Annotated in this window: 109 protein-coding genes, 7 tRNA genes and 5 pseudogenes (2 of these 121 cut by a window edge); 58 read left to right on the top strand and 63 right to left on the bottom strand. The window is 51.0% G+C overall.

Going from position 1 to position 115,101, the window contains the following annotated elements; genetic code table 11:
* The 3 genes from BJF97_RS32815 to BJF97_RS18770 all read right to left on the bottom strand — a co-directional run.
* A protein-coding gene (locus tag BJF97_RS32815; protein ID WP_223240603.1) for an AAA family ATPase crosses the window boundary here: on the bottom strand, nt 1-58 show its 5' end (the start). Its footprint begins 137 nt before the window's first position; only the first 58 of its 195 coding nucleotides appear in the window; it begins with the start codon at nt 56-58; the stop codon falls past the left edge of the window.
* 131 nt (nt 59-189) lie between these two features.
* Entirely contained in the window at nt 190-2,649 is a 2,460-nt protein-coding gene (locus BJF97_RS18775; protein ID WP_032693824.1) for a hypothetical protein, read from the bottom strand.
* 4 nt (nt 2,650-2,653) lie between these two features.
* Complete coding sequence (locus BJF97_RS18770) at nt 2,654-6,550, bottom strand: hypothetical protein (RefSeq protein WP_070082944.1); 3,897 nt, start codon at nt 6,548-6,550, stop codon at nt 2,654-2,656.
* Between the two features lie 484 nt (nt 6,551-7,034).
* Here BJF97_RS18770 and BJF97_RS18765 point away from each other — a divergent pair, with 484 nt between their 5' ends.
* From BJF97_RS18765 to BJF97_RS18750, 4 genes and pseudogenes are all read left to right on the top strand, one after another.
* Nucleotides 7,035-7,508 carry a hypothetical protein gene (locus tag BJF97_RS18765; RefSeq protein WP_050595132.1) on the top strand — a complete coding sequence of 158 codons (474 nt, stop codon included), beginning with the start codon at nt 7,035-7,037 and terminating at the stop codon, nt 7,506-7,508.
* Nucleotides 7,505-7,698, top strand: a pseudogene (locus tag BJF97_RS18760) (helix-turn-helix domain-containing protein). The gene BJF97_RS18765 and the pseudogene BJF97_RS18760 overlap by 4 nt, the downstream one beginning before the upstream one ends.
* 260 nt (nt 7,699-7,958) lie before the next feature.
* Nucleotides 7,959-8,216, top strand: coding sequence for an AbrB/MazE/SpoVT family DNA-binding domain-containing protein (locus tag BJF97_RS18755; RefSeq protein WP_004852307.1), 258 nt, complete (start codon nt 7,959-7,961; stop codon nt 8,214-8,216).
* Entirely contained in the window at nt 8,217-8,549 is a 333-nt protein-coding gene (locus BJF97_RS18750) for a type II toxin-antitoxin system PemK/MazF family toxin (protein WP_032693748.1), read from the top strand. It abuts the gene before it with no gap.
* A gap of 52 nt (nt 8,550-8,601) precedes the next feature.
* Here the strand turns inward: BJF97_RS18750 and BJF97_RS18745 are convergent.
* A tRNA-Asn gene (locus tag BJF97_RS18745) sits at nt 8,602-8,677 on the bottom strand.
* 6 nt (nt 8,678-8,683) lie between these two features.
* Between BJF97_RS18745 and BJF97_RS35695 the strand changes: the two genes are divergently transcribed.
* From BJF97_RS35695 to BJF97_RS18735, 3 genes are all read left to right on the top strand, one after another.
* The gene (locus BJF97_RS35695) at nt 8,684-8,863 is read left to right on the top strand and encodes a DUF5951 family protein (protein WP_219538927.1); all 180 of its coding nucleotides are present in this window, start codon (nt 8,684-8,686) and stop codon (nt 8,861-8,863) included.
* Between the two features lie 8 nt (nt 8,864-8,871).
* The gene (locus tag BJF97_RS18740; protein ID WP_014229916.1) at nt 8,872-10,329 is read left to right on the top strand and encodes an EmmdR/YeeO family multidrug/toxin efflux MATE transporter; all 1,458 of its coding nucleotides are present in this window, start codon (nt 8,872-8,874) and stop codon (nt 10,327-10,329) included.
* Nucleotides 10,330-10,454: 125 nt separating this feature from the next.
* Nucleotides 10,455-10,530: transfer RNA gene (locus BJF97_RS18735), tRNA-Asn, on the top strand.
* A 762-nt stretch (nt 10,531-11,292) separates the two neighbouring features.
* On the opposite strand, the gene BJF97_RS18730 is transcribed toward BJF97_RS18735, so the two are convergent.
* Nucleotides 11,293-12,747, bottom strand: coding sequence for an AMP nucleosidase (locus BJF97_RS18730; RefSeq protein WP_014229909.1), 1,455 nt, complete (start codon nt 12,745-12,747; stop codon nt 11,293-11,295).
* 132 nt (nt 12,748-12,879) lie between these two features.
* Complete coding sequence (locus tag BJF97_RS18725) at nt 12,880-13,137, bottom strand: histidine kinase (protein WP_014229908.1); 258 nt, start codon at nt 13,135-13,137, stop codon at nt 12,880-12,882.
* Nucleotides 13,138-13,306: 169 nt separating this feature from the next.
* Between BJF97_RS18725 and BJF97_RS18720 the strand changes: the two genes are divergently transcribed.
* Nucleotides 13,307-14,848 (top strand): alpha/beta hydrolase, encoded by a 1,542-nt coding sequence (locus BJF97_RS18720; protein ID WP_048252430.1) that lies wholly within the window; start codon nt 13,307-13,309, stop codon nt 14,846-14,848.
* Here BJF97_RS18720 and BJF97_RS18715 read toward each other — a convergent pair.
* Nucleotides 14,840-15,772, bottom strand: a complete 933-nt coding sequence (locus tag BJF97_RS18715; RefSeq protein WP_032693515.1) for a nucleoside recognition domain-containing protein — start codon at nt 15,770-15,772, stop codon at nt 14,840-14,842. The genes BJF97_RS18720 and BJF97_RS18715 overlap by 9 nt on opposite strands.
* A gap of 226 nt (nt 15,773-15,998) precedes the next feature.
* Between BJF97_RS18715 and pagP the strand changes: the two genes are divergently transcribed.
* Nucleotides 15,999-16,574, top strand: a complete 576-nt coding sequence (gene pagP, locus BJF97_RS18710; RefSeq protein ID WP_032693514.1) for a lipid IV(A) palmitoyltransferase PagP — start codon at nt 15,999-16,001, stop codon at nt 16,572-16,574.
* 34 nt (nt 16,575-16,608) lie between these two features.
* Here pagP and BJF97_RS18705 read toward each other — a convergent pair whose 3' ends face one another.
* From BJF97_RS18705 to BJF97_RS18695, 3 genes are read right to left on the bottom strand one after another with little or no spacing between them, the layout of a single operon-like run.
* Entirely contained in the window at nt 16,609-17,532 is a 924-nt protein-coding gene (locus BJF97_RS18705; RefSeq protein WP_160741211.1) for an acyltransferase, read from the bottom strand.
* Between the two features lie 38 nt (nt 17,533-17,570).
* The gene (locus tag BJF97_RS18700) at nt 17,571-20,633 is read right to left on the bottom strand and encodes an efflux RND transporter permease subunit (protein ID WP_032693513.1); all 3,063 of its coding nucleotides are present in this window, start codon (nt 20,631-20,633) and stop codon (nt 17,571-17,573) included.
* Nucleotides 20,633-21,718, bottom strand: coding sequence for an efflux RND transporter periplasmic adaptor subunit (locus tag BJF97_RS18695; protein ID WP_032693512.1), 1,086 nt, complete (start codon nt 21,716-21,718; stop codon nt 20,633-20,635). Before BJF97_RS18695 ends, BJF97_RS18700 begins: the two co-directional genes overlap by 1 nt.
* A gap of 533 nt (nt 21,719-22,251) precedes the next feature.
* Here BJF97_RS18695 and BJF97_RS18690 point away from each other — a divergent pair.
* From BJF97_RS18690 to BJF97_RS18680, 3 genes are all read left to right on the top strand, one after another.
* Nucleotides 22,252-22,683 (top strand): universal stress protein, encoded by a 432-nt coding sequence (locus BJF97_RS18690; RefSeq protein WP_032693511.1) that lies wholly within the window; start codon nt 22,252-22,254, stop codon nt 22,681-22,683.
* A 50-nt stretch (nt 22,684-22,733) separates the two neighbouring features.
* The gene (locus BJF97_RS18685) at nt 22,734-25,421 is read left to right on the top strand and encodes a cation-transporting P-type ATPase (protein ID WP_032693510.1); all 2,688 of its coding nucleotides are present in this window, start codon (nt 22,734-22,736) and stop codon (nt 25,419-25,421) included.
* A gap of 188 nt (nt 25,422-25,609) precedes the next feature.
* A complete protein-coding gene (locus BJF97_RS18680) occupies nt 25,610-26,539 on the top strand; it encodes an alpha/beta hydrolase (protein ID WP_032693509.1) in 930 nt (309 codons plus the stop codon).
* A gap of 73 nt (nt 26,540-26,612) precedes the next feature.
* On the opposite strand, the gene BJF97_RS18675 is transcribed toward BJF97_RS18680, so the two are convergent.
* A complete protein-coding gene (locus BJF97_RS18675; protein WP_014229898.1) occupies nt 26,613-27,020 on the bottom strand; it encodes a cupin domain-containing protein in 408 nt (135 codons plus the stop codon).
* A 127-nt stretch (nt 27,021-27,147) separates the two neighbouring features.
* On the opposite strand from BJF97_RS18675, the gene BJF97_RS18670 reads away from it, so the two are divergent.
* Complete coding sequence (locus BJF97_RS18670; RefSeq protein WP_014838860.1) at nt 27,148-28,050, top strand: LysR family transcriptional regulator; 903 nt, start codon at nt 27,148-27,150, stop codon at nt 28,048-28,050.
* A gap of 59 nt (nt 28,051-28,109) precedes the next feature.
* On the opposite strand, the gene BJF97_RS18665 is transcribed toward BJF97_RS18670, so the two are convergent.
* Nucleotides 28,110-29,030: a LysR family transcriptional regulator gene (locus tag BJF97_RS18665; RefSeq protein ID WP_032693508.1), complete on the bottom strand. Its 921-nt coding sequence runs from the start codon at nt 29,028-29,030 to the stop codon at nt 28,110-28,112.
* Between the two features lie 141 nt (nt 29,031-29,171).
* On the opposite strand from BJF97_RS18665, the gene BJF97_RS18660 reads away from it, so the two are divergent.
* Both BJF97_RS18660 and BJF97_RS18655 read left to right on the top strand, forming a co-directional pair.
* Entirely contained in the window at nt 29,172-29,567 is a 396-nt protein-coding gene (locus BJF97_RS18660) for a RidA family protein (RefSeq protein ID WP_032693507.1), read from the top strand.
* Nucleotides 29,568-29,609: 42 nt separating this feature from the next.
* Nucleotides 29,610-30,569 (top strand): quinone oxidoreductase family protein, encoded by a 960-nt coding sequence (locus tag BJF97_RS18655; protein ID WP_032693506.1) that lies wholly within the window; start codon nt 29,610-29,612, stop codon nt 30,567-30,569.
* 129 nt (nt 30,570-30,698) lie between these two features.
* On the opposite strand, the gene BJF97_RS18650 is transcribed toward BJF97_RS18655, so the two are convergent.
* A complete protein-coding gene (locus tag BJF97_RS18650) occupies nt 30,699-30,911 on the bottom strand; it encodes a hypothetical protein (protein ID WP_032693505.1) in 213 nt (70 codons plus the stop codon).
* 39 nt (nt 30,912-30,950) lie between these two features.
* Nucleotides 30,951-31,049 (bottom strand): annotated as a pseudogene (locus tag BJF97_RS34785) (IS3 family transposase); the annotation flags it as partial.
* A gap of 71 nt (nt 31,050-31,120) precedes the next feature.
* Here BJF97_RS34785 and BJF97_RS35150 point away from each other — a divergent pair.
* Both BJF97_RS35150 and BJF97_RS18645 read left to right on the top strand, forming a co-directional pair.
* Nucleotides 31,121-31,450 (top strand): annotated as a pseudogene (locus BJF97_RS35150) (IS630 family transposase); the annotation flags it as partial.
* 122 nt (nt 31,451-31,572) lie between these two features.
* A complete protein-coding gene (locus tag BJF97_RS18645; RefSeq protein WP_032693504.1) occupies nt 31,573-32,592 on the top strand; it encodes a DUF4917 family protein in 1,020 nt (339 codons plus the stop codon).
* A 158-nt stretch (nt 32,593-32,750) separates the two neighbouring features.
* Here the strand turns inward: BJF97_RS18645 and BJF97_RS34775 are convergent, their stop codons facing one another.
* The 6 genes and pseudogenes from BJF97_RS34775 to BJF97_RS35510 all read right to left on the bottom strand — a co-directional run.
* Nucleotides 32,751-32,894 (bottom strand): hypothetical protein, encoded by a 144-nt coding sequence (locus BJF97_RS34775; RefSeq protein ID WP_158499682.1) that lies wholly within the window; start codon nt 32,892-32,894, stop codon nt 32,751-32,753.
* 68 nt (nt 32,895-32,962) lie between these two features.
* Nucleotides 32,963-34,843 (bottom strand): AAA family ATPase, encoded by a 1,881-nt coding sequence (locus BJF97_RS18640; protein WP_032693503.1) that lies wholly within the window; start codon nt 34,841-34,843, stop codon nt 32,963-32,965.
* A complete protein-coding gene (locus tag BJF97_RS18635; protein ID WP_032693520.1) occupies nt 34,840-35,334 on the bottom strand; it encodes an ABC-three component system middle component 2 in 495 nt (164 codons plus the stop codon). The genes BJF97_RS18640 and BJF97_RS18635 overlap by 4 nt, the downstream gene beginning before the upstream one ends.
* Nucleotides 35,331-36,419, bottom strand: coding sequence for an ABC-three component system protein (locus BJF97_RS18630; RefSeq protein ID WP_032693502.1), 1,089 nt, complete (start codon nt 36,417-36,419; stop codon nt 35,331-35,333). The genes BJF97_RS18635 and BJF97_RS18630 overlap by 4 nt, the downstream gene beginning before the upstream one ends.
* A complete protein-coding gene (locus tag BJF97_RS18625; RefSeq protein ID WP_032693501.1) occupies nt 36,416-37,411 on the bottom strand; it encodes a restriction endonuclease in 996 nt (331 codons plus the stop codon). The genes BJF97_RS18630 and BJF97_RS18625 overlap by 4 nt, the downstream gene beginning before the upstream one ends.
* Before the next feature lie 595 nt (nt 37,412-38,006).
* Nucleotides 38,007-38,191 (bottom strand): annotated as a pseudogene (locus tag BJF97_RS35510) (JAB domain-containing protein); the annotation flags it as partial.
* 256 nt (nt 38,192-38,447) lie between these two features.
* Between BJF97_RS35510 and BJF97_RS18620 the strand changes: the two are divergent.
* The 9 genes and pseudogenes from BJF97_RS18620 (at nt 38,448) to BJF97_RS18575 (ending at nt 50,004) form a co-directional block, all read left to right on the top strand.
* Entirely contained in the window at nt 38,448-39,392 is a 945-nt protein-coding gene (locus tag BJF97_RS18620; protein WP_032693500.1) for an ArdC family protein, read from the top strand.
* Nucleotides 39,393-39,866: 474 nt separating this feature from the next.
* Nucleotides 39,867-40,263: pseudogene (locus BJF97_RS18615) on the top strand (IS110 family transposase); the annotation flags it as partial.
* Between the two features lie 496 nt (nt 40,264-40,759).
* Nucleotides 40,760-41,575 carry a DUF6694 family lipoprotein gene (locus BJF97_RS18610; RefSeq protein ID WP_032693499.1) on the top strand — a complete coding sequence of 272 codons (816 nt, stop codon included), beginning with the start codon at nt 40,760-40,762 and terminating at the stop codon, nt 41,573-41,575.
* 156 nt (nt 41,576-41,731) lie between these two features.
* Complete coding sequence (qatA, locus tag BJF97_RS18605) at nt 41,732-43,669, top strand: Qat anti-phage system ATPase QatA (RefSeq protein ID WP_032693498.1); 1,938 nt, start codon at nt 41,732-41,734, stop codon at nt 43,667-43,669.
* A complete protein-coding gene (gene qatB, locus BJF97_RS34275; RefSeq protein ID WP_128319456.1) occupies nt 43,670-44,512 on the top strand; it encodes a Qat anti-phage system associated protein QatB in 843 nt (280 codons plus the stop codon).
* Entirely contained in the window at nt 44,509-45,489 is a 981-nt protein-coding gene (gene qatC, locus BJF97_RS18595) for a Qat anti-phage system QueC-like protein QatC (RefSeq protein WP_070082943.1), read from the top strand. The genes qatB and qatC overlap by 4 nt, the downstream gene beginning before the upstream one ends.
* Nucleotides 45,490-45,547: 58 nt before the next feature.
* Entirely contained in the window at nt 45,548-46,756 is a 1,209-nt protein-coding gene (locus BJF97_RS18590) for an IS256 family transposase (protein WP_048213841.1), read from the top strand.
* Between the two features lie 445 nt (nt 46,757-47,201).
* Nucleotides 47,202-47,972 carry a Qat anti-phage system TatD family nuclease QatD gene (qatD, locus tag BJF97_RS18580; protein ID WP_050595127.1) on the top strand — a complete coding sequence of 257 codons (771 nt, stop codon included), beginning with the start codon at nt 47,202-47,204 and terminating at the stop codon, nt 47,970-47,972.
* A 745-nt stretch (nt 47,973-48,717) separates the two neighbouring features.
* Nucleotides 48,718-50,004, top strand: a complete 1,287-nt coding sequence (locus BJF97_RS18575; protein WP_032693495.1) for a hypothetical protein — start codon at nt 48,718-48,720, stop codon at nt 50,002-50,004.
* Between the two features lie 106 nt (nt 50,005-50,110).
* Here the strand turns inward: BJF97_RS18575 and BJF97_RS34930 are convergent, their stop codons facing one another.
* Together BJF97_RS34930 and BJF97_RS18570 are read right to left on the bottom strand one after the other, a co-directional pair.
* Nucleotides 50,111-50,275 (bottom strand): DUF6500 family protein, encoded by a 165-nt coding sequence (locus BJF97_RS34930; RefSeq protein WP_223240605.1) that lies wholly within the window; start codon nt 50,273-50,275, stop codon nt 50,111-50,113.
* A gap of 594 nt (nt 50,276-50,869) precedes the next feature.
* Nucleotides 50,870-52,045 carry a CHAT domain-containing protein gene (locus BJF97_RS18570; RefSeq protein ID WP_223240606.1) on the bottom strand — a complete coding sequence of 392 codons (1,176 nt, stop codon included), beginning with the start codon at nt 52,043-52,045 and terminating at the stop codon, nt 50,870-50,872.
* A 225-nt stretch (nt 52,046-52,270) separates the two neighbouring features.
* On the opposite strand from BJF97_RS18570, the gene BJF97_RS18565 reads away from it, so the two are divergent.
* Nucleotides 52,271-53,608, top strand: a complete 1,338-nt coding sequence (locus BJF97_RS18565; protein ID WP_032693493.1) for a HEPN/Toprim-associated domain-containing protein — start codon at nt 52,271-52,273, stop codon at nt 53,606-53,608.
* A 27-nt stretch (nt 53,609-53,635) separates the two neighbouring features.
* Here the strand turns inward: BJF97_RS18565 and BJF97_RS18560 are convergent, their stop codons facing one another.
* The 24 genes from BJF97_RS18560 to BJF97_RS18455 form a co-directional block, all read right to left on the bottom strand.
* Nucleotides 53,636-53,815: a hypothetical protein gene (locus BJF97_RS18560; protein WP_015696789.1), complete on the bottom strand. Its 180-nt coding sequence runs from the start codon at nt 53,813-53,815 to the stop codon at nt 53,636-53,638.
* Between the two features lie 235 nt (nt 53,816-54,050).
* Entirely contained in the window at nt 54,051-54,338 is a 288-nt protein-coding gene (locus tag BJF97_RS18555) for a hypothetical protein (RefSeq protein WP_032693492.1), read from the bottom strand.
* Nucleotides 54,339-54,441: 103 nt separating this feature from the next.
* Complete coding sequence (gene mobC, locus BJF97_RS18550; RefSeq protein WP_032693491.1) at nt 54,442-55,188, bottom strand: MobC family replication-relaxation protein; 747 nt, start codon at nt 55,186-55,188, stop codon at nt 54,442-54,444.
* 10 nt (nt 55,189-55,198) lie between these two features.
* Nucleotides 55,199-57,073, bottom strand: a complete 1,875-nt coding sequence (locus BJF97_RS18545; RefSeq protein WP_037433293.1) for a type IV secretory system conjugative DNA transfer family protein — start codon at nt 57,071-57,073, stop codon at nt 55,199-55,201.
* Nucleotides 57,074-57,821: 748 nt separating this feature from the next.
* Complete coding sequence (locus tag BJF97_RS18540; protein ID WP_032693540.1) at nt 57,822-58,127, bottom strand: hypothetical protein; 306 nt, start codon at nt 58,125-58,127, stop codon at nt 57,822-57,824.
* Nucleotides 58,128-58,145: 18 nt separating this feature from the next.
* Nucleotides 58,146-58,448: a TrbM/KikA/MpfK family conjugal transfer protein gene (locus BJF97_RS18535; RefSeq protein WP_032693541.1), complete on the bottom strand. Its 303-nt coding sequence runs from the start codon at nt 58,446-58,448 to the stop codon at nt 58,146-58,148.
* A 49-nt stretch (nt 58,449-58,497) separates the two neighbouring features.
* On the bottom strand, nt 58,498-59,526 hold the full coding sequence (gene virB11 / locus BJF97_RS18530) for a P-type DNA transfer ATPase VirB11 (protein ID WP_032693542.1): 1,029 nt from the start codon (nt 59,524-59,526) through the stop codon (nt 58,498-58,500).
* A complete protein-coding gene (gene virB10 / locus BJF97_RS18525; RefSeq protein WP_032693543.1) occupies nt 59,516-60,820 on the bottom strand; it encodes a VirB10/TraB/TrbI family type IV secretion system protein in 1,305 nt (434 codons plus the stop codon). The genes virB11 and virB10 overlap by 11 nt, the downstream gene beginning before the upstream one ends.
* Nucleotides 60,817-61,704: a P-type conjugative transfer protein VirB9 gene (virB9, locus tag BJF97_RS18520; RefSeq protein WP_032693544.1), complete on the bottom strand. Its 888-nt coding sequence runs from the start codon at nt 61,702-61,704 to the stop codon at nt 60,817-60,819. Before virB9 ends, virB10 begins: the two co-directional genes overlap by 4 nt.
* Nucleotides 61,704-62,387 (bottom strand): virB8 family protein, encoded by a 684-nt coding sequence (locus BJF97_RS18515; RefSeq protein ID WP_032693545.1) that lies wholly within the window; start codon nt 62,385-62,387, stop codon nt 61,704-61,706. Before BJF97_RS18515 ends, virB9 begins: the two co-directional genes overlap by 1 nt.
* On the bottom strand, nt 62,380-62,520 hold the full coding sequence (locus tag BJF97_RS34765; protein ID WP_015696803.1) for a hypothetical protein: 141 nt from the start codon (nt 62,518-62,520) through the stop codon (nt 62,380-62,382). Before BJF97_RS34765 ends, BJF97_RS18515 begins: the two co-directional genes overlap by 8 nt.
* 89 nt (nt 62,521-62,609) lie before the next feature.
* Nucleotides 62,610-63,641 carry a type IV secretion system protein gene (locus BJF97_RS18510; RefSeq protein WP_032693546.1) on the bottom strand — a complete coding sequence of 344 codons (1,032 nt, stop codon included), beginning with the start codon at nt 63,639-63,641 and terminating at the stop codon, nt 62,610-62,612.
* Nucleotides 63,642-63,713: 72 nt separating this feature from the next.
* Complete coding sequence (locus BJF97_RS18505; protein ID WP_032693547.1) at nt 63,714-63,989, bottom strand: EexN family lipoprotein; 276 nt, start codon at nt 63,987-63,989, stop codon at nt 63,714-63,716.
* Nucleotides 63,990-63,999: 10 nt separating this feature from the next.
* Nucleotides 64,000-64,719 carry a type IV secretion system protein gene (locus tag BJF97_RS18500; RefSeq protein WP_032693649.1) on the bottom strand — a complete coding sequence of 240 codons (720 nt, stop codon included), beginning with the start codon at nt 64,717-64,719 and terminating at the stop codon, nt 64,000-64,002.
* Nucleotides 64,720-64,742: 23 nt separating this feature from the next.
* The gene (locus BJF97_RS18495) at nt 64,743-67,490 is read right to left on the bottom strand and encodes a VirB3 family type IV secretion system protein (RefSeq protein ID WP_032693548.1); all 2,748 of its coding nucleotides are present in this window, start codon (nt 67,488-67,490) and stop codon (nt 64,743-64,745) included.
* Between the two features lie 11 nt (nt 67,491-67,501).
* Nucleotides 67,502-67,780 carry a TrbC/VirB2 family protein gene (locus BJF97_RS18490; RefSeq protein ID WP_032693650.1) on the bottom strand — a complete coding sequence of 93 codons (279 nt, stop codon included), beginning with the start codon at nt 67,778-67,780 and terminating at the stop codon, nt 67,502-67,504.
* Nucleotides 67,780-68,427 carry a lytic transglycosylase domain-containing protein gene (locus tag BJF97_RS18485; RefSeq protein ID WP_032693549.1) on the bottom strand — a complete coding sequence of 216 codons (648 nt, stop codon included), beginning with the start codon at nt 68,425-68,427 and terminating at the stop codon, nt 67,780-67,782. The genes BJF97_RS18490 and BJF97_RS18485 overlap by 1 nt, the downstream gene beginning before the upstream one ends.
* A gap of 77 nt (nt 68,428-68,504) precedes the next feature.
* Nucleotides 68,505-68,723 (bottom strand): hypothetical protein, encoded by a 219-nt coding sequence (locus BJF97_RS18480; RefSeq protein WP_032693550.1) that lies wholly within the window; start codon nt 68,721-68,723, stop codon nt 68,505-68,507.
* Nucleotides 68,724-69,115: 392 nt separating this feature from the next.
* Complete coding sequence (locus tag BJF97_RS32780; RefSeq protein WP_032693551.1) at nt 69,116-69,325, bottom strand: TraR/DksA family transcriptional regulator; 210 nt, start codon at nt 69,323-69,325, stop codon at nt 69,116-69,118.
* Nucleotides 69,315-69,902 carry a DUF2857 domain-containing protein gene (locus BJF97_RS18475; RefSeq protein WP_032693552.1) on the bottom strand — a complete coding sequence of 196 codons (588 nt, stop codon included), beginning with the start codon at nt 69,900-69,902 and terminating at the stop codon, nt 69,315-69,317. The genes BJF97_RS32780 and BJF97_RS18475 overlap by 11 nt, the downstream gene beginning before the upstream one ends.
* Before the next feature lie 14 nt (nt 69,903-69,916).
* Entirely contained in the window at nt 69,917-70,111 is a 195-nt protein-coding gene (locus tag BJF97_RS18470; protein ID WP_032693553.1) for an AlpA family transcriptional regulator, read from the bottom strand.
* 138 nt (nt 70,112-70,249) lie between these two features.
* Nucleotides 70,250-71,176, bottom strand: coding sequence for a hypothetical protein (locus BJF97_RS18465; protein WP_070082941.1), 927 nt, complete (start codon nt 71,174-71,176; stop codon nt 70,250-70,252).
* A 220-nt stretch (nt 71,177-71,396) separates the two neighbouring features.
* A complete protein-coding gene (locus tag BJF97_RS18460) occupies nt 71,397-72,590 on the bottom strand; it encodes an MFS transporter (protein ID WP_024359931.1) in 1,194 nt (397 codons plus the stop codon).
* Nucleotides 72,591-72,593: 3 nt separating this feature from the next.
* Complete coding sequence (locus tag BJF97_RS18455; RefSeq protein ID WP_024359930.1) at nt 72,594-73,298, bottom strand: type 1 glutamine amidotransferase domain-containing protein; 705 nt, start codon at nt 73,296-73,298, stop codon at nt 72,594-72,596.
* Between the two features lie 142 nt (nt 73,299-73,440).
* On the opposite strand from BJF97_RS18455, the gene BJF97_RS18450 reads away from it, so the two are divergent.
* The 3 genes from BJF97_RS18450 to BJF97_RS18440 all read left to right on the top strand — a co-directional run bounded on the left by BJF97_RS18450 (nt 73,441) and on the right by BJF97_RS18440 (nt 76,784).
* Entirely contained in the window at nt 73,441-74,358 is a 918-nt protein-coding gene (locus BJF97_RS18450) for a LysR family transcriptional regulator (protein WP_032693554.1), read from the top strand.
* A 387-nt stretch (nt 74,359-74,745) separates the two neighbouring features.
* Nucleotides 74,746-75,771, top strand: a complete 1,026-nt coding sequence (locus tag BJF97_RS18445) for an IS630 family transposase (protein ID WP_040118421.1) — start codon at nt 74,746-74,748, stop codon at nt 75,769-75,771.
* 110 nt (nt 75,772-75,881) lie between these two features.
* Nucleotides 75,882-76,784, top strand: a complete 903-nt coding sequence (locus tag BJF97_RS18440) for a LysR family transcriptional regulator (RefSeq protein WP_015689822.1) — start codon at nt 75,882-75,884, stop codon at nt 76,782-76,784.
* Nucleotides 76,785-76,822: 38 nt separating this feature from the next.
* Here the strand turns inward: BJF97_RS18440 and BJF97_RS18435 are convergent, their stop codons facing one another.
* Nucleotides 76,823-77,704, bottom strand: a complete 882-nt coding sequence (locus BJF97_RS18435) for a polysaccharide deacetylase family protein (protein ID WP_015689823.1) — start codon at nt 77,702-77,704, stop codon at nt 76,823-76,825.
* A 58-nt stretch (nt 77,705-77,762) separates the two neighbouring features.
* Between BJF97_RS18435 and BJF97_RS18430 the strand changes: the two genes are divergently transcribed.
* Nucleotides 77,763-78,460 (top strand): IS1-like element IS1B family transposase gene (locus BJF97_RS18430; protein WP_095033700.1). Its coding sequence is split into 2 segments (ribosomal slippage): nt 77,763-78,012 and nt 78,012-78,460, totalling 699 coding nucleotides; the frame shifts between segments, so codons are not numbered across the junction.
* 30 nt (nt 78,461-78,490) lie between these two features.
* Here BJF97_RS18430 and BJF97_RS18425 read toward each other — a convergent pair.
* The 3 genes from BJF97_RS18425 to mtfA form a co-directional block, all read right to left on the bottom strand.
* Complete coding sequence (locus BJF97_RS18425) at nt 78,491-79,741, bottom strand: tyrosine-type recombinase/integrase (RefSeq protein ID WP_032693577.1); 1,251 nt, start codon at nt 79,739-79,741, stop codon at nt 78,491-78,493.
* Between the two features lie 161 nt (nt 79,742-79,902).
* Nucleotides 79,903-79,978 (bottom strand) — tRNA-Asn (locus tag BJF97_RS18420).
* A 100-nt stretch (nt 79,979-80,078) separates the two neighbouring features.
* Nucleotides 80,079-80,879 (bottom strand): DgsA anti-repressor MtfA, encoded by an 801-nt coding sequence (gene mtfA / locus BJF97_RS18415; RefSeq protein ID WP_161505340.1) that lies wholly within the window; start codon nt 80,877-80,879, stop codon nt 80,079-80,081.
* Nucleotides 80,880-80,969: 90 nt separating this feature from the next.
* On the opposite strand from mtfA, the gene BJF97_RS18410 reads away from it, so the two are divergent.
* Nucleotides 80,970-81,059: transfer RNA gene (locus BJF97_RS18410), tRNA-Ser, on the top strand.
* A gap of 441 nt (nt 81,060-81,500) precedes the next feature.
* On the opposite strand, the gene BJF97_RS18405 is transcribed toward BJF97_RS18410, so the two are convergent.
* The 4 genes from BJF97_RS18405 to BJF97_RS18390 all read right to left on the bottom strand — a co-directional run bounded on the left by BJF97_RS18405 (nt 81,501) and on the right by BJF97_RS18390 (nt 86,056).
* Complete coding sequence (locus BJF97_RS18405) at nt 81,501-82,958, bottom strand: glucosyltransferase domain-containing protein (protein WP_032693578.1); 1,458 nt, start codon at nt 82,956-82,958, stop codon at nt 81,501-81,503.
* Nucleotides 82,955-83,947, bottom strand: a complete 993-nt coding sequence (locus tag BJF97_RS18400; protein WP_014229891.1) for a glycosyltransferase family 2 protein — start codon at nt 83,945-83,947, stop codon at nt 82,955-82,957. The genes BJF97_RS18405 and BJF97_RS18400 overlap by 4 nt, the downstream gene beginning before the upstream one ends.
* Nucleotides 83,944-84,333: a GtrA family protein gene (locus BJF97_RS18395; RefSeq protein ID WP_014229890.1), complete on the bottom strand. Its 390-nt coding sequence runs from the start codon at nt 84,331-84,333 to the stop codon at nt 83,944-83,946. The genes BJF97_RS18400 and BJF97_RS18395 overlap by 4 nt, the downstream gene beginning before the upstream one ends.
* Before the next feature lie 652 nt (nt 84,334-84,985).
* Entirely contained in the window at nt 84,986-86,056 is a 1,071-nt protein-coding gene (locus tag BJF97_RS18390; RefSeq protein WP_014229889.1) for a porin, read from the bottom strand.
* 627 nt (nt 86,057-86,683) lie between these two features.
* Here BJF97_RS18390 and drpB point away from each other — a divergent pair.
* From drpB to BJF97_RS18370, 4 genes are read left to right on the top strand one after another with little or no spacing between them, the layout of a single operon-like run.
* On the top strand, nt 86,684-86,965 hold the full coding sequence (gene drpB, locus BJF97_RS18385; RefSeq protein WP_004852229.1) for a cell division protein DrpB: 282 nt from the start codon (nt 86,684-86,686) through the stop codon (nt 86,963-86,965).
* A 42-nt stretch (nt 86,966-87,007) separates the two neighbouring features.
* On the top strand, nt 87,008-87,703 hold the full coding sequence (locus tag BJF97_RS18380; protein ID WP_014229888.1) for a phosphohydrolase: 696 nt from the start codon (nt 87,008-87,010) through the stop codon (nt 87,701-87,703).
* 56 nt (nt 87,704-87,759) lie between these two features.
* Nucleotides 87,760-89,193: a DNA cytosine methyltransferase gene (locus BJF97_RS18375; RefSeq protein ID WP_025106099.1), complete on the top strand. Its 1,434-nt coding sequence runs from the start codon at nt 87,760-87,762 to the stop codon at nt 89,191-89,193.
* Nucleotides 89,174-89,668 carry a very short patch repair endonuclease gene (locus BJF97_RS18370; RefSeq protein WP_025106100.1) on the top strand — a complete coding sequence of 165 codons (495 nt, stop codon included), beginning with the start codon at nt 89,174-89,176 and terminating at the stop codon, nt 89,666-89,668. The genes BJF97_RS18375 and BJF97_RS18370 overlap by 20 nt, the downstream gene beginning before the upstream one ends.
* Here the strand turns inward: BJF97_RS18370 and yedA are convergent.
* A complete protein-coding gene (gene yedA, locus BJF97_RS18365; protein WP_032693579.1) occupies nt 89,643-90,554 on the bottom strand; it encodes a drug/metabolite exporter YedA in 912 nt (303 codons plus the stop codon). The two genes, BJF97_RS18370 and yedA, sit on opposite strands and share 26 nt — an antisense overlap.
* A gap of 183 nt (nt 90,555-90,737) precedes the next feature.
* On the opposite strand from yedA, the gene BJF97_RS18360 reads away from it, so the two are divergent.
* The 3 genes from BJF97_RS18360 to dgcQ all read left to right on the top strand — a co-directional run bounded on the left by BJF97_RS18360 (nt 90,738) and on the right by dgcQ (nt 93,679).
* Nucleotides 90,738-91,649, top strand: a complete 912-nt coding sequence (locus tag BJF97_RS18360; RefSeq protein WP_004852222.1) for a DUF808 domain-containing protein — start codon at nt 90,738-90,740, stop codon at nt 91,647-91,649.
* A gap of 75 nt (nt 91,650-91,724) precedes the next feature.
* On the top strand, nt 91,725-91,904 hold the full coding sequence (locus tag BJF97_RS18355; protein ID WP_025106102.1) for a YodC family protein: 180 nt from the start codon (nt 91,725-91,727) through the stop codon (nt 91,902-91,904).
* A gap of 107 nt (nt 91,905-92,011) precedes the next feature.
* Complete coding sequence (dgcQ, locus tag BJF97_RS18350; protein WP_032693580.1) at nt 92,012-93,679, top strand: cellulose biosynthesis regulator diguanylate cyclase DgcQ; 1,668 nt, start codon at nt 92,012-92,014, stop codon at nt 93,677-93,679.
* Between the two features lie 329 nt (nt 93,680-94,008).
* On the opposite strand, the gene yodD is transcribed toward dgcQ, so the two are convergent.
* Entirely contained in the window at nt 94,009-94,224 is a 216-nt protein-coding gene (gene yodD / locus BJF97_RS18345; protein WP_014229881.1) for a YodD family peroxide/acid resistance protein, read from the bottom strand.
* 132 nt (nt 94,225-94,356) lie between these two features.
* On the opposite strand from yodD, the gene dsrB reads away from it, so the two are divergent.
* Nucleotides 94,357-94,545, top strand: a complete 189-nt coding sequence (dsrB, locus tag BJF97_RS18340; RefSeq protein ID WP_004136599.1) for a protein DsrB — start codon at nt 94,357-94,359, stop codon at nt 94,543-94,545.
* Nucleotides 94,546-94,586: 41 nt separating this feature from the next.
* Here the strand turns inward: dsrB and rcsA are convergent, their stop codons facing one another.
* Nucleotides 94,587-95,210 (bottom strand): transcriptional regulator RcsA, encoded by a 624-nt coding sequence (rcsA, locus tag BJF97_RS18335; RefSeq protein WP_014229880.1) that lies wholly within the window; start codon nt 95,208-95,210, stop codon nt 94,587-94,589.
* A gap of 457 nt (nt 95,211-95,667) precedes the next feature.
* Here rcsA and yedD point away from each other — a divergent pair, with 457 nt between their 5' ends.
* Nucleotides 95,668-96,084, top strand: coding sequence for a lipoprotein YedD (yedD, locus tag BJF97_RS18330; protein ID WP_177341158.1), 417 nt, complete (start codon nt 95,668-95,670; stop codon nt 96,082-96,084).
* Nucleotides 96,085-96,133: 49 nt separating this feature from the next.
* On the opposite strand, the gene amyA is transcribed toward yedD, so the two are convergent.
* Nucleotides 96,134-97,621: an alpha-amylase gene (gene amyA, locus BJF97_RS18325; RefSeq protein WP_032693582.1), complete on the bottom strand. Its 1,488-nt coding sequence runs from the start codon at nt 97,619-97,621 to the stop codon at nt 96,134-96,136.
* A gap of 201 nt (nt 97,622-97,822) precedes the next feature.
* Between amyA and tcyJ the strand changes: the two genes are divergently transcribed.
* The 5 genes from tcyJ (at nt 97,823) to sdiA (ending at nt 102,160) form a co-directional block, all read left to right on the top strand.
* Nucleotides 97,823-98,623, top strand: coding sequence for a cystine ABC transporter substrate-binding protein (tcyJ, locus tag BJF97_RS18320; protein ID WP_014229877.1), 801 nt, complete (start codon nt 97,823-97,825; stop codon nt 98,621-98,623).
* Nucleotides 98,624-98,718: 95 nt separating this feature from the next.
* The gene (gene dcyD, locus BJF97_RS18315; RefSeq protein WP_014838849.1) at nt 98,719-99,705 is read left to right on the top strand and encodes a D-cysteine desulfhydrase; all 987 of its coding nucleotides are present in this window, start codon (nt 98,719-98,721) and stop codon (nt 99,703-99,705) included.
* 15 nt (nt 99,706-99,720) lie between these two features.
* A complete protein-coding gene (gene tcyL, locus BJF97_RS18310; protein ID WP_004103458.1) occupies nt 99,721-100,389 on the top strand; it encodes a cystine ABC transporter permease in 669 nt (222 codons plus the stop codon).
* Nucleotides 100,386-101,138, top strand: coding sequence for an L-cystine ABC transporter ATP-binding protein TcyN (gene tcyN, locus BJF97_RS18305; protein WP_032693583.1), 753 nt, complete (start codon nt 100,386-100,388; stop codon nt 101,136-101,138). The genes tcyL and tcyN overlap by 4 nt, the downstream gene beginning before the upstream one ends.
* Before the next feature lie 299 nt (nt 101,139-101,437).
* Nucleotides 101,438-102,160: a transcriptional regulator SdiA gene (gene sdiA, locus BJF97_RS18300; RefSeq protein WP_014229875.1), complete on the top strand. Its 723-nt coding sequence runs from the start codon at nt 101,438-101,440 to the stop codon at nt 102,158-102,160.
* A 67-nt stretch (nt 102,161-102,227) separates the two neighbouring features.
* On the opposite strand, the gene BJF97_RS18295 is transcribed toward sdiA, so the two are convergent.
* Complete coding sequence (locus BJF97_RS18295; protein WP_004122104.1) at nt 102,228-102,452, bottom strand: DUF2594 family protein; 225 nt, start codon at nt 102,450-102,452, stop codon at nt 102,228-102,230.
* Between the two features lie 463 nt (nt 102,453-102,915).
* Between BJF97_RS18295 and uvrY the strand changes: the two genes are divergently transcribed.
* The 8 genes from uvrY to BJF97_RS18255 all read left to right on the top strand — a co-directional run bounded on the left by uvrY (nt 102,916) and on the right by BJF97_RS18255 (nt 108,265).
* Nucleotides 102,916-103,572, top strand: a complete 657-nt coding sequence (gene uvrY / locus BJF97_RS18290) for a UvrY/SirA/GacA family response regulator transcription factor (RefSeq protein WP_004122102.1) — start codon at nt 102,916-102,918, stop codon at nt 103,570-103,572.
* A complete protein-coding gene (gene uvrC / locus BJF97_RS18285) occupies nt 103,569-105,401 on the top strand; it encodes an excinuclease ABC subunit UvrC (protein ID WP_004852196.1) in 1,833 nt (610 codons plus the stop codon). Before uvrY ends, uvrC begins: the two co-directional genes overlap by 4 nt.
* 57 nt (nt 105,402-105,458) lie before the next feature.
* Nucleotides 105,459-106,007: a CDP-diacylglycerol--glycerol-3-phosphate 3-phosphatidyltransferase gene (gene pgsA, locus BJF97_RS18280; protein ID WP_032693585.1), complete on the top strand. Its 549-nt coding sequence runs from the start codon at nt 105,459-105,461 to the stop codon at nt 106,005-106,007.
* 151 nt (nt 106,008-106,158) lie between these two features.
* Nucleotides 106,159-106,234 (top strand) — tRNA-Gly (locus tag BJF97_RS18275).
* A gap of 38 nt (nt 106,235-106,272) precedes the next feature.
* A tRNA-Cys gene (locus tag BJF97_RS18270) sits at nt 106,273-106,346 on the top strand.
* A 13-nt stretch (nt 106,347-106,359) separates the two neighbouring features.
* Nucleotides 106,360-106,446: transfer RNA gene (locus BJF97_RS18265), tRNA-Leu, on the top strand.
* Nucleotides 106,447-106,642: 196 nt separating this feature from the next.
* Nucleotides 106,643-107,530, top strand: a complete 888-nt coding sequence (locus BJF97_RS18260) for a dihydrodipicolinate synthase family protein (RefSeq protein ID WP_032693586.1) — start codon at nt 106,643-106,645, stop codon at nt 107,528-107,530.
* Between the two features lie 54 nt (nt 107,531-107,584).
* Nucleotides 107,585-108,265 (top strand): YecA/YgfB family protein, encoded by a 681-nt coding sequence (locus BJF97_RS18255; RefSeq protein WP_014838846.1) that lies wholly within the window; start codon nt 107,585-107,587, stop codon nt 108,263-108,265.
* 29 nt (nt 108,266-108,294) lie between these two features.
* Here the strand turns inward: BJF97_RS18255 and tyrP are convergent, their stop codons facing one another.
* Nucleotides 108,295-109,506, bottom strand: coding sequence for a tyrosine transporter TyrP (gene tyrP / locus BJF97_RS18250; protein WP_032693587.1), 1,212 nt, complete (start codon nt 109,504-109,506; stop codon nt 108,295-108,297).
* Between the two features lie 194 nt (nt 109,507-109,700).
* Here tyrP and BJF97_RS18245 point away from each other — a divergent pair, with 194 nt between their 5' ends.
* Nucleotides 109,701-109,940 carry a YecH family metal-binding protein gene (locus BJF97_RS18245; protein WP_004852186.1) on the top strand — a complete coding sequence of 80 codons (240 nt, stop codon included), beginning with the start codon at nt 109,701-109,703 and terminating at the stop codon, nt 109,938-109,940.
* Between the two features lie 42 nt (nt 109,941-109,982).
* On the opposite strand, the gene ftnA is transcribed toward BJF97_RS18245, so the two are convergent.
* Nucleotides 109,983-110,480: a non-heme ferritin gene (gene ftnA / locus BJF97_RS18240; RefSeq protein ID WP_004852185.1), complete on the bottom strand. Its 498-nt coding sequence runs from the start codon at nt 110,478-110,480 to the stop codon at nt 109,983-109,985.
* Between the two features lie 424 nt (nt 110,481-110,904).
* Here ftnA and BJF97_RS18235 point away from each other — a divergent pair, with 424 nt between their 5' ends.
* The gene (locus BJF97_RS18235) at nt 110,905-111,543 is read left to right on the top strand and encodes an RpiB/LacA/LacB family sugar-phosphate isomerase (RefSeq protein WP_014229871.1); all 639 of its coding nucleotides are present in this window, start codon (nt 110,905-110,907) and stop codon (nt 111,541-111,543) included.
* A gap of 52 nt (nt 111,544-111,595) precedes the next feature.
* Here the strand turns inward: BJF97_RS18235 and BJF97_RS18230 are convergent, their stop codons facing one another.
* Nucleotides 111,596-113,017 (bottom strand): MFS transporter, encoded by a 1,422-nt coding sequence (locus BJF97_RS18230; RefSeq protein ID WP_032693588.1) that lies wholly within the window; start codon nt 113,015-113,017, stop codon nt 111,596-111,598.
* A gap of 207 nt (nt 113,018-113,224) precedes the next feature.
* Here BJF97_RS18230 and azuC point away from each other — a divergent pair, with 207 nt between their 5' ends.
* On the top strand, nt 113,225-113,308 hold the full coding sequence (gene azuC, locus BJF97_RS34270; protein WP_014229869.1) for a stress response protein AzuC: 84 nt from the start codon (nt 113,225-113,227) through the stop codon (nt 113,306-113,308).
* A gap of 79 nt (nt 113,309-113,387) precedes the next feature.
* Nucleotides 113,388-113,639: a DUF2766 family protein gene (locus BJF97_RS18225; RefSeq protein ID WP_014229868.1), complete on the top strand. Its 252-nt coding sequence runs from the start codon at nt 113,388-113,390 to the stop codon at nt 113,637-113,639.
* A 46-nt stretch (nt 113,640-113,685) separates the two neighbouring features.
* Here BJF97_RS18225 and BJF97_RS18220 read toward each other — a convergent pair whose 3' ends face one another.
* Nucleotides 113,686-115,101, bottom strand: partial view of an MFS transporter gene (locus tag BJF97_RS18220; RefSeq protein WP_014229867.1) — the 3' portion only. 96 nt of this gene lie beyond the right edge of the window; only the last 1,416 of its 1,512 coding nucleotides appear in the window; its start codon lies beyond the right edge, outside the window — the gene reads right to left on this strand; its stop codon occupies nt 113,686-113,688.

Below are 115,101 nucleotides of genomic sequence, written 5' to 3'. Positions count from 1 at the left end.
CAAGCTCCACGTTAGCTAAAAGTCGGAAATTCTTTATTTTAACCTGATGAATGCGCATGCGTCCCTCAATCTGTTTATAGGATATCGACAAAGCTGATGTTATCACATTGCATGTGAGCTTCATCCTTCTAATAGCTTGGTTGTTCACAATACCTCAGATTCTATATTATTACCTGAGGCATTGAAACTTTACTCTGTCATTGATACATCACGCACATCATCCGGCTGAACCTGGCATTCTTTCCACCGACGCACAAGCGTAGCCACACAGGGATTGCCCGCTAGTTGATTCATTCTGACCCAATCAACGTCAACCAGTCCGGCAAGAAGTTCGTAATTAAGTTCTCCCTGCAATGCATGCCATTGGCGAATACTGGGCTGACGTTGAATAATAGGTTGAGGGGAGGAAAGACTGCCAACAATGACGTAATTTTGCTCTGGGTCATGCCAGAGTCGTGTAATACCCGGTACGTTCTTGAGCCAGTTTCGGGGATCGCCTAAAGGTAAATCGAAGACACGAGATAATAATTTATTCCATGATGCTATTAATGATGTACTGGCTCTTTTTACTGATTTTTGAGCAACTCCCACCATAAGCGCATTTTTTTTCTCAGGCCATTGGGAAAAAACATATTTTTTTAAAATATCATAAGTGACATTGAATTCATTGTCAGAATAATATTTTTTCAAAGCACATTTCCATAGCTCACACAGCAATTCTAGTTCACGAAGCAACGTATTTCTATTTGTATCGGATAATTCACCCTCTTCAGTAAGTTGGTCTATATGAAAAGTTAGTTCATCCATTTCAGGTAATAACCATTGACTAAGAGGGAACTGTTGCCGTTGAGAATCAAGAATAGTCATTAAATCGTTTAATTTCTCCGGAAGCATATGAGGTGATCCATATTGTGGATCCTGAAGGAGGATAGTCACCTCTTCCGTTTTGTGAATTATCACCGTCAATCGATTAATAAATCGAGTCAACTTCTCTGCTTCATTCCAAATCCCTTGTGTAATATCCTGGGGGCGATAATGGTAAGGCCACTTTTCGTTAAGCAAAGCGAGTAGTGCTGTTACAGAGGTATCAAATGAACGGAGTATATTATCACAGGCAGAAACAGCATCTGGCATAGCTGGATGGAAAGGTAATATTATTGGGCGGTCTTGTTTAACAGTAAACAAACAGCCATTAGTGATTACAGCGAGACTGTTAGTGAGTAGATCCTTCTGTTGTGGAAGCGTTATACTAATTTTGGTCTCATTGCATAGCAGCAAATGCTTCAGGACTAACTCTTTATATACAATTTCAACATTACGTGCCAAAGATTCCTGAACCGCTTTTTTCTCAAAATCACTGATACTATAATCATAGTAACGAGAATCTGTGGTAGGAATAAGCTTCGTGTCACCGTCAAGGGTAGACTGTTCTATTAGTAAGTTATCTGCAACTGAGTCGCTTGTGAGATCAAAAGGATTAACATTAATATGCTGGCAGGCAACTTTTGTTCTTAATGTTTGTGTCAATGGATAGCGATCGTCAATGATACCCGGAGTCTGATCCAGCAGAACAAGTAGACACTGTGATCCATCAATTTCTATGTTCACAATCTGATCCGGTTTTATATCGGGCAGTAATGACATGCGTGCTTCAGGATATTTTTCATTCAGCAGCGACTGAATGTTATTAACAATATATTGTGGGGATACATTTTTCGAAAAACGTAGATCAAGAACCTTTATCTCTTTGTCAAGCTGTACACTTGGGAATTTAGCCTTGTCAGTTGTTTTGAATTTTGTTTTAAGCGGTAAAGGGCGTAACTTAAGTACTACTGGAGATAATCCGAAGCCAAATTTTCTTGCTTGCTCAATAAATTCATTTTGTACGGGTTGAAGGATCCAGGGCCAGCTATTTTTAAGTGAGGTTGAGGACGAAAGGTCGAGAAAAGGGCGTAGCTTGCGTTTATCTTTTTTTTTGGCTACTTCCCGGTAAATCTGAGATTTAGGTTTTGTCGTTTTTTCCGCTTTCCAGCGGACAAGAACATTATTTTTATCATATATCCATAATGGTTGATTAATATTAAATGATTCGGTTTTTATATCGACTGGACGTAGTGGGACGTTTTTATGAAATAATATAACCTCAGTTATATTTTTATCACTTCTTTGTTGAGTGCGACAGTCCAGACTAATTGCATTGATACCGAAGCTGTTTTTACTTTTCCAGACGTCAGTCTGTAGTAATGGGCATCCCAGAGTATGACTCCCTTTGCAATGCGAACCAAAGGCGGAGACTTTACGCATGATAAGCCGGATCCATACGGGATTCAGCATAGCCTTGTAATGGACACGCGTTGGTTCAACAATAATCCCATCACCATTTTTTATTACTGGTGGATTATCCTGCTCAGAGTCCAAAGCAACGTATAGTCCAAATTGATCTTTATGAGACTTCATCAAATAAGGGTAATAACGTCCACCTAACTCATCATCAATTTGGGTTTGCCATTCTTTCCAGCGATAGTTTTTACTTAACGGATAATGATAGACAACCATTTTTTCAGCTTTTTCCCGATCGATCTCATTGTCCCGGTAAATCATGTGTGAAAGGGGGAGAGAACGGAATATTTCGTCATTACGTTTCGCCATGATGTTATGCTCTTTCCATAATGTTTTGATTAATGATTTTTTTGAGTTGCCCGAATCCGGGTGTTTCCACTGAAATAGTGTCCGGGGTTACACATCCGCCGAGAACCAGAATGTCCGCATCATAAGGATTTTGAACAGGGGTTAATTGGTGAGAGAAACCCAGTAATTGACTATCAGCATGTGGAGCAACAAAGTTGGCGATGACCAATTTGGTTTTATTACCCTCGATAGCGCGAATTTGTGCCAGTTTTTTACTCAAACCCAGAGGGGTATGCTCTTGATTTGCGCCAGACGCCAACCATTGTTGATATTCTTCATCTGCCTTATCGAGAGTATCTTGTCTCCAAAACTTAGCATCCACACGATAATCAGAATTTTTTATGCTGAAATCATACTGCTCAAAAAGACGGTGATTGCTCACCTGGCTGGTGGTAATGATGCTCTCTGAATAAAGAAGCGCCCGGATAGCCTCTTCTCCAAGACGTCCCATCAGTAGGCGTTGTACAACTAGTGGATGAAATGCGTAACGTTCTTCCAAATCGTTCGCGAAGGGCATAATAGACGTTCTGTAACCTTTACGGTTGAACCAGTCAGTAATGACAGGATGACGTTGGATATACTGGTACAGTCTCTGAGGGTTGTATTGGCGCAGCCCTTCTGCTGCTTTGTCAAAAAACTGCCATGTCTGTGGGGAGTACCAGATTTTGCCGTCAGTATTAGCTAATTTCGGTTTTTCAAAGCAAGCCCATTTATATAATTCAAGATCAATGTCGAAAGCGTTTTTTCCTGGTTCCCAGGCTAAATCATGTTGAAGTACTGCTTTACCGAGTTGTCGCCAGAGTAATGGGATGTCATCTCTTGGTGTTGACTGTTCTCGTAATAACCGAATAGCAGGAACCAGCCGCTGATCGATATAATCCAATGCTAGTTTTCCAGGTTGTGTCGGCGTCATGAGCTGGCTGAAGAAATTGTTCTGTGTCAGTTCATCACGCTCCCGAAGTGTATCCAGTAATTGACGATTGAGTGCCGAAAGCTGTCGACGATTTGATGTATAAATAGGCAGTGAAGCAAAGCGGGACAGATGTTTTGCCAGTTCAGAATCAAGATGAATTTCAGCGTTGGGTACTTCACACCAGGCTCTCTCAATACGACCAACCTGCTGTTGAACATTGGCTGCCTTATTTTTTATATAATCGCTGGTTCTCTTATACTCTCCGTTTAATCGGGAAATTTCGTTCTTCCGGTTCAGCATCAGTGGCAGGACGAAGCGCTGATGCTGTTTACGTGAAATTTCTCCTGCACGGAGTAGTTTTTCCAGATTGCGTAACTGGAAGCCTGCATGTGCCATATCATCATTGCTATCTGCACTGGTCTGGAAAGCGGAAAAGTAATAATGCCGTGATTCCAGTAAATATAAACAGGTCAAATCCATATTTTTGCCGGATTGTGGCAAGCTGAAATCCAGATTTATACCGTTGGTGGCGGAGGCAGTTTGTGTCAGCACAATAACAATACGTCCGGACGCAAATGCGGCCTGATAGGCTTCACTGAAGCCCTTTTTTTTCTGACATTCTGCGGTTAACAGACAGATTAGTGCGGGCTTGTTATGTATGGTCAACGGGATAAACACATCAGTAAAATTCTTTAGAAGGTTGTCGGATAAAGGCGGATCCAGCTTTAACCATGTGAGGCAATCTCTGCTTTGTGTCGCTATTGCAGCAGTTAGCCATTTTCTTAAATAAGATATGGAATTAACAAAAGCCAGATGCCCTCGGTGCTGAGGTCTTTTTCCTGCCAGATCCAGCACATCAAGCAGTTTAAGTAGAACATTCTGGCGATATTCTGATTCGAAATCTGTTGAAGGTTCATCATCATTCTGGAAAAAATCGGGGGGCAGAGAAGCGAGCAGATCGGCTGACTGCGGGCTGTTCTTTATTTTATTAAAATCATGGATTTCAGTATTCAGTTGTGTCTTTCTGATGCTTTCCTTGCTGCTATTGATCTCTTCAATCGCGGTATTCTGTAACTGAATGTCACCATCGGTCTGAACATAGGGTATCGGTTCTTTAAACCAAGAATCAGGTCGGTTTTCAAAAGTAGTTCCGAGAAAGCTTTCCGTAACTGTAGGGTTACGTGCTTCTGCAATATAGCGTAAGGCTGAGTTTATCCACCGGACATCAAAGTGGTTGCAGGCCCTTTCAATATATGATGTGGCCGATAGTGCAAAAACGAGATTACGGCTGGCTAGTGACAGTAGTAAACCTTCTGCTGTTGTTGGCAAGAACGCACGCTTGATCTGTATTCGTAATGGATCGATATCGGTATCCGCAATATTTTGTTTCAGCAACCAGTTAGTTAACCCAAAAATACTGGCATGTGTATTGGGCAAAATATTACTTTTTCTTAGTTCCCGCAGTTCAGGCAGATCGGTACGTGGTAACAAAAACCGAGACATATTTGGCAGGGTTGAGCCATAATATGACGGTCTGTAGTCATTAACCGGGTCAAACAGAAGTCGGGTTAACTTTTTTATGTATTCATGCGCTTCGTCTTCACTGGCTGTCAGATCTGTTAGCATCAGGTTAAACTGCCGAATAAACTTTTCCATCAGACGTAAAAAATCGCTGATATCAATTATTGACTCATTGTCCTGAGGTAAAGCGTTGGGTTTTATAATTTCATATCCATGCTCCGCTTTTCGCATAATGAGCCGCTCGCTGGTGACTAAATGATCAGAGCGAAATAAGTAATGCTCACCGAATGACTCACCTGTCAGATATTGTTGTAGTGGCATAACCAATGATCTGGCGTGTGTTAAATCGATATCTTTGTTAACTAATGTATTGTCCAGATTTTCAAGAAACTCAGCTAGGCGTACACGGATCATCGGAGCTGGCTCCGTTGCAACATGCTGCATACGTTGCAACAACCTGCGCCCCCCATCCAGCAACTGGCCCAGACATTCTGGCGGCTCCTGAACCCACTGGGCCTGAGCCAGATACTCCTGCAATACCTCGGCCTGATAATCAAACTCGTCAATAAAAATGATGTGATTACGCAACTCTTTACTGGACATACGTACTTTGCGCCGCCCATCGAAAAATGATGAAACCAGCTTTTGGGTTGTCATGATCAGCAGATGTTGCTTTTCGTCACGCCAGGCAATGGCGGGAAGAATGCGTCTAACCCAGGCATGACGACGGAAATCATCGAGCCGTTGCTTCGCTGCCTGCGTAAGTTCATTCATTTCGCCGTATTTTTCTTTCTGCTTTTTGAACTCTTTATCCAGAGACTTAATGTTCTGAATCAGCGTTATTTCTATGGCTGTACACGAATTGATTAACGCTTCTTTCTCACTGGCTATGGCAGCCCGAAATTGGGAGGGATAGTTTTTTAGCGTTCTGTTGATACGGAGTATATTGTTGCAACTTTTGCGCAATTTTTCAGCTATATCTTTACTGGCAAACAGATTACTGGCATGCAGCTCATCGATAGACGTAAAAGGGTTGGGCAACGAAGCTGGAGAAATATTTGTCTCATGAGGTAAAGGTGTTGCTTCAACGGCAGATACAATCTGGTCCTCTTGTGCATAAAGCACACTGACCCTGAATGGCTCTCCGTTACTGTCTTTATGCTCCGCTGTTTTTTCATAAATATCGTGCAGTATGTTCCAGCGGTGGGTAACCAGAATGGCCTGAAAGCCTGCCTTTTTAATGGATTCCAGTGCCGGAAGCGCGTTGTCTTCATAACCAAGACGATAAAGCGAGCTCGTCTTCCCGCTACCTGTTGGCCCCTGAAGCTGGCAAAATCCTGCGATACGACGGGACGTTTTGGATTTTTTTGCCTGAGAAAGGGTGTATTCAATAACGGCATTGTAGGAACGTAATAAAGGGGCACTCACATTTCACCTCATCCATGTCAGGTTATCGAAGAGTAAAATTTCAGCAAATTCATGTTACGCCGATCGGGTATCATTTCAATGTTTAATGTTAATTTCTCTTTATAAAACAACGCTTATGATACATTCATTTACTGGATGATTTATTGATGTGTTATACGCTTGAATTTGGCTCTGCGGGTCTCTCTTTTATAACAATCTGCGATCCTCCTTCCACAAAACCCTCTTGCCGTCAGTCCCCAATCGTTGATATCCGAGTAAACGAGGACTCAAAACCTCTTTCACGCGGCCAAAACCAACCCCGTCAGTGTTGGCTTTTTTATACCCTCCGTCCTTACGGACGGAGGGAGTATGCTGCCCGATCAAAGTCGGGAGGGCGACTAATACAACACCCTTCGGGGAAATAAGTCCGCGGTTTCGTGAAGCCGTCTTGAGCCTCCCGGCACCACTTTATGTGGTCATCTCAAAAAATTTCACGGAGGCATTTATGCCTGATTTCACTCCATCTTTCATTAAGTCACCCGGAGAGTTACTTTCCGTTCCTTTCAGTGCCGCCACGGATTTCACCGTAGTGGCCGATCGCTGCGAAAAATTCGCCGAAACCCTGATTGAAAGCAACGATCCCACACTGAAAATGGCGCTCTGTAGCAGACTCAATGCCTGTCTGACGCTGCTCCAGCCCACGTTGTTAGAACCCGTTCCTCCCCATCTTATTGAAAGCCTGACCGTTGACACTCTCCCTGCAAATTCACCTCGTTTCGAGCCTGAATGCACAGAGCTCTGTCACTACTGTCTCTCTCTGACACAGATGCTGGCAGGGCAAGGCTTTTACTCTGAAATGGAGAAACACCTTAGCGGCCTGCTGTATGAACTGATCAATTATTTCGTCGCGGAGATGAAAGCCCCGCGCTGGCTACGCACATCTGAGGGCGTGAAATTTATCGGCGAGGTGACGGCATGATGCAACAGAACTGGCATCCCGCCGACATTATTGCGGCGCTGAAAAAGCGGGGAACGTCGCTGTCAGCGCTTGCCTGGCGTCCTCTACGCTGGCAAATGGGCTTAACCACCGCTGGCCCAATAGCGAAAGATTGATTGCTGAAGCGTTCGACTTCGAGCCTGGAAAAATCAGGCCTTCACGCTGCCGCTGATGCTCCTCCGAAGCAGCTCCGATCCGGAAGCCGCCTCGCATTCCGTTTACCTGAACCGCCATAATCCTTTAAACCGCAAAAACAGTTTTCTATTATCAGCCTTCTTAGTTACGCGTTTCGTTCCCACCTGTACTGTCCTCCGATGGATAACGGCTTTCTTCACGCTTTATTACGAAAAGGAAATCACCATGAATCTGATGAATAATTGTGCACCGCCTGCCGTAGATGTTATATTAAAATATAATATTCGGAGGTGCTCTATGTATACCACTCGCCTGAAAAAGGTCGGCGGCTCCATCATGTTGGCGGTTCCTCCCGCCGTGCTCAAAACGCTGGAGCTGTCGACGGACAGCGAAGTCGGCATGACCATTAATAATGGCTGCCTGATTATTGAACCCCAGAAACGGCCTCATTATTCTCTTGAGGAGCTGCTGGCGCAGTGCGATCCGCACGCCGAAATGAGCGAAGAGGATAGGGAATGGATTGATGCTCCTGCGGTGGGCAAGGAGATCCTGTAGATGGACAGAGGGGAAATCTGGCTCGTTTCACTGGATCCGATTGCAGGCCACGAGCAAAGCGGAAAACGTCCGGTGCTTATCGTATCGAAGGCATCGTTTAACAAGCTGGCCCGGTTACCCGTTGTTGTTCCCATCACCAGCGGTGGAAAATTTGCTCGCACGGCAGGTTTCACCGTTTCACTGGAAGGGGCAGGGACAAAAACAACGGGCGTTATTCGCTGCGACCAGCCCAGAACCATTGATATGGTTGCCCGGAACGGCAAGCGGCTGGAAAGCATACCAGACGCTGTGGTAAATGAAGTGCTTGCCAGGCTGGATGCAATTTTAAGTTAACGCAGGACGCAGAAAAGCAAAAAGCCTGCTTCAAAAGCAGGCTTTTCAAATATGGCTCCTCTGACTGGACTCGAACCAGTGACATACGGATTAACAGTCCGCCGTTCTACCGACTGAACTACAGAGGAATCGTTGTGGAGTCGTATCTTAGCGGCGAAAAAACTTTTGTCAAACATCTATTCGCCGTCCGAGGCTCAACTGGCGCATCCATCAACAAATTGTCGCCATTATCGACAATTTATCGGGAAAAATGCTTTGCAGGATTAGCTTTTCTCTATCATCATTTGAAATGTAGTTTCAACTTTTCTCACTAAGGTCTCCCTTGAACGTCACCGCCGCATTACGCCAGTCCGTCGAACGCACGTCCTGGTTTAAAAAACGCAAGAGCTATCGCGTCCTCTACTGGCGTGAAATCAGTCCGCTTGCGGTCCCCATTTTGCTGGAAAACGCCTGCGTATTGCTAATGGGCGTGTTGAGTACTTTTTTGGTCAGCTGGCTCGGTAAAGAGGCCATGGCGGGAGTAGGCCTGGCCGACAGCTTCAATATGGTGATCATGTCCTTTTTTGCCGCCATCGACCTCGGTACGACCGTGGTGGTGGCGTTTAGCCTGGGCAAACGGGACCGGCGGCGGGCAAGGGCGGCAGCGCGCCAGTCGCTGGCGATAATGACCCTGTTCTCGATTATTCTCGCGGCGGTCATCCATGCCTTCGGCGCGGAAATCATTAATTTTGTCGCCGGGGATGCGACAGAAGAGGTAAAAGCTCTGGCACTGACCTATCTGGAGCTGACGGTGCTGAGCTATCCGGCGGCGGCAATTGCCCTGATCGGCAGCGGCGCGCTGCGCGGCGCCGGGACCACCAAAATTCCGCTGCTGATCAACGGCGGGATGAATATCCTCAATATTATTATCAGCAGCATCCTGATTTACGGCATTTTCTCGTGGCCCGGCATGGGGTTTGTCGGGGCGGGGCTGGGATTAACGATTGCCCGCTACATTGGCGCGGTTGCCACCATTTGGGTGCTAATGATCGGTTTTAACCCGGCGCTGCGCATTTCGCTGAAGAGCTATTTTAAGCCGTTTAACTTCGCCATTATCTGGGAAGTGATGGGCATCGGGATCCCCGCCAGCATTGAATCGGTTTTGTTCAACGGCGGTAAGCTGCTGACGCAGATGTTTGTTGCCGGGATGGGGACCAACGTGATTGCCGGTAACTTTATCGCTTTCTCCGTGGCCGCGCTGATCAACCTGCCGGGGAACGCGCTCGGTTCAGCATCGACTATTATCACCGGCCGACGCCTCGGAAAAGGGCAGATCGCTCAGGCGGAGCGTCAGGCGTGGCACGTCTTCTGGCTGTCGACCATCATTTTGACGGCGATCGCCTGGGGAACCGCGCCGCTTGCCGGCCTGATCGCCTCGTTCTATACCAGCGAAGAGGACGTCAAAGTGGTGGTGAAAGAGCTGCTGTGGCTGAACGCCTTCTTTATGCCGATCTGGGCGATGGCCTGGACGCTGCCGTGCGCCTTTAAAGGCGCGCGCGACGTGCGTTACACCATGTGGGTCTCAATGCTCGGCATGTGGGGCTGTCGCGTGGTGGCGGGCTACACGCTGGGGATTGTGCTGGGCATGGGGGTGATCGGCGTCTGGCTGGGTATGGTGCTTGACTGGGCGGTGCGCGGCGTTTTGTTTTACTGCCGGATGGTCAGCGGGCGCTGGCTGTGGAAGTATCCGCGAACGAAAGCGCAGGCCGACGAGACCCGCGCGCAGGTTGAAGAAACGTAACACGCGGTGGGCGAAACGGGACTTTTCGCCCAAAGTGGAGAATTATTCGGCAAACGGTTTGAAATGTGAAAACAGCCTTTGACAAGGTGAGGCGCCATCGATAATATGCGCCTCGTTCAAACGATTCCTCTGTAGTTCAGTCGGTAGAACGGCGGACTGTTAATCCGTATGTCACTGGTTCGAGTCCAGTCAGAGGAGCCATATTTAAGAAGCCCGCTTAAGGAAACTTAAGCGGGCTTTTTGCTTTCCTATTCCATAGCCACGATGGTGGCAACGCCGGGGCACAAGAACATTCCCGGCGCACCGTCAGGGTCTTAAAACCAGGATACAATAAGGGAAATTAGCCCGATCGCGGCAGTCCAGAAAAAAAGAGTTGCTAATAAAATAAACAGGCGGATATTCCCTATGGTTAATTTCATAAAGCTGTCTTCCATACTTTTACGAAAATAGTACATTGCCGGTCGCGATAGATAAGCATATTCATGGTTGCCTACTGTCGACATGCGCAATTTCATCTCTGGTAATTTAGTAACAAGGTATTTGTTGCAAACAACCTGTCGCTATTAAAGGATGATTCCAGAGTAGAGTAGCGCCCATAGGTAACTCTTTAATTATTTTGATCTCTCCCTGGCGCTGGCTATTTTGTGCCGCTTTTTTGTCCCATGTGAATTTATGTAATTAATTTAATAGGTTACGAGACTTAGTTCAAGTATTAATCAGCCCTCGGCTGGGCGTTTTATGACCACAGGGAAAATGATACTGACATGTTAATAAAATGTTTATTTGTTGATTTTCATAGTGGGAATAATATTGTGCGGATATACACGTATGGATGTGCTCTGAGAATTTTTTACCCCTAACAAAAATAAACGCTTTATTTTATAACGCTCAGTCCGGCTGGTGGCCGCGTAAATATTTCACGCGATCCGGACTGAGTGTATTCTGCTCGTATGATATCAGCGCTTAGCGGAACGGCGGTTCGTTGAAGGTTCTCAGCTTGCGCGAATGCATGTGGTCGCCTTCGGCGCGCAGCAGGTCAATCGCCCGAATACCAATCTGCAAATGTTCGGAAATGGCCCCTTCATAGAATCGGTTAGCCTGGCCCGGCAGCTTAATCTCGCCGTGCAGCGGTTTGTCGGAGACGCACAGCAGGGTGCCGTAGGGGACGCGGAAGCGATAGCCCTGGGCGGCAATGGTTGCGCTTTCCATATCGATAGCCACCGCGCGGCTGAGGTTAAAGCGCAGCGCTGAGGCCGAGTAGCGCAGCTCCCAGTTGCGATCGTCGGTGGTGACCACCGTTCCGGTACGCAGCCGCTGTTTTACCTCTTCGCCCGGCATGCCGCTGACCTGCTTCGTGGCGTCGTAGAGCGCGCGCTGAACTTCGGCGATGCTCGGAATAGGGATATCCGGCGGCAGCACCGCATCCAGCACGTGGTCGTCGCGCAGATAGGCATGGGCCAGCACGTAGTCGCCGATATTCTGGCTTTCACGCAGGCCGCCGCAGTGGCCAATCATCAGCCAGACGTCCGGACGCAGCACCGCCAGATGGTCGCAGATATTTTTGGCATTTGCCGGGCCGACGCCAATATTAATCAGCGTGATCCCCTGTCCGTCTTTGGTTATCAGGTGCCAGGCGGGCATCTGGTGCTTTTTCCACGCCAGATCGGAAATCGCTTCCTCCGGCGCCTCCGTGTCCGCCGTTATCCAGATCCCGCCCGCGCAGGAGAGGGCGATATAGGGACTCTCGGGATCGAGAATTTGGCTACAGCCCCAGCGCACGAACTCATCGACGTAGCGGGTGTAGTTGGTAAACAGCATATACGGCTGGAAATGGTCAACCGGCGTGCCGGTATAGTGGCGCAGGCGCGCCAGCGAGAAATCGACGCGGCGGGCGTCGAAGTGGGAAAGTGGATAGTATTCCGTCGAATGAAACAGGCCATCGGCGGTTTCATCGCCAATTTGCGACAGCTCGGTGGTGGGGAAAAAACGCGTCAGGCCGGCGCTCATTGAGCGATCGAGCGTGAGTTCAGAGCCATCAATAACGTACGGATAGGGGATCTCATGCTGCGACAGCCCGACGGTAATCGCGGCATCGTAATCCTGATACAGCATGGTGAGCTGCTCCAGCAGATAGGCGCGAAACAGTTTAGGGTTGGTGATGGTGGTGGTATAGCAACCGCTATGGGTGAAGCGACCCCAGGCCCGGGTTTTTAACGCTTTATGTTCCGCTCCGTCCCACGATACCGACAGCTGCGGGTAAACGAACAGTCCTTCCGCACGGGCGCTATTCTCGGGGAGGATATTATGGTGAATATAATCGCCGAGGGCTTTACGCAGCGCATTGACCGATTTTTCATAGAGCGCTTCGAGCTGCGTAAGCGCCTGTTCTGGGGTCAGCCTGGCGGCTTTCTGATTCATGACGTACTCCTTGTTTCTGCTCTGCTGACGTTTTGCTTAGTATGTCACAGACTGAAAAAGGCGCAGGACAATTTAACCCGCTTAGTTGAGAAAGTACTGAGATTAGAACCAGTTGATGCTGGGGGATGTCGATTAATGCGCGGTGATATTCGCGATGGCGCCCCAGCGTTCAGCGCTGAAATGCGTGGCGTTGAGCACTTTTAGGGTGATCGACTTATTGTCGTTAATGCAGTACAGCGCGTTAGCCAACGGCGTCAGCTTATCGCCCTCCTGTAGACGCCGGCCGCAGGAAGTGAGTTCCGCAATGATGGTTAGCTGGCCGCTTTGCAGAACCGCGTGGGTATGTGTAGACGTCGAGGCCTCGCGTAGTTTCTTAATCCACCATTCCATTTGTTTATTCCTGACCTGTTACACTCCGGCGATAATTCATGTTTGCTCCTCATCTGACAATAAGAACAGGCGGTTGGTTTAGTCTATGTTTAATAAGTGAATCGCAGGATCGGATTCCTTCTGCATAATAGCCCACCCTGGCAGCTAAAGAGATAATTCGGACAGAAATATGGCAATGATGCGTTTTACCCGGCTGCTGAATAAGTCGGGATTAAGATTAGTCTCGGTGGCGAAAAAAGCCATCATTGGGCTGCTGGTGGTCGTGATCGTCTTTTTTATTGGCCGTATTTACGAATCGCAGCGCGGTCCGGCGCTGCACCGCTGGCATACCTGGACGGCGAATGAAATGAGCGCCAGCGAGATTGACCGCGCCACTTTTGCCGAATACCAGACGCGGGAAGCGGCGATTTTCCGCGATATGAAAAGCAGCATTACCGACACGCTGAGCGACGATGAAAAAACGGCCATTAACCGCTTTTACGCGCAAAGTCTGGTCTATCCGGATAAGTTTCATCCCGACTGGAACCGCTCCTTTATTTTGCTGCCGCAGGGCAAACCGCGCGGCGCGGCGGTACTGCTGCACGGCCTGACGGATTCGCCCTACAGCGTACATTATCTGGCGCAGCGCTATCAGCAGCTGGGATTTGTTGCCGTCGCGCCGCGGCTGCCCGGACACGGTACCGCCCCCGGCGCGCTCACCGCGGTGGACCGCGAAGAGTGGATCGCGACAACCCGGCTTGCGGTGCGCGAAGCGACGCGGTTGGCGGGGAATGACGCGCCGCTGCACGTGGTTGGCTACTCCAACGGCGGGGCGCTGGCGCTGAAGTACGCCCTCGATAGCCTTGAGGATAAATCGCTGCGCCGGCCGCAGCAGGTCATCCTGCTGTCGCCGATGATTGGCGTTACCGCGTTTGCGCGTTTTGCCGGGCTGGCCGGTTTGCCTTCTGTATTCCCGGCTTTCGCCCGCGCGGCGTGGCTGAACGTCGTCCCGGAGTTTAATCCCTATAAATACAATTCGTTCCCGGTGAAGGCGGCAAGGCAGTCATGGCTGTTGTCGCAGGCGCTGCAGCAGCAAATCGTGCAGGAAGCGCAGCGTCAGCGGCTTTCTGAACTGGCGCCGGTGTTAACTTTTCAGTCGGTGATGGATTCAACGGTGAGCACCCGGGCGGTGGTGGATTCGCTCTACCGTTATCTGCCGGATAACGGTAGCGAACTGGTGATTTTCGACATTAACCAGGCGGCGAATTTGCGCGCGCTATTTCGTCCCTCGCTCTATTCGGCGGTGAATACGTTATTGCCGCCGGCGCCTCGGCCCTACGGCACCACGGTGATTACCAACGCCGCGCCCGACACCTACGAGACGGTGGCCCGCACCACGCTTGCCGGGACGCGAAGCGAAACCGTGACGCCGCTGAATATCGCCTGGCCGCAGGATATGTATTCGCTATCGCACGTGGCGGTGCCGTTCCCGCTGACCGACTCGCTCTATGGCCGCGAACCGGCGGAGAAAAATCGCTACGGGATCAGCATCGGCACGATCTCGTTGCGCGGGGAAACCTCAACCCTGAGCGTCGGGCTGGATACGCTGATGCGCGTCACGTCCAACCCGTTTTTCCCGTGGATGATGGCGCGCATTAACCATCATATCGCCTGTAGCGAGCAGGCGGATATCGCTGCCTGTCTCCGTTCGCAGGCGGCGGCCTCAGAATAGCGTGAGGTGCATCACGGTGCGGATGGCGATCCCGGCGATAGCGCCAATCGCGGCGAAGCGGAACAGGCGTACGAAGCGCGAGCTGACGCCCAGAAAGATGCCGATGCCGGGAAGATCGAACGTTTGCACTAGCAGGCCCGCCGAGGCGTTGATCTGGCTTACGGTCGCTTTACCCTGCTGGACGAGCTCGGAGACCACGCCGAAATAGGCCGTACCGCCGGCAACGCATTTGACCAGCGCCGGCAGCACGAAGTTAACCGGAATATTCAGCCACAGCAGCAGCGGCAGCAGCAGGCGCTGAAGCATCTCAATCAGGCCTGCCGCCTGCATAAATCCGACGATGGCCAGCGACAGGATCAGCATGGGCACCGCGCCGAGGGCCAGGCGGATGGCGTCGGCACCGGCGCTGTTGATAACGGAGATAATCCCCTGGCTATTTTGCTCCGCCTCAGGCAGCGCGTCGGCCCGCACGTTTTCAACCATCGATAGCCTGCGGCCGGCGATATGCCAGGTGACCGCGGCGGCGCACAGCCCGCCGACAATCGAAATGATGATTGAGGCCAGCCAGTGCAGGCCGAAGGGCGTTAACGGGTAGAAAACGTTGCCTTGACCCATGGCGAAAAGCATCGCCAGCGTGGCGGCCATATGCCGGTCCGAAGCGCCGCGTTTGTCCATAATCGCGAGGGTCGCCAGCGGGGCGGCGAAGCTGACAAAATTCATCTGAATCAGGGCAAAAGCGCTCATCCCGGTTAAGCCGAACGGCTTAAGCAGCGGGGCGAGCCAGCGAACGATGGCGTCCAGTACCCCGCGGACCTCCAGATATTTCATCACGATGAGCATGACGACCATGATTGGCAACAGCGTATAAAGCGCCACATCGACGGAGGTTTTCCCCGCCGACATAATAATGCTGATGAAGTCCATCTATTTCTCAATCACTGCGGGCAGAAAGGATAATTAGCGCCATCATAATCCCAGCGGCAAGGAAATGAAATCACCGCGGCGGCGCTCTCTGTCCTGAAACGGGCGTTTAACTGGACTTGCAATTAGCCCGGGACGGTGCAGAAAATTTGTTGGTTGATATTTGCAAAGCCTGTTTTTTGTTCCCAAACTGAATGAACACCGGGCGACTTTCTTTAAGGATAAAACGATGCGACGTTGTCTGCGGCTAGCGTGGGGAATAGCGTTTATTTTCGCCTTGTCGGTACAGGCTGAAACGAAGGTCTATGGCGAGCAGCGCATCAGCGGCTGGTGGAGCTGGTTGAAAAACGACGTCTCGCAGACCTGGAATGAGCCGCAAAACTACGATTTATATCTGCCGTTTCTCAGCTGGCACAACCGCTTTATGTACGATAAAGAGAAAACGGATAACTATAATGAAATGCCGTGGGGCGGAGGTTTCGGCGTTTCCAGATATAACGCGGAGGGCAACTGGAGTTCGCTCTACGCCATGATGTTCAAAGATTCGCACAACGAGTGGCAGCCGATTGTCGGCTACGGCTGGGAGAAGGGCTGGTATCTTGATCGCCGTCGTGACTTTCGCCTGGGTCTTGGCGTCACCGCCGGGATCACCGCCCGCGATGACTTTGCCAACTACGTACCTCTGCCGATTATTTTGCCGCTCTTCTCCGCCAGCTACCGCCGTCTGAGCGTGCAGTTCACCTATATTCCCGGCACCTATAATAACGGCAACGTACTGTTTGCCTGGCTGCGCTACGGTTTTTAAATGCGCAGGCGGCCATGATCTGAACCGGCGAGCGTCAAATCGTAATCACTTTTTTGACCACCGAATTGGACAGCGCCAGCATCGAAATCAGTACCGAAGTGATAAACGTAAGGACAATCAGCATTAATTTTGTCCCCAGCGAGTTAATCGGGATAAACGCGGTGAGCAGGTGAAAAACGGAGTAGTGGAGAATATAGACGCCGGTCATCGTTTTGCTAATGGTGGCGAGAAGGGTCTCTTTAAACTCGCTGTTTTTGCGAAACCGCACGCCGTTGGCGGCAATAACCAGCGCAACCACCAGAATATAGATTTGTGAACCGGTCAGAATGAACGCATTTCTGTCGGCCTTAAACAGGGCGAAAAAGAAATGCCGCTCGTAAAACCAGGTAAAAAGGTAAATAAACGGAATGGCGATCATCGCGCCTTTGACCACTTTTTCTCGCCTGAGCCAGTCGGCGACCAGCGGGTCGCTGAAGAGCTGACCGGTCAGATAAAACAGCAGCCAGGTCCACAGGCGGTACTGCGGCGCCAGGCTCAGCGCATGGACATCCGGGTACAGCGCGGACAAAAGATCGTAACCATACGAGAGCAGCAGTAGCGTGAACACCGCGGCAAAGAACGCTGTGCGTCTTTGGCTGAGCCACTCGATAACCGGGTGAAAGGTGTAAATGACGATAAACGCAAATACAAACCACGGCTGGATAAGATAGCCGCGCTGGTAGGGCTCCCAGAGATAGTACACCGTCATCCAGAACAGAAAGACGATCACCACGCTTTTGATTTTGCCCAACTGCCATTGTGAGTCGTGGCGAGACTGTGAATCCAGATAGCCCGCCACCACAAAAAACAGCGGCGTGGCGATAGTGGAAATAAACGTCAAAAACCCGAGGATCCAGTGATAGTCATAATCATAGCTATCCCAGGTGTTGTAAATGGTGAAGAAGGTCACCGCCGTCATGCATCCCAGCGTTTTAATAATATTTAATCCGGTACTGTTCATGGTTGTCGCTTCATATTCTGATTGTGGAAACAGGCGTAGATTACCGGCAGAACCAGCAGCGTCAGAATAGTAGCAAAACCCAGACCAAACATGATAACGACCGCCATGCTCTGGAAGAAAACGTCGAGTAATAAAGGCGCCAGGCCGAGCACGGTGGTAAACGCCGTCAGCAGGATAGGGCGCAGACGCGAAGTGGCGGCATCAATAATCGCCTCCTGCTGCGCTTTTTCCTGTTTCTGCTGTTCAATCTCTTCTACCAGCACGATGCCGTTACGGATCAGCATTCCGCTCAGGCTCAGCAGACCGATTAACGCCATAAACCCAAAAGGGATCCCGGTGATTAAAAAGCCCGGCGTTACGCCAATCAGCGCCAGCGGCACGGTCAGCCAGATGGCGATCGCATTTTTCAGCGAACTGAACATCAGGACGGTGATGACAAACATCACCAGGTAACCCAGCGGCAGGGTAGTAAACAGCCCCTGCTGCGCCTCGCTGGAGTTCTCCGCATCGCCACCCCACTCAATGCTGTAACCGTGCGGCAGAGCGAGCGCATCAATCTGCGGCTTCACGCGGGACAGGATATCCCCCGACGTCTGGTGGCTGAGCGGGTCGGGATCGGTCTGTACCGTCAGCACCCGGCTGCGATCGCGGCGCAGAATCAGCGGATCTTCCCATTCAAGGTGAAAGCCGCTGACCACGTTACTGAGCGGAATATACTGCTGGCGGCTCTGGCTCCAGACCAGCACGTTATTCAGGTGATTCGCGTCCTGGCGCTCGGCGGCGGGCGGGCGGACTATCACCGGCAGCAGGTCGGCCCCCTCACGGTACAATCCAACGCGGCTGCCGGAGAAGTTCATCTCCAGGGCGTTATCAATATCCTGTTTATCAACGCCCAGCTCGCGCCCAAGCGCGGGGGAGTACTGCGGACGAATAACTTTGCTACGGTTTTGCCAGTCGTTGCGAACGCCGTCGGTGGCCGGGTCCGCGGAGAGGATATCGCCAACCTGGCTGGCGAGCAGGCGCAGACGGTCGGGGTCCGGACCTTTAATCCGCACCTCGATGGCGCTGTCGCCGGAGGGACCGAACATCACGCGTTTCGTGCTGGCGTTCACCTGCGGGTAGTTGCGCGCAATATAGCGATCCACGTGCTGCGTCAGGGCGGCAATGCTGCGCTGGTCGTCCATGCGCACCATGATTTGCGCATAGTTGCTGTACTGCCGTTGCCCGCTGTAGGTGAGGATAAACCGCATGCTGCCCTGACCGACGGTGGCCACGGTGGTGACCACGCCCGGCTGGCCGTTAATGGTGGTCTCAATATCGCTGGTCATCTTTTCGGTGGTCGCGATATCGGTACCGTAGGGTAGCCAGAGATCGACAAAGAAAATCGGCGTATTTGACGAGGGGAAAAAGTTTTGCCGCACCGAGCCGAATCCCCAGATAGCGGCGGCCAGCAGCGCCGCCATGACGGTCAGCGTAATGGTTTTGCGCAGCAGAAGAGCACGCAGAGCCTGCTGGTACAGACGGTAAAAGCGCCCGCCGTACGGATTGGCGTCGGCCTGCGCCACCGGCTGCGATTGATTTTTAAACAGCCACCATTTAATCAGCACCGGGGTAATGGTCAGCGCCGAGAACCAGCTCAGCATGAGCGAAATCAGCAGTACCTGGAACAGCGATTTACAATATTCCCCGGTCGAGTCCTGCGACAGCCCAATCGGCGCAAAGGCAAGAATCGCAATCACCGTGGCCCCCAGCAGCGGCAGGGCCGAACGGCGAATCACATAATTAATTGCCGTAAGTAGCGTCGATCCCTGCTGGCGGGCGATCAGCACGCCTTCGACGATGACGATAGCGTTATCGACCAGCATGCTCAGGGCGATAATCAACGCCCCCAGCGAGATACGCTGCAGCTCGATACCCCACAGGTACATGATCAGCAGCGTACCGAGCACGTTGAGCGCCAGCGACAGGGCGATAATAATGCCGCTGCGTACGCCCATAAAGATCAGCAGCACGCCAACCACAATCGCCAGCGCCATCAGGAAGTTGGTGATAAAGCCGTTGACCGAATGGGCGACTTCCGCCGCCTGATCGTAGAACAGGTCAATGTTGATCCCGGCCGGTTTTTCCGCCGACATCTGCTCCAGCTTGCTTTCCAGCGCGCGGCCAACGTCAATCACGTTAACCCCGGGTATAAACGACACCCCCATAGTGACCGCCTGTCGGCCGTTGGCGTGGTAAATGCTGGAAGGCGATTCGCTCAGCCCGCGCGAGAGCGTGGCAATATCGCGCAGCCGCGTCGCCGTTGCCGAGCCGTGCGGGCTGATTAACAGGTCGCCAAGCTCGTCGAGGTTGGCAAACTCGCCCGTGGGATGCAGGCGGATCGATTCGCTGCCGGATTTAATCTCACCGGCGTTAGACACCACGTTCAACCTGCTCAGTATCGCCGCCAGCTGGTTGAGCGTGATTCCGCGGGCGGCCATTTTCGCCAGCGAGATATCGATGTTGATTTGCTGGGGGATCGCCCCGCCGATGGCGACTTTGCCGACGCCGGGGACCAGCACCAGTTCGCGACGCAGCTGCTCGGCATAGCGAACCAGCTCAGGGTTGGTAAAGCTCTCGCCGGAGAGGGCAAAGAAGAAGCCAAAGACATCGCCAAAATCGTCGTTCACAAACGGAGCGGCGACGCCGGGAGGGAACTGGCGGGCGGCGTCGCCCACCCGGCGGCGCAGTTCATCCCAGATTTGCGGCAGCTCGCGGGAGTGGTAGCGCGAGGCGATATTGACGGTAATTTGCGACAGGCCGTTGGAGGAAATTGAGCTGACGTTGTCGAGATACGGCAGCTGCTGCAGCGCGTTTTCCAGCGGCAGGGTGACTTCTTCTTCCACCTGCTGCGCCGACGCGCCGGGATAGTGGGTGACCACCACCGCGGTTTTGATGGTAAACGCCGGATCTTCCAGGCGGCCAATATTCAGCAGAGCGAAGATCCCGCCGATGCCCAGCAGCAAAATGGTCAGCCAGACGCGGACCGGGTTGTTAATAAACTGGCGGGAGATATCCATTACAAACCTCGTTCACGCGTCCAGATACGAACCGGCTGTTGCGCATGTAATTCGCTGACGCCTGCCGCCACTACGCGCTCGCCGACGCTGAGCCCTTCGGTAATCACCACGCCCTGAGAGGTCACCGGGCCCACGCCGACTTTTCTCTCTTCCAGCTTGAGCTGGTCGCCGCTGCCCTGTACCACCCAGACGTGGGGCTCATTGCGCGGGCGATTATCCGGGTTAAACACCGCTTCAACCGGCACCACCACCGCGTTTTGACCGGCGCTGGCGGGCAGGTTTGCCAGATTGACCGTCACCGTTCCGCTAACGCCGCCCACCGAGGGAAAGTCGGCCGGCCGCGGCATAGTCAGTATGATTTGCCAGGTGAGCGTGCTGCTGTCGCTGCTGCCGGTATGTTCTTTGTAGTCGGCGGTAAACTGGCGATCCGGCATGGCGTTAATTTTGACGACAGGACGATACTGCGCGTTGCGAATATCCAGCGCGGTAAAGAGGTTTTCCGGAACGCTAAACACCACGTCGAGCAGATCGGTTCGCGTCAGGGTCACAATGGGCTGTCCGGCGGCGACAACCTGGTGGTTACGTACCGGCACGTTGGCGGCAACGCCGCTGAACGGGGCGGTCAACGTCATTTGCGACAGCTCTTCGCGGGCGATTTTCAGCGCGGCGTTAGCAGCGTCGCGGTTGGCCCGCTGGATATCCATTTCCGCCTTTGAAATCGCCTGACGCCCGGCCAGCGTCTGGAAGCGATCGAACTGCCGCTGGGCGAGGGTGGCAGCGGTTTGCCGTTCATTCACGCGCTGCTGCGCTTCCCGGGCGTTGAGCCTGGCAAGGGGCTGCCCCTGAGTAATATTGGCTCCCTGACGGACATCAAGAGATTCAATCTGGCCGCCGCGTTTGAAAGACAAATCGGTGGAGTCCCCGGACTCAATGCGGGCGGGAAATACGCGCTGCTGCGCATCACCGATAGCCACCACCTCGGCGACTTTGACCATCCGCGGTAACGGCGTAATTTCAGGCGCTTTCCGATCGCAAGCCGTTGTTATTAAAATAACAAGCGGAATGAGAGAAAAATAACGGTTCACTGTATTCCCCTCGAAGTAAAAGGCTATATTTTACATATTATTCACAATCGCTGTATTTATTCAGCGAGGGCCGAGACAACGAAGTAGGTAATTAAACCGGTAGCCGTACAGGCGATTATTGCCAGGGCAATAAACAGGCTCAGGCGAAACAGACTGTAACCGAACATCGTTCCTCCTTTAGCGCTAACGCTTAGCTAAGTAAATTCTTATCGTAATAATTATTGTGGGGCGACAGAAAGTGAACAAGCCACTGATAATGAGGATAGTCGTAGTAAAACGGAAATGTTAAAAAGAGCAAAAATTACGGCGATGGCGACGATTTTACCGGGTTTGTAGTCGAATTGTCTGGCTGCGCCTGACTCTGTGATATTTTTCAATATATTAATTGGCGACTTAATAATGTTTATCGTGGTGTGCTACGTTTAATTATACCTACACGTCTTGCAGATTTTGTTCTTGAGATCTTTTCCTCAGCGCCATTGCCCGGGCTGTTTTCACCACCTTTTTTTATAGGTAATAAAAGGATTGTCTCTATGTATAAAAATATCCTCGTGCCGGTTGATGTGTTTGAAATCGGTCTGGCGGACAAGGCCTTGTCCCACGCCCAATTCCTTGCGCAAAGCTCTTCGGGACAGATTCATCTGGTACACATCATTCCCTCTTTTTCTCCGGTGCTGACGCGCGGTTTTATTTCCGATGCACGAAAAATGGAAGACTATCTGATTAATACTGCTAAGGAAAAGCTGGCAGAGCTGATCAAGAAACTCGCGCTGACGGAAAAGGATATTCAGATTCACATTCGCAGCGGCAACATTCGCGATGAAGTGACCAAACTGGCCGATGAACTGAAAGCGGATGCGGTGATCATCGGTTCGCGCAACCCGAATATTCAGACGCATCTGCTGGGGTCGGAGGCGGCAGGAATCGTTCGCTATGCCCATGTTCCGGTTTTTGTGGTGCGTTAAGGGCGGCCTGTGGCTGTCCTGATTTCCGTTACAGGAGTGAGGAGATAACTATGAATACAGAAAAACCGGGCGGCCCGTTCTATCAGCTCTCCGTAGAAGAAACCCTGACCAGCACCAACAGCACTCCGGAGGGCATCAGCGGCGCCGAGGCGGCGACGCGTTTGCAGCAGTATGGCGAAAATGCGCTGCCGCAAAAGGCGGGAAAGCCGGCGTGGCTGCGCTTTCTGGCGCATTTTAACGATGTGCTGATCTATGTGCTGCTGGCGGCGGCGCTGCTGACGGCGGTCATGGGGCACTGGGTGGATACCCTGGTGATCCTCGGCGTGGCGGTGATTAACGCCCTGATCGGCCATATCCAGGAGAGCAATGCGGAAAAATCGCTTCAGAGCATTCGCAACATGCTCTCCAGCGAGGCGGTGGTTATTCGTCAGGGCAACCATGAAACGATCCCGACAACCGCTCTGGTCCCCGGCGATATCGTCGTCATCCGCGCAGGCGATCGCATTCCCGCCGACCTGCGGGTGATCGAAGCGCATAACCTGCGGGTGGAAGAGGCGATTCTGACCGGCGAATCGACGGTGGTGGAGAAAAGCACCGAGGCGCTCAGCGGCGAACTACCGCTAGGCGATCGTACCAATCTGCTGTTTTCCGGCACCACGGTGAGTTCGGGCGGCGGAAAAGGCCTGGTGGTCGCCACCGGCGGCGATACCGAGCTGGGCCATATTAACCAGATGATGTCGGATATCGAAAAACACCGTACGCCGCTGCTGGTGCAAATGGATAAGCTCGGCAAAGCCATTTTTATCATCATTCTGGTGATGATGGCCGCGCTGTTTGTCTTCAGCCTGCTGTTCCGCGATATGCCGGTTTCTGAGCTGATGCTGTCGTTGATTAGCCTCGCGGTGGCGTCGGTGCCGGAAGGTTTACCGGCGATTATCTCGATAATCCTCTCGCTCGGCGTGCAAACCATGGCCCGTCAGAAGGCGATTATCCGCAAGCTGCCCACAGTGGAAACCCTCGGGGCGATGACGGTGATCTGCTCGGATAAAACCGGAACGCTGACCATGAACGAGATGACGGTGAAGGCCGTTATTACCGCCGATAACGTTTATCGGGTGGAGGGCGACAGCTACGAACCGGTAGGGAATATTCATCCGATCGATGAGCCCGATCCGATAACCGTTGCCCCCGGCACGCTGCTGGAACGCTATCTGCGCACCATCGATCTGTGTAACGACAGTCAGCTTATCAAAGACGAAAGCGGGCTGTGGAAAATTACCGGCGGCCCGACCGAAGGGGCGCTGAAGGTGCTGGCGGCGAAAGTCCCGCTCCCGACGGTCAACACCGAGCTGCGCAGCAAAATCCCCTTCGATTCACAGTATAAATATATGTCGACGCTGTACCGCATCGGCGATGAAGAGATGATTTTGATTACCGGCGCGCCCGATGTCCTGTTCCGTCTGTGTCAGCATCAGCAAATCGACCATGGCCTGGCGCCGCTCGATCAGCCTTACTGGGAAGCGAAAATCGAAGAGTACGCGCGGGAAGGGCTGCGGATGGTGGCGGCGGCGTGGAAACCGGCAGCCGACGGGCAAACGGAGCTTAGCCATGAGGATTTGCAGCAGGGCGTCATTCTGCTGGGGGTTGCCGGGATGATGGATCCGCCGCGACCGGAGGCGATTACGGCGATCGGCGACTGCCTGCAGGCCGGGATCCGCGTGAAGATGATCACCGGCGACCACCCGCAAACCGCGATGAGCATCGGCAAGATGCTGGGGATCGGCAATGCGGAAAACGCCATCACCGGCAGAGAACTGGAGGTGATGGACGATACCCAGCTCAGCGAAGCGGCGCAGAAATTCGATATTTTCGCGCGTACCAGCCCGGAAGATAAATTCCGTCTGGTGCAGGCGCTGCAAAGCAGGAAAGAGGTGGTCGGGATGACCGGCGACGGCGTGAACGACGCCCCGGCGCTGAAGCAGGCCGATGTCGGTATCGCGATGGGGATTAAGGGCACCGAAGTGACCAAAGAGGCCGCGGATATGGTGCTGACCGACGATAATTTCGCCACCATCGCCAGCGCCGTCAGGGAAGGGCGTCGGGTATACGACAACCTGAAGAAAACCATTCTCTTCATTATGCCGACCAACCTGGCGCAGGGGCTGTTGATCATTATTGCGCTGCTGGCGGGGAATTTAATTCCGCTGACGCCGGTGCTGATCCTGTGGATGAACATGGCGACCTCCGCCACGCTGTCGTTCGGCCTGGCGTTCGAAGCGGGCGAGAAGAACATCATGCGGCGTCCGCCGCGCGATCCCAAACTGCACGTAATGGACGGCTTTGCTATCTGGCGGGTGATTTTTGTCGGTTCGATGATTGCCGTCAGCGCCTTTGTGCTTGAAGCCTGGCTACAGCCGCGCGGCTATTCGCCTGAGTTTATTCGCACGGTGCTGCTGCAGACGCTGGTTACCGCCCAGTGGTTCTATATGCTCAACTGCCGGGTGGCGGACGGCTTCTCGCTGAGTAAAGGGCTGCTGGCGAACCGGGGGATCTGGATTGTCAGCGGGGTGCTGCTGGTGCTGCAGCTGCTGATTATCTACGCGCCGTTTATGCAGATGCTGTTTGGTACCGAAGCGCTGCCGTTCCGCTACTGGGTTATCACCTTTATTATCGGTTTTGTGATGTTCCTGATTGTGGAAGTCGAGAAGCCGCTGACCCGGAGATGGCGTACGGCCTGATATTGAGCAGAACGCGGCATTCCCGGTAGCCCGGCTAAGCGCAGCGCGAGCCGGGCTACCCGTGATGTGATGATGGGTTCCCCGGGCAGGCGCAACGCGCCGCTCCCGGGATAACCTCGTTGCTTGCAATTGAGATTGATATTAGCAATCATTATCACTACCGAGGGTGTGCTGGAAACAATCAACCGATGTCGCTTCGCAAGTTTTGTTTTGCTTCTCCGCCGAAAGGGCGGATTTTTATCGCCGCGCTGGTCTCCACGCTTTATGGCATTAACGCTTACGCCAGGCCGGATATGCGCCCGCTGGGGCCGAATATCGCCGACCGCGGTTCCGCGTATTATCACTTCAACGTTGCTTATTTCGATTCCCTTGATGGCGAACGGCATTATAAGGTCTGGACGGCGATACCGAACGCGGCGCCGCCCGCGCAGGGGTATCCGATTCTGTACGCCCTGGACGGCAACGCGGTGATGGACCGGTTGTCTGACTCGCTGCTTGAGACGTTTACGCAAAAAACGCCGCCCGTTATTGTGGCCATCGGCTATCAAACGAATTTGCCCTTCGAGCAGCCCGCCCGAGCCTATGACTACCGGCCGAAAGTAGAGGAGAATCCTGCCGACGCCGGATGGGACCGACGGAAGAGCGGCGGCAGCGAGGCATTTCGCCGGCTATTAGAAAATACCATCGTGGAAAAAGTTGAGCGCGGGATCGCGATCAACCCTCAGCAGCGGGCTATCTGGGGGCACTCCTATGGCGGATTATTCATCATTGACGCCTGGCTGGCGTCATCCCGCTTCCAAATCTATTTTTCTGCCAGTCCTTCTCTGGGACGGGGCAACGCCTCGCTGTTAGCAAAAATGGCCGCGGCGAAGGCGGATGCGTTTAACCGGAAGTCCCTGTACCTGATGGAGGGGGCGGTTGCGACCCAGCGGGCCTCTTCCGCGGGAGCAGAAGAGATCCGGGGCAGCGTCCTGCAGACGGTTTCCCTGCTCAAGAAAAATGGCGTGGCGGTCAACTGGTGGCCCTATCCCGGGCTGTCTCACGGGGAGATGTTTAGCGCCTCGCTGCAAAGCGCGCTGCTGGCGATGAGCGGTTTTCCCCGGGGCTCGGGCAATTAGTCGAAGATGCATTTTCGCATACCGCCGAATGAGAGCAGGGCGCATTAACTGGCGAGCCCTGCTGTTTCGATGCTTAAGGCAGCTGACGATAGGCGTCGTCGGCGACCGGCTCCAGCCATTCGTTAGACGCACCTTCGGCAGGGACGGCAACGGCGATATGGGCAAACCAGCTATCGGCGGCCGCGCCGTGCCAGTGCTTGACGCCTGCGGGAATATTCACGACGTCCCCAGCGGTAAGCTCGCGCGCCGGTTGATTCCACTCCTGATACCAGCCGCGACCGCCGGTCACCAGTAAAATTTGCCCGCCTTTATGATGGATATGCCAGTGGTTACGGCAGCCGGGCTCGAAGACCACGTTGCCGATAGTGACCCCTTCCGTGGAGAGCATATTCAGGTAGCTGGTACCCTGAAAATACTGCGCATAGGCCTCGTTTTTCTCCCCCTTGGGGAAGATACCGTTACCGTCAAATTGTTGGTTCATAATGTCTCCACATTTCAGTTTTGGGCTTTTAAGCGGCCCCTTACGACTCGTTGAACAAAGTGTAGAGAAGGTTTGATTAAATGATAAGATGCGCAAATGTGAATACACTGGTGCACAGAATTCACCAATGATGAGCAAAGAAAAACTCAACGACCTGCAGGCTTTTGCCACGGTGGCTCACGAGCGCAGCTTTACCCGGGCGGCCGCGATTCTGGGTGTTTCCCGGTCAGCGCTGAGCCATACGCTGCTGGCTCTGGAAGCGCGTCTCGGGGTAAGGCTGTTAATCCGCACCACGCGCAGCGTCTCGCCAACCGATGCCGGGAACCGTCTGCTGGCCGTTCTGGCGCCGCGGCTGAATGAAATCGAAGCTGAACTGGCTTCTCTGCGCGCTTCACGAGATAAACCCGCCGGAACGGTACGCATTACCGCCAACGATCATGCCATCGTCACCGTCCTGTGGCCGCGTCTGCGGCCTTTATTAACGCAATACCCGGATATTCATATTGAGTTCAGCGTCGGATACGAGCTGACCGACATTGCCGCCCAGCGTTTTGATGCAGGCGTACGGATGGGCGATCAGGTGGATAAGGACATGATTGCGGTGCGCATCACGCCCGATGTGCAGATGGCGGTGGTTGCCGCCCCCGCTTATCTTGCCGGCAGGGCGGCAGTAAGACGTCCTGAGGATCTGATGGCGCATAACTGCGTTAATTTGCGTTTGCCCACCCACGGCGCGCTTTACGCCTGGGAGTTTGAAAAGGGAAGTCAAAAGACCCGCGTTCGCGTTGACGGGCAAACCGTTTTCAACAATACCTTTCTGATGATTCAGGCCGCGCTGGACGGAGCAGGGATTGCCTATGTTCCTCACGACTTAGCGGCGAAATATATCGCCACGGGGGAACTGGTACCGCTACTTGCCGACTGGTGCCCTCATTTCCCGGGATACTATCTTTACTACCCGGGCCGACAGCATCTTCCGGCGGCGTTTACGCTGGTGGTCGACGCGCTGCGCTGGCACCGCAGGGGGTGATCCCGGCTGCGCGATGGCTGCCGGGTTTCTTAAACAGGGATCCTCAGACCGGGATGGCGTTACTTATTGTTGGAATTGGGAACATGCTGCTGCATCAATTCAACGATCCAATCAATAAAAACACGCAGTTTGGCGTTGACATGGCGGTTCGGCGGAAACGCCAGGTACAATGGCATTGGACTGATACGCCATTGTTCAAATAACGGAATTAAAGCGCCACTGGCCCGATGTTTTGCCGCCATATAGGTTGGCAGCGCAATCACGCCTAAGCCAGCGAGCCCCGCTTCGAGGTAAGCGTTGCCATCATCCACGGCAAGTACATAGCGGCCTGTGATTTCAATATGTTCACTCCCACTGCGCAGGACCAGAGGATCAATCTTACCGGTGCGCGAGGACAAGAATCCCACTATGCGATGGTCGGTGTTTTCCAGCTCTCGGGGGTGCGCAGGGGCGCCAAGGCGTTCCGCATAGCCAGGGGCGGCGTAGACGCCGATTTGCAAATCGCCGACATGGCGCGCGATCAGGGACTGGTCGTTGATGTCGCCACCGCGCAGGACGCAATCCACGTTGTCGCCGATCAGGTCCACCACCCGGTCGCTGACGCCCATGTCGAACTGGATGTCAGGGTAGCGCGCGTGGAAAGCCGGTAGCGCCGGTATCAGGACGAGGCGGGCCAGCGGACTGGGCACATCCACCCGTAGCCGTCCCCTGGGCGTCATCGCCGCACTGGACAGGCTGTTTTCAGCATCCTCCATGTCCGCCAGCAGGCGGATGACGCGCTCGTAGTAGACCGCGCCATCGGCAGTCACGCCGAGCCTGCGGGTGGTGCGATGGAGCAACTTGACGCGCAGGCGCGCTTCCAGCTGCTGAATGAGCTGCGTCACCGTGGTTTTACTCATATGAAGCGTTTGGGCAGCCTTTGTGAAGCTCCCTGCTTCCACCACGCGAGCAAAGGCGCGCATCGCATCGAAACGATCCATTCCTAATCCTCCCTTTTCGCCGATTGTTTGGATATTACAAACAATGATGGACAAAGTCGCTTGTTTATCCGCCCGATCCTGCACCTGTAAAGTGTCCTTATGTTCACCGGGCTGATTTCGCCCCATTGCAGAGGTACAGACATGACGGCACGCGATGCAGTTTTCCCCACCGGTCGGCAGGCGCTCTATGAGCGCAATCGCTATTCACCGGCCATCAAATCCAACGGTTTTCTGTTCGTTTCCGGGCAGGTTGGTAGCCGCGAGGATGGTTCGCCAGAGCCCGAACTGAAAGCGCAGGTCAGGTTGGCCTTCGATAACCTTAATGCTGTCCTCGCGGCTGCGGGCTGCACGTTCGGTGACGTGGTTGACGTGACCCTCTTTGTTGTCGACCCCGAGTCAAATCTCGACGCTATCTGGAGTATCCTGCCAGAATATTGGGGGGAAGCGCCTTACCCTACGTTGACCGGGATCGGCGTGACGTGGCTTTACGGATTCCAGTTTGAGATTAAGGTGATTGCCAGGCTGCCCTGCGCGTGACGGGTTTTTCCGCCAGTCAAAAGATAAGACAGAGGAAAATTTATGAAAGCAGCGGTCTATGACGTGGAAGGCGCTCCCGGCGTCCTGAAATATGTCGATGTCCCGGAGCCGGTCACAGGGCCCGACGACATCCTGATTTCTGTCGAGGCTATCTCGATTGAGGGTGGCGATCTGATTAACCGCCGTTCAACGCCGCCGCCGCTTCCTTTATGGATCGGTGGCTACGCGGCCGCGGGCACAGTTGTTGCCGTCGGATCGAAAGTCCGAAGCCGTACGGTTGGGGACAGAGTCGCTGCTTTTCACATGCAGGGATCGCATGCGGAACGTTGGGCCGTGCCCGCGGAACGCACCTGGCTTATACCCGATGGGGTGGGAATGGCAGAAGCGGCGGCATTGCCGATTTCATTTGGTACCGCGCATCATTGCCTTTTCACGCGAGGCATGCTCCGGCAGGGAGAAACCGTTCTTATTCAGGCCGCAGCGGGTGGCGTGGGGCTCGCGGCCGTTCAGCTTGCCTCACAAGCAGGCGCAACGGTTATCGCCGTGGTAAGCGGAACGCAGCGACGAGGTCGGTTGCGTGAACTTGGTGCCGATCATGTTGTGGATCGTACAAAGGATAACATCGTGGACAGTGTCCGACAGTACACCCATGGCACCGGTGTTGATCTCGTCATCGATCCGGTGGGAACGACGTTGCCTGTTTCGCTTTCTGCACTCGCTCCGGAAGGACGTCTGGTCTTCGTCGGTAATGCCGGCGGCGACAGTCTGACTGTCGACTTATGGCCGGCAATGCAGTCTAACCAGACGCTCATGGGGGTATTCATGGGACCTCTTTTTGCAAGGCAGGGAGTTCGAACCAGCGTGGACGAGATGCTGCAGGCTGTAGCAGCAGGGCGCGTCACGGTTGTCATTGACCGCATCTTTCCCCTGGCTAACGCTGCCGCGGCCCACGAATTTGCTGAGACAGCGAAACCGCTTGGCCGGATCGTGATGAAGCCATGACGCGCGTTTGACCAGGATGAGTGCGTGGCGGCAGGATGCTATTAGAAGCGCTTTTCGGATGGTACTAACTTTCTGATTTTGAGGCGTTAAGGGACATTGGGGGCACGCCGTCCTCGAATCCGCTTGACCTCAAAATTCTTCCGATGTGGAGGAGAAAATGAAAATAAAAAAGCCCGCTTCAAAAGCAGGCTTTTCAAATTTGGCTCCTCTGACTGGGATCGCCTTTGCCAGTAACTGGCTAATAAGTAAGCTAAACCTGAATTCCCTTTCTGTCAAGACCCCCAGAATGACCACTAATAGTTGCGGGTTACATAAATCTGGTTTGAGCTCCACGCTCTGCATATGCTGGACTGACCCCAAGACATTAGACACTTCCTGCCCTTACAACGAGACCTGTTCGAAGGCCTCGGGGCTGACACCGCTGAGATGGCTGTGGTGCCGGATCCAGTTGAAGAAGACTTCAATGTAATCGAAGATATCAACGCATACAGCGCCAGCTCTCATGAAAGCGTCGGTTTTATTGACCAGCCCATTACGTTATGGGTTTTGAGGTAGATAACCGACTCTTTGGCGTGTCACTGCATCCAGCTACATTGCATTGATATCAGATACGGGCAGGTATTGTCTGGCGCATAGCTTCGCTAACACTGAAAATGTTAGACCCTCATTCAGAGGAAAAGCGACTCTCCATCGAACAGGCTGTCGCCCAGAAGCAGACGGACCATCCAGTATTTTGTCAGGATGAATTCGATATCGACCTGAATCCGAAAATTGGCGCGGACTGGATGCTCAAAGGGCAATAGAAGTGTATTACGACAACGGGACAGAACCAAAAGTATTATCTGGCGGATAAGCTGCATTGGGATACGGGACGAGTCCATCGCGCCGATACGCACAGAAAGGCCCTAAACGCCACCAAAAAGATTATCCTTAAGAAATAGTGGAAAATGGTTCATCACAGCTATTTCATAATAAACGGCAAGGAAAAAGAGAGGAATAAGATATGCCATACCCCATTGTGCCTTGGATGCAAATTGCACCTCACTATCATCGGGATACGATATTGTTGGGTAATGGTGCAAGCATTGCTGTTTCACCGGATCTTGACTATGGTTCTTTACTGGCTTACGCCCTCCGGGCAGGTTTGCTCACAGATGATGTGAATCAACTCTTTCAATTTTTCAGAACATCCGATTTCGAGCTGATTCTTCGGCTGGTTTGGCAGGCGTCAAACGTCAACAGGTCACTTCAAATTCCAGACAATCGCACACACCAAGCCTACCTGAGAGTTAGAGAGTGTTTGATTCAGGCCGTTCGTGATGTACACCCTGAATATGAGCAAGTTAGCGATCAATTGCCTAATATGTACCAGTTCCTTAAACGGTTCGATACGGTTTTATCATTGAATTATGACTTGTTGGTCTACTGGACAATGACCTATGGCTTAGATATCAGAGATGGCCATTTATTCAAGGACTGCTTCCGTGGGAACAGAATGTTCGACGATGCCTGGTGGAGATTTCGTGATCCTTTATTCGAGCGGACTAACACTTTGGTCTTCTACCCGCATGGGAGCTTGGCTCTGTGCAGAAATGTTGTGGAGCAGGAGTTCAAGATTCACAACGCGGGAGAAGGCTTGCTAGAGGCAATCCTTGAACAATGGCGCAGCGAGCAAGTCGTGCCGTTATTTGTCAGCGAAGGAACGATGCAGCAGAAAGTATCGTCTATCCAGAATAGCTACTATCTGTCTACCGTGTACCGGGAGGTGCTAACGTCGCGACGATCCACTTTAACGCTACTTGGTTGGGGACTTGGGGAGCACGATCGACATATTCTGAAGCGGATGCGCGGAACCGGCATCCAACGTGTAGCGGTTTCCGTCTATCGTGGTAATCAGGTCTATTGCAACTATGCGTACCAAGTTATTCAGGACGACTTAGGGCCCGTCCCTGTGGATTTTTTTGATAGTGAAAGTCCTGGATGCTGGATTCACCCGATGCCGCCAGTTATACCCAGAGTTTAGCCAACTCGCGGGTTAACGTCGTTACCTGAGCGATTGCTGCGACGGAGATTTTGCTTTGACTTTTTAAACCGGTCGCGGCGGATCACAACCGCGACTGGTTTTTTGAAAAGCCGACCCAAGGACAAACTGACCTGGGGCCGGGGTTGCTGTGCTAACCGTTACGCGGCAATCGTTTCAGCCTGCGGCTGTTCACCTGCTACGGCGGTGTCATTCTCCGATTCCTTGAGTTGTGAATCTTCCACCACATCCTGCTGCTGGTTTTCGGCTCGGAAGATGGCAGAGAGCCAGCCTGTTCCTTTCATCAGCAGTTCGGCCTAACTGGTAATATCGCCCTTCTTGAACTTCATCAATCGGGTGACTCCATGCTCATTTATTGTTCAGGGTCCGCTATAAAAGGGAACAGACCGTAACGGCCATGATGCGGGTTCTTGCCAAACATAAGAGACTGCTCGCGTTTCATGATTGCATCAGGCGGGTCGGTGTTCTCAACAACGATGACTTGGGTGTCCTCAGGCAGAGCTTCAAGGTACGCGTAAAATTGATCTTTAAGGTCAGTACCGGTCAAATCATATTCCGTTCCATCAGGCTCTCTGTATGCCAGCAATGGAGAATCGAGCACAACGAATCCAGTATGTGGTGTGTGGCGTGCACGGCAGAAAGCAAGCAGCCCGAGGGTGAAAGCTGCATGCGTAATGGCGCGAAGGCCCTTACCAAAAGCACTACGCGACTTTCCGGCAATGACAAGGTCCCTAGTCTTGGAATCGAAGTACACATCCCCAGCCTCTGGGAAGTGCCAACCAGTCAGTATGCCTTCAACAGTCTTAGCAAAACTATGGGCCACAGTGGTTGAGAGATCTGCATTAGCAACCCCCCCAGCCTTCCCGTCTTCAGTGCCCTTTTCAAGATCAGCGCGACGGCGCTCCATGTCTTGCACAGTGGCGTAGAGTGCCAGCGCTTCGCGCACCTCGGCCCGCTTGTCGGCAAAGCCTGAATAGGACTTGCGAAGGGTCGAGAGCTTAGGTGCGAGCAATTCTTCAACTGACCCTGAAATTGACTCCAGTTCTCGAACAACAGTAGGCATTCTGCGATCAAGGCTGGCACCTTCGCGCTCAAGGGTTTGGACGGTATCTACAAGTTCCGTGCGCAAAACTTCGATCTTGGCAATCTCCACTCGTGCAGCCTGAACGACGACATCAGTATCTCCATCACACCCAGTATGGGCGCGATGATGATCGGGGTCAGCTCCACAAAGAGGACAATGCCCGGCACCCAGTACGCTAAACAGCGTCCCGCCTTCTTCAATGGCACGTAGCCTTTCAATATCGGACCAGTAGTGTCTGTCAAGCAACCTGAACCGCTCAAGCATCGCACTCACCTCTGCACGTCGCTCTCGGCTTTCTTCCAGTTTCTTGCGCAATTCTCGCCGCTTCCCAGCAGCCTCCTGAAATTCATCTTCGGTGGTGTTTACCTGGGCCGCCTGTTGACGAAGTGAGTTGTCGATCTTCTCTAGCTGCTCCTCCAGTTCCTTCGGACTCTTTGTCAACTCCTTGAGCCGGTCACGATAGTCGTCAAGAAGCTGATCGAGAAGACGCAATTGTGCCTCGCGCGATAACTCTTCTGGCTCACTTTTATTACTGGTGGCGACCAATGCGGAGTCGTCTGCTCCGGTTAGAAGTAACTTGAATGTGGCCAAGTTCGGCGTGTTAGCGGTGGGATTGCCATCAATGAGCGGTGAGCTTTGTTGTGTGATCTCCGTCTCATCGACGATCATCAAACGCGCAATGTTGCGAAAGCTTAAACTGATGGTTTCGTTCCGGGAATTTTTGCGAACACGCTTGCCACCAAGGCCACATAGATCCAGCAAGAATGATGAAAGGTTCGTGTTGTTCTTATCGCTGTGTTTTTCGTCAAGCTGCGTATACGTAATTTCGTTTGTTGGTGGCGCCTGGTGCAAGTCTTCATAGAGCCGAAAACCACCACCATCTATGCTGCGCCAGAGTGTAAATGACTTCCCATCAAGGGTTTCAAGCCCCAATAGAACAAGGTCGTAGCCAACGCGCTCAGGGATATCGCGCAGAGGCGGCTTTCCACCGAGCATGAAGTCGATGGTTTCGACAATGAAAGATTTTCCAGTGTTCGATGCGCCGTAAATGACATTGAGGCCAGCACCGAAGGTCACTGTTGCGGATGGCTTTTGTGGCCCAAAAAAACCGAGAAAGCGCAAGCGTAAGCCGGGAGTTACTGCCGTCATACCTCACCTCCCAAGCTTTGCTCAATGCTCTGAAACTGTTCGACCCATTTATCGAAGAAACGACGCATCATGCCTTTGAACTGTTCATCCGTCAGATCACCAATGGTTTCGACAAGCCATACAGCGCGATCCTTCAGGGACAGCAAATAGTTGGAAGATACTGATGACAGGAACGTTGCAGCATTTTCGCCCGCGCCGTACTTGATTCCCTCGGATGTGACTTCGCGCTCCACGAGGTCACGGGTCATCATCAGAAGCAGTGATTGCTCAACCAACTTGCGGCGCACGAGCAATTCAGCAGACCGCATAGGCGTCGGTGGGTGCAAATTGTCTGGTCCATCAATATCGCCTGTATGAACAAGAAGGTAGTCAAGGGCCACAAGCCGCTGGAGGTCGTAGGTTTGCGGATAGGCAGCACCCAGTATCGAGACCGCACGGATACCAGCCTCAAGTGGGCTATTGAAGGTAATTGGCTTATGTTCTTGGCTCATGATCGTGTCCACCGAAGGCGCTCCTCATTCACAAGTTGGTGGCAGATTCCGTCTCTATCCTTGGGGTTCGTACAAATGATGAGGGCGTTTGCCGTAATCTGCATGTCGCGGGCAGCCTTGGTGACAGCGCAGACCTTTTCGTAGCCGTCAGCATGGTTCCCGTCTTGTGTATCAATAACGCCATCATGAATGTCATCCAGCAAAGCTTCGAACGTGCCTGGTGGGACACTATCACGTGCGAAGACGCGCAGTGACTCAGCCTCATAGAACGCCTCGCGCTGGCGGCGGAAATGATCCTTGAGTTTCGTCACGGACAAGGCCGAAGGGTCAGTCACTATTGTTCCTGTGTGCTCGCTGTATGCGCCGAACAACTGCGTCACATAGCGACTCTCGGTGGCGGCAACTTCTTGGGGCGGCTTTTCAGATGCAGGCCGCGTTGGTAGTCCACCACCAAAGCGCGCTGTGTGAACCGGCGTGGCTCTGTGATCGTCAACAAGCTGAAGCGCAGTCTTGGCATCGAAGATGGTAAAATCGAATGAGTCTACATAGGCACGGAGCTTTGCATCGAGCAACACTTCTTGTGTGCTAGTGATCGCATCTTTCACATGCTTATCCCAGTTAGCTAACAATTCCTCACGCAACTTCGTGCCATTTGAAAATAGGCGGCTAAGCGACGTACCAGCACCTCGAGGCGAAACAAAATAGTAGCGACGAGGGACCGTGTATTCACCTTTGTACGAGTACCAGATGATCTTGCCGAACTCAACCCAAACATCACTAGGCCTGATGGCATTGCCGTAGTGCTTGCATTGGAAGTTGTCCCATACACCCTGAAGGCGTTCATCGCCAACGAACCCGGCGACATCAATACCCATATCGCCAGCACCAGAGAAACGCAGGACGTGTTCATACTTCGTCGCGAGGCAGTAATAAGCCCATTCCTCGACGAATCCCTCCCACTCGTCTGGCGAGTAGGTCAGTAGCCTTTGCTGCGGCGGCATAATGGGGCCGTTCGCCACCTGAGCTGCCGTAACAGCGCTTGCTGGGCTCGGCGGCTTATTGATGTCCATCCAACTCGCCGTCATAAAGCACCTTGTCCTTGGTTATCGAGTGGGCAGAAGTACGGGTTTTTGTGTATCTGCGCAGCCTGGACTTTCTTTGTGAAGAACTCCGAAAGGTCGTCTTGCTGCTCAAGCAGACGGACGATCTCATGAAGCGTCGAGAGGACTAAAACTTTGTGTTGCAGAAATTCACGTACCGTATGAATGGCAGGTTCTGTGTAGTCACTGGCAGAAATGAAGATGCCTCGAACCTCGGCACGCGACATGAGGCGAACAAGATGCTCTGAAATCTCAGGCTTACCCACAGGATTGCGATACCACTTCATTTCAACGAAATACAGAACACCACCGAGTTCAATGATCCCATCAATCTGCTCGACGATCCCTCCACCAGCCTCACCAACCAAATGAAAGGATTTACGAATGAGAACACCATAGGCTTGAAAAAGATTGTTGAGAGCCGTCTCCAGCAATTTTCCGCGTTCCTGTGCAGTCGCAGTAGTGCTAAACAATGTATATAAACCCTGCTTGGCATTCTCGATTCTGTTACAGAGATCACGTTTTTCTGCTGCGATCCGCTGTGACTCAGCGAGGCGGGTTTGCCGTTCTTCTTCGCGGGCATTGTTCATGCGCATGAAAGCGTCTTTTTGGTTGACGACTTCGCGGATACTGGCGACAAGACCCTTGGCTTTAAGTTGGTCAGCGGGCCAGCACGAATCAAAGTTCGCAAAGTCCACCACGCGCCGCAGCACCTCGCGCCGTTCACGGAGAGCGTGTTCCCCCTTCGTGTTGAGGCGTTCAAGCACCGTGCGAACCATCTGGTACTTGTTGACATCCTTTGGTGCAGCCCTCAAGTGAACTGCAATGTCAGAAGTTATTTTGTCAGGTACTCCTGCGCCCCGGAAGAAAACCAGCACATCCTGCTTAGAGCGATTGAGCAACGGCAAAACATCCACCAGGAGGTTGAACAGCTCCGGTGGATAGTGGAATATGATGTCTGAGGGTGCATTAGTCATGCGCTACTTCCCCTCCAAATACACTCATCAATGTAAGCAAAGGATTTGTTCCCTTCCGTCATAAAGCTTCCCTATTCAGGCTTTATATGCTTGTTAATCTTATAACAGTAAACAGTTGGGCCAGTAGGGAGCGATCTGATAACCATTCGTGATTCAGCTTCGACAAGGTCCAAATCGTACAGTGCCTACAAGTGCATCCAGAACTGCGAGTAATCGCTGAACCAATGAGCAAGCTGTAGTGCTGAGTCGCTGGTAATACTACGTTTGTCGTTGATGATCTGGGTGATCCATTGGCTGGGACGCCAAGCTGGCGCGCTAGCTCAGTCGGTAACACACCACCAGCCTCATGCCATTGGGTGAGAACTTCACCTGGGTGACGGGCTGCTGCGATCATATTACGCCACAAAATGGACAGGCTATTACCCCAACGGTAAGCGTTTTGAGGATGTACGTCAATCGTACATAAATTGAGTTTAATCATATACAAAAAGTGAGCAGCGCGCGCATACAGTAGGTACTCCAAAGCGTAAGGAACATGCTGCCACGGAGAACTCGACATAGATCACAGAAAAAAGGGGGCCGAAGCTCCCTGCGATCAAAACAACTCCCGTTCGACGAAGGACACCGTGGGCTCACCGCCGAAGTAAAGTGATCCAATGCACGCACGTCAACCATTGCCAATCCTTTTTTAATCCGCACCCTAATCGCCTTGTCAACATGACTTGGCTCAGGGATACCACTCGGATGGTTATGTGCAAATATCACCGCTGCAGCGTTAAACCCCACTCCCAAACCCCCAAACCATTTCACCGCTGCGAACCAAGGGGCGCTAAACCCGGCTATGCGTGGGCTAGTTATTTCTCCAGTGCGTTTTTCGTTCTTCATATCTGCTTCCGTTTAATCGTTTCCCAGTACAACCCATCCCGCAAGGGTAAATAGCACGCATTCTGCGCCCTTGCAGGCTGGAACGATGCCGGGAAAGCGAACCGTCAGGCGATACGAAGACGAAAATCACACCACTGACGGAGAAAAAACCATGACGATATCCCTGCATACCCAGACTGGCGCCCCTAACACCTCAGCGGCGACCAGCGTATCCCCGCTGGAGCAGTCAGGCTCCTCAAAAACGAAATTTTCTAAAAATAGTACCGATATTTATCAGGCAGTTACTGACAGTATCATTACGGCACTGGAAGCCGGTGTTAAGCCGTGGTCATGCCCCTGGCAGCGCGTACCGGGCATGTCAGGATTACCTTCAAATTATGCGACTAGCGCTGCATACAGCGGGATGAATATCATGTTGTTGTGGAGCAGTGCGTCAGAACAGGGGTTCAATGATTCACGCTGGATGACCTACAAACAGGCAAAAGCGGAGGGCGGGCAGGTACGCAAGGGAGAACACGGCACTACCGCCATTTTCTATACCACGCTGGAAAAGGAAAATGACGACGGAGAAACTGACTATATACCGATGCTGAAGACGTTCACCGTATTTAATGTTGAGCAAATTGATGGTTTGCCTATGAGGGACGAAGCCGTTTTCCCAGCAGGGACTTTTGAGCCGTTGCCGCCTGCGGAGGCGCTTTTCCTTTACAGTGGTGCAACCATCATTGAGAAGGGACAGAATGCCTTTTTTGCACCATCAACCGACGAAATCCATTTACCGGAACGTCGTCTTTTTAGCGATGCTGCCAATTTCTACGCAACGGGCCTGCATGAGTTAATTCACTGGTGTGGGGCAAAAAGCCGGCTGAACCGTGAAATGAAAGGGAAGTTTGGCAGTGAGAGTTATGCTTTTGAGGAGCTGATCGCCGAGTTGGGAAGCGCGTTCCTGATGGCGGATTTGGGGGTTGTCGGAGAGGTTCAGCATGAAAGCTATATCGCTTCCTGGCTGAAAGCACTGAAAAACGACAAACGCTATATTTTTAAAGCTGCCAGTGCGGCATCCAAAGCGCATCGTTATTTGATGGATAAAGCCTGAGGGCAGGGGAGAAGAAGCTACAAAAGAATGTGACTTTAACCTTTAACGTGTGTGGGCAGAGTAAAGCTTGTTCCAACGGCGAATTCCCCCCTGCAAATTTTCCTGGTACTTGGTGCCAAGAAAATTTGCAGGCTGCGGGGCGGGCGGCAAAGAGCCCGCTCACCCCTATAGATGTATTGGCTTAAACTTGATCTGGCAGTGTTCGCTGCTAGAACATGATTCAACCTGAAAATCGGCAATGAGCGAAATATAGTCATTAGCACCCTGAGAATTACACTTTTAAGTGATTCAGGGTATGCGCTTACTGGTTACGAATATTGAGCGGGAATCATGCGATGATCTCCGCTTTTCTTTCGACCTAGTAGGTGCTCCACGTTCGCTAACGAATACTCAGGGCATGCAGATAAACTGCTGGCTATATTTCTTTCAAAGAGCGTGGAATGCATACCAATCCCCGATGAAAAGGAGTTGGTGATGACTGCGACTAATCAATTTGCTGCGCACGTTGGTCTGGACTGGGCAGATAAAAAACACGATGTCTGTGTTCAGTTTAAAAACGGTGAACGCGTATTCCATGTGATTGAACATACAGCAGAAGCGCTTGATGTCTGGCGTACCGAGTTACACCAGAAGCTAAAAGGCAGGATCGCTATCGCCGTTGAGTTGAAGAAAGGCCCCGTGGTGTATGCTCTTCAGAAATATCCGTTTATCACCGTTTTCCCCATCCACGCTTTGTCCCTGGCTCGTTACCGGCAAAGCCATCTCGCCCAGCGGCGCTAAAGATTACCCACAGGATGCCGAGCTGGCATTAGAGTTAATGCTGCGTTATCCCCAAAAGATAAAAGCCATTGAGCCCGATAATGCGGAAATCGCATCAATCAGCCATCCGGGCTCTGGCGTTTAAATGGATAAGGATCATTTACCACTGCTGGAAGTCCAGAACCAGCTACTACGAAGTAAAATATTTGCTGGCATTCGAAGCACGACTCTCGCCCTTACTTAGGCTATAAAAAGCTTGTCAAATGCCTCAGCGCATGAAGCGGACATTGCTAACACCGCAGCGTATTTATCACCGGAAATCAGGTCACACATTGCACGAACACAGTACTTGTTGCACTGTTACGTTAACTTCAATTGCTCCAGCGATCCCACTTTTTGCACGGCATCGAAATTCTTCCAGTTTCTCTACTTAGCGTTAATTCCCCATTTTCAACCTCTTTCCTGCATGGAAAGCCACTAGACCTTGCAAAGAAAGATGTCGTTAACTTTTTGTCAATTTTTCTTACCATTTCATTGCGAGTTGCTTCCAAATGACTCATTCAGGGGTTAGGATTTATCCTATTCAGCAAGGTTTGACAGGAATATTTATGAAGAAAGTAATGGCTGCGCTTGCAATAGTCCTTTCCTTGAGTAGTTGTGACAAGCCCAAGATTGATACTTCCAGTGACGAAAACATGAAGATATCAATTCAGAAGGTAAGGGAGTCACTTCCAGAGAATCAACGCACTACATACGATAGTGCGCTTAAGGTAGTAGCCCTTAACCATTTGAATCTTGCTGATCTAATGCAAGCAGGGATGACAAAAAATACCTCGGGTATCGAGGCACAAATGAAAAGCGAACTTTCAGGTAAAACCGGAGAAGAGATCATCTCTTATGCCGAAACGATTAGAAAGGAGAGAGCTGAACGCGAACAAACTCAGGCACTTCAGGAAATCTCGGAACTTCTACAAAAGCAAAAAACCGCAGAAAGTAGCCTGAAGGAACTTGAAGCCTTCAAGGTATCCCGCTCCCGGTTTTACTTTGAGAAAAAAAATTATGGAAGAGATCAGCCCATCATTGAGTTGAGCGTTGAGAACGGCACAAATAAAGCCATCGCGCGCGCTTATTTCAAAGGCGTCATCGCAAGCCCGGGAAGGGAAGTTCCGTGGTTCACCGACACCTTCAATTACCAGATTTCTGGTGGTCTTGAGCCTGGAGAAAAGGCTGAATGGAACCTGGCGCCGAATATGTTTTCCGATTGGGGAAAAGTGAATGCTCCCTCTGACGCTGTATTTACCGTAACCGTTATAAGAGTCGATGATGCGCAGGGCAATCCTGTGTTTGGCGATGCCGAATTTTCTGAGCGTGACGCAAAAAGACTGGCTGAACTCCAGGCTAAATACCCCAATTCCCCCCCCTGAATATTCATTGGCAAAGCTGAGGTCTGGCGCTTAGTTATGCCAGGCCATAGCTGACTGGCTGAAGCGCGACGCATCTTTCTAAATCACCCATCGGTTCAAAGACCGAAAAATGTTGAGCTCAACGATTACGAACATATGTCACGGGGAGACACTTAAATGTTCTTAAATGACCAGGAAACGGCTACAGATCTTTTGTACTACTCGGCGATTGCCGAGACGGTGGTGAAGCTCATTGAAGAGACACCCGAGGCTCCGATTACAATTGGTGTTCACGGCGACTGGGGAGCGGGTAAATCTAGTGTTCTCAAGATGTTGCAGACCTCGTGTGAAAATAAAGATAAGACTCTCTGCATCTGGTTTAATGGCTGGACTTTTGAAGGTTTTGAAGATGCTAAGACGGTTATTATCGAAACTCTTGTGGAAGAACTTGTACGAGCCCGCCCGGGTTGCACTAAGGTCGCAGCCGCAGCTAAGAAGGTACTCAGAAGGGTTGACTGGCTTAAACTCGCCCGCAAAACGGGAGGCCTGGCGCTTACCGCTTTCACTGGCATACCTACGATGGATCAACTCAAAGGCGTGCTGGATATCGCCGCCGGGCTGATCAGTAATCCTCAGGAAACGTTGTCAGCTGAGGGAATCAAAGCATTTGTCGGGAAGGCGGGAGATTTTATTAAAGAGGCTGATGCTGAGCAGGAAACGCTGCCGAAGCATATACATGCCTTCAGAAATGAATTCAGTGAACTTCTCAAAGAAGCCCAAATTGACAAGCTTGTAGTAATTGTTGACGATCTCGATCGATGCCTGCCAGAAACGGCGATAGACACACTGGAGGCGATCCGCCTGTTCCTGTTTGTCGAGAAAACGGCTTTTGTGATTGGTGCTGACGAGGCGATGATCGAATATGCCGTCCGAAATCACTTTCCCGATCTGCCTCAGAGCCAGGGCCCGTTATCTTATGCGCGTAATTATCTTGAGAAGCTGATACAGGTACCTTTCCGCATACCCGCATTAGGTAGCTTAGAGACACGGGTATATACCACGCTTCTGTTGGCAGAAAACGCACTGGGTCCAACGCATAAACAGTTTACGGACCTGTTGGAGAAGGCTCGTGAAGAGATGCAGCGCCCCTGGCTGAGTAGCGGCCTGGACAGAAAAGTGGTCAGTGAGGTTCTTAAAGATGACATCCCTGAGCCGGTCGATCAGGCGCTTCTCATTAGCGCTCATGTCACCCCTCTCCTGAGCGCAGGTACTCGAGGGAATCCGCGACAGATTAAGCGGTTCCTGAATTCGATGATGTTAAGACAGGCAATTGCTGAAGCACGGGGATTCGGGGATGAGATAAAGCGCCCTGTGCTGGCAAAGATAATGCTGGCTGAGCGCTTCTATCCCACCTTTTACGAACAAATTGTCAGGGAAGTAAGCAGCCACAACAAAGGAAAACCAGAGGTACTTGCACAATTCGAAGAACAGGCAAGGGGGGCGACTGGTTCGGAAAAAGAGGAAGAAGCACCACACACTCAGCTTTTATCTTCAGACCAATTTGACGTTGCCGTGTGGATGAAAAACGGCTGGGCAGTTGACTGGGCGCGGACAGAACCGCGGCTTGCCGATGAAGACTTAAGACCTTATGTGTTTGTGACGAGAGATAAACAAAGCCTTTTCGAGGGGGCACTGACCTCTAGCCATCTTGAACCGTTGATTGAGAAACTCATGGGGCCGCGGATGGCTGTAGCAGGCCTCAAGGTCCCCCTTGAGAAACTCTCTGCACCGGAAGCCGATGAAGTGTTTGAAGCTCTCTGTGTACGCATTCTCCAGGAAGACAGCTTTGTCAAAGCGCCAGCAGGGATTGATGGTTTGCTGTTCCTCGTGAAGTGCCTGCCCAGGACACAAAATAAGCTAATTGATTTTATTCGCCGCATCCAGATTCCAAAAAAAGGGGGTAGTTGGATGACCGGGTTTTCACAATCTTTCGTTGACGCCAGTTATGAAATGGAGTTCCGCTCTATTCTTCAAGAGTGGGTAGATCAGCCTCACAACGCAGCGTTAAGCCGTTCTGCAAAAGCGATCCTCGAACTGGAAGGGAAACAAAAGTAAATGGGAACATCAAAATCTTACGGTGGACCGATCAACGGTTTAGTTCCCGACTTCGTGGATAACCCGCCGGCACCAACGCTAACGCCTCCAAATGACATACCCACGGATAGCCAGACTCAGAACGGAAACACCGCTCCAGGCAATTTACCTTCTGATTCCAGTGGCGCGGGGCCGCTGAGCACACCTAAGGGAAATTTCACTCGTTATGCACGCTCTCGTAGCCCGAGCGCGCTAGGCAGAGCAGTCGCTGGATATGTCAGAAACGGTACGGGTGGTCCCAGCAGGGCCAGCCGTCGCATGGGATCGTCACGAGTTGTTGCTGGTGGTTTACTGAACATTATCGGCAATTTCGAACAAGGGGGCGCAACTCAGGCTCTTCAGCGTTTCGATCTTGGTTCGCTTGCCGGAGAGCCAGCCTCATCGGTATTCCTTTCACTGGTGGAATTCTTGTGTCCTCCCGGTGGGTCTGTTGATGAAGGGATTGCCAGGCAGGCAATGCTCGATACCATTAGGGACCTGGCAGAAACAGGTGAGGGGAGTTTCGATGCCTTGACGCCTGAACAGCTCCAGGAAGTATTTCTTGGTTTTGTCGTGCACTCCATTGAAGGCAAGATAATGTCAGATATCGGTAAAAATGCGATCAAACTACCCGATGATGTTGAAGCAATCGCGGACATACAAGAAACACTGCATAGTTTCATCGATAGCGCGACACGTTCCCAGCTCAGAAACGATTTATCTGATGTTTCAGGTCTTTCAGGAAATGAAATTGACAGAAAAGTTCATGAGATTTACGAGAAGGCATTTGAGCTGATTGCCAGCGAAGGGGAGAGCATGGAATGAGCCATCAAACAATCGTAGCCAGACTGGGTAGTGGTGACACCGCTGCGCCAACACTCGATCGGTTGCACACGTTGTTAACGGAAATTAACTTTCTGAAAGACAACGGGAAACTTGAGTTTGGCCTCGATAAGGCTATCGAAGGCTTAGGTGAGTATGGGCTTACTCCTACAGATACGTCTGTAGATCTCGCATTGCTTGCCGCAACCGTTACTGCGGCCGATACACGTATATCCCGACGCCTTAATGCCCAGGATTTTTGGACTCGCGAGATTGCGCTTCATATTCCGGTTGCTGACCCTGCATTGTGGGGAAATCAGGCTGAACTGCTCAGTAAACTACTTAATTTCCTAACAGGGGATCGCTGGTCTTTACACTTTCGCGAAAGGCCAGAGGTGGAAGGCGGCCTGATAAAAGCGTCAACTAAACCACGTTCCCTGAACCCAACATCGGTTTGCCTGTTTTCGGGAGGGCTCGACAGCTTTATTGGCGCGATAGATCTGTTGTCACAGGGGCTTACCCCACTTTTTGTCAGCCACCACTGGGATAGTGTAACGGCAAAGTATCAGAGAAATTGTTCGGCCCTGTTGAAGGCCCGATACAGTCAGGCTTTTGGACACGTGCGCGCACATGTAGGCTTTAAAAGAACAACGTTTTTACAGGAGACAGGGGAAGACACCCTGCGGGGACGCTCTTTCCTCTTCTTCTCGCTTGCCGCCCTGGCTGCAGACTCTGTTGGCGAGAGGATGGTCATCAATGTACCGGAAAACGGCCTCATTTCTCTCAATGTTCCACTTGACCCATTACGAGTGGGGGCATTAAGTACACGCACGACGCATCCATTTTACATGGCTCGGTTTAATGAATTACTGACCAATCTTGGAATCAATGCTGTCTTGCATAACCCCTATGCATTTAAGACGAAAGGTGAGATGGCACTAGAGTGCAGGGACCAACAGTTTATCCGAGCCTGTACATAAATTTGTGTAATTGCCTGATTTTGATATGTTCAATTCAACATCAAAGGCAGGTTACTTTATGGACGAAAAACAGTTGCAGGCTCTGGCTAATGAACTGGCCAAAAATCTCAAAACTCCCGACGATCTTAGCCAGTTCGATCGTCTGCTGAAGAAAATCAGCGTTGAGGCGGCTCTCAATGCTGAGATGTCTCACCATCTGGGGTACGATAAAAATCAGCCTAAACCGGGCTCCAATACCCGCAACGGCTACTCAACAAAGACCGTAGCGACTGCGGATGGTCCACTTGAACTGCGTACTCCCCGGGATCGCGAAGCCACCTTTGAGCCTCAGTTGCTGAAGAAAAACCAGACCCGCATCACCGGGATGGATAATCAGATTTTATCCCTGTACGCCAAAGGGATGACCACCCGCGAGATAGCGACTGCATTCAAAGAGATGTACGACGCGGATGTCTCGCCAGCGCTGGTCTCAAAAGTCACTGACGCCGTCATGGAGCAGGTTGTTGAGTGGCAAAACCGGCCACTGGATGCAATCTATCCTATTGTTTACCTTGACTGTATTGTCCTTAAGGTCCGGCAGGACAGTCGCGTCATCAATAAATCCGTGTTCCTGGCGTTGGGCATCAACATCGAAGGCCAGAAGGAACTGCTGGGTATGTGGCTGGCCGAAAATGAAGGCGCGAAGTTCTGGCTGAATGTGCTGACAGAACTGAAGAATCGCGGCCTGAACGACATCCTCATCGCCTGTGTCGACGGACTGAAAGGCTTCCCGGACGCCATAAACGCGGTATATCCGGAGGCCCGCATCCAGCTGTGCATCGTACATATGGTGCGCAACAGCCTGCGGTTCGTCTCCTGGAAAGATTACAAGGCCGTTACCCGCGATTTGAAGGCGATTTACCAGGCGCCGACGGAAGAAGCAGGTCTGCAGGCGCTGGAAGCGTTCGCCAGCGCCTGGGACAGCCGCTATCCGCAGATAAGCCGGAGCTGGACGGCAAACTGGGTGAACCTTGCGACGTTCTTCGCCTACCCGGCAGATATCCGCAAAGTCATCTACACGACCAACGCCATTGAGTCACTGAACAGCGTGATCAGGCATGCGATCAAAAAGCGCAAGGTGTTCCCGACGGATGAGTCAGTGAAAAAGGTCGTGTGGCTGGCAATCCAGGCCGCCTCACAAAAATGGACGATGCCGCTGAGGGACTGGCGCATGGCAATGAGCCGTTTTATCATCGAGTTCGGTGACCGCCTGAGCGGTCACTTCTGAGAAAAGGCATTTACACAGAATGGTGTACAGGCTCGTTTATCCGGCAACATGCATCAAATACCATGTCTTGCTCCTCTCCACAGAGCCGACGTTATGATCCTGATCCGGCCGAGCGTGCTCCCAAGCATTGTGGCAGGTGCGTGCCCTGCCTTATCAGGCGTGCGTCTCTTCATGCCGCATTCCGCCTTGATGAAACCCCCTACCGCATACCAGATCTCAATGCGCAAACTCTCGACAGTCGCAAAGCGGAAGGGGAGCATGTCAGGGCATTCCAGCTTTCTCTTGCAAAACTTGCGACCAACCCCGGACGTGCAAAATTCGATGTCCACAAGCCAGGTCCACTTTCTGACCATCCAGGCAGTATTGCCGATTATGTCGGTGTGTATACGCGTGGAATGGAGGAAATCGGCAGCCTGCTTAATGGTGTTGTATCAAGGCCGAAATCATGACTGCCATGCAGAAAAAAGCGTCTCCGTTATGGGTTGATTTTCACTGTCATCTCGACCTTTATTCTGATCACGTCGGCATCATTGCTGACTGTGATCAGGAGCGGGTCGCCACCCTGGCGGTTACGACCACGCCTAAGGCATGGCCCAGAAACTGCGAACTGACAGCCGAGTCACATTATGTGAGGGTGGGCTTGGGTATGCATCCCCAGTTAATTCAGGAACGGGAACAGGAGATTGCTTTATTTGAGCGCTATCTTCCCTCCGCTCGCTACGTGGGGGAGGTTGGTCTTGATGCTGGCCCTCGTTTCTATAAAAGCTTTGAAGCCCAGGAACGTGTTTTTTCCCGTATTCTTCGCGCCAGCGCTGAGCAGGGGAATAAAATTTTGAGTATCCATAGTGTGCGAACGGTCTCAAAAGTACTGAAGCACCTTGAGGAGAGCAGGCTGTTTGATAATAGTCAGGCGATCCTTCACTGGTTTACCGGAACCGTTTCTGAAGCCCGGCGGGCAGTTGAGCTCGGTTGTTATTTTTCAATTAATGAAGAGATGCTCAGGTCAGAAAAACACCGCAAACTCATCAGCATTTTGCCTCTTGACCGATTGCTGACCGAGACAGATGGCCCATTTATTCTGCACGAAGGCACCCCTCTTCGGCCGCGTGATGTCCATCGTACAGTGCATGAGATTGCCCTGATCCATAATTTGGCTCCGCTGGATGCAGGCAAACTAATTCTAAATAATCTCAGACAGTTGGTCTCTCGAGTCTGAGAAATGCAGCTTTGCAAAGGTCAATGATGAGAGCGCTCATTATCGTAATCAGAATAACGTAAGCCCTCATTTTAGCTTTGAGGGTTTGAACTGCCCCTTAAATATTGTTACATCTCGGGCTAAACAACGTCTGCTCTTTGCACACAGCAGGCAAACACGTGACGCTGAAGGTCTGCTGAGAGCGAAAAGCGGAAGTTTTCATTTGCTCTAAATGCTGAACTAATCCTTCGAATTGCAAGTTCATATAGAAAAGAACAGTGAAGTTTCCAGCACTCCGGACGATAATCATTAAAAATCTTGCATTTATTGTTTAATAATGGCATTTCAAACGATTTACAGGCATTTTCACAAAGCTTGGAAGGATACACCTTATGAAACTCTGAGTGATGCTCAACTTGCCGGTATCGTTATAAAAAGCCGTCAGGTACCGCCCAGTGGTCTTTACTGGAGCCTAGGCGGTGAAAGCACCGGCGTTAGCCGGTTGCAGAGGTGAACTTTAGCCATCAGACTCTAGCCGGCAGGCCTGAAGCCGCTCGGCGTTTAACGGAGTGAGGCTCGAAGACTGCCCGACAGGGCAGGAGCCGAAGGTGGCCAGTTAGGGTTGAAGTGAATAAAAAAGATGTAAGAAGAGATTCAATTAAGACGCTATTAACTGCTGCAATTTAAACCAGCGTTTAACAAAAAAGATAAAGCAGGAATACCCCTTGGAATACAATTAACCCGCCACATTAAAAAAGGAAATTACGTGTTCAGAAATAGTTTTGGCATAGAAGAAAAGATAGAGATGATTGAATCAAGCTCTACAAAAAATTACTTCAAAGAAGTTTACAGTAGTTACTTGAATGGTAATTATAGAGCTGCAGTAGTTACATTGTGGTCAGTGTTAGTTTGTGACGCAGTTTATAAAACCCGCAGATTAATTGACTTAACGGATGATAAATGGGCAAAAAAGGAAATTAGTAAAATTGAAGAATTACAACGTACAAATAGCACTTCTTCTGAATGGGAGTTGGCTATATTTGAAGGGTTTTATGAACAAAAAAAATTCATAGGTGCCGGTGAAATATCAAACATCAGAGACATACAGAAAAAGAGACACCTATGTGCTCATCCTATACTTTCCGAGGACGACGCCCTATACACACCAAATAAAGAATTAGTTAAAAGCATGATAATTAATGCGCTCGATGATTTCATAACCAGAAAAAATTACTACGGAAAAGATCTATTTCAGGTCATCCTTGAAACATTGGTTAATAATAGCGAATTTTATGCCTCTTCAGGTAATATAAAGCCACTCATTGAAAAATATCTTTCACGAGTAACGCCAGGTTCAGCTTATAAAATATTTAAAGATTTTTGGAAGTTTAGTTTCAGACTGGACGACGCGGAGGCAATCAAGCATAGATTGATTCTACGTAATGCATGTTACCATGTTTATACCGAGGTCAAAAAAGATCCAAGTACGGCAAATAAGATTAAAGATGATTTAGATTATTTCGAAAATATAACTTTTAAATGGTCAAACTTAAGCCATTTCTTTACATTTTTATGCAGACACCCCGATTTGTATAAAAAATTCTCACCCGAACTCCAAGGGCGTCTTCGAGAATATATCAACCGAAAAGATGAAGATGATATTGATTCACATGTTTACTTAGTTGCTACAACCTTTCTATTCAGCTCATCTAGCGATTACTTTAAACACATTCAAAGCAAGATTGAAAGTTATGAACTAAATAACCTTACAATCTCACATATAAAATTAATGCTTGATATCTATGACGAATATAACTGCGAGAAAGAGGTTTATGATATAGTCATATTATATGCATCAAAGGCAATTGATTTCGATGATGCAGATAATAGATTTAATCTCATATTCAAAGATGAAATATTTGATAACTTATCTAAAGATCATATTACAAAGTTAATTGATTCTTTTGATGAGAACGGCCAAATTGGTAGTAGAAGAAGAAAGAGCATTGACTTGGCTAAGTTAATAAAAAAACTCGATGAGTTTGAAAGTTAGATCATCGCTCTCGCCGCCGCAAGGGCGGGTGTTCTCGCCCTGCAAAAGGCGTCTCCGGGCATAACCCTGTTACGCCGTTCATCCCTGTGTCTGGATGTTCCGTTCGCTAAATGGCTAAGACGAGTGATTTTATCTTTTCTGCTTTTTCGAAATGGTCAAGTTTCATCTCCAGGATCCACCAGTTTGCAACCTCCATAAGCAGCTCTAGGTCATCATTTTTGTTAGCAAAGAAAGCATAAAATGACAGTCCAACGTTACTACCCTTTGCCATGATCTTTGCTTCACATACCCTGATAATCTTTGCTCTGATTTCTGTTCACACACTGTCTTCTTTTTAATGTGGCTTTAAGCAACGACATTAAATATAACATCTCAGCTGCGGACCTAAGCAGCGCCTGCAGCTGGCGTTGCTTGGTGAAAAAACAGAGCCTACTATCCGAATGCAGCCAGTAGGATGAACGCAATGCCGGACGACTGCAGTCAGCATAAGATGTTCGGTAGTGAAGCATGGCGCAGCCTCCCTCCATTTCGGTGAGTCGAAAATCGCTGCTTATAATAGGCAATGCGGTTTTCTCGTTTAATAGCGACGTAATCGTCTCTTAACGATCAACCATCACACCTGATCGTGTGATTTCCAGGAATTCAGGGTGGAGAAGCCGCTCAAGCCACTCTCGATTATTTTGCCTGTCATCGTGAAGGCTGAATTCTAGCAACCTGATCTTTTTCAGAAGCATTCTGCTTATCTTCAAGTGATCCTACCGGATACTCTCTTCTAACATAAAAGTGCTTCACTGAACCGCTGCAGGCTCTCAGCGGGGTTTGAACTTAGAGGTAGTTTTGAGCGAGAACTGGAATTTTACTCGTATTACTGTGAGATAATGTACATATCAGCTGCTTCAAGACCATCTCTCATAAAAAGTATAGGGGTATCTTCTTGAGGAATTCCCTCAAGCATCAGCGCTGCTTTTGCCTGATTAAAAGATTTTTCAACTGAAAGCCCAAACGTCAGGGAGGAATAAAATTGAGCTGAGAATACTCTTGCTGCATCATCTCTAATTGATGTACTCATTCCAATAGCGCATTCGACATGTTCGATTACTTTACTAGCTTGATTCTGTGAGTGACATGTATTGAAAAAGACTAGTCTCAGATTGTCATTTGCCACACTCATGGCCTGCACGATGGATTGCATAGAAACCAGTTTAGTATTGGAGTTATTATCCATAAGAACCAATTCATCATCAGAACTTCCATGCCCACTAAAATGCACAATTGTTGGTGAGAACTCGTTTATGTTTTGCAAAATATCACCAGGCCTGACTGCCCAACATGACTCCAGTTTTACGGCATCACGATGTCGTGAACTTCTAATCATCTCTTTGATGGATCTCACCTCTTCATCTAACCTCAGTTGTCCTTGATCTTGGGGGTTAGAAGCAAAAAAAAGTACCGTGATTTTTTCAGGTAGCTTACTCAAAGTGTTTATCATGTCGGAGTGTTCCAAGAGCGTTTTGTTAACATTACTTAATGCGCTAGTTTGCTGACGCTGTAATTTTTCCTGAATTTGTTGGCGATTCTTATGTTCTTTCAGTTCTTGAGCATCCAGTTTTCGCTGTTCGTTATGCAGTTCTCTATTCTTCATAGATATTTTTGCCTCAAAATCGGCAACTTTTTTTTCTATTTTTGATATAATCATCTGAATTTTGAAAATATCTTCTTGCCGATTGTTAATCGTTGTTGCGGACTTAGACGAGTTCATTTGCCGGATCGCTGTTTGAATTTTATTGTTCAAACCTGAAATCTTGGCTAGTTCTTTCGATTTTTGCTCGCTCAATCGGGTTAAGTCACTACGCTTACGCTCAACATTTTTTCTATAAATATCAATTATTCCCAATTTGTTTCTCACATTTAAAGATGTTGGGTTTTTAATATTTAAGATTTTAACCCACGGTTGTTTAAAAACAAGATTTGTAGCATTTGAACCTTCATGGTGCAGTATACCGTGATAGAAAACACTTGCCTCTAGCACCGTGATCTGCAACCCAGAAATCAATGTGGTGCAGAGTTAGCAACTTCCGCTTCTGGCACTCAGCAGACAAACACGTGACGCTGAAGGTCTGCTAAGAGCGTGAAGCAGACGCTACCGGGGTGGGGTTAGTCCAATTTGCTAAAAACAGAGTATGGAAGCCAGTTCAAATCATGGATGCGCAATCGGCGTATTGGTAGTATTCCGGTACTACGGAAAATGCCATTCAAAGGTTGAACTATGGGTACTGTGATTTCTCTTGAAGTGTCAGGAATGGAGCTAGATTCGACTAAGAACTCGCTGGGTATAGATCATGGAGGGCTGTTTCAAAGTGCCGATCATCACGTCAAGCCACTAAATGAAGATCAAATAGAGGAAGGAGAAGACTACGACACTCCTGATGGCATACTCTGTCGTACTATGTTGCGTAAACCTTTGGGGCAAGTAGCTTACCGATTGGAGTTGTTGGGTTTCACCCTTGAAAATATACGCTATGAGTATGAACTCATGGCTAAAGATTCAATTGAATACCAAGAGGAATTTAACGAATCCTGTCCGGAATATGCAAAGCCAATTAGTAACATGATGGTATTTGATGAATTCGTTAACTTCATCAAGAGCGTAAACATTAGCGAACTAAACGATAATTATATTAGCGTAAAAGACAGGAAAAAAGAACGCGAGCTTATCATGGGCAGATTTGATAATGATGAGTTATTAAACAGAATACCTCAATACGACAATACCTTTAATAATGCATGGTCTGAAAAATCTGCTTTTGGGACTTTAGTTAGCATACTGCATCCATATTCTGTAATGCGACTTTTGGCCGAAAATCCAGATAATTATAATGAATTCGTTACTTGGGATTACGGAGATCTAGTTTCTGCTGGTTATGCGAATATAAAAGATATTCAGGTAAATGCTCGCAGACGTGACAAGTTCCTGATTGCCACCGAGGGAAGCACCGACTCCAACGTAATCAAATATGCATTGCATCTCTTACGGCCTGATATAGAAGATTTTTTCCACTTTATCGACATGAGTGAAGGGTACCCGTTCACTGGTTCAGGAAATCTGGTTAAGTTCGCAGCTGGACTCGTAAAAATCGACATTCAAAACTTGAATGTTTTCGTTTTAGATAATGATTGCGAAGGGATTGAAGCATATGAAAAAATCCGAAAACTCGCATTGCCTCACAATATTAACTGTATTCATCTGCCTGATCTTCCTGATTTTAATCAATTTCCAGCTATTGGTCCTCACGGCGTTACCTATGAAAACATCAATGGCCGGGCTGTAGCGATTGAATGCTATCTGGATCTAAGATTTTCTGATTATGATGAAGCTCAAATTCGATGGTCAAATTACAAAAAGGAAAGCGATGCTTATCAAGGCGCGCTGGAAAATAAAGACTATTACACGAAAAAATTCATGAAACTAAAACCAGGGAGTAAGGATTTTAGCAAATATGATTTTGCCAAACTCGCTATTGTCTTGGATGAATTAATAAAAGCGTGTTCAAAAATCTCATCAGAAATTCGAAAAAATGAAGTAGATGTTCAATATCCAGATTAAAAAGGCCGCATGTGCGGCCTGTATGAGTTAGCCGATATTGCGATGGCCAATTAGGTACATCACTCGTTGGTAATGTTCCTGCCGGTTGCGGTGAAGTTGTAACCCCTGCTCCCAGGCAATATCTGCCACCCTCTCCGCATCGGATCCGGTGCGCTCGTTTTCGCCCCTGGATTGCCAGAGTTTCAAAATCTCAGTATTCACGTTCATTTTCTGTTTCCTGTGTGTTTGGGAACACTCAGCGTCATGTCACGACAGTGGGAATGCCAACATAATTTGATGCGGGCAACGAAATATTCGCCCCCGCTGTTAACATGGACTGAAGGTTTGACCTGTTCCCGGTTGATTAACAGATTTTGATGTCAGCAATGACCGCTCCTAGCACAGAGCTGCCTGTCAGATTAGGTTTGGCCCTGTGTCGTAGTTGTGCCAGGCCAAGTCTGAGCTAATACAATTTATCAGTATCTTTCTGGAGCGTCTGCAGCCGCTGTTCCAGGCTATCCAGTCTTTCTTCGAGGTCATGGCTCTGCTGCTCAATATCTTCCAGCGTTTCTGACAGAACGTCACGTAGCAGCACAAAATTTGCGTGCAGGGCGTACACAAAATCGTGGCCGCGAACCAGTAATGCTTCGCGCGGTATGTCCTGCAATGCGGAATGCGTCATCCATGTCACCAGCGCTTTTGCGCTCATTTCAGTCAGTACGTCCGAAAGTTGGTCAGTTTCTCTGTTCATTCTGGTGTCCTGTCTGTTCTTATTTTGGGTGAGTATTTAGAGGGGCATTATTTCAGCTCGTTGCGCTGCTGCGTGGGTTGGGACTGTAAGTGATACAGAAGAACTATATGCCGTGGTCTAAATCGAGCCGTTGCATCTCGTCGAGCGTGTAGATGCGGAAGACATTCCGGTGGCGGGTTTCCAGCGGGATGTGCTGATGGTTAACGATAACGTGCCTGATGCTGTCAAACAGCCTTTCAAGACCGCGCTTTTTCTGCGTGTCTGGCACGATATAAAAAACGTAAATCCAGTCTTTACGGGTGCGTGCCAGCAAATGGCTGGCGATGATCGACTGATAACGGGCTCTGGTTTTCAGACGACGCTCGGTCTCAATGGCGATCACGGTGCCGCCGGGGAGGGTAATCAGACCGTCCGGTCGGTGACTGACCTGGTAACGACTGAGGAAGGTTGTGCGATCGCCATTTATCCATCCGGATGCGCCTTTTTGCTCAAGGATGATACGGGCGGTCTGATTATCAAGGTGATGTTCCAGCGTCCAGCCAGTGATTTTTGAAGGCTCAAACCGTGCTGGGAAAAGCACATCGTCGGCGGCTAACACGATGGCTAGCCCGTCACTGGTTATGCCCCATAATGAAATTTTCATCGTCCGCGATACCAGGACGTGCTTTTGTATTAAGCCCAATCCCTCGACTTTTGAAAGCAGGGAATACAGCGATTTATGATCCCTGAAGCCAAACAGCAGCATCAGCGTTTTAAAATCACTGTACGTTTCTTCTTTCAGAAAATTCAGCAGTCGTTGTATTTTTTCGCGGTGTCGCGTCTGGCGTTCGCTATATGCGGTGATCAGCATCATTCCCCCTTTAAAAATCCAGCAATGATGGGTTTTCCTCTTTATCGGCGTTCGGTGTTGTTGTGTCTTCTTCGTCCGTATTATCAAAAAAAAGATCGGGTCGCGTTGTGGTGATATCCGTCTTTGATGCGGGTCCGGGGGAAGTTTCCTCCTCGTTAAAATTCAGGGTGATATTTACCGTTGCGGCGGTGGCGGCAATCGCGGGCGACACGGCGCAGATCTCCAGTTCGCGTTTTTTCACCCTGATGGGCGAAATCAGCGAAGCAGCCGGGAGTGTTTTTGTCGTGAAGATGAAGCTGACAAAATCGGGTAGGTTCAGGATCATATTGCTGTCGGTAAAGAAACGCTCTGCCTGCCTGATGGTGCGTTCACTGTCGATAGTCTCTGTCAGCACGGCATCGGTTTTGGCTTTGCGGACCTCATCGTCGACTAATATAGTGCCTGACATCCTTGCCACCCATTCAGCAGTGTCCGGATCCATGACACGATAAACCAGTTTGAATTTGGCGTTCTCAACGACCGCGCCGACAACGGCGTCACCTTTCAAATCTGCCGGGCAGTCTTTTAAATCGGCAATCGACTGATGGTCCATAATAATATGCACGCCTTTATCCCGCGCCGCGCCTAAGCCTTCCAGCGCTGGCCTGGATAAATGGTATTTCAGTTCGGAAAGATAAATAGCAATGGGGCGCGGCACGTCTTTCACTCTCTCGCGCCTTTCTGCCAGCTGGTACAGGCGAACCAGCAGCATGCGCTGCGCGGTAATGATTTTGCTGTTGCGCATTGAGCCAATCACATAACAGCAACCGCCTTCCTTAAATATCGTATTAAGCGAAAATCCGGTGGGCGCATTGATGGCATGGAGTAAGGCCAGCTCCTCAATTTTCCCGAAGAAGGCTTTTATCTTATCGGCAATACCCTGAACGTAGTCGCCGTTATACACATCCCGAATGGTTGAGGCAGTATTTCGGATGACAAACTGTGCGGCTATCCGGGCCGCTTTCCGGTCGTCAATGCGATAAAAGTCTGACTCCTGACCTTTTTCCGCCAGGCTGAACCCGGCAACAAAAAGCTCTTCCAGTTCATCGGCGGTAATACCTTCAATCAGGTTTAACTGGTATTGGGGTTTTCGCAGGTCAATTAAGGCAAAAGGTTTGCCTGCATCCTCACAGGCCTTGCGGTAAAGGTGGGGTGCCCATTCATCATCCTTGGGGTCCATCACAAATACGCCTTCACCGGCCAGAATACTTTGATAAAGTAATATCCCGGTGGCAACGCCCTTACCAGCTCCGGTGGTGCCGATAATATCCGCGTGTTGTTTTTGCCAGTCTTTTAACGGCAAATACATCGGCTGAACATCGCGGTCCATGCCGATAAATAACCCTTTGTTCAGGTCGATATAATCCAGCGGGTCATAATGCAGCGTTTCCGGCAGCAGTGATTTTACCGTGCGGACATCGGTGCGCAATTCCCGTTCAAGCGTTGTCTTTCTGACGAGGTGTTTCTTTATTTTGTCTAATTCAGGGGTTAATACCCTGCGCAGCAGAATATGCAAAATAAAACCCGTTACGGTAAAGGTAATCAGCACCGGCCATGCCAGAACAGGAATGCTGGCGACTACCCGCCCTTGATAAAGCCACTGGAAAATCCAGATAAGTAGCGGCCCCATCGTACCGGAAAGAAAACACAGCATGGAGAAAGCCATAATCAGCTTTTGCCACAACGGGGCTTTTTGCCGTTCATCGCTTTTCATCGACGCGAAAAACGGCATCGTCAGCCCCGATAATAGCGCCAGCATCAGCTGATGCTGTTGCATAAAAGCCATGAAGCTCAGCGCGCCATTCACTATCGGCGACAGTGAAACGGCCAGCTTATTTAAAATCACGATGCCTCCTTCGTCAGCAGTTCGCCCCATGACATCGCCCCATCAATTCGCCCCACGGTGTTGGGCGAAAAGGCGGGGCGAACGTCAGGGACGAAGAAGATGGCCGCTGTGCGACCATGTGCAGGAAAGCATGCTCCCCTGCACCAAACGGCGTGCGCCAGTACATGCGGGCTGGACGCCCTTATGATATGTCGCATGGGGGTAATGTCGTGGCTGGACGCCGCGCCAAAACCCCCAACGTCAACGGCGGCACACCGTCGCCCGCTACGCGCGACCACCCCCTTTAAGACGGTCGCTTTCGCCTTTTTCTTCCCTTTGCTCGTGCCTCGCAGCGGGAATAAAAGGGAAGCTGACCTTTAAAGAGGGTGGTCGCGCCACGCTACCGGCTTTTGGCCGGAGACTTAGCTGCGACGGTGTGCGGGGCTGTGCCCCCCAAATAAACCGCTGTCGTGGGCGACAGCTTTTCGCTCGCTGGGGCGGCGAAATTTATTCGGCTCCCCCCGGCCGGCAAAATCCGCGTGGGCGCGGCTGTTTGCCGGTGAGGCGCGGCGCCTGAACTATTTTCGCTCCTTAACCCGCGAAAATAATTCTGTCCGCTGCCTCATTTTTACGGCCCGCATTTCTTCACTCCTTAATCCGTGAAAAATGTGCTATGCCGTAAAAACCTGAAAACCGCCACGCCTCAAGCCGAGCTCGGCTGAAATATTTTGGCGCTATAGGAGACCTGCGAATAAAATTAAGGCAGGGGTTAATATTGGCTCTCGCGGATTTCCCTCATGATGTTGGAATAACACTGACGACTTTCTTTAATGCTGGTTTCATTCAGCGTAAATCCACGTAGGTTAGCTTCTTCTGTCAGCGTTATTCTGTCGGTGGCGTTCAGCGTTTGCAGCAACTGCAATAACCGGCAGACAACGCGATAGTGATAAATTTCATAATAAAGGCCGCATCCGTGCATTGCCTCATTTTCAATGTGCTCAATAACACGGGCTGCGCGCATGGAATCCCCGCGCTGACGTGTCCAGGGATGCTGAATAAAACCCGGTTTGGTCATAAAGATAACCTCCGCTAATTAACCACGCATGCGGCCAAATTTACTGATAATCTGGCTGATAATTGCCGGGTCTGCCGAATCACACTCAAGTAAGAACGATTTTCTGGCATCGGCAGTATGGTCCTGCAGAAAACCGTGCTTGTTCTTTTTCACGATATTAAAGAATGCACGTTCGGCCGAATGGCATTCATTGCCGCCGCCGTTCCCGGTGGCTTTACCGTACATGCATAACACCACTTCACAGGCGTCAGCGGCCACGACGGAGGTTGAATATGACGCCATAGCGCTGAGTAATAATGCGGAGAATATTGATTTTTTCATTTCGGTCACCTTCATATTTAAACGAGGGTTGCGTAATTCGATAAGTAATTTACTTGAGCCCTTTGCTGAATACACCTCTCATGCCATTGAGATGAAGGGGTTTAAAATAAACATCACTCATACGGCGTATGTCACCGTGAATATCAATGCTGACTATCACATCAACGCTCTTAAGCACCTTGCGTAACAGCACGTCGAAAGGCATGTTCCGGCAGTCGGGGTTTTCATAGCAGCGGTCAATTAACCCTTCAATACATTCTTCCGGGCTGCCCGCATGCAGGGAGGTCATCAATCCCTCATGCCCGGAACCGACGATTTTCAGCGCATCCCAGGCTTCCCGCCCGCGAATTTCAGCCAGTAATATCCGGTCAGGGTTCATACGATAATTGGCGCGTATCAGTCTGCCGGGCGTGACAATGGCATTATCCCCGGCATCCGCCGGATAAAAGAGATGGACATAATTGGTGTGGTGATAAAAACGGATTTCGGGATTATCCTCAATGGTGGTCAGCCTGAGGTGCCGGGGAATATGGTGCAGCAGCGTTTTCATATAGGTGGTTTTACCGGATCCGGTTTCACCGACGATAAAAATCGTCTTGCCGTATTCCACCGCTTTTTCCATAAAGCGGGGCATATCCTCACTCTGATAATAGCGGGTCAGTTCAACATCTTTGACTTCCGTTCGCTCCTTACCGGTCACCCGGTTATAAAATCCCGCATCAATCCATGACTGATGCGTTTTCTGCCCGAATGAGGGTTTGCGCAGCGTAATAGACACGGTATTACGCTCACAGGCCGGGGGAATAATGGCCTGAATGCGCTCGCCTGACTCAAGCGTGGCGGAAAGGATCGGCGAGGTGTCGTCGATATTATCGTCCTGCCAGGACGCCAGCGCTCTGGCAAAGGCGTAACACTGACGCAGCGTAATCGGGGCTTCATGTCTTCGCCATTTCCCCCGGATTTTGGTATGCAGTTCACCCGGCCGGTTAACGGCAATTTCCGTCAGGCCGTCCTGCGCAATAAACTCACCAAACAGCTGGTTTTTCATAAAATCCAGCGACAGGTTTTCAGCGTTCATACCACCTCTTTTTCAGTCGCAGCTGCCAGACGGATGAGAAATCAATATCGGTGCCGGTCATGATGCCGATGACATCACCCTGATTCAGGTAGAGGGTGGGCGGGATATTGATGCTGTTATCCAGCGTCGTTTTCGCCATTTCCGCCGTGGCGGCGCGGGTGTTTTCGGTGTAGTCGGTATTGCGGTCTTTCCCCGGGGCAGCATCTGACGCCGCCGCTGCCACGTCCTGCACCGTACTAAGCATCAGGGCATTGCCGAAGCGCTCCCAGAAGTGATTGTCGATCCAGCCTGAGATCCCCGCCTCGCCGAGCGGGCCGCTGGCCTGCGTGTTGCTGAGCGGGATTTGCAGGCTGCCGGGCTCAGGCGTGCGCAGCTCCGTCCACAGCACAAACATCCGGCTGCGTCCGTGTTGCAGCGCCCCGGTGCGGTAGATGCCACGGGCGATCGTTCCCGCCGGGATCAGCGTTACATGGTTGCTGGCGCTGTAAACATCTTCACTGATCAGGCAGGAAATATGCCCCCCAACATCGGACACGAAGCGCCACATCATCGAACACGGGATATAGCGGTCCACCGGGATATAGAGATCAGGATCGAGGCCCAACCGTCTGACGTCGGTGACTCGGGCGACGCCTGGATGGTCGTTGTTACCCGATTCCGGCGCGGCAGTCTCCGGGCAGCGCAGGCTGCCATCCTTTCCCCTGGTCAGTACTGACGGACAGGAAGTGTACATCGTGGATGATGACCGACTTTCGGACGTTTCTGCGTTGCTGCGCGTTTCACCCGGGGACGTGCGTGCATTATCACCCGGCATTGTTCGGGCGTTGTTCAGCCCGTCAGCCAGTGCGGCTGCCTTGTTCAGGGCGGGTGGGGCTGGTGGCAGGGTGGGTGCGGGAGTGACGGCCTGGCGGGCAGGGTCTGTTCCGTCCTGTGTGTGCGGCCCGAACAGGCCAAACGGATTACTGTCCATGCCCAGATTTTGACGCTCATGAAGCGTCTTCCCGGCCGAGGTCGGCGGCGCGGTGTCGGCTTCTTTCTCATTACCCCCTTTCAATGCACTGAAAATCCGATCGCCGCCGGATGCCAGAGCGATCACCAGCGCCAGACTCAGCAGGCTGACGATCAGCGTGCGGCGACCGGATACCTTACGGAAACGGGTCACTTCAGGCTGGCCGAGCGGCGTTTTCTGCTCCGACTCCTGATACGCCATTGCCGCCCGGGCGCGTTCGCGGGCTTCCGCTTCCCGCTCTGCGGTGGTTTTTTCCGGTTCATCCGGGACAGGTTTATCGGTCATTTCGCCTCCAGCGTAACGGACGGTGAAACAGTGTCGCTGCGGGTTATCGGGATGCGCCCGAATCCGTTGTTTTCGATCCCCACCACCGAGGTGCCGTAACGCAACACCAGTTGTGGCGCTGCCGGAACCACCATCACGGTGTAATTACCCTGCTTAACTGTCCGGGGCGTGAGCGCCTGCTCCCGTCCGTTAACCACCCGGAAAACGGAAGGCAGGGTTCTGATGGGGGAAAAACCGATATAAGCAAAACGACCATCATCCCAGGCAAAATCCGGTGCGATGGAGGCCGAACCGGCGGCGACCCGTTTGGTGTAGCGCCAGTTGCGTGGCATGCTGGCCTCTCCGAATGCCGCCGCTATCTGCTGCTTCTCCTGTCTTTCCCGCTGCTGCGCCTGGCGCGCGGCGCTGGCGGCGGCGGATTGCTGGCGAACCTCGGCCGGATAGTGGTAACGGATAACGAATGCCTGCGCGGGGGAATCGTGGTCCAGCACGTTCAGCTCCAGGCTGTAATCACGCTTTGAGGTCACCACGAAAAGGTTAGTCTTCCAGTCCTTCGCCGTGGGCAAAAATACCTGGCTGACGTTGTTGCCGCTGGCGTCAGTCACCGGCTGGGTGATTGGGTTCGGGCTGACGCCCACCCGATTATCACTTTTCGTCACCGTCCAGCCTTTTGGAAAGCCCGCTTGCGCGTCAGTCACGGTCTCATCGTCGTCAAACAGCAGCGTGGTGACGTAGCCGGGGCGGGTGTTCACCACGGTGGCGTTCTGGCTGTTATACGATACGTTCTGCATCCGGCTGTCATAGCCGCTGCCGCGCGGGGTGGCGGCACTCCATGCCGCGTATGATGCCAGTAAGCCCGTCAGGAGCAGGATGTTTTTCAGCATCATTCGCTCCTCAATTCTTTATCGCGCTGGTAGCTGGTGACGATAAAGCCCAGCGGGTTCACTTCACGCTGACTGTCCGTCAGTTGCTGATGTGGGACATAACGGTAAGTGAGGCGGATATTCCAGAAGTCCGTTTTCACTGAATTATCAGAGATACGGCGGAGGGTGCGCTTAATACGCAGTGTGGCCAGATTATCCGGCCCGGTGGCAGGCGCATGCACATTGGAAATAACGTCGATATAGACGACATATTCGGCTTTGTTAAAAATAACGTCCGGAGCCTGGTCGCCATTAAACCCGTCCAGATAATCCCGGTTCACGCTGTTGCTGTTAAATAACTGCACGTCGTCGTAATCACGCTGGAGGGAGAAATAATTATATCCCTCACGGAGTCTGACATAGTGTGCCGCCAGTGAATGGGCCAGCGCTTTTTCAGACGCAATATCCCGCTCTTTAATGCGGGTCATATACTCATAACGGCCGGTCTGTTTATCCACCGACCACAATTCAATGTCAGTGGTTTTCAGCGGCAGCAGAATAATAATGGACGTAATTGCCAGTGCAGCCAGAATCAGCCCGGCAGCGGCCACCCGCCAGGCGGTTTTGCGGGAACGCTCTTCCTTTTCCAGTAGGATGGATTCAAAAGAGCGGGAGACATTAATGATGCGCTGAATATCAGACATGGTGAGTCAGCTCCTGAATGATGGCGGGGGAATTAACCGGCTGGGGATCGCCGGACACCGGCGGGAGGTCGCCCTGATGCTGCGCGCAGCCCGTAAGCGCGCACAGCACCAGAAGCAAGATGCTGAATTTCATGGAAGCCTCTTATCGGATAAATGCAGGAAGGCCGCACCGCTGGCAGAGGCCATGGCGTGACGGGGGAATGAGATTAGCGGTCGGGAGGATTAACGGTGACGCTGCTGATTCTGGCGTCTCATGCTTTCGATGGCGGTGGCACGTTTCTGCCAGGCGTTCACGGCTTTGCCCGCACCTGCGGCAATGAACCTGCCGGTTGTCGCGGCTGCTGCCATGCCACCTTTGGCGGTCAGTCGGCCCCCGGCCTTTATGCCGGGTCTGGCGACGTCGGCAGATTTGCTCACCAGCCCGCGCAGTCCGCTCATGGCTGCACCCTGTAACACGGCCTGTACGGCGGCACCGCTCAGCGCAGTGGCTATTTTCGCTGAAAAATACACCACGACGCCTGCGGCAATCCCGGCCAGCAAACATTGCGCCGCCAGGGTCACCATATTGCTTTCAGCAGACGTTGCTGTGGCGGCATCCAGTATTTTATTCAGGTAGTTGATGGCGATCCGGACAGACAGGGCAGAGAACATGATCGTTAAGATTGCGGTAAATATTGTTTTCAGCCAGTTATCAAACATGGGTTTAAGAAAACCGTACAGCAGGCAGAAAATAAAGAGTGGGGCGGTGGTGGTCATTAACAGAATGGTGATTTCGGCGAGCAGATTGACAAAGGTTGCAGCGAGTAACAGAACGATTGCACCGGCCCAGACCAACACCTCGGCAAAGCCGCCATTCACTTTAACGTAGGTGGAGGTATCGAGATTAAACAGCGTTTGCCCCAGCGCTTGTGCCTTTTCCCACACCGTATCGAGCAGCGCCCAGACATTATCATCGCCACTGATGCCGTCCTTAAGCCCTTCAATGGCCGCAATGATGGCATCCAGCCAGCCATCGCGGTTTAAAACAAAGGTGGTGATCAGCAACATGCGCCCCACATCCCAGACAACATCTTCAACCGGTGTCTGGAGTTTGCCGACAAGCGTCTGATACCCGCGATACGTAATAAATAGGGTGAAGGAACTGACGATAATCGCACTGATCAGGGTGCCGTAGGTAGAAGACTGACCTTCTAACACGGCGTTAAGTCCATCCATGATGTTTTTGTCCATACCAACAAAAATACCACCGGACATGGTGCCTCTCATTAGTCAGGAACAGACAGGGGATAAAACAGGGAGGGATCCCTGTTTTTGTTGGCGGGGATCTTACTGAGTGACGGATTTTCTTTTTTGGGCTTCCTGCTGAAACAGTGTCTCGAATTTTTCCCTGATGCCGGGTTTGCCTGTCTGGGCAAACATGAGTGCTGCCCGGTGCGCAAACTCGCAGTTGTCGCTTGCCTCGCCATCCTTGAGGCATTGCGTATAGACCTTATAGGTTTCATCGGGATGTTCTTTATACCAGGCTTCTGATTTCGTCTCTTTACAACCGGATAAGACGAGAATGCCTGAAATGACGCATAAGGGTAATACGGGTTTTAACATGTTAACCTCCCTATAGAGAGTTCAGATCAGCAACGGGCGCAGTTAATTGCTGTTGCTCAAAGGCTTTCTGTTTTTGTTGCTCCAGCAGCGTTGTTCGCTGTTCAGTCTGTTTGACTGACATTTCCCACTGGCTGGTCAGCACATTCAATTGTACGCTTTTGGCCGCGATGGCGTTAGCCAGGTCCTGTGACTCTTTCGAATCCTGCGCATTAGCAATACGGTCTGATAAATCTGATATATCACCGAGCGTGCCTGTGATCTTATTTTCAACCTCAGACGTATTTTCTATCGCTACAGCCTGATTCAGGATCATCTGTTTGCAGCTGTCCAGATAGCGTTGTGAAGCGCTGGAGGGGTTACAGGTATTGAATGATTTATATTTGTTATACAAGCTATTCAGTTCAGACGAATATGACCCGTTTTGGTTGCTCAGCAGGTCATCGAGTGAAATACCGTTTTGACGAAGATTATCAATATCGGTTTTCAGGCTTTTTGCCTCACGGAGAAATGCCTGAACGTCACGCACGCCCGTTGCCGTGGCTAATTGCTGCTTGTAGGCATCAAGTTCACTTCTATAGTGGGTGACGGTTTCCTGCCACTGCTGGAGTTTCTGGATCCACTGATTAATGGATTCGGTATTCTGTACGGCGTCGAATACCGGTATTCCGGCGCTCATCGCCTGGGTGGAAATAAACAACGATAATGCCAGTATGCTATCTCTGAACCGCATTTTCATTACCTCCGTCATGATTATTACAGGGCTTGTTCAAGGAAGGCGGCTTTCCAGTCATCAGGCTGCATTCCTTCCTGATACAGGGTGTCGAACAGTTTCAGGTTGTCTTCACTCCCGCTCAGCATTTTGGTAAGTTTCCCGAGGCCCGCTAAATCCATTTTCGCCATCGCCACAAAAGGCCGGGTTTCACCTGCGCGTAACGGCGTTTTCAGGACCACCATAGAGCGCTCACCCGGATCGAGGTTTCTGACGATGTCGTACATGCTTTCCGGCACTTTCATCTTTTCCACGTAATCCGCCCGGCTGGCCTTCGGGTTGGCGAGAAAAATCTGCGTGCTGCACTGCTCGATAATCGCCGGGGCAATCGGGTGCTTGACGATTTCGTCAGGCGACTGCGTGGCGGGGACGAAGATGCCGTTCAGCTTGCGGATCACCTTCAGCATATTGAGCGAGAAGCGGGAAAATTCGACATCGGCCAGCCATTTCCAGAACTCGTCCATGAACATCACCAGCCGGCGACCGTCCAGCAGGCCGGTGACGCGGTAAAGCAGATAAAATGTGATGGGGCCGCGAATATCGTCATCATCGAGAAATTCCGTACCGTCGATACCCACGTTATCAATGTTGCTGATGTTGAAGGTGTCCTCCTCATTGTCGAATACCCAGCCGAACTCGCCGCCCTGCGCCCACTGTTTAAGGCGAATACGTAGCCCGTTGATGCGGGCGTCGGTGGTTGGCGGCTCCGGCAGGACTTCCAGCAGCCGGGTGATACCGAACTTGCGGTATTCCGGCGGGTAGTCGAGCATAATGGTATCTATGGCGGCACTGATCCGCTCCTCATCGCGCGGATCGAGCGGCTTGCCGTTGCGGCCGCACAGCATGCGTACCAGTCGTTTGATAAAGCTGATATTCCGCCGGGTTGGGGCCAGCGCAAAAGGATTGAACCCGGTAGGCACTCCGGTACGGATACGGAAGTAGCGTCCGCCCATCTGGCGTATTGCCATCTCCGCCGCCCGGTCCTTATCAAAATACACCGTGGTGAACCGCTGGATTGTGGCTGAGGCGGAGAAGGTCGCCGGATTGCGGTACTTCTGCATCAGTTGCTGCATCATGGTCATCAGCATCGTTTTCCCGGAGCCTGTTTTACCGATAATCGCCGTGTTACCCGGCGTTTTTTCGTTGAAGTCATCCCGTCCGCTCTGGCTGTCGTGCAGGTTCAGGTAATACCCGCCACCGCCAGGGGATTTGAGGATGGCGATGGCATCGCCCCAGGGATTGCCGTTTCGTTTATGAGGATGAAAATTGTGCAGGCTCGCCAGGTCGGCAAAGTTCTGGCTGCTGACGGCCACCAGACGGGGGCGCAGCGTATAGATACCCGGCAGTTGCGCCAGGTACGCGGCGGGCAGCGACAGCGTAGACAGCGTCGTCATGATGCCGAGGTCGGCGAAAGGCTGCGCCAGCGCGTTGGCATCCTTGACCACCTGGTCGGCGCTGTCTGAGGATACGAGCAGGGAAAAGTGGTATTTTCCGCAGGAGACATGCCCGGACTGGAGCAGGTCACGCAACACAATCAGCTCTTCGCGCTGCGAAATGGCGTCGTCATCCGCCGAATTCAGGCGCTTTTCCGCCAGACGGATATGCTTCTGCGCCTCATCGCGGGCCATGCAGGTGAAGGACTGCGTCAGCACATACTCGCTTTCGGCATACAGCAGCGCGTCCAGCAGGCCGGTCGCGGTCTCCGGCGAATAATCTTTGATTTCCAGACTGCGGAAAAAACGGGAGCCGCCGACGGTCTGGCACTCGGCGGTGTCGGTGGTAAAAAAGACATCCGGCGTGCTTAATGTTTCATAAAACGCCGCACGCGTGACCGCCACCTTTTGCCACTGGCCGGTGAGCAGACGGTGATAAAAGGACAACTGGGCGGAATACACCCGCCCGTTGTCTTCATACATCCCCAGCGGCGTCGCCGTATAGCGGGACAGCGCGGAAGCCAGTGCCTCCCGGTATTCCAGCATCACTTTCAGAGCATCATCCAGCGCCGCTTTGCGTTTACCGGACGGCTGCGCCTTCATGGCCTTTTTCTCCAGCGGAGAGAAGGGCGCGTAGCAGAGGGTGAAAAACAGCCGGTGCCGCCAGAACGGTTTTTCGTTGATCGGCTGGTAATACAGCCGGGTCACTTCATCAGAAAAGGGAATGCCTGAATTCGCGTCAAAGACATCGTGGTACTTTTCCCGGATACGGTGAAGATAGAAGGTAACCGGCAGACCTTCATACCCCCGAATAACGTTATTGAGATGCGTCGCCATTAAAGTCAGATGATGTTCGTCCTCGCATTCAAAAATGGTGCCCTCCAGCTCCCAGCTGGCTACCAAATCACCCTGGCGGTTTCTGATGACGTGCGGGTGAAGATGGGAGGAATACGGAATGTATTTATCCAGCGTAACGTGCTCGTTTAACTTCATTTTTTCAATAAACTCCGAGACGTCGACGGCGTCATAGCGGTTTGCCAGCAGGGCATTGGCACCAAAATGTTTATTGGTGCCAAACCGGCCACGGGTTTTAAAGGCCAGCCAGAGCAGCCCGAAATAGTGAATATCGGTTCTGGCCTTTGCCTTCATCTCCAGCCAGGCGGGAATAAGCAGTAATACCAGGTAATAGCTGACATAGACCGCCAGCAGGACGATGGCCCCGCTGACTATTACGAACGGCACGAGGGGAATGCCGGCTATGGCGGCAGGTCGCGTCAGCGCTTTGTTCAGCGTAGCCATCGTTACCTCCCTTATGACGCCCAGTAGGCACCGAAACCTGATGCACCGACGATAAGGATGGCGCCAATGATGACGTTGCGCATGTCATGCAGGCTCTTGCCGTCAAATAAGACTTTGTATCCTACCCACATGGTGGCCAGCGTGATGGTGACGGCGGCCAGTCCGAGCAGGCCGGTGGAGGTGTTACTCAGCGTCTCATTGGCTTTATTAAATCCGCTGTCTGCTGCCAGCACCGGGCTTGCCATTAACAAGGAAGAGAGGACGGTCCAGTCATACTCTTTTCTTTTCATCATTGTTCCTCCTGGGGGCCGGGAAAGGGTATCGCGCCGCGTATCACGGCGTTGGGGTAGCGCAGGAATGTCAGTACGGGCGTGGCGTTATCGGTAAGCTCGCCACGTAAGACTGCGGCGGGGTAATGGATTTCCGGCACGAGCTTTTCGGCGGTAGGCCGCTGCCGGTCTTCCCGCGTTGACGGTACGGCGTAGCCGATGCGCTGGATGTAGCTGGTCTGGTTAAACGCGGATTCCGCTTGCTGACCGGTCGTGAAATTTCCCGAGTAGTAGCAACTGAGCGCACGCTTGAGGGAACCGCCGCGGCGGTAGCAGTCGGTGAGGATGTGCTCAAAGACGGACAGGTTGGTACAGGGGTCAAGAAGGTCGCGGGCGCTCACGCCGTAATGACGGAAATTGGTGCTGGTGATTTGCATCAGCCCGACCGAATAACGTCGGCCCTGTGCCGCCAGCCGTCCGGTGAGACTGAGGGCCTCATCCTTGCTTGTGGGGAAATGTGAAGTCACGCCTTTGCCACCGGGCAGGATTTCAGCGATGGCATACGGATTCAAACCGGATTCGACCCGTGCCACATCGAGTGCCGTAGACGGGTGAACGCTGGCGGCGCACTGCATGGACGCCGCCAGAAACACGGAGGTGGAAAGCATGGTGGCCTCGGAACGGTAAACCGGGCAACGCGTACCGCCATCTGACGGGACAGGGCCGGGAAAAGGGGGAAGGGCGGTTAAACGGGAGTATCCTGTGTCGCCTCGCCGTCATCCCTGGGCTCAAGGAGCACCAGCTTTCCGGAAACGGCAATGCCGGGTGTCAGTACCACGTTCAGGCCGGGTTTACCGTGATGGGCAAAAGCCACGCCGACTTTCGTCCACCAGGTGTTTTTTTCACCCTGTGGGTCGGGCTGACTTTCCTGGGTGACAAATACGTGATAAATGGGTTTTCGCATGTGGCCTCCTCTAATAAAAAAACGATGAGTTAAATAAATGTCACATCCCAATTCTGCATTCCGGTTTTAACGGGTCAGCGAGAACATTCAGCGGCACCCTGAATTGTGGTTATGTGACAGCCCGAATCTTATTTTTAAAGAACAATACCCGTTCCAAGAGAATTAACGTCAATACGGGTAACTATTATGTAATGACGTTTTCATGATCAGATATCCGGGGCGGTATATAAACGATAAATTCAAAGTTAAAATGAGAGAGATAAATTAGCGGTAGAAGGGGTGAATTCTGCGAGATAAAAGGAAGTGAAATGTATAATAAAGACGACTGTGTATTGATAGTTAATAATAGAGACATGCAGGGGAAATATTCCTGCATGTCTCTGTGACCATTATTAACGTCTTCGACGTTCAAGTTTTTCCTGACATTCCGTGCAGGTTGTTATGCCCGGCAGTGCCTGCCGTCGTTTTTCAGGAATGGGCTTTCCGCATACACGGCAATGGAATAATGATGGCGTAGACCCTGGCTTAAAACGACTCTGTTCAATCATCTCTTCCAGTCGTTGCTCATTAAATTCCTGATCGCGGTCGATCTCATCCGGCATGTGTAGCCCTCCGGTCTAACGCCTCCCGTTCGCAAAGTGCGATACGCTTCCAGACGATGGCCAGTGACAACCCTTCGACTTTCGGCAGCAGGGTTTGCGTTACCTGCATCATGGCGGCCAGCGCATCGGTCGATTCCAGGTTGGCCACCCGGCATTGTTGCCATTGCCGCCAGATGGCCGCATCCGTCTCTTCGTCCGGCTCTGGCGTCCGGCCATAAGGCACACGGACGCCCAGTAACCGGCGGCGAAGGCAAACTTCGTTGGAGGTGAGGCCAAAATACTTGTTGAGTAGCGCAATTGACCCGCCGAGCCGGATGGCATGATTGATACGTTGCTGCTGCAGAGCCTCCTCACGGGATTTAGCCAGAAGCAGGTGTAATGCGTCGTGATGAACCGTAACAGCCAAAAACTGCGCAGACTCCCGACTGAGGATAAACAGCTCGTCCAGTGATAATTGGTTGAGGGCATTCATTTCGTCGAAAGTGAATCCCAGTGATTCACAATAACGAATGTTGCCCTCCTTCAATGCATGCAGGGCATCGGTTAACACGGCGTAATTCAGTGATGGGATAATCATGGTATTTTCTCCCTTCAGCCTATTAAACGGCGGACTAATTTAATATTGATCCATTCGTCAATTTCCGATTCGAGCCAGGCGACACTGGCCGGACCAATCTTGATTGAGCGGGGGAAGGTGCCGTCTTTCATATACAGATAGATTTGAGAGCGCTTCAGGCCCGTTTTTTCCTCAACCTGTTTCAGACGTAATAACTGATGAGATGTCACGGTATTCTCCTGTGGCAGATATAGCGCTAGCCGGGAGATAACACGACAACACAAAGTCGTGGTGTGTAGAAAGTTGATTAGCCCGTATTACGGGAAATACAATCCTTAATACGGGTTTTCATAGCGAAGGGCATCATCTTACTTTTGTGTTGGCAGGGAAGGGGGCGAGCCGCGCTCAAGCGCAGTCTTGAGCGTGTCGCCACTGAATCGATCGGTAATGCCTTCCTCAGATGCCCATTGTTCAAAAATGGACAGTAGTTTATACGGTTGCATGATTAACGGACTGATAGTTTGATTATTTTTGCAGGCAAGCCAGAAGAGGCGTGATAGAGGGGTGGATATCCGAGTTGGAGACGGTTGAAGTATTTCTTTTTCGATCGGTTTGTTGATCAACTTATCAAGTTCACTTTTTCTGAGGACAAAGCAGGCATCACTCGGTAATTCATGCATAGGAAAATAATATTTATGCGAATCTTTCTTTGTAGCGTTTAGTATTATATCTTCGTAATCATCTGATGAAATATCTTTAGGTAGCCTTTTTACGTGTCGTTCGATTCTTTCATGCCATGTCATCTTTTCGAAAAGTTGAAACGATTCCCCCAATAAACAGACGGTAATACCATAATTATTCGACTTTGCTCCTGTTACAGGTGATGGTATCTTTAATGAATGTGCAAGTAAACGCTGTATAAGGACATATTCATAGCCGAGTAATGTTGTGTCAATGACTCTTTGTACAGGGTGGATATATCTTCCTTCAGTACTGAAAGTTAAATTGTTCTCGTTGACAAAGGAACTTTCGGCAGGCATGAATGATTTCATCGTTGACGAATTTTTTATTGGTCTTAGCTTTAATTTATGATTTCGTGATTTAATTTTCCTCAATATTACTGGGGATTGAAAATATATTGAAAACCGAATTTTCCCTTGCAGAGCAAATCGATAAAAATCACTTTTTCTTATTTTACACCCATTCAATGCATTGAGAAGTCTTACCGCCTCCCTTATAGTTATCCAGTCTGGAATTCCATCTCTAATGTTTAGGCAAGTTGAATTGTCTGACATAATACATCTCCTTTCACACAATGATATTGCTGATGAATTTCGCTGTGTTTTTGAAAGATGTTTAAAATTCTGATTGATATGAAATAGATCAGAATGACATGGGCGGATTTTATAAAATAAAAAATAACCTATGTTTGGTTGTGACATTTTTCAAAGAGGTAAAATAAAATGGCTCAGTGATTTGGTGTTCACTGAGCCATTTTAAATGCTACGTGTACTATCAGGAGTAATCGGAGGTGGTGCGTCTTTTATTAGAATTTATTTGTAATAACATCCATAAAATACCAACGATTACTACTCCGCCTCCAACCCAAGTAGGGCTTGTAAGACCAGTAACATCCAGTGCTACCCCCCCCAATAGCGACCCTAATGCAATTCCTCCGTTAAAACCGGCAATATTCAGTCCTGCTGCCACAGCTGGAGCTTCAGGTGCATGTATGTGAGATAGCCCTATCACTCTTGCTTGCATTGAGGGGACCGCTGCGTATGTCAATGCTCCAAGCAACCCAATAAACAGTGCCATTAACATTAAGGATGAGACAGAGAACCACATAGCAAAGAGGACGATCGCCAGACCAATAAGAATTGTCATCACGGCACGATCTGCACCTTGCTTGTCAGTCAGGCGACCACCCCAGACATTCCCGATAGCGGCCATCACGCCGTAGACCAACATAAGCAAACTACTCGTACGCTCGTCTACATGCGTTACCTGAAGTAGAATCGGGGAAATATACGTATACAGGGCAAAAGATCCTGCATAGGCCAAAACTGTAATTCCTGCTCCCGCAAGCAGTAGTGGGTTGAACATGGCTTTTAAACCGTCCATGGCATTTGCTTGCAAGGAGGGATCATTTTGATCCGTGGGCATCAGCATTGCCAATCCAATGAAACCGATCGCTCCACTTGCCGTTACTGCCATGAATATAGACTGCCAACTCAACAGACTACCGATGTAGGTACCAAGTGGTACGCCTAATGCCAACGCAATTGTAAGACCGCCAAAAACGACCGAAACAGCGGCGCCAGCACGATGTCGCCCAGCCAGTTGGGTTGCCACACTTGAAGCAACAGCAAGAAACACTCCGTGCCCTAAACCGGAAGCAAATCGTGCAATCAACATAGGCGTTAGGGACTCAGACGCACCGACGATACCATTGCCAACTGTAAACAGGCCCATAGCAACAAGTAATAATCTTTTACGAGGCCATCGTGTTGCCAACGCAGTTAATCCCGGAGCACCAATTACGGCACCGAGGGCGTAGGCTGTCACCGCTGTACCTACATGACTGACACTGACGTTTAGATCAGCTGATATCCTGGAAACTAAGCCGATCGTGACAAATTCAGTGAATCCCAAAGCAAAAGCGCAGAGTGCAAAGACATATATAACAAAAGGCATGCGTTCTTTCATAACTCAGGCTCTTCTATTTTCAATAGAAGCCAACAAAGGCAGCATTGCCTCAGCGACTCCTTTTGCGGAAGCGGGATTCTGTCCGGTCACTAATCTCTCGCTGACAATCACCTGTGGCTGAAAATTTGCGGCTGCAAGATGCTCAGCACCTCTTTGCTTCAGCGTGTCTTCAAGTAAGAATGGAACAATGTCGTACAACCCTACAGCACGTTCTTCATCGTTGGTAAAAGCTGACACCTTTTTGCCCGCAACCAGATATTCATTATCGGAAAGCCGAATATTCACCAATCCGGCGGGGCCATGACAAACCGCAGCGACAACGCCACCCTTTTCATAAATTCGTGATGAAACACCCGCCAACTCTATATTGTCAGGGAGATCCCACATCGTCGCATGCCCTCCTGCATAGTAGACGGCGTCATAGACGTCAGGATCAATCTGCGAGGGTTTTAATGTGGTTTTAGTTGCCTCGCGTAAGGAATCATTATTCCAAAAGGAGGCGTTAACCGGATCGCTGAGGTCTAAACCGTCAACATGTGTCTTGCCTCCCTTGGGACTCACGAAATCAATTTCATATCCTTCTTTTGTGAGTACATCGTAGGGGTGAGACACCTCAGAAAGATAGAAACCACTGGGTGCGGCATCTTTACTCTCGGCTTGACCTTTACGGTCATGGCTGGTCAATACAAACAGGATACGTTTGGGCATTTTAACTTCCTCTATATGGGGGGACTTAAAGCAAAATTCTTCTGACTGCATGCGACATAACAGACTTGTCATATTGAGTCTTATTGTGGAACAATCTATTTATCCTTTAAATAGACCTAAACGGACAAACACTTACCCCAAAATGAACAAAATAAACTTGAGAAATGACGACCTTGAAGTGTTTTTACACGTCGTCGACAGAAACAATTTCTCTGCCGCAGCACGAGACCTACAGATACTCCCCAAGATGGTGAGCAAGCAGATAGCCAGGCTGGAAACTGCACTTGGCACTACACTTTTTGAAAGAAACACCCGTAATCTACGTATTACAGACGAGGGCAGAGCTATAGCTGAGAGGGCTCGCGTAGCGTTGGCCGTTCTGGATGAGATGAAGGAACTTTCCCGAGGGGATAGTGAGGAGTTAAGCGGAAATATTCGTTTGACTGCGCCCGCACCGTTTGGCCGAAAATATGTTGCTCCTGCGATCGCTGCATTCTGCCAAGTACATCCGAGGGTGGGCTTTGATTTAAGGTTATCTGACCAAATCCAGGATCTTTACAGTGGTGATTTCGATCTGGCTATTCGTATGGGGGATCTGGCTGATTCTCGCCTTCTGGCCAGAAAAATAGCAAATAATAGACGTATTCTCATCGCATCGTCCGAATATCTGAAGAATCATCCACCCATTGAGCGACCAGAAGATCTTTTAAATCACAACTGCTTAGTATTCGCTTACCCGGGTTTTTTACACAATTCATGGACGTTACGTAAAGCCGGTCATGAAAGAAGCATCAGCGTTACTGGCAACCTTATCAGTGACAACGGAGACGTATTGCATGCCTGGAGTTTGGCGGGGCTTGGCATATCTCTTCGAGAAACTTGGGATATTCATGATGAATTGAGAGCTGGGAAACTTTGCCGAGTTCTGCCTGATTGGGAAGCAAACACATCTCAGATCAGTGTTGTCCGGGCGCGGCGAGAACCAATACCCCGTAGGCTAAGTGTATTTATTGATTTCATGACTGAAAAATGGAAACGGGCACCATGGGATGATGATTAATGTTCCGAGAGGTAGTCCGAACCGGTCTAAAAGAAGCTAACCGCTTCGCTGACCAACGGAATTTGTGATAACTCGATTTGAGTTGAGGTCGTCAACGTTAATAGATAAAAATACAATGATTGTTTAGTCAATTTAAAGGTTTAGCGACTATCACTCCCCAGAGTATGTAATAGAAGACAACACGCCAATCCGAATCTCATGGCATGCTTGAAACCTTAATGCCAACCAGTATAACTCACGTAAAATATAGGTATATCAATGGGTTATCTTGATATGTTCTATCCTTGCCCTATAAAATCCTTTAATTGTTAAAATAAGTTAATATGTATATACCCGTGATCATTGAAGACGCTTGATTTTTCAGCAACAGGAGATCATGCTGTCCCCATGAAAATCTTTATCACTGACCAACAAAAAGCTGAACTTGAGCGTCTTCATGACTCCAGTCGTGATAAGCGCGTTTGCGATCGCATTAAAGCCATTCTTCTGGCCTCCGAGGGCTGGAGTTCGGCCATGATCGCTCAGGCTTTACGCCTGCATCAGACTACTGTTGACCACCATATCAGCGAGTTTCTGAACAAAGGCAAGCTGAAGCCCGAAAATGGCGGCTCAGACAGCAAACTCAGCGCTGAACAAACGGCTTTTTTAATCAGCCACTTATCCGACAATTTATTTTACCATACCCGTGATATTGTCGCGTTTGTCGCGCGGACATGGAACATCGTTTTCAGCATTCCGGGAATGAATAAGTGGCTGCACCGGAACGGCTTCACCTATAAAAAACCGTCAGGCGTCCCGCATAAATTCAGTGAAGAGAAACAAAAGCAATTCATTGAATATTATGAGGAACTCAAAGCCACCGCAGGTGATGAACCGGTTCTTTTTATTGATGCTGTCCATCCGACTCAGGCCACCAAAATAGGTTATGGCTGGATACGTAAAGGCCAGAGAAAAGCGGTAAAAACAACAGGTAGTCGTACACGGCTGAATATCATGGGGGCGCTGAATCTGAAGGCCCCGGAACATCCGCTAATCTGCGAATATAAAACGGTTAATGAATACAACGTATCTCGTTTTTTCAATGAGATACGTAAAATTTATCCAGATTATCAGCAGAAAGTTCATGTTATTCTGGATGGTGCTGGTTATCACCGTTCACAGTTAGTGAAAGACTGGGCGGAGGTGGTAAATATAAAACTTCATTACCTCCCGCCGTACAGCCCGAACCTGAATCCGATAGAACGAATGTGGAAGTTAATGAACGAACATGCCCGGAATAACCGCTACTTCAGCAACAGCAGGGAGTTCAGGGATGCAATATCTGAATTTTTCAGCCATACGTTACCGGGGATAGCGGGTTTTCTGACGTCCCGAATTAACGATCATTTTCAGGTGCTCAAACCTGCATCTTGAGGTTTATTGGGTATAGAAGCATTAACGGAACATGTTTATAACATAATACTGTGCAGGCTTTCGATTTTATGTCGTAATCGGAGAGCTTCAGGCTCTTAAGGATGCGCAGTATGAGCTATCTGGTTCAGTTACGAAGTTTTGTTGAAGTATACAAAGCTGGTTCGATTTCAAAAGCGGCAATGCGGTTGGGCATAAGCCAGCCTGCAATGTCTGCCCACATTCATTCACTTGAGGCTTTTACCGGGTGTGTTCTCTTTACTCGTCGTTCACATGGTGTGGTGGCTACAGTGGATGGGGAGGAATTGGCGAGATTGGTGGCTTCAGATTTAGAAACGATTGAACTGAAGTTGTCGATGCTTAGATCACGTACAAGAAAGTCCTCGGGGACAGTATCTTTCATCGGGCCAGCAGAATTAATGTGGTCAAAATTACCGTACTTGGTGAAAATATTATTCAATGAAGGTATTAAATTTAAAGTTTTGACAGGAAATAGGAAGCGCATATACAGCTGTCTTCTGGACGGAAGTTGTCAACTAGGTTTCACAACTTCTATGCCGGATAAACAAAAATTTGGATATGCTGAAATTGGAATGGAAAAGTTAATAGTTGTGGTAGCGTCACTCATAGCAGACAACTTCAAAGAAAATGAGGACGTGATTGATACGCTGTCGAAGCTTCCTCTAATAGCTTACGATGAACAGTTACCCTTGATAAGGGAAGTTTTCCAGGATTCTTCGCGATTTTTTGCACTGCTTCGTCCGTCTATTACTGTACCGGATTTGCGGATTTTAGAAAGAATGATCCGAGAAAATATTGGTTGGACTGTGATGCCTGAGTATTTATGCGCCCAAAGCATAGCAGGAGGTCAGATCGTTGAAGTGAATGTCCATGAGAGACTCCCTATAAATTCAATCTATTTGGTATGGATTGATAGCTCATTACGTAACCCACTCGTTTCAGGAATAAGAGACAGAATTCTCGAACTATCAAAAAATAGCGGATTTATGGTTTGAGATACATAAAACAGGCAGCCTTATCGGCTGCCGTATCATTATTTTATCCGTGGAGATCGCTTGGCAAAGTCATCTGCAATGTCATTCAATTTTAGGAATTTCACCCCTGGATGACCAAGCATATGAGTTAAGAGGCGTTCGAGCATCATTAACACGTGCGGGCGTCCAGATACGTCCGGGTGAATCGTAAAAGTAAAGATCGCATATTCATGCTCACGGTAGACCCAATCGAATTGATCTCTCCACAACTGTTCGATGTCCCTGGGATTCATGAAACCTTGGCTGTTGGGTTTTGTTTTCATGAACATGAAAGGAGGAATATCGTCGATTGTCCAACTGGCGGGTAATTCAATAAGGTCCGTCTCTTCTCCGCGTACCAGCGGTTTCATCCATTCGGTCGGTGTCTTGGAATAATCTATCTTGGTCCAGGAATCACCTTTCCTGACATAATAAGGCTGATGATCATGATGCATTAGTGAATGGTCATATTTGATGCCATTTTCTAATAGAAGATCTGTGGTTACAGGAGAAAATTCCCACCATGGAGCGACATACCCAGTAGGTCTCTTCCCTGTTAATTTTGTGACCATGTCAATGCCTTTTAGAAGGACTTCTCTTTCTTGGTCAGGCGACATAGATATTGGGTTTTCATGACTGTAATTATGAACCCCTACCTCATGTCCAGCATTGACAACTGCTTCCATTTGCCGAGGAAAGGTTTCGATGGAATGACCAGGCATAAACCAGGTGGTGGGGATATTAAACTGGTCAAATAGATTCAGAAGACGTGGAGTACCTACTTCGCCAGCGAACATACCGCGAGATATATCGCTTGGAGAATCTTCTCCCCCATAAGAAGATAGCCAGCCTGCAACGGCATCTACACCCACTCCAAAACCACATAGTATTTCTTTCGCCATGAGGGTGATGCTGCCAACTTACTGATTTAGTGTATGATGGTGTTTTTGAGGTGCTCCAGTGGCTTCTGTTTCTATCAGCTGTCCCTCCTGTTCAGCTACTGACGGGGTGGTGCGTAACGGCAAAAGCACTGCCGGACATCAGCGCTATCTCTGCTCTCACTGCCGTAAAACATGGCAACTGCAGTTCACTTACACCGCTTCTCAACCCGGTACGCACCAGAAAATCATTGATATGGCCATGAATGGCGTTGGATGCCGGGCAACCGCCCGCATTATGGGCGTTGGCCTCAACACGATTTTCCGCCATTTAAAAAACTCAGGCCGCAGTCGGTAACCTCGCGCATACAGCCGGGCAGTGACGTCATCGTCTGCGCGGAAATGGACGAACAGTGGGGATACGTCGGGGCTAAATCGCGCCAGCGCTGGCTGTTTTACGCGTATGACAGGCTCCGGAAGACGGTTGTTGCGCACGTATTCGGTGAACGCACGATGGCGACGCTGGGGCGTCTTATGAGCCTGCTGTCACCCTTTGACGTGGTGATATGGATGACGGATGGCTGGCCGCTGTATGAATCCCGCCTGAAGGGAAAGCTGCACGTAATCAGCAAGCGATATACGCAGCGAATTGAGCGGCATAACCTGAATCTGAGGCAGCACCTGGCACGGCTGGGACGGAAGTCGCTGTCGTTCTCAAAATCGGTGGAGCTGCATGACAAAGTCATCGGGCATTATCTGAACATAAAACACTATCAATAAGTTGGAGTCATTACCGGTTCATACCATCTGCTACTGGCGGCCCCTGACATAGGGTGGCACGAATTCCTCTCTGCATCTGTCCAAATAATCTGACCACCATTGCATCATCGCTTTACGGGCATCGAGATATTCTGCTTTATGGATGTAAGCCGCTCGAACGCTGTTACGCTCCTGGTGACTCATCTGCCGTTCAACCGCATCCTGCGCCCATAGGCCAGACTCCATCAGGGCACTACATGCCATTGCCCGAAATCCGTGGCCGCAGATTTCATCTTTTGTGTCATAGCCCATCAGGCGTAGCGCCTTATTGACCGTGTTTTCGCACATCGGTTTATACGGATTATGATCGCCGGGGAATATAAGTTCCTGATGTCCGGATATTTCCCGTATCTGTTTCAGAATAGCAATAGACTGACAGGAGAGTGGAACGATATGTGGAGTACGCATTTTTGCACCACGGCCAGAGTAGCGGACGCCGGGGATGGACTCGCGAGTGGCAGGAATGGTCCAGATTCTATTTTTGAAATCGATCTCAAACCAACGGGCGAAACGCAGTTCGCTGGAACGGATGAATAGGTGAAGGGTGAGTGAGACAGCCAGGCGGGTTAACTCTCGTCCTTGCTTGTAGTCCTCAATGCGAGTCAACAGTTCCGGTAGTCGCTCCAACTGAAGGGCGGGGTAATGACGTTTAACTGGCGGGGCGATGATACCCTCCAGATTTGCCGCGGGATTGTGCTCTATCAACTCCTGATGCACAGCATGACGCATGATGTTGCACATATGCTGCCGGGTACGTGCTGCGACTTCCAGCAGACCTTTTTTCTCAATGCTTTTCAGCAGGTCGATAAAGTGACGAGGTTTCAGTTCAGCTACCGGCAAGTGTCCAATCACAGGGAATATATGATTGTTCATGCTGGCAAGCAGGCGGGATGCGTGGTTCTCAGACCATGTTCGGTTGCTGTTATGCCACTCCAGTGCCACATGTTTGAAGGTTTTTTCTGGTGTGGAAGTGGTTCTTTCAGCAGAGCGCTGTTGTGCTGGATTGATATTTTGCGCGAGGAGTTTACGGATACCATCACGCTGTTGACGAGCATTAGCTAAAGACACGTCAGGGTAGGCGCCTAAGCCAAGGCGAGATTCTTTTCTATTGATACGATATTTGAGATACCAGAGACGTGAACCGCCTGGATTAACCAACAGGTACAGACCATGGGAATCGGAAATTTTGAAGGGTTTAGCGGATGGTTTTAAGTTGCGGATTTTTGTGTCGTTAAGAGACATTTGGGGGTCACTCCGTCATCGAACCAACATGACCCCAAATCTGACCACCAAATTCTCCCGATGCGGAGGAAAAACTAAAAATGCATCGGGAAGATTTTTCGCGCTAACTTATTGAATCTAAATCACATAAGGATTCGCAAAGAGGCATGAAAACAAGAATTTGGCTCCTCTGACTGGACTCGAACCAGTGACATACGGATTAACAGTCCGCCGTTCTACCGACTGAACTACAGAGGAATTGTGTGAACGGGGCGAATACTACTGGTCTCGGATTTTTGTGTCAACATTAAATTTAACTTGCTGATTCAAATGGCTAAATTTAGTGCAGGTCGTTGTTTTAGTGTACTGCCGGGCTATTGCCGTCATCCGGTGGGGTATTCTCACGTAATCTCTCCAGCGGATCCTGGCGATAGAACAGGCAAAAACGCTGCCAAAGCGCGGGAAAACGCGGGGCGAACAGCTCTGGCGCGCTAAAGAAGTACTCAGAGAGTACGGCGAAACATTCGCCAGGATCGGTGGCCGCGTAGGCGTCAATACTGGCGGCGCTTTCACCGACCAGATCAATCTCATCCTGAATATTGTTCATGGCAGCATGGAGATCGTGTTCCCAGCCAGCCACCTCGCGCAGGGGGATAAACGGCACGCCGCTCGCGCGATCGCCATTGCGGGTATCCAGCTTATGCGCCACTTCATGAATAATCAGATTGAAACCGGAAGCGTCGAAGGAGTCCTGAATGTCCAGCCAGTTTAGAACAATGGGCCCCTGCTGCCAGCTTTGCCCTGATTGCACGATTCGCTGGCTATGCACCAGGCCGATATCATCTTCCCATTCGTCGTCGACAACGAAGGGGGCAGGGTAGATAAGCACTTCGTGAAAACCATCTAACCACTCGATGCCCAGTTCGAGAACCGGCAGGCAAAACAGGAGCGCGATACGAGCGCTCTGTAGGGGAGTGAGCTCCAGCCCCTGTAATGCAACCAGACGCTTCTGTTGCAAAAAGCGGGATGCCATTTGCGCCAGCTGCTGCTGCTCATGGTCGGAGAGGTTGGCTAATACAGGGATGGCAAGCGCCTTTTCCCAGGGGATTTCCGCGTTGCCGGACTCTTCATCTACTTTCCAGGGCCATTTAAACATCATATTGCTCGCAAAGTCGTCACTTGAACTGAATTAAAGAGACAGGAACTATTAAAATGCCAAAGAACCTGGCATTATAGCAACCTCAACAGCGGAGAGATGCCGGAGCGGCTGAACGGACCGGTCTCGAAAACCGGAGTAGGGGCAACTCTACCGGGGGTTCAAATCCCCCTCTCTCCGCCACTATTCAACAAAATCAGTCAGTCGCAAAGCGCTTTTGATTTTGCCCTGCACGAATCCCTGCATTAAAATTTCTTTCTATCGCTCTGTTTTCTCGCCTCTAACGCTGTCTTTTTTACCATGTTGCCTCTTGCTGGGCATCCACTTTTATCCTCTTTAGTTCACAAGCTCACACTCTTTACAATAGCTTAGCCCGTCTTGTATCACAGATAACAAAGCAGTTAACTGCCCTTGCTACACTCGGATTCTGTAAGGATATCCTCAAGAGAAGGGATGATGGATGAAAAGAAGCGAACTCAGAAAAGCACTGGAAGCATGGTTGACTGTCGAGCGCTGTGAGGTGATAGAGAGACTTATGACCCAGGCCCGAGCTGCCGGGATAAAAACTATCCCGCGCGGATCTGGCGCGGGATCATATACCGGTATGCGTGGTGGCGAAAAGTTTCAGTAGTTGGAGGTTGAACTCCTCATCGCATCGCCCGTTTTTATAATGATGCAATCAGTGGCGCATTGCTCCTTTGCCGTCAGAATAACATAATCGGGAAGCCTGAAATGCATTGACTTGCTAATTAAGATTTGCTCCGCCATCCCCTTGATAGCCCAGGGAGCCGCAAGGGAAATATTGCCAAACTCGTCATAACGTTGTATTTTAGTAAAGGCGTTATAGGCAGGATCTTGGATGTCAAAAAGAACATCCCCTGTAAATGTTTTCCCCACCTTGTAGGAAAGCGCGCTGGCTAATGCGTTTAACTCCGATTTTTGTGGGATAATGAAACCATTAAAGATATTGTATGATGCAGCGATCATCGCGAATACCGTCAATATGGGTAGCGCTTTTTTTGCTATGTTGAGTTTGCTTGTCAAGGCATCTAACCCAATAATAATAAGAGCGCATGTGAAGAATTCCAGTGCTATCAGTGACCTATATGCAGCCCAGTTTTCCTTGACTAATAAGTTTGGAGAGTAGGCGCCAATCCCCATGATAATAAACATGAGAACCTTAATCGGGCCTGATTTGCCTTTTATTATTGAAAGTAAACCTATTGCGCAAATTATTAATGAGAGCGTTGTGAAAAAGGTGCCTGGAGTTATATTAAAGTTGTTGATAGCGTTAATCAACGGTTCTTTTATAAACCATCGTAATTTCTCAAGTGGATTATTAGTTAACTCGGCACGTGCAATTGAGCTGCCATATAACCATACAGGTACAAATTTTGAAAACAGCAGGCTACCAAGCATGCCGATAAATAAAACTGCGCCACTGATTAGAACAATGTTGATGGAAAATGGTTTGTCTTTTTTCAGACAGTTATCAAGCATGACGAAAAATAAAAATGCCATCGCCGTTGGTTGATATATGGCAAATGCAAACCATAAAATAATGACGGATGCTGCAAATCTTATAATTGTCGTTTTCTTATTGATGGGTTTTAATGTCGCATAACTTATTCCGGCAAGGAGTATGGAGAGTACAAAAGGGAAACATGTCGCCCAGGAATTATAAACCTGTACTGCAGGCGTCAGGCATATTAACAAAGGGAATACGATAGTTGTTATCTTACGCTCGAATATGTTTCTTTTTTCTATAAATGAAAAAAGGAAAAAGCACAACACAAATGCCGATATTACGGTAAAAAATCTAAGATAGGCAAGGTCATCGAGATTGTGAACTAGCGTAAAGGCAAGTCGTCTGGCAACGGCATACAAGGGTCTGCCGGATTGCATATCCCATTGAAACGGAGAACCTTTCCCTGAAAAAACATCGGAAAGTGTCGACCAGTCATCTGAAAATGCGTAGCTAAATATAATCGTTGGGCTATAAACTAAGAAAATTGCCGCGAGGTAAAGCATTGCAATAATTTTTTTAGTGTAAGACGTCATCCGTTCGTCCTCAGTGTTCATTGCTCGCCTCTCATTTCGTGTTTTGCTACCTCTTCGATAAAATATTTGGGCCGATTTTTGGATTCCATATATATTTTCCCAACGTATTCGCCAATTATCCCCAAAGAAAGCATCTGGACACCGCCAAGGAAGAAAATCGCAATCATTACAGATGTCCAACCCGCAACGGTATTTCCCAGGAGCTTCTCAATGAAGGCATAGATTGCAGCTAGTGAAGATAGAAGGCATGTGGCAACCCCAGCGGCGGCGATCATACGTAATGGGGTAATTGTCAGAGACGTTATTCCTTCTAACGCCAGTGCTACCATCTTTTTTAAGGGGTATTTTGATTCGCCTGCAACCCTTTCATCTCTGCTATAATAAACGCTGCTGGACTTATAACCCAACAGCGGAATTAGCCCCCTTAAATATAAATTTTGTTCTTTAAAATCTTTTAATGCTGTCAACGCTGTACGGCTAAGAAGCCGAAAGTCCGCATGGTTAGGAACCTGATTGACACCCAGCCCTGACATCAGAGAATAAAATTTATTGGCTGTTGCCCTTTTGAATACTGAGTCACTACTCCTGTTGTCGCGTACGCCATAAACAATCTCAAACCCTTCATGATATTTGTCGATCATTTTCTCAATGCAACCTATATCATCCTGTAAGTCTGCATCAATACTTACGGTAACGTCCGTATCCGCGTTTGCCAACCCCGCCAGCAGGGCGATCTGATGGCCCCGGTTCCTTGATAATTTCAGACCGCGGACGAATGACTTTTCCTGTGATGTGGATTTAATTTGTTCCCAGGTGTTGTCTTTACTGCCATCATCGACAAAGAGGATATAACTATTTCGAGCGATTTTTTCTTTTGCAAGGAGGTTTTGTAATACCGTGGTAAGCCCCTCCAGGCAGTATGGAAAGGCCTCTTTTTCATTATAACAAGGAACAACGATTGCTAACGAAGGTATTTTGCTCCTCGTGTGGTTTATATTAATTTCTTTCATTTCATTGACCAGTATTTGTTTAGAATAAAACCAGCTGTTGTGTAAATCACCATGCCTACAACTTGCGCTGTATAAATAGCATTAGGTATGACAATGAAAAAAACTTTCATTGCTATTAAATTTAAAATGTAACAAAAAGCGCATGTGGATACGAATTTGATAAATCTCAGGGGACTCAATGTCGTTGAGAAAGTGAACTTCGCATTCATAACAAAACTGAAAATAATGCCAGCGACATAACCTGTTGCATTTGAAGGGTAGACTCCCACGCCGACATGCATCAGGCCAAATATAACAACTGCCGTAATGGCTGTATTTGCCAGGCCAACGATAATGTACCTGACCGCTTCTCTGGATATATTTTTTTTCAAGGTGTAATTAATCATTTGTTGATTTACATCAATTTTGTAAAGGGGCGGTTAAGAGACTGAATGCACGGTCGATATAAGCAATGAGCCCCTGAAATATAAGTATTTGACGCCAACTCGTGGTCGGTGTCAACCCGGGTTTTTATTACCGTAGACATATTCCTCGGCGGGTATTGTTTTACGTTTCTCTGGCCGAGCTTGTATGGATATGATAATGCCGAATGGCGGCGATATAAAAGCCGGAAAGCAATCGGAGGCGTGAGCTCTGGTGCGGTCATATCAGGCAGAGCTGCGGTATTAACTTGTCTACTGTTACGGTATTTATGCGCGGACGTTGCTGCGCTCAAGAAGAAAAAACAGTTTAAATCTCCCGGATAAGGCTGAGGGCTGAGGGCGGGGAGTGAAAATATTGTGAGTTTTTTGCTTTTTATTGTTAATTGTATGATTTACATGATGACGTAATTTTCTTCCAACGTCTCCCGTCACAAAGGATATCACGCCTCGAAGGGGCTACAATTATCATCTTCCTGATTTACTGTATGAGCAATCGTTAATAGATCGCAACGCCTCATCTTTATGCCGTGTAGCGATATTCGCGATGCAGGACGAGGAGCCGTTGATAAAAACGAAAAAACCCGCACGAGGCGGGCTTTAGATTAACCAGGCAGTCTTAGAACTGGTAGGTGATACCCACGGCGAACTGATCGTCGGTGGCTGCGCCACTTACCGCCGCGTCTTCATCATCGATCAGATTGAATTTGTATGCGGTGTAAACGTTGAAGTTTTTGTTGAAATAGTACCATGCACCCAATTCAACGTAGTTCATGATATCCGCATTAGTGTCTTCTTTGGCGCCCAGGTCTTTACCTTTCGCGTAGACATAGCCCAGGGATGGACGCAGGCCAAAATCAAACTGATACTGAACAACGGCTTCGATGTTCTGGGTGTGATTGGCAAAGCTGCCAAAAGTCGTTTTCTCCAGCGGAGTCATGTTACGGGATTCACCGTACATGACTGATGCATACAGACTATTTGCATCGTATTTAGCCGCCAGGTTCCAGACTTCAGCTTTTTCGCCTCTGCGGTCCGCAGCTTGTTCATCAGTACGGTCAGAGTTGCTGTAGGCGCCAACGAAACCGAAGCCGTCAAAGTTGTAGTTAACGGAGAAACCAAAACCGTCGCCGTTTGATTTTTTCGCGGTGGTATCGTTGTTTTTACCCTGATACTGCAGAGCAAAGTTCAGGCCATCCACCATGCCGAAGAAGTCGGTGTTACGGTAGGTTGCTACGCCGTTGGTACGGCCGGTCATGAAGTTATCGGTGTAAACCAGACCGTCACCACCCCACTCAACGAGCATATCAGTGTAACCCGCCGCGTCATAAACCACGCCGTAGTTACGACCATAATCGAATGAACCGTAGTCGCTGAATTTCAGACCGGCGAATGCTAAACGAGTAGCGCTGCCCTGCTGACCTTCCGGTTTGTCCGCTTTGATGTTGTATTCAAACTGGCCATAGCCGGTCAGTTCAGTGCTAATCTGGGTCTCGCCTTTGACGCCGAAACGCGCATAGGAGGTATCGTCAGAGTTGTTGTTGCCGCCATCATGGGTCATGATGTGTTCGCCAACCATTTTGCCGTAGAAATCCAGTTTGTTGCCGTTCTTATTATAGATTTCTGCTGCATTAGCCGCGCCAGCAACTAATAAAGCTGGAACCAGAATTGCCAGTACTTTTCTTTTCATTATACATTCCCTTTTGATTATAATTAATATGAATTGTGTCATTCCTTCCGGGGTGACTATTAAATACTAACGACGAAGTTCATTTTTCTTTAAATTAAAAATGTAAGTAAATTATATCTAATATTACAAAATGTTTCTGTTATATTCATTATATTTAAATTGTATTGATGTTTGAAAATTTATTTATTGTATTTATGTCTTTTAATAACATTGGGTTATGATTGGTTTTGTATGATTTTTGTTGTCCATAAGCTTCATGTGCTCTATGTATTGTTAGATTGTATTTATATATTATATGTTTATTTCTCAATCTCTGATTGCCGCCGCTTTTTTGTAAGGATAAAGCGAAGAGCGAGCAAGCAAATATGATATTTGAGGCAGGGAGGGTGGGGGTAAATATAGTCTCAGAAATTCAATTATATTCATTAATTTGTATTATTTAAAAACGAAATGAATTCATTGACTATATATAGCAGGCGATAGGGTCGTGCTCCCGACCAGGGCGCAAAATCGAACCCGTGAGAGAGGGATCTGCTGTTTTGCAGGCGTTTTCGCTATATAATGTGACCGATATCACATTTTTACCGGTGGGTGATAGGGGTTGTGAAGTAGATGGAGAACAAATGAATGGAAGATAAAGCGAAAAGAAGTCCTGGCGGGAAACTGGCGCTGTGGGCATTTTACGCCTTTTGCGGCTATTTCCTGTGGGCGATGGCGCGTTACTGGTGGGTTGTCGGGAAGATTGAAAGCGTGCCCGGAGCGACGATTGACGGCGAGCTCGGCTCAACGGCAGGAAAATGGATTGGCGCGCTGCTGGGTTTTCTTGTGTTGGGTATTGTCGGGACCCTTCTCGGGGCGATCGCCTGGTACACGCGTCCTAATCCGCAGATGTATGAACATCACGATTAAAATTGCTATGCTCGTTGCTGGCCTTATATCAAAGGAACGCGCATGGACCTTTATCACTGGCAGCAACGATTTGAAGCCTGGCTAAGCCAACATCACGGGCAAGAGGATGCTGCTCACGATATTTCACACTTCCGCCGGGTATGGGCTACCGCGCAGCAGTTGGCCGAAGAGACCGCTGCCGACCGCCTGGTGATCCTCACTGCCTGCTACTTTCATGACATTGTCAGCCTGGCGAAAAACCATCCTGAGCGAAGCCGCTCTTCTGCGATGGCTGCGGAAAAAACGCTGGCTATCCTTCAGTCCGCTTTTCCTGATTTCCCCCCGGAACGCTACGCGGCGGTTTTACACGCGATTGAAGCCCACAGTTTTAGCGCGGCAATTGCTCCGCAAAGCGAAGAAGCGAAAATCGTCCAGGATGCCGATCGCCTTGAGGCGCTGGGGGCGATAGGGCTGGCGCGCGTATTTGCGGTGTCCGGCGCGCTGAACAATAGCTTGTTTGATGCCCGCGATCCCTTTGCTGACCGGCGGGAATTGGATGACAAAACGTATGCGCTGGATCACTTCCAGTGCAAGCTGCTGCGTTTACCGAAAACGATGCAGACAGAAAAGGGCAGGGCAATGGCGGTGCACAATGCGCGTTTTCTGGTGCAGTTTATGGCCAAGCTGAGCGCAGAGCTTCGCGGAGAGCCGATGGCGCTTGATGCTGAGGTTTTGCAGCGCTTTGATCCACTAGCATAAAACTGACCGCGCTATTTATGGTAACCTCTGCAAAAATAGTCGGGCTGGTTGAGGTTATGGCGCAAAATTTATCCAAGGAAAATCCCCCGTCTTTGAAGGTTGAACATACCGGAGAAGACGCGCAGGCGCTATTGCGTCAGCTAATGGCGATATACGATGTCAAAACGCTGGTCGCGCAGTTAATTGCCGTCGGCGAGCAGCACTGGAGCCCGGCTATCCTCAAGCGCGTTGCGACGGTAGCGCGCGCGGCAGGTCGTATCACCCGGCAGGAGCAGGCCCACCTGCGCACGCTCCTGCCGGAGCCGCCGGCGCATCATCCGCATTATGGGTTCCGCTTCGTCGATCTGTTTGCTGGTATCGGCGGTATTCGCCACGGTTTTGAAGCGATTGGCGGGCAATGCGTGTTTACCAGCGAATGGAATAAACATGCGGTGCGCACCTATAAAGCCAACTGGTACTGCGATCCTGAGCAGCATCGTTTCAATGAAGATATCCGCGATGTGACTTTGAGCCATCTCCCTGAGGTGAGCGAGGAAGAAGCCGCGCAGCATATACGCCAGACTATCCCGCAGCATGACGTTTTACTGGCCGGCTTCCCCTGCCAGCCGTTTTCTCTCGCCGGCGTGTCGAAGAAGAATGCCCTTGGTCGCGCTCACGGCTTTGCCTGCGAAACGCAGGGGACGCTGTTTTTTGACGTGGTCAGGATTATCGCCGCCCGTCAGCCGCCGATTTTTGTTCTGGAGAACGTCAAAAACCTGAAGAGTCACGATCGGGGGCGGACGTTTCGTATCATTATGCAGACGCTGGATGAGCTGGGGTACGAGGTTGCCGACGCGGCGCATACCGGGGCGGATGACCCTAAAGTCATCGACGGGCGCTATTTTTTACCCCAGCACAGGGAGCGTATTGTGCTGGTGGGTTTCCGGCGCGATCTCCAGCTGCATGAGGGATTTACCCTGCGCGATATCGCCGCTCTCTATCCCACTCGCCGGCCGACCTTTGGCGAGCTGCTGGAGCCCGCGGTTGACGACAAATTTATTCTCACCAGGGTGCTGTGGAAGTATCTCTATCGCTACGCGCGTAAGCACCAGGAGCGGGGGAACGGTTTTGGCTACGGGCTCGTCGACCCAACGAATCCGCACAGCGTGGCGCGAACGCTCTCTGCGCGCTATTACAAAGATGGCGCGGAAATCCTCATTGACCGGGGCTGGGATCGGCCTCTGGGCGAAAAGCATTTTGATGACCCTGAAAACCAGCTTCGTCGTCCGCGCAGGCTGACGCCCCGCGAGTGCGCGAGGCTTATGGGTTTTGAGACGCCGCAGGGATATCGCTTCCGTATTCCGGTCTCGGATACCCAGGCCTATCGCCAGTTTGGCAATTCCGTCGTCGTGCCGGTATTTGCGGCGGTGGCGAAGCTGCTGGCGCCGCGTATTGAACAAGCGGTTGCCAGGCGTGAGCAAGAGATTAACCATGGCCGACGTTCACGATAAAGCCACCCGCAGTAAAAACATGCGCGCGATAGGCACCCGCGATACGGCAATAGAGAAACGGCTGGCTGGGCTACTGGCGGGCGCCGGATTCTCTTTTACCGTACAGGATGCCGCGCTGCCCGGCCGCCCGGATTTTGTCGTGGCGGACTATCAGTGCGTTATCTTTACCCACGGCTGCTTCTGGCATCATCATGATTGCTATCTGTTCAAGGTTCCCGCCACAAGAACTGCATTCTGGCTGGATAAAATAGCCAAAAACGTGGCGCGCGATCGCCGGGATATCGGGCGACTGGCGGAGCAGGGATGGCGGGTGCTGGTGGTCTGGGAGTGCGCGCTGCGCGGGCGAAAGAAGCTCAATGACGACGCGCTGGGAGAACGGCTGGAAGAGTGGATCTGCGGCGGCGGTCAGTGCGCGCAGATCGATACTCAGGGCATAGGTGTGCTGGACGCTACTTCTCCGCCTTACAGGATGTAATTTCACGACGCGCCGGGAGCAGGTATTTGCCGAGCGTCACCAGAATGACCGCGAAAATGATAATCCCGAGCGCCAGCCACTCTACGGCAGATAAGCTTTCTCCGGCAAAGCCGGTTCCCAGCAGTACGGCGACCACCGGGTTTACGTAGGCATAGCTGGTCGCTACCGCCGGTGTTACGTTACGAATCAAATACATATATGCGTTAATTGCGATAAGCGAACCGAAGATAGCCAGATAGGCGACGGCAAAAATACCGGACCACGACGGTATCTGGGTTAGCTTTTCTCCGGTTAGCGTGGAAGCAATCATCAACACGACGCCTGCCGCCAGCATCTCAATGGCGCCCGCCATCATCCCCGTTGGTAGCTCGATTCGCGAGCCGTAGACGGAACCAAACGCCCAGCTCATTGAACCGATAAGTATCAGTAGCGCGCCCCAGGGATTACCGTTCAGGTTGCCGCCGCTGTTGAGCAGTACGATCCCCGCGAGGCCAATAGCGATACCCAACCACTCAAGCTTACGGGTCGCAATACCAAAAAAGCGGCTAAAACACAGGGTGAACAGCGGCACCGTCGCGACCATGACCGCCGCAATGCCTGAAGGCACGTGCTGATGTTCGGCGAGCGTCACAAAGCCATTACCTACCGCCAGCAGCAGCACACCAATCAGCGCCGCGTTAAGCAGCGGCTTTCGCGCAGGCAGCTTATGACCGGTTGCCAGCAGCCAGGCAGTTAGCACCGCGCCCGCGGAAAGAAAACGCACGCCAGCCATCATCAGCGGAGGCCAGCTGGCGACGCCGACGGCGATAGCGAAATAGGTGGAACCCCAGATGATATACAGCGCAAACAGCGCCCCGATGAGCGGTAACAGCTGACGGGTAGACATACTTCCTCACGACGGTGCAGAGATAGAAAGGGGACGTATAGTAAACGTGAAAACTATCGTGCTGGCGAGTGCTTTAATTCGCCTGCTATGGTTAAATTTTTGTTGACTATGGACACCGGTGGGCGAAAAAGCGCTTTTGCTTCATACTTCAGGAGGAACAATCATAAATGAAGGAATGCAACTTTGGCGGGAAGTAGTCTATTAACCTTATTGGATGATATTGCCACGTTACTCGATGATATTTCGGTCATGGGGAAACTGGCAGCAAAAAAAACGGCAGGCGTATTGGGAGACGATCTCTCGCTTAATGCTCAACAGGTCACCGGCGTGCGGGCTAACCGCGAACTGCCGGTCGTTTGGGGCGTAGCCAAAGGCTCATTGATCAATAAAGTCATCCTGGTGCCGCTGGCGTTGTTGATCAGCGCTTTTATTCCGTGGGCGATTACGCCGCTGCTGATGCTGGGGGGCGCGTTTCTGTGCTTTGAAGGCGTCGAGAAGGTGCTGCACAGCCTGCAGGCGCGCAAACACAAGGAGGATCCGCAGGTTCGCCAGCGGCGGCTTGAGGCCCTGGCGAACCAGGACCCTATGGCTTTTGAACGGGATAAAGTGAAAGGGGCGATACGCACCGATTTTATTTTGTCGGCTGAAATTGTCGCCATCACGCTTGGGATTGTGGCGGAAGCGCCGTTATTGAATCAGATCCTGATTTTATCCGGCATCGCGCTTCTGGTGACGGTGGGGGTCTACGGTCTGGTGGGGATCATCGTCAAGCTGGATGATATGGGCTACTGGCTGGTGGAGAAAACCAGCTCGCTGGCGCAGTGGACAGGCAAGGCGTTGTTGGCGATCGCGCCCCGTCTGATGAAAGTGTTGTCCATTGTTGGCACTCTGGCGATGTTCCTGGTGGGCGGCGGTATTGTGGTCCACGGTATTGCGCCGCTGCACCACGCTATTGAAAATCTGGCCCATGGGCAGAACGGGGTCATTGCCTCGCTGCTGCCAACGGGCGCCAACCTGGTGCTGGGATTCATCATTGGCGCCATCGTGCTGGCTGGAGTGAAAGCGATTGCCGCTCTGCGTCGTCCGGCAAAGTAAATGTGCTCCTGGTCATGCAAAGTGGTTCAGCTTCGTCTATGTTAAATCTGTTTCTTCCTGATACCGGAGGCAAAAATGGTCTTGTTGGTCAGTGATGAAGTCAGGCGTAAAAGCGGTGGCCCCCGAATGGTCGTTACCGGGTTCGCCAACGGCATGGTTGAATGTCGCTGGTATGACGGTTACGGCGTTAAGCGCGAGGCGTTTCGTGAAGATGAACTTATTCGCGGAGGGGGAGGGAAGCTGAACCGCTCCTGACCCGTTATCAGCGCCCGGCATTCGTCGGGCGCTTTCATATTAATGGTTGTTTTACGAACAGGGAGCGTGGATGACGTTTGCTTCTTTAACCGTGCTGCGAGAAAACGATGGATAAGCTGATGTGGGTGAAAAAATTGCGCCAGATTTTAAGCCCCGGATATGTGGTTAACCTCTGTTTTTTTATCGTCTTCTGCTTTTCCACGTTGTTGATATGGCGTGAGATCAAGGTCCTTGAAGAAGCCTACGTCGCAAACCAGCGCAATAATCTTGAAAACGTTTCCCATGAGTTCGACAGCCTGCTGCAGTTTAATATCGACAGAATGATTTTTTTTCGTAACGGGATGCAATCGGCGCTGGGAACGCCGCTGGATTTTGTCGTATTGCGCAAGGCGGAAGAGGATTATTTAAAGAAGCGGCATGATCCCCTCTGGTCCGTTGAGATTCATAACCGGCGGACGCTGCCGGTCTATGGCGTTGCCGATGCGTTTGTCGACGGCGACGCGCTTCTCTCTCGCGATAATTCCTTTTCCGGCAATGAGCTCATGGCCACCCTTGAGCTGGGCTATATGCTGCGTCTGGCTAATAACAACCGTGGTTTTGCGAAACGCATGCTGTACGTGTCGCGCAGCGGCTTTTTTACCACCACCGAGCCGCTGAAGAATGCGACACAGGCGCTGGCGCTGTATTCGCGGGCGACAAGCGCCCCCTGGTTTACCCGGCAAACGCAGAGGAATAATCCTGCTCGCGGCATCGTGTGGCAAACCTTTCCCGATGAGGCGTCGCAGCGCGAAATGCAGGTGGTGACGGCGTCTATTCCGCTTGATTTCCAGCGCTATTGGCTCGGCGTACTGGCAATGGATTTCTCGGTACAAGAGATGAAAACGTTTCTGGTCAATGCGATTAAAACGGGCGAAGAGGGCGAGTACCAGCTTTACGATAATCAGCTCAATTTGATTGCCTCTTCCGCGCCGGGCAACGTACTAACGCTGCTGTCGCCGCGGGAACAGGAGATGCTGAGCCGCGCGTCTTCTCATGAGAGTCAGGGGGGGATTCGCCTGGTCACGCGTTATATCAGCTGGGAAAACTTACGGAATTTTGATGGGGTACTGATCCGTATCCATACGATCCGGGAAGGCGTCCGCGGTGACTTTGGCAGCATCACCATTGCTTTAATGCTGATGTGGCTCATGTTCACGCTGATGTTGATGATCTCCTGGCTGGTGATCCGCCGAATGGTGCGCAATATGAGCGTGCTGCAGACCTCCCTGGAGTGGCAGGCCTGGCACGATGCGTTAACCCGCCTATTAAACCGCGGCGCGCTGTTTGAACGCGCCACTGCAGAAACTCGCCTGAGCGAGCGTTTAAAGCGGCCCGTTGCGGTGATTCAGCTCGATCTGGATTATTTCAAAAGCGTTAACGACCTGTACGGCCATCACGCGGGCGATCGCGTGCTGTCGCTGGTGGCCAGTACTATCGCCAGCCATATTCGGCAAGGCGATCTTGCGGGGAGAGTTGGCGGGGAGGAGTTTTGTATTGTGCTGCCGAATACCGCGTTAAAAGAAGCGAAGGCGATTGCTGAACGGATCCGTATCCGGATCAATAGCCGCGAAATTTTGCTGGGTAACAGCACGTCTTTGCGTATTACCGCTTCGTTTGGGGTGAGCTGTAGCGAGGATTCGGGTGAGTATAACTTTGAAAATTTGCAGTCTGTTGCCGATCATCGCCTGTATCTGGCCAAGCAAAACGGACGCGATCGGGTCTGCGCCGAAGGGTAAAATTAATTACTGATGTAAATAAATTGAATTGAAATCATCCACTACGGTTATTTTAGTGAGATTATTCTTAAAAAACGTTTGGCGGCGATCGGACGTTCGTGGAAGAACAAATGTCTGCAGTCCTTGCCTGGCGAGCGTTGCCAGCGTGAAGGGGAAGCTAAGCCACGTTTTTCAATAATTTGCTTCATGAATGTTTGTTGTCATGCAAAATAATTGAGGGTAATGTTTGTAGCGCATCGGATATCCTGGTGTAACGAATTTTCAAGTGCTTCTTGCATTAGCAAGCTTCATCCCGACTCCTGCGAGTCGGGATTTTTTTCGCTCAGAATTCAGCGGTTGGCTTCCGTGATGCTGAAATCATGGATATCGAGCTCAAAGGCCTCAGCCAGCTCGCGCCAGGTGTGGTAACCCCGGCCATCAATACTGACGTGGTGGGGATCGTCTTGCGTACGCTGAACTTCACTTTCGCTGATTTCATTAATCGCCGCCAGCAGGGCGTCAACGTCTACGCTTCCTGCGCCTTGATTTTCTTTGGCGGTTTTCATTGCGGGTACCTCGCTTAACTCAGACAGGGCTATTTAAGTATAGTCGGTCTACAAAAACAGCAGTTACCGGGCAGGACACTGCGCGATCGGCAGTTTTGTTCTACACTGGCTCAAAAATAGAGGAGATGAGTTATGCAGGTAAACGATCGTGTCACGGTGAAGACCGATGGTGGCCCACGTCGATCGGGTGTTGTACTGGCGATAGAGTCGTTTAGCGAAGGCGTAATGTATCTGGTTTCGCTGGAAGATTACCCGCTCGGGATCTGGTTTTTTAATGAGAACGGTCATCCCGACGGTATTTTCGTTGAGCGGGACGAGTGATTTGCCTCAAGTGAACTGGCGGCAGCGGCCGCCAGCGTCTTTCAACGCAGGTTGACGTGAATTCCGGAGGTGATGTTTTCAGCCAGTCGTACGATATGATAAATCACCTGTTTGTTGTGGGTATGAATTTTCTTTTTAATATTGCCCTTATGCGATGAGACGGTTTTGGCCTTAATGTTCATCTGCGCTGATATGTGCGAGGTTCCGTGCCCGGCCATCCACATCTGCAGCATATTTGATTCGGTCTGGCTTAAGGACAGCGTGGGGATATTAATCCGGGTGGGACGATAGTTCTCATATTTCAGGCGGATGGCAAGGATGTCGTCCAGGTCTTTTTCGGTCAGTGATTTAGAGCAGATAAGTAAGTTTTTGCGCACCAGCAGGTAGTGATCGAAATGTATATTCGCCAGGGACATAAAGATAACAAATAGCGTCGCAGGATACTGGCTAATGATTTGCCGGATAAGCTGGTTGCTCTCTTCATGATGAATAAAGCAGTCTTCGTTGATAAATACCACCGTAGGGCGGCTAGTCTCGCAGAGAGCCTTCAGGCTCTGCGCACTGTGTACTTCAGTGATATCGCGCTTCCTTACCCCTCTGCCCGTCAGGTACCCGGTTAATCCCAGCCGGGTGAAGCTGCACAAATCCATGATAATCGTTGACATGACCCATCCTCAATCAACACGTAACGATAATTTATTCCTCGCTGACAAGCGCGATGAAGTCCATTTTGTTAGCAATAAAAAAACGACTGCTGCCGTGGAACCATTAGGCAGCCTGAACTATTCCGTAATAAGCCCCATAATTTGCCAGGAATATTCTCAAAGTAAAGGCTACAAATCGCTATGTGGAGGAAATAAAAACAATAAATACCCGTCATATATAAGTTTGCCATTTTGGTGGCTTTTTAAAATAGGATTATCCTTATATTGAATGGTTAAAATAACATCGGCTGATTTATAGGTTTTATTCGATGAGTTAGAATAACTTAACATTTGAAGGCTATTTTTTACCATATTGGGTATGCCCGACGTTCGCCCTGCTGCGCTGTTGCCGAATCGCGAAGGGTGGCGAGCTTAACGCTTTAATGCCACAATGTTTTTTTATCGGTGTGTGGGATGGATGATGAGAAAGATAGTGTTTGCTGGCGCTCTGCTGGCCCTGGCCGGCTGTGTTCAGGTTGATAGCTACAGCGAGGTTGTTAAAGCGCCAGCGCCGGCTGGGCTGGAAGGATACTGGCAATCGGCCGGCCCGCAGAGTGAAATGATGAGCCCGGATGCGATTGCGAGCCTGATCGTCACCAAAGAGGGCAATACCCTTGACTGTCGCCAGTGGCAGCGGGTTATCGTCCTGCCGGGTAAATTAATGAAGCGTGATGATGCGGTTTATAACGTCACCTCCGCGTTGGATGTTTATCCGATTGAGCGCGAAGGCGATACCCTGAGCTACGACCGGATGACGCTCAAGCGGGTGGATCGTCTCACCCCTGAGTGTGAACAGGCATGGAAAAAGGCCTCGGCTGATAAAAGCGGGCAATAAGCTTTTTGCGGGCTGAAACCCTTCTCAGCCCGCGGCGTTTCTCTGTATTTTATAGCGCCTCTTCGATAACCCAGACGCTGACGCTGCCGCCGTTACAGGTAAAAACCCCGTTTCCTTCATCGTCGGTTTCAATCACTTCCTCGCGGTTGCCGAGAAAATCACGCCAGCGTTTATTACGGTAGTTTTCCCCCAGAGGAAGCGTTTTTTCTCCGTCGTCACCGTTGGAAAGCACCACCACGCAGCCCGGATCCTCTTCGGTACCGCTGCGGCTGAAAGCGATACAGTTCGGATGATCGAACCACAAAGTTTGTACGCCGTGAGCAAAACGCTGACGGGCATCGATCAGTTCGTGTAATTGCTCAATAACCGGCATCTCAACGGCGTAGGTCTCGCCGTCGCCGCCGGTATCTTCGTAGCTGGCGCCGAACAGGTCGGCATAAAAGACGGACGGAACGCCGTTTTCACGTAACAAAATGAGTGCATAAGCCAGCGGTTTGAACCAGGCCTCAACCGGCGCCTCCAGCGCCTGCAGCGGCTGGGTATCATGGTTGGTCACCAGGGTTACGGCGTGGAACGGGTCGGCTTCCACCAGCGTACCGCTAAAAATCTGGCTCATGTCATAGTCGCGTCCCTGCCGCGAGGCTTCATGGAATTTCATCTGCAGCGGCGCGTCAAAGAGCATCGTCTTACCGTCAACCATGTCGATATACTGCTGGAGCTTATCGACTTCATGCGACCAGTATTCCGCCACAATAAACAGCGGCTTTGTCGCCACCTCCTGGACGTGGTCGATCCACTCTTTATAAAACCAGGCGGGGATATGTTTAACCGCATCGAGGCGGAAGCCATCGCAGCCGGTTTGTTCCATCACCCAGCGGGCCCAGTACTTAATCTCCTCTGTCACCGCTCGATTGCGAAAATCGATATTTTCACCCATCAGGTAGTCGAAGTTACCCATTTCATCATCAACCTGATCGTTCCATCCTTCGCCGGTATAGTCGTTGACGATTTTAAACACGCCATCTTCATCAGGATTCTCAATATGGTCGATGCCGCTAAAGCACTTATAATCCCAGATGAATTCAGAGTATTTGCCGGCGCGTACCGGGAAGGTGTAGCGCGTCCAGGCTTCACATTCCACAATCTCCTCGGCGATTTGCGTGCGGTCGTTTTGATCAACACGCTGAATACGTACCGGCTCTTTTTCATCCGCGCCCATTTTATGGTTGACCACGACGTCAAGGAGTACGGCGATATCGTGCTGGCGCAGGGCGGATATGGCGGCCAGTAGCTGGGTTTTATCGCCATATTTCGTGGCGACAGACCCCTTCTGGTCGAATTCGCCGAGGTCAAACAGATCGTAGCAATCATAACCGACAGAGTAGCCGCCGGAGGCGCCTTTGTAGGCAGGAGGCAACCAAATCATGTTAATGCCGATTTCGTTGAGGTTTGGCGCCAGGGCTTCGACTTCACGCCATAATTCGCCGCCGGTGGGGTAGTACCAGTGAAAGCACTGCAGTAACGTGGGTTTTTTCATCTTCCATGCTCCATACGTCATCAAGCTGACCATTGAAGTATGAGAGATATCCAGCAAAATGGAGATGTTTTCGATACGTTTTCACTATGCCCTAAAAGGCATCATATATAATAATTTGGAATAAGATGTAGCGTATCGATGTTGGTGACTAAGGTTAAACGCCTTACACTACAGCAAAATATCACTCTGTTAGGGGTATCTATGAAATTAGCACTTCTGGGTCGTCAGGCGCTGATGGGCGCAATGGCCGTCGTATTAATGACCGGCGTCAGCGTAAAAACTTTTGCTGCTGAAAATCTGCTTAATCAGGTTAAAGAACGCGGCACGCTACGCGTGGGTCTGGAAGGGACATATCCGCCATTCAGCTATCAGGGAGATGACGGTAAGCTGACCGGCTTCGAGGTGGATTTTGCTAATGAACTGGCGAAACATCTGGGCGTGAAGGCTGACCTTAAACCCACGAAATGGGACGGCATGCTGGCTTCGCTGGACTCTAAACGTATCGATGTGGTGATAAACCAGGTCACTATTTCCGATCAGCGTAAGCAAAAATATGACTTCTCGACGCCGTACACCGTTTCCGGGATCCAGGCGCTGGTGAAAAAAGGTAACGAAGGCGTGATTAAAACCGCAGCCGACCTGAAAGGTAAGAAAGTTGGCGTCGGCCTGGGGACCAACTACGAAGAGTGGCTGCGCCAGAACGTACAGGGCGTCGACATTCGGACTTATGATGATGACCCGACGAAATACCAGGATCTGCGCGTAGGGCGAATTGACGCTATCCTGGTTGACCGTCTGGCAGCGCTGGATCTGGTGAAGAAAACCGGTAACACCCTTGCCGTCACCGGTGAAGCCTTCTCTCGCCAGGAATCCGGCGTTGCGCTGCGCAAAGGTAATGAAGACCTGCTGAAAGCGGTTGATGGCGCCATTGCGGATATGCAAAAAGACGGCAGCCTGAAGGCGCTGTCGGAAAAATGGTTTGGCGCTGACGTCACGAAGTAACGGCCAGCGGTGAAAAAAGGCGCTCCTGATAGCGCCTTTTTTTATTTCGCGCGTCACAGCGTGCATAATCAAGGATAATTCAGTCAGGAGGTCTTATGTCACTGCAAAATTTAACCCTATTCCCGCGTCTGGAACTGATTGGCGCGCCGACGCCGCTGGAATATCTGCCGCGCTTGTCCGATTACCTTGGCCGCGAAATTTTTATCAAGCGCGATGATGTGACCCCGCTTGCGATGGGGGGCAACAAGCTACGTAAGCTTGAATTTCTGGCTGCCGAAGCGCTGCGAGAAGGGGCGGATACCCTGATTACCGCCGGAGCTATCCAGTCCAACCATGTGCGCCAGACGGCGGCGGTGGCGGCTAAGCTGGGCCTGCACTGCGTGGCGCTACTGGAGAATCCAATGGGTACCCGGGCTGAGAACTACCTGACCAACGGTAACCGCCTGCTGCTTGACCTGTTTAATACTCAGGTCGAAATGTGCGACGCGCTGACCGATCCTAATGCTCAGCTGGAAGCGCTGGCGACCCGCATTGAAGCTCAGGGCTATCGTCCGTACGTGATTCCGGTTGGCGGTTCGAACGCGCTGGGCGCGCTGGGCTATGTGGAGAGCGCGCTGGAAATTGCCCAGCAGTGCGAAGGGGCGGTCGAGCTCTCCTCCGTGGTCGTCGCCTCCGGCAGCGCCGGTACGCATGCCGGCCTCGCCGTGGGACTGGAGCAGCTGATGCCCAATGCCGAGCTTATCGGCGTGACCGTATCGCGCAGCGTGGCTGACCAGCTGCCAAAAGTGGCTGCGCTGCAGCAGGCGGTGGCAAATAGTCTGGAACTGGAGGCAAAGGCCGGTATTCAGCTGTGGGATGAGTACTTTGCGCCGGGTTACGGAATACCGAACGACGAAGGGATGGCGGCGGTGAAGCTGCTGGCGCAGCTGGAAGGTATCCTGCTGGATCCGGTGTATACCGGGAAGGCGATGGCCGGATTGATTGATGGTATCAGCCAGAAGCGCTTTAAGGATGAAGGCCCAATACTGTTTGTTCACACCGGTGGCGCGCCTGCGCTGTTCGCCTATCATCCTCATATCTAATGCAGAACACATAGAATGCAAGAGAGTATCCAACTGGTTATTGATTCCGCGCCTTTTCTGCTGAAGGGCGCGGTATTTACGCTACAGCTCAGCATCGGCGGCATGTTTTTTGGCCTCGTGCTGGGGTTTATTCTGGCGCTGATGCGCATGTCGCCCGTCTGGCCGATTAAATGGCTGGCGCGGATGTACATCTCCATCTTTCGCGGAACGCCGCTGATTGCGCAGCTGTTTATGATCTATTACGGCTTGCCGCAGTTCGGCATTGAGCTGGATCCTATACCCGCGGCGATGATCGGCCTGTCTTTAAACACGGCGGCCTACGCGGCGGAAACGCTGCGCGCAGCGATTGCCTCCATTGATAAAGGGCAGTGGGAGGCCGCGGCGAGTATTGGTATGACGCGCTGGCAGGCTATGCGCCGCGCGATTCTTCCTCAGGCCGCGCGCGTGGCGTTACCGCCGCTTTCCAACAGTTTTATCAGCCTGGTGAAAGATACCTCGCTGGCGGCAACTATCCAGGTGCCAGAACTGTTCCGTCAGGCTCAGCTGATCACCTCCCGGACGCTGGAGGTATTCACCATGTACCTGGCCGCTTCGCTTATCTACTGGGTAATGGCAACGGTGCTTTCCACGCTGCAAAACTATTTTGAAAATCAGCTGAACCGCCAGGAGCGAGATCCAAAATGAGTGCGATTGAAGTCAAAAACCTGGTGAAAAAATTCCATGGCCAGACGGTGCTTCATGGTATCGACCTTGAGGTTCAACAAGGGGAAGTGGTGGCGATTATCGGTCCCAGCGGTTCGGGGAAAACGACGCTGCTGCGCAGTATTAATCTCCTGGAGCAGCCGGAAAGCGGCACGATTCGCGTAGGCGACGTGACGATCGATGCCGGGCGCAGCATCAACCAGCAAAAAACGGCCATTCGCCGCCTGCGTCAGCACGTGGGCTTTGTGTTTCAGAATTTTAATCTTTTCCCCCATCGTACGGTGATGGAAAACATTATCGAAGGGCCGGTCATCGTTAAAGGGGAGGATAAAAATGAGTCCATCGCCCGGGCGCGTGAACTGCTGACGAAAGTTGGGCTTACCGGTAAAGAAAATAGCTACCCGCGTCGTTTGTCCGGCGGGCAGCAGCAGCGCGTGGCGATTGCTCGCGCGCTGGCGATGCGTCCGGATGTCATTCTGTTTGATGAGCCAACGTCGGCATTAGATCCTGAGCTGGTAGGGGAGGTACTCAATACCATTCGCCAGCTGGCGCAGGAGAGGCGCACGATGGTGATCGTGACCCATGAGATGAGCTTTGCCCGCGACGTGGCGGACCGCGCTATTTTTATGGATCAGGGGCGTATCGTTGAACAGGGTGAAGCAAAAGCGCTGTTTGCCAATCCTCAGCACTCGCGTACCCGCCAGTTCCTCGAAAAATTCCTGATGCAGTAATCGCCCCGCGCCGGCCGCATTCGCTCAGGCTTGTCTGACGGATGCGGCCGGGCAGCGCTGAATAACCGGTTTATCAGCAAAAAAAGTATGTCCGGATGGTGGTCATAAGCAACGACGATACATCTGTCAAGGTTTTGTGCCACGTCAATTGGCATAATTTTTTAACGTATCCGGTACTTTCGCCGGACGTAGTCTAATAAATGCGGTAGCTGCCATTTTTTATACATATAAGCAGGGTTTATGTGTTAGTTTTATGTATTTATAATAATGATTATCACTCAGGAGTTATTTGGTTAGTTATGAGGGACAATGATTTTTTCAGCTGGCGGCGGGAAATGCTGCAACAATTTCAGTCCGTTTCTGCAGGCGAGGGGGTTTATCATCTTCTCCAGCAGGAAGCAAAAGGGCTGGAATATGACTACTTCGCACTCTGCGTACGGCATCCCGTGCCTTTTACTCGGCCCAGGGTGACGCTGCAATCGACCTATCCTCAGGCCTGGATGGCGCATTATCAAGCCGAGAATTATCTGGCGATCGACCCGGTGCTGCGCAAGGAGAATTTCCTTCGTGGGCATCTGCCATGGAACGACAAGCTATTCCATGATACACCGGAATTATGGGACGGCGCGCGCGACCATGGATTACGCAAGGGCGTCACGCAGTGCCTGACGCTACCGAACCATGCTCAGGGATTCTTATCCGTTTCAGGAACCAGCCATAGCCAGGGACCCTTTGCGGAAGATGAGCTGGAGATGCGCTTAAGAACGCTAACCGAATTGAGCCTGCTGACGCTTTTGCGCCTGGAGGACGAGATGGTTATGCCGCCGGAAATGAAATTTAGTCGACGTGAACTGGAGATTTTGAAATGGACGGCGGAAGGGAAAACCTCGGCTGAGGTGGCAATGATTCTGTCTATCTCAGAAAATACCGTCAATTTCCATCAGAAAAATATGCAGCGAAAATTCAACGCGCCAAACAAAACCCAAATCGCCTGCTATGCCGTAGCGACGGGCTTAATTTGATCTCATGTGTTGTTCTGCGTGCCAGACGTAAGACCGGCTGTTAGTAATACCTTCAGCCGGTAATTGATTACTGACGATATGCCTGCTTAATTTGCTTAACGGTGCTGGAGAATACGGCAGCCTGAGCCTCATCTTCCATCTGCGCGATTTGCTTTTCCATTTTAATAATCACGCGGCCTGCATCAGCCTGACCCATGGCCTGCAGCATCAGCGTTATCATTGCTTTCAGACACGAAACTTCCTGTGCCAGTTCTTGGTTATTTTCCGCAGTGGAAAAATCTGGAGTGCTCATCTATATCCTCGGTTGCTTTCTGCGCAATTGCGCATGACTAAAAGTGAAGGCGGCGCAGTATACCACAAGCAAAGGAAAAAAAAGGAGTGCTTGATTTCTGTTCTTTCATCCGAGTGGTGAATGATTTAATTGACTGAATAATACGTATTCATGAGATCTAAGCGTGTTAATTTTTTCGTACGCCCCGTTTTCGTGTTAATAATTGTTACATATTCAGGCACATATTTATCGCCTACGCAATGTGTTGTGTTTTTACGTAATCTGTATGATGAATGTTAAAAAATAACTGTTGTACAACTCTATGTTATGTATGGCTTTCCAGCGGGTGTGCAGACAAATTTCCATAATTGCGTAAGAAATCTTTCCCAGCACATTTTTTGGCTTTCAAAATTAGGTTAAAACCCGGTAATATGTGGGAGATAAGCTATCAGTAGCGTTATCCCTAATTCTGGAGAATATTCCTTTGATCAACGTCCTTCTTGTTGATGACCACGAACTGGTGCGCGCAGGGATACGACGCATTCTGGAAGATATAAAAGGGATTAAAGTTGCCGGCGAGGCCTGCTGCGGTGAGGATGCCGTGAAATGGTGCCGCGCGAATCCCGTTGATGTAGTCCTGATGGATATGAACATGCCGGGTATCGGCGGCCTTGAGGCTACGCGAAAAATTGCCCGTTCCGTTGCTGATGCCAAAGTGATAATGCTGACCGTGCATACGGAAAACCCGCTGCCGGCGAAAGTCATGCAGGCCGGCGCTGCTGGCTACCTCAGTAAAGGCGCCGCGCCGCAGGAGGTTGTGAATGCGATTCGCTGCGTGGCATCGGGTCAGCGTTATATCGCCTCTGATATCGCCCAGCAGATGGCGCTAAGCCAGATTGAACCGGAGAAGGCGGAGTCGCCGTTTGCCAGTTTGTCTGAGCGAGAATTGCAGATTATGCTAATGATTACTAAAGGTCAGAAGGTCAACGAGATTTCAGAGCAGTTGAATCTGAGTCCCAAGACGGTGAACAGCTACCGCTATCGTATGTTCAGTAAACTGAACATACACGGCGATGTGGAGCTGACGCACCTGGCAATTCGCCATGGCCTGTGCAATGCGGAGTCGTTAGCAAGTCAGTGAGTGATGTTTTTGATGCAAAAGCTTTCCTGAAAACAGTAACCAGCCAGCCGGGCGTCTATCGCATGTATGACGCTGGCGGGACTGTTATCTATGTAGGCAAAGCGAAAGACCTGAAAAAGCGGCTGAGCAGCTATTTTCGCAGCAACCTGGCTTCGCGTAAAACCGAAGCGCTGGTGGCGCTTATCGCCCAGATTGACGTTACCGTGACCCACACCGAAACGGAAGCGCTGCTGCTTGAGCATAACTACATCAAACTATACCAGCCGCGTTACAACGTGCTGCTGCGCGATGATAAATCCTATCCCTTTATTTTCCTTAGCGGCGATACGCATCCTCGCCTGGCGACGCATCGTGGGGCGAAGCATGCGAAAGGCGAATATTTTGGCCCGTTCCCCAACGGCTACGCGGTTCGCGAGACGTTAGCGCTGCTGCAAAAAATCTTCCCTATCCGCCAGTGTGAGAACAGCGTCTATCGCAACCGTTCGCGGCCTTGCCTGCAGTATCAAATTGGCCGCTGTCTGGGGCCGTGCGTTGCCGGACTGGTGAGCGAGGAAGAGTATGCCCAGCAGGTCGACTACGTGCGCCTGTTCCTGGCGGGCAAAGACGATCAGGTACTGACTCAGCTGATTGCCCGCATGGAAAAGGCCAGCCAGGCGCTGGAATTTGAAGAGGCAGCGCGGATCCGCGACCAGATTCAGGCCGTACGTCGGGTAACGGAGAAACAGTTCGTCTCCAATACCGGTGACGATCTGGATGTTATCGGCGTCTCGTTTGATGCCGGCATGGCGTGCGTCCACGTGCTGTTTATCCGCCAGGGTAAAGTCCTTGGTAGCCGCAGCTATTTCCCCAAAGTGCCGAATGGCACCGAACTCGGTGAAGTGGTGGAAACCTTTGTCGGGCAGTTTTATTTGCAGGGCAGCCAGATGCGGACGCTGCCGGGCGAGATCCTGCTGGATTTTAACCTGGGAGACAAAACCCTGCTGGCGGATTCGCTCTCAGAGCTGGCCGGGCGCCGGGTTAACGTACAGACCAAACCCCGCGGCGATCGCGCCCGTTACCTGAAGCTGGCGCGCACGAACGCCGCGACGGCGCTGACAACCAAGCTTTCCCAGCATTCAACGATTACGCAACGTTTGCGGGCGCTGGCGACATTACTCAAGCTTCCGGCCGTCAATCGGATGGAATGCTTTGACATCAGCCATACCATGGGCGAACAGACGGTGGCGTCGTGCGTGGTTTTTGATAGCAACGGACCGCTGCGCGCAGAGTATCGCCGTTACAATATTACCGGCATCACGCCGGGAGATGATTATGCGGCGATGAATCAGGTCCTGCGTCGTCGCTACGGTAAGGCAATAGAAGAGAGTAAAATTCCCGATGTTATCCTGATCGACGGCGGTAAAGGCCAGCTTGGGCAGGCGAAGACGGTTTTTGCCGAGCTGGACGTGCCGTGGGATAAAAGTCACCCTCTGTTATTGGGCGTGGCAAAAGGCAGCGATCGTAAAGCGGGCCTGGAGACGCTGTTCTTTGAACCGGAAGGCGAGGGCTTTAGTCTGCCGCCGGACTCCCCCGCGCTGCATGTGATTCAGCATATTCGCGACGAGTCGCACGATCACGCCATTACCGGCCACCGTAAGAAACGGGCAAAAGTAAAAAGCACCAGCACGCTGGAAACCATTGAGGGAGTCGGACCCAAACGCCGACAGATGCTGCTTAAATATATGGGCGGTCTGCAAGGGTTGCAGAAAGCCAGCGTCGAAGAAATTGCGCAAGTACCGGGTATATCTCACGGTCTGGCAGAAAAGATCTTCTACTCGTTGAAACATTAGGAGCTCTGTAGCAACATAGGGCTAATTTTTACTTACAACAGATAGTTACCCGTTACTATGCAATTTAATATCCCTACGTTGCTTACTCTGTTTCGCGTCATTCTTATCCCGTTCTTTGTACTGGCGTTTTATCTGCCGTTTACCTGGGCCCCTTTTGCCTGTGCGCTAATTTTCTTCGTCGCAGCGGTGACCGACTGGTTTGATGGTTATCTGGCGCGTCGCTGGAATCAGAGCACGCGTTTTGGCGCTTTCCTCGATCCGGTCGCGGATAAAGTCATGGTGGCTATTGCGATGGTACTGGTTGCCGAGCATTATCATACCTGGTGGGTGACGTTACCGGCCGCTACCATGATCGCGCGTGAAATTATTATCTCCGCGCTGCGCGAGTGGATGGCCGAACTGGGCAAGCGCAGCAGCGTGGCGGTGTCATGGATAGGCAAAGTCAAAACCACGGCGCAAATGGCCGCGCTGGTGTGGATGCTGTGGCGCCCAAATATCTGGGTTGAATGGGCGGGGGTTGGTCTGTTCCTCGTGGCGGCGGTGCTGACGCTGTGGTCCATGCTGCAGTATTTGAACGCTGCGCGCGGCGATTTGCTTGATCAGTGATCGTTTCGGCGCAATTTTCAGCAAACAACACAAGGTTTTAAAAAATATCGTTGACTCATTGCGCCAGGTAAGTAGAATGCAACGCATCGAACGGCAGCACTGTCTGACAGACGATAACAAAATCAAGTAATTAGCAAATTAGCTTGATGATGCGGGAATAGCTCAGTTGGTAGAGCACGACCTTGCCAAGGTCGGGGTCGCGAGTTCGAGTCTCGTTTCCCGCTCCAGTTTAAAACATCGGCATCAGCGGGTGTTCAAGCATTAAGGCGCGTTAGCAAAGCGGTTATGTAGCGGATTGCAAATCCGTCTAGTCCGGTTCGACTCCGGAACGCGCCTCCAATTTCTATCCCGAGCCCGGATGGTGGAATCGGTAGACACAAGGGATTTAAAATCCCTCGGCGTTCGCGCTGTGCGGGTTCAAGTCCCGCTCCGGGTACCATTGGGATAAAGCAGAATAATCAAAGCAATAAGCAGTGTCGTGAAACCACCTACGGGTGGTTTTTTTGTTTTTGTATTGCCATAACCTCGCTTTTGAACCTCAGCCCCACCTCATTCATTTTTGTCATAGGACAAAACCCGCATCTGTTGTTACTCTGTGTCGGCAATCTATCATTATCTCAATAAGTGGGGATGAAATGTTTACTGGCCTCTGCGCTTTTCCTCTGACTCCGTTACATCAGCATGGTGTTGATGAAACGGCTTTTGCCCGGATTGTCACTCGCCTCGCCGAATCTGCCGTCGATGCTCTCGGCGTGCTCGGTTCCACGGGAAGCTATGCCTGGCTCAGCCGCGAGCAGAGAATGCAGGTTATCCGACAGGCCAAATCGCATGCCGGAGCGGTGCCGCTTATGGCAGGGATCGGCGCGTTGGGGACCGATCGGGTCCTTCGACTGGCAGAGGATGCGCAGCGGGCTGGCGCCAACGCGCTGCTCCTGCCGGCAATCGCCTATCAGCCCCTGACGGAAGAGGAGATTTTTGCTTTTTACCAGACCGTCACCCGCGAAGTCTCCGTGCCCGTCTGCGTTTACGATAACCCCGTGACCACGCACGTGACGACCTCGGATGCGCTTAAAGGCGCGATCGCTGCGCTGCCGGGAATCGCCTCAATTAAAATACCGGGCCCCGCTAAAAATGACGTCGCACGGCGCGTTCAGAGCCTGCGGCGGCAGCTACCGGCTGAGGTGACGATCGGGATTAGTGGAGACGCCTGCGCGGCCGATGGCCTGAACGCCGGCTGCGAAGTCTGGTATTCGGTGTGCGGCGGCCTGTTCCCGCACGTCGCCAAAGAGCTGACGGCGGCCGCGACGCGGGGGCAGGCTCAGCGGGCGGAGGCAATAAGCGCCAGGCTGGAGCCGCTGTGGACGCTCTACAGGAAGTATGGCGGAAGCCTGCGGGTCACTGCCGCAGCGGCGACGATCCTCGGTCTGTGCGGTGAGGATTGTTTGCCGCGTCCCCTGCTACCGCTTTCGCCGGATGCCTTTCGTGAGATTGCTGAGACGCTGCGCAGCCTGAACCTTGAGTAGCCGGGTGGTTTTCTCTCGCTATTTCCGCTACTGTAAGCGCCATTTTTTACGACGATGAGCCTGTTTATGAAAACTGGACCCCTGAACGAAAGCGAAGTTGAATGGCTGGACGATATCCTGTCGAAATACGCGGTAGAAGGCACCATCATGGACGTTGCCGAGCTTGATGGGCTGCTGACGGCCATTCTCTCCGGGCCGACGGAGATTGAACCCGCGCAGTGGCTGCTTGCTATCTGGGGCGGAGCGGATAACGTGCCGCGCTGGGCCAACGATCGCGAGCGGGATCGTTTTGTGAACCTGACGCTGCAGCAAATGAGCGATATTGCCGAGCGCTTGAGCGATTATCCCGAACAGTTCGAACCGATGTTCGGCAGCCGCGAAGAGGAAGGGCAGGAGCTCACGATTGTTGAAGAGTGGTGCTTCGGCTATATGCGCGGGGTGGGGCTGAGCGACTGGTCCGCGTTGCCGGCTGAGCTGCAGGCGGAGCTGGACGTGATTGCCCTGCACGGTACCGAGGAGCGATTTGAGGCGCTTGATGAATTATCCGCGGAAGAGTTTGTCGCCAGCGTTGAGCGAATTCGTCCTGCCGCCCTGGCGCTTTATAACTACTGGACTGAGCACGCGCAACCGGCGGAAGTTCAGCAGCCCATCCGGAATGAGGCGAAGGTGGGGCGCAACGATCCTTGCCCGTGCGGCAGCGGTAAGAAATATAAGCAGTGCTGTTTAGCCAAATAAAAGAAGGGGCCAATATGGCCCCCTTCTTTTTACCCCACCGCGGGCAGCAAGCCTGCGGCAATCGCGAACTGGATCGCGACGATGCCGATCCCGCAGAGCAGGACGAGCCACAGCGCCGCTGAGCCTCCCGCGACCCGCCATGCTGCATCAGGATGCTGTTTGCGGCTCTTCATGACCAGCAGCGCAGGCAGCATGAGCGCCAGCACGGCCAGCGCGACGCCCGCATAGCCTAACGCCATCACGAAGCCACGCGGATAAAATAGCGCGAACGCCAGCGGGGGCAAAAAGGTAATCAGGCCGCTCTGTATCCGTCCACCGGCGCTGTTCTGGCGTTGAAACAGATCGGCCAGATAGTCGAATAACCCAAGCGCCACGCCGAGAAATGACGTCGCCAGCGCCAGATCGGCAAACAGATGCACCGCCAGCTCAACGTGCGGTGAGGCGACCACTTCGCGGATAGCTTCCAGCAGCCCGTTAAGCCCGGCATTTTTTGCCAGCAGCGCGGTAAAGACGGGAGAGTCAATGCTGCCGAGCGTCGCCAGCTGCCAGAAAATATAGGCGACCAGGGGAATAAAGCTCCCGATGACAAATACCCGACGCAGCTTGCGAATATCCCCGCCCAGATAGCTCACAATACTGGGTATGCTGCCGTGAAAACCAAACGAAGTAAAAATCACCGGAATCGCTGACAGAGCCAGTCCCTGCTGTAGCGGCAGCGTCAGTAAATTTACCTGGTGAATATGCGGCAGCAGCAGAGCCAGCATAATGGCGAGAAAGATAATTTTTGCGCTGAACAGAAAGCGGTTAAAAAGATCGACCAGCGAGGTTCCGATACACACTACCGTCCCGCCGATCCCGGTAAAAATCAGGACGCCTGCCGCAGGAGGCAGTCGCCAGTCCAGCCACTGGTTGAGGCTGGAGGCCAGCAGCTCGCCGGCGCCGCTAATATAGGCGGCGGTGAGAGCGTACAGCAGAAACAGCATGCAAAACCCGGTAGCCCACTGCCCGTAGCGGCCGAGATAGCGCGCGGCCAGCGACCCCAGTCCCATATCAGCCGGCACGTGCTGATACACTTCCAGCAGCAATAAGGCGGTATAACACATCAGCGCCCACAGCGTTATCAGCAAACCAAACGTTACGCCGAAACCCACGCCCGCCGAGGCCAGCGGCATCGCTAACATCCCTGCGCCGATTGTAGTGCCGGCAACGATTAAAATACTACCCAGAGTGCGGTTCTTCACGCTTTTCTCTATCCATTACGGAATACACAATTAATTATGCCGCGCAGAGTATGTGAAATCAGTGAGTTCGTCAAATGAGGGTTACAGGAAGTGTAATGATAACTTTACGATGCCAGAGGTTTGCGCGAAAGCTGCGCTGGCGCAAGAATCCGCCGCCCTGGCTGGTTTATTCTTCGGCCTTTACGGGAGGGGTTATGCCATCGATTCATGGTCACGAAGTACTGCAAATGATGATTTCATCAGGCGAGTCTTACACTGTTGCTACGCTGGAAGCGGCGATTATCGACCGTTTTGGGAAAGAGGTTCGATTCCATACCTGCTCGGCGGAAAATCTGAGCGCGGCGGAGCTGGTGGCGTTTTTGCAGAAAAAAGGCAAATTTATTGCCGCTGAGGAAGGATTTAATACGCACGAAAGTAAAATTTGCCGCCATTAATACTCATACGGCAGCGAACGCCGGGCGTCGCTGCCGTAATTATTAATTTTGTGTATCGAGCGTTGCCAGCTCTTTATCAATAAAGTACAGGCCTTCACCGCTTTTACCGGCAAGGGTCAATTTATCAATAACGGATTTAAACAGTTTCTCTTCTTCGTGCTGCTCAGCAACGTACCACTGCAGGAAATTAAATGTCGGATAATCCTGGCTGGTCATTGCCGCATGGGCCAGTTCGTTAATTTTCTGCGTAATCAGCTGTTCATGTTCGTAGGTGACGCGAAATAGCTCATCCAGGGACGCATATTCGGCGAAAGGTGAGGCGATAGCCGTGATGCAGGGCAGGCTGCCGGTATCGGTCAGATAGTCGAACAGGCGCTGCATATGGGTCATTTCTTCCTGCGCGTGGCGACGCAGAAACGCGGCGGCGCCTTCAAAACTGTGGTAGCTGCACCAGGCGCTCATTTGTTGATAAAGCAGAGAGGAATAAAGTTCGAGATTCATCTGCGCATTCAGCTTGTCGATCATTTCAGTTTTTAGCATCAGGCTGCTCCGGGAAAATAGAATTAAGGATTATTGTGCGCTCACTATAATTTGTTATTAATTTATTTGCAAAAAGTAAATTAATAAAATCATTTATTAATAATGCAAATGGGAATAACACGCATTGGCGATTTAAAAATAATGAGAATGGTTTTAATTTAATATTCCATGCGAAAAATCGTTGCGCCTAATTTAGCGGTGAAAATAGACCCGCCCGGCGGCCGCGGCGGGATTAGCCTGACGCGGGTAAGAGCGGGGATGATGCCGTACCAGCCGGGGACGGAAGTCAAAAGTGTGAGGCGAGATGCAATTTATAAAACAACTTTTCATAAAATTTGAAAGTATGTTCGTAAGGTAGTATTGTTCATAGCAACGCTAACGAACTATCGCGGGAGTGCCCGCAGAGCATTCAGGAGAGTAAAGCATGAAAATCGCACTGATGATGGAAAACAGCCAGGCGAACAAAAACGCCATCATCCTCAATGAGTTAAACGCCGTTGCTGAAGAAAAAGGCTTCCCGGTTTACAACGTCGGTATGAGCGATGAAAACGATCATCATCTGACCTATATTCATCTGGGGATCATGGCCAGCATCCTGCTGAATTCGAAAGCGGTGGATTTTGTGGTGACCGGCTGCGGTACCGGGCAGGGCGCGCTGATGTCGCTGAATATTCACCCTGGCGTGGTATGCGGCTACTGTATCGACCCTGCGGATGCCTTCCTGTTTGCGCAGATCAACAACGGTAACGCGCTTTCTCTGCCGTTTGCGAAGGGTTTTGGCTGGGGCGCAGAGCTGAACGTACGCTTTATCTTTGAAAAAGCCTTTACCGGCCGCAACGGTGAAGGTTATCCGCCGGAGCGTAAAGAGCCTCAGGTGCGTAACGCCGGGATCCTGAACGCGGTAAAAGCGGCTGTGGTTAAGGAAAACTATCTGGATACGCTGCGCGCGATCGATCCGGAGCTGGTGAAAACCGCCGTTTCTGGCCCTCGTTTCCAGCAGTGCTTCTTTGAGAACTGCCAGGATAAAGAGATCGAAGCGTTTGTGCGCCAGATCGTCGGTTAATATCCCGTCATGATGAGATGCTAAAGGCCAGCGCTGCTGGCCTTTTCTTTGGCTACTTCTTTTTGTTCGATACGCTGCTACCCGCCTCTTTGGCCAGATGCAGGCTATCAATCATGCCGACCAGGCAAATCAGCGCGATAAAAATAAACGACAGGCGGAAGCTGATGCCCGGCAGGTGAGAAAGCGTAAACCATTCGCTGAACGTTTCCCCAAGACGAATACCTATCGCGCCGAGCGTGATGCCCAGCCCCACGGCCAGCTGTGACGCGGTGCTGAACAGGGTATTGGCGTAGCTCATTTGCGCGGAAGGCACATCGGCAAACGCGAGCGTGCTGATGCCGGTAAACTGGATAGAGCGGAAGACCCCGCCGAGATAGAGAATCACAAAGATCAGCCAAACCGGCGTTTGCGGCGTTAAAAAAGCGCAGGCCAGCAGCGACAAAACGTTTAATGCGCCGTTAATCAGCAGCAGGCGGCGAAAGCCCAGCCAGCGGATCAGCGGCGTTGTGAGGGGCTTGATGGTTAAGTTGCCGACGAACACGGCCAGCACCAGCAGCCCCGAGTGGAAGGGGTCCATACCAAATCCGACCTGGAAAAGCAGCGGCAGCAGAAACGGCACGGCGCTAATAGAGGCGCGGAACAGGGAACCGCCGTACATGGTGACCCGGAAGGTGGGGATCTTGAGCGCATCAAGGCGCACCATCGGCCACCTGGTGCGGCGGAAGTGCCGCAGCGCGAAGAGCATACAGCCCAGGCCCAACGCCAGCAGCGCCAGCGTCTGCCAGCCCAGAGGCTGGCGATCGCCGAGCAGCTCCATGGCGGCGACCAGGCTAACCATCGCCACCGAGGTGGCAACAAAGCCGAAAAGGTCGAAGGGGCGCTGATCATCTTCGCGAATATTCGGAATGATACGCAGCGACAGGGCGATAGCGATAAGCCCGAGCGGCACGTTAATAAAGAAGATCCAGTGCCAGCTGGCGTAGCGGGTGATAAATCCGCCCAGCGGTGGGCCAATAATGGGCGCGACCAGCGCCGGCCAGGTCAGGGTGGCAATCGCCTTAATCAACTGGTGCTTCGGTGTGGTACGTAGTACCGCCAGCCGGCCAACGGGCACCATCAGCGCGCCGCCTGTCCCCTGCAGAATACGCATCGCGACGAACACATCGACGTTGGTCGACAGCCCGCAAAATACCGACGCCAGGGTAAAAATCGCCAGCGCGAGAGTAAAGATTTTCCGCGCGCCAAAACGATCGGCGATCCAGCCGCTGGCCGGTATCAGAACCGCAAGGGTAATAAGATAAGCGCTAATCCCGATATTGAGGTCGACCGCGGTCACGCCAAAATCTTTCGCCATGTCGGGCAGGGCGGTTGCTATCACCGTGCCGTCGAGAAACTCCATAAAAAAGGCGCCAGCCACCAGCAGCGCAGGTGCTGAAAAAGAACGGTCGTCCCTGGAAGAGGTGTTTGTACTCATTATTGTGTCGCTGCCATAGCAAAGAGAGCGCAGATTGGTCCGGAGCGTTCGGCTCTTCACTATCCGGTTCTGCTCATTTTGTTTAAAAATTAAATTATTTTGGTAAAAAATAGGTGATTTAGCGCACATTTAGGTTGATTTTTGTGATGCAAGTCATATTATAACCATCAGGGCATTAACACCTGCATAACAAAAATGGAGTCAACCATGAAACTGCGCAAAATCCTGAAGAGCATGTTCGAAAACTACTGCAAAACCTTCAAAGACGTACCGCCTGGCGCTATGTTCTGATAAAAAAACCTGCTGCGGCAGGTTTTTTTATATCCCGGGATTTAGGGTACTATTACGCTCCTGAAAAAAGGAGTGAAAAATGTCTCAACATCTTACCGAGCACGACGAGCTGGTCTCTGACGTGGTTGCCTGTCAGTTAGTTATCAAACAGATCCTTGACGTCATCGACGTCATCGCCCCCGTCGAGGTGCGCGAAAAAATGACCACCCAGCTGAAAGCCATCGATTTTGCCAGCCACCCGGCATCGGCTGACCCGGTGACCCTGAGGGCGGTACAAAAGGCCATCGCGCTGATTGAACTGAAATTCACCCCGCAGGAAGAAGCGCACTAGCGGCGTCAGCCCCGCCATCATTGTGATAGCGGGGCGTTAACACCTGTTAGTGGGAGACGGCGGTTTGAACGGCGCCTTCCTGCGTATCTTTAAACAGCCTGCTGTTGCCCCAGCACTCTTCGTACCGGTGGCCGACTAAATCTTCAACGACAAGGCGAACGTCCGGTGCGATATCGGCGATCTTACCGCCTGCTTTAATACGCGCGACTTCCTGCAGCACTACCAGATGCGCCTTGCGATCGAGTTTCATCTGCTTACTGAACACAATGGCTGCCAGCGCCAGCAGAATCACGCCCGCACAAAACACCACCGCAATCGCGGTGACCGCGCTCTCTGGCTGCGTATGCGCTTTCGACTGAAAGCCGTAGAAGCTGAGGATCGCCCCCATGGAAAAGACGATAATCGAGCGCAAAATTTTACCGGAGAAGGTCATGGCTCCCGCATAGATCCCTTCGCGGCGACGGCCGGTATAGATTTCATCGACATCCGCCAAAAAGGTGTAAACGGTCCAGGGAATATAGTACACGCCGCCGGTGCCGAGACCGAACAGCACCGTGATGCCAAACATCAGGACGGTGGCCAGGCTTGAAGGCAGGTGGAAGAACCACAGCGAGGTGTAGAGCAGCACGGCAAAGATAACCACGCTCAGCGCCAGAATATACGGCTTACTGAAGCCTTTCTTCACGCACAGGCCAATAAACAGGGCCGTTGATACCAGCTGGAGGATGGAGTTCAGACTGTTAAGCCCGGCCACCATCGCCGGATCGTGCTGCAGCACGAATATAACAAAGTAGGTGAAGATCGAGGCAAAAAGCCACTCGGCGCCGAAGCCGCAGAGATACATACCCAGGTGTTTGCGGAATACGCGCAGGTAAAACGTTGAGCGCATATCTTTTGCCAGCATGAGCAGAGTATTGAACAGACCCTTTTTCTCTCCCTTGCTTATCTCCTCTTCGCGGGGACGCTCCCAGCTGCAGTACCACAGGCAGGAGATGGCCACGATAAGAATGACGCCGTAGGTCAGCCCGGTGAGAAAAAACGGGGTGGCGGATTCTTTACCATAAAGCAGGATGAACTGCCCGGGGATAAATGCCGCGAGAAAGTTGGCCAGTTTGCCGAAAATCGCTTTATAACCGGTAAGCTTCGAACGCAGTGAGAAATCGTCGGTCATTTCGGTCGCCAATGTTTCATAGGGGACCATAATCGAGGTATAAATGATTTCAAAGACGACGTAGGTGCACAGGTAGTACCAAAAGCCGAGGCCTTCTACCCACAGCAGCGGGTAGAACATCATCAGCGGAATGCCAATCAACAAAAAGAAACGGCGACGACCAAAGCGTTTACCCAGCCGCGTTTTGCCAAAGTTATCGGTGAGATAGCCCATCAGCGGGTTACTAATTGCGTCGATAATGCTGGCGACGGAAAAAATAAAGGAGGCTTCGATCAGCGTTAGCCCACAGAA

The sequence above is a fragment of the Klebsiella sp. LTGPAF-6F genome (assembly GCF_001753185.1).
Taxonomy (GTDB): domain Bacteria; phylum Pseudomonadota; class Gammaproteobacteria; order Enterobacterales; family Enterobacteriaceae; genus Klebsiella; species Klebsiella michiganensis.
This window is presented reverse-complemented; position numbering and strand designations above follow the sequence as displayed.

Coding starts and splice junctions, on each gene's coding strand:
- BJF97_RS18295 (WP_004122104.1), bottom strand. CDS start 102,452: ATGAGCACTCCAGATTTTTCCACTGCGGAAAATAACCAAGAACTGGCA.
- BJF97_RS18720 (WP_048252430.1), top strand. CDS start 13,307: ATGGCAATGATGCGTTTTACCCGGCTGCTGAATAAGTCGGGATTAAGA.
- BJF97_RS18625 (WP_032693501.1), bottom strand. CDS start 37,411: ATGACTAATGCACCCTCAGACATCATATTCCACTATCCACCGGAGCTG.
- BJF97_RS18390 (WP_014229889.1), bottom strand. CDS start 86,056: ATGAAAAGAAAAGTACTGGCAATTCTGGTTCCAGCTTTATTAGTTGCT.
- BJF97_RS18450 (WP_032693554.1), top strand. CDS start 73,441: ATGAACAAAATAAACTTGAGAAATGACGACCTTGAAGTGTTTTTACAC.
- BJF97_RS18670 (WP_014838860.1), top strand. CDS start 27,148: ATGATGAGCAAAGAAAAACTCAACGACCTGCAGGCTTTTGCCACGGTG.
- BJF97_RS18555 (WP_032693492.1), bottom strand. CDS start 54,338: ATGAACAGAGAAACTGACCAACTTTCGGACGTACTGACTGAAATGAGC.
- BJF97_RS18565 (WP_032693493.1), top strand. CDS start 52,271: ATGGGTACTGTGATTTCTCTTGAAGTGTCAGGAATGGAGCTAGATTCG.
- BJF97_RS18480 (WP_032693550.1), bottom strand. CDS start 68,723: ATGCGAAAACCCATTTATCACGTATTTGTCACCCAGGAAAGTCAGCCC.
- BJF97_RS18560 (WP_015696789.1), bottom strand. CDS start 53,815: ATGAACGTGAATACTGAGATTTTGAAACTCTGGCAATCCAGGGGCGAA.
- amyA (WP_032693582.1), bottom strand. CDS start 97,621: ATGAAAAAACCCACGTTACTGCAGTGCTTTCACTGGTACTACCCCACC.
- mobC (WP_032693491.1), bottom strand. CDS start 55,188: ATGCTGATCACCGCATATAGCGAACGCCAGACGCGACACCGCGAAAAA.
- drpB (WP_004852229.1), top strand. CDS start 86,684: ATGGAAGATAAAGCGAAAAGAAGTCCTGGCGGGAAACTGGCGCTGTGG.
- BJF97_RS18765 (WP_050595132.1), top strand. CDS start 7,035: ATGCCTGATTTCACTCCATCTTTCATTAAGTCACCCGGAGAGTTACTT.
- tcyJ (WP_014229877.1), top strand. CDS start 97,823: ATGAAATTAGCACTTCTGGGTCGTCAGGCGCTGATGGGCGCAATGGCC.
- BJF97_RS18640 (WP_032693503.1), bottom strand. CDS start 34,843: ATGACGGCAGTAACTCCCGGCTTACGCTTGCGCTTTCTCGGTTTTTTT.
- BJF97_RS18460 (WP_024359931.1), bottom strand. CDS start 72,590: ATGAAAGAACGCATGCCTTTTGTTATATATGTCTTTGCACTCTGCGCT.
- BJF97_RS18505 (WP_032693547.1), bottom strand. CDS start 63,989: ATGTTAAAACCCGTATTACCCTTATGCGTCATTTCAGGCATTCTCGTC.
- BJF97_RS34765 (WP_015696803.1), bottom strand. CDS start 62,520: ATGAAATTCAGCATCTTGCTTCTGGTGCTGTGCGCGCTTACGGGCTGC.
- BJF97_RS18400 (WP_014229891.1), bottom strand. CDS start 83,947: ATGAAAGAAATTAATATAAACCACACGAGGAGCAAAATACCTTCGTTA.
- BJF97_RS18455 (WP_024359930.1), bottom strand. CDS start 73,298: ATGCCCAAACGTATCCTGTTTGTATTGACCAGCCATGACCGTAAAGGT.
- BJF97_RS18590 (WP_048213841.1), top strand. CDS start 45,548: ATGGACGAAAAACAGTTGCAGGCTCTGGCTAATGAACTGGCCAAAAAT.
- BJF97_RS18655 (WP_032693506.1), top strand. CDS start 29,610: ATGAAAGCAGCGGTCTATGACGTGGAAGGCGCTCCCGGCGTCCTGAAA.
- BJF97_RS18705 (WP_160741211.1), bottom strand. CDS start 17,532: ATGACGGCGGTGACCTTCTTCACCATTTACAACACCTGGGATAGCTAT.
- BJF97_RS18690 (WP_032693511.1), top strand. CDS start 22,252: ATGTATAAAAATATCCTCGTGCCGGTTGATGTGTTTGAAATCGGTCTG.
- yedD (WP_177341158.1), top strand. CDS start 95,668: ATGATGAGAAAGATAGTGTTTGCTGGCGCTCTGCTGGCCCTGGCCGGC.
- BJF97_RS18730 (WP_014229909.1), bottom strand. CDS start 12,747: ATGAATCAGAAAGCCGCCAGGCTGACCCCAGAACAGGCGCTTACGCAG.
- BJF97_RS18425 (WP_032693577.1), bottom strand. CDS start 79,741: ATGTCTCTTAACGACACAAAAATCCGCAACTTAAAACCATCCGCTAAA.
- BJF97_RS18630 (WP_032693502.1), bottom strand. CDS start 36,419: ATGACGGCGAGTTGGATGGACATCAATAAGCCGCCGAGCCCAGCAAGC.
- dsrB (WP_004136599.1), top strand. CDS start 94,357: ATGCAGGTAAACGATCGTGTCACGGTGAAGACCGATGGTGGCCCACGT.
- qatB (WP_128319456.1), top strand. CDS start 43,670: ATGGGAACATCAAAATCTTACGGTGGACCGATCAACGGTTTAGTTCCC.
- BJF97_RS18255 (WP_014838846.1), top strand. CDS start 107,585: ATGAGCCTGTTTATGAAAACTGGACCCCTGAACGAAAGCGAAGTTGAA.
- BJF97_RS18510 (WP_032693546.1), bottom strand. CDS start 63,641: ATGTCCGGTGGTATTTTTGTTGGTATGGACAAAAACATCATGGATGGA.
- BJF97_RS18535 (WP_032693541.1), bottom strand. CDS start 58,448: ATGAAAAAATCAATATTCTCCGCATTATTACTCAGCGCTATGGCGTCA.
- BJF97_RS18685 (WP_032693510.1), top strand. CDS start 22,734: ATGAATACAGAAAAACCGGGCGGCCCGTTCTATCAGCTCTCCGTAGAA.
- BJF97_RS18540 (WP_032693540.1), bottom strand. CDS start 58,127: ATGACCAAACCGGGTTTTATTCAGCATCCCTGGACACGTCAGCGCGGG.
- virB9 (WP_032693544.1), bottom strand. CDS start 61,704: ATGCTGAAAAACATCCTGCTCCTGACGGGCTTACTGGCATCATACGCG.
- BJF97_RS18370 (WP_025106100.1), top strand. CDS start 89,174: ATGGCCGACGTTCACGATAAAGCCACCCGCAGTAAAAACATGCGCGCG.
- dcyD (WP_014838849.1), top strand. CDS start 98,719: ATGTCACTGCAAAATTTAACCCTATTCCCGCGTCTGGAACTGATTGGC.
- BJF97_RS32780 (WP_032693551.1), bottom strand. CDS start 69,325: ATGCCGGATGAGATCGACCGCGATCAGGAATTTAATGAGCAACGACTG.
- BJF97_RS18715 (WP_032693515.1), bottom strand. CDS start 15,772: ATGGACTTCATCAGCATTATTATGTCGGCGGGGAAAACCTCCGTCGAT.
- BJF97_RS18445 (WP_040118421.1), top strand. CDS start 74,746: ATGAAAATCTTTATCACTGACCAACAAAAAGCTGAACTTGAGCGTCTT.
- BJF97_RS18750 (WP_032693748.1), top strand. CDS start 8,217: ATGGACAGAGGGGAAATCTGGCTCGTTTCACTGGATCCGATTGCAGGC.
- BJF97_RS18475 (WP_032693552.1), bottom strand. CDS start 69,902: ATGATTATCCCATCACTGAATTACGCCGTGTTAACCGATGCCCTGCAT.
- BJF97_RS18375 (WP_025106099.1), top strand. CDS start 87,760: ATGGCGCAAAATTTATCCAAGGAAAATCCCCCGTCTTTGAAGGTTGAA.
- qatD (WP_050595127.1), top strand. CDS start 47,202: ATGACTGCCATGCAGAAAAAAGCGTCTCCGTTATGGGTTGATTTTCAC.
- pgsA (WP_032693585.1), top strand. CDS start 105,459: ATGCAATTTAATATCCCTACGTTGCTTACTCTGTTTCGCGTCATTCTT.
- tcyN (WP_032693583.1), top strand. CDS start 100,386: ATGAGTGCGATTGAAGTCAAAAACCTGGTGAAAAAATTCCATGGCCAG.
- mtfA (WP_161505340.1), bottom strand. CDS start 80,879: ATGATGTTTAAATGGCCCTGGAAAGTAGATGAAGAGTCCGGCAACGCG.
- BJF97_RS18620 (WP_032693500.1), top strand. CDS start 38,448: ATGACGATATCCCTGCATACCCAGACTGGCGCCCCTAACACCTCAGCG.
- BJF97_RS18495 (WP_032693548.1), bottom strand. CDS start 67,490: ATGGCTACGCTGAACAAAGCGCTGACGCGACCTGCCGCCATAGCCGGC.
- BJF97_RS18395 (WP_014229890.1), bottom strand. CDS start 84,333: ATGATTAATTACACCTTGAAAAAAAATATATCCAGAGAAGCGGTCAGG.
- BJF97_RS18725 (WP_014229908.1), bottom strand. CDS start 13,137: ATGGAATGGTGGATTAAGAAACTACGCGAGGCCTCGACGTCTACACAT.
- BJF97_RS18680 (WP_032693509.1), top strand. CDS start 25,610: ATGTCGCTTCGCAAGTTTTGTTTTGCTTCTCCGCCGAAAGGGCGGATT.
- yodD (WP_014229881.1), bottom strand. CDS start 94,224: ATGAAAACCGCCAAAGAAAATCAAGGCGCAGGAAGCGTAGACGTTGAC.
- BJF97_RS18225 (WP_014229868.1), top strand. CDS start 113,388: ATGTCTCAACATCTTACCGAGCACGACGAGCTGGTCTCTGACGTGGTT.
- BJF97_RS34775 (WP_158499682.1), bottom strand. CDS start 32,894: ATGAAAGGAACAGGCTGGCTCTCTGCCATCTTCCGAGCCGAAAACCAG.
- ftnA (WP_004852185.1), bottom strand. CDS start 110,480: ATGCTAAAAACTGAAATGATCGACAAGCTGAATGCGCAGATGAATCTC.
- BJF97_RS18660 (WP_032693507.1), top strand. CDS start 29,172: ATGACGGCACGCGATGCAGTTTTCCCCACCGGTCGGCAGGCGCTCTAT.
- azuC (WP_014229869.1), top strand. CDS start 113,225: ATGAAACTGCGCAAAATCCTGAAGAGCATGTTCGAAAACTACTGCAAA.
- BJF97_RS18440 (WP_015689822.1), top strand. CDS start 75,882: ATGAGCTATCTGGTTCAGTTACGAAGTTTTGTTGAAGTATACAAAGCT.
- BJF97_RS18610 (WP_032693499.1), top strand. CDS start 40,760: ATGAAGAAAGTAATGGCTGCGCTTGCAATAGTCCTTTCCTTGAGTAGT.
- virB11 (WP_032693542.1), bottom strand. CDS start 59,526: ATGAACGCTGAAAACCTGTCGCTGGATTTTATGAAAAACCAGCTGTTT.
- BJF97_RS18515 (WP_032693545.1), bottom strand. CDS start 62,387: ATGTCTGATATTCAGCGCATCATTAATGTCTCCCGCTCTTTTGAATCC.
- BJF97_RS18650 (WP_032693505.1), bottom strand. CDS start 30,911: ATGCAGAGCGTGGAGCTCAAACCAGATTTATGTAACCCGCAACTATTA.
- BJF97_RS18260 (WP_032693586.1), top strand. CDS start 106,643: ATGTTTACTGGCCTCTGCGCTTTTCCTCTGACTCCGTTACATCAGCAT.
- BJF97_RS18665 (WP_032693508.1), bottom strand. CDS start 29,030: ATGGATCGTTTCGATGCGATGCGCGCCTTTGCTCGCGTGGTGGAAGCA.
- BJF97_RS18500 (WP_032693649.1), bottom strand. CDS start 64,719: ATGCGGTTCAGAGATAGCATACTGGCATTATCGTTGTTTATTTCCACC.
- BJF97_RS18380 (WP_014229888.1), top strand. CDS start 87,008: ATGGACCTTTATCACTGGCAGCAACGATTTGAAGCCTGGCTAAGCCAA.
- BJF97_RS18675 (WP_014229898.1), bottom strand. CDS start 27,020: ATGAACCAACAATTTGACGGTAACGGTATCTTCCCCAAGGGGGAGAAA.
- BJF97_RS18755 (WP_004852307.1), top strand. CDS start 7,959: ATGTATACCACTCGCCTGAAAAAGGTCGGCGGCTCCATCATGTTGGCG.
- BJF97_RS18465 (WP_070082941.1), bottom strand. CDS start 71,176: ATGTCAGACAATTCAACTTGCCTAAACATTAGAGATGGAATTCCAGAC.
- BJF97_RS18700 (WP_032693513.1), bottom strand. CDS start 20,633: ATGGATATCTCCCGCCAGTTTATTAACAACCCGGTCCGCGTCTGGCTG.
- BJF97_RS18775 (WP_032693824.1), bottom strand. CDS start 2,649: ATGGCGAAACGTAATGACGAAATATTCCGTTCTCTCCCCCTTTCACAC.
- rcsA (WP_014229880.1), bottom strand. CDS start 95,210: ATGTCAACGATTATCATGGATTTGTGCAGCTTCACCCGGCTGGGATTA.
- tcyL (WP_004103458.1), top strand. CDS start 99,721: ATGCAAGAGAGTATCCAACTGGTTATTGATTCCGCGCCTTTTCTGCTG.
- BJF97_RS18435 (WP_015689823.1), bottom strand. CDS start 77,704: ATGGCGAAAGAAATACTATGTGGTTTTGGAGTGGGTGTAGATGCCGTT.
- BJF97_RS18405 (WP_032693578.1), bottom strand. CDS start 82,958: ATGAACACTGAGGACGAACGGATGACGTCTTACACTAAAAAAATTATT.
- BJF97_RS18355 (WP_025106102.1), top strand. CDS start 91,725: ATGGTCTTGTTGGTCAGTGATGAAGTCAGGCGTAAAAGCGGTGGCCCC.
- yedA (WP_032693579.1), bottom strand. CDS start 90,554: ATGTCTACCCGTCAGCTGTTACCGCTCATCGGGGCGCTGTTTGCGCTG.
- virB10 (WP_032693543.1), bottom strand. CDS start 60,820: ATGACCGATAAACCTGTCCCGGATGAACCGGAAAAAACCACCGCAGAG.
- BJF97_RS18235 (WP_014229871.1), top strand. CDS start 110,905: ATGAAAATCGCACTGATGATGGAAAACAGCCAGGCGAACAAAAACGCC.
- dgcQ (WP_032693580.1), top strand. CDS start 92,012: ATGGATAAGCTGATGTGGGTGAAAAAATTGCGCCAGATTTTAAGCCCC.
- BJF97_RS34930 (WP_223240605.1), bottom strand. CDS start 50,275: ATGGCAAAGGGTAGTAACGTTGGACTGTCATTTTATGCTTTCTTTGCT.
- BJF97_RS18490 (WP_032693650.1), bottom strand. CDS start 67,780: ATGAAAAGAAAAGAGTATGACTGGACCGTCCTCTCTTCCTTGTTAATG.
- BJF97_RS18645 (WP_032693504.1), top strand. CDS start 31,573: ATGCCATACCCCATTGTGCCTTGGATGCAAATTGCACCTCACTATCAT.
- BJF97_RS18245 (WP_004852186.1), top strand. CDS start 109,701: ATGCCATCGATTCATGGTCACGAAGTACTGCAAATGATGATTTCATCA.
- qatC (WP_070082943.1), top strand. CDS start 44,509: ATGAGCCATCAAACAATCGTAGCCAGACTGGGTAGTGGTGACACCGCT.
- BJF97_RS18230 (WP_032693588.1), bottom strand. CDS start 113,017: ATGAGTACAAACACCTCTTCCAGGGACGACCGTTCTTTTTCAGCACCT.
- qatA (WP_032693498.1), top strand. CDS start 41,732: ATGTTCTTAAATGACCAGGAAACGGCTACAGATCTTTTGTACTACTCG.
- sdiA (WP_014229875.1), top strand. CDS start 101,438: ATGAGGGACAATGATTTTTTCAGCTGGCGGCGGGAAATGCTGCAACAA.
- BJF97_RS18635 (WP_032693520.1), bottom strand. CDS start 35,334: ATGAGCCAAGAACATAAGCCAATTACCTTCAATAGCCCACTTGAGGCT.
- BJF97_RS18485 (WP_032693549.1), bottom strand. CDS start 68,427: ATGCTTTCCACCTCCGTGTTTCTGGCGGCGTCCATGCAGTGCGCCGCC.
- pagP (WP_032693514.1), top strand. CDS start 15,999: ATGCGACGTTGTCTGCGGCTAGCGTGGGGAATAGCGTTTATTTTCGCC.